The sequence below is a fragment of the Streptomyces sp. NPDC048419 genome (genome assembly GCF_043200415.1).
GTDB lineage: Bacteria > Actinomycetota > Actinomycetes > Streptomycetales > Streptomycetaceae > Streptomyces.
Map to the genome: position 1 here is coordinate 1 of NZ_JBICXT010000023.1, position 111939 is coordinate 111939.

Consider the following 111939-nt stretch of genomic DNA (forward strand, 5'->3'; position numbering starts at 1 on the left):
CGTTATGCAGACCTGCCGCCCGCGAGCGGCCGGGCGTTGCGCCGGGCCGGGCGGTAGTCGGACCTCTCATCAGCGTCTCCAACGGCGCCTCTCGGGCCCGGTGGCACCACCCCCCAGGTCATCGGTTCGACAGGGGGGACCAGCCATGCCGGGCCCGGAGGCCAGCGGCCCTCTTGCAGGACCGCGAAGAAGATAACTGTGATAGTCGAGCTGCGGCCCGGGATGGGTTGCTGCCAGGCTGGCGCCGACGTTCCGGCATGACCCACAAGGTAATTGGCGGCTCGTCAGAGCTTGCCGTGCCCCCGAGATGTCTGCCGGACGTCGGCGTCGGCCTGGCCCACCTCGTTGGCTTGATCAGCAGCTTGTCCGCCATTTCGACGTGACTCATCACAGTTCTGCCGCGCGGTGACTCCACCCAGGCCGACGCCAACCACGGCCGTCCGTCCTTGAAGGAGTACAACCGCGTGACCATGCTCGCAGAACAGGTCGACGGCGTCATCGGCGTCGATACCCACCGCGACACCCTCGCTGCCGCGGCCGTCAACCCCTTCGGCGCCGTCCTGGCCAGCACCGATGCCTCGGCCAACGCCCGCGGCTGTCGCCGCCTGCTCGACTTCGCGCGCAAGCACACCCCCGGGAGCCGTTGTTGGGCACTGGAAGGTATCGGCAGCTACGGCGCTGGTCTGGCCACCTTCCTCGACCAGGCCGGCGAGCGGGTCGTGGAGGTCTGCCGCCCCAAGCGGCCCGCTGTCCGGGGCGGCCGCAAGACCGACAGGATCGACGCCATCCGAGCTGCCAAGGAAGCGCTCTCCACCGATCACCTGATCCAGCCCCGGCTCCGCGGCGAACGCGAGGCCCTGCGTGTCCTACTCGCCACCCGCCACGGAGCGGTCCTCGCCTCCACCGCCGCGATTAACCAGCTCAAGGCGCTGATCGTGTCCGCCCCCGACGACCTCCGCGCCGAACTGCGGAAACTTAAGCGCCCGGCCCAGGTCACGCGTTGCGCGCAATTGTGCGACCGCCTGGCCCACGGCATCGAGCACCGCATGACCGCGCGGGCACTGCGTTCCACCGCCCAGCGCATCCAGGCCCTTCAGGCCGAGGCCAAGGCGCTCGAGAACGAGATTCTCGGGCTCATACGGCAGCTGGCGCCGGAACTACTTGGCCTGCTCGGTGTCGGTCCCATCACCGCCGCTCAGATCCTGGTCAGCTGGTCCCACCCCGGCCGGTTCCGATCCGAGGCGGCCTTCGCCTCCTTCGTCGGCGTCTCGCCGATTGCCGCGTCCTCGGGATTGACCAACCGCCACCGAATCAACGGCAGCGGTGACCGGCAGCTCAACCGGGCCCTACACACCATCACGCTGATCCGGATGCGGCTGGACCCTGCCACGAAGAGCTACGTCGCCCGTCGAGTGGCTGAGGGCAAGACCTCCCGTGACGCACAGCGCTGCCTCAAGCGTGCCATCTCTCGACAGCTCTTCAAGATCCTTGAACGCTCCGACCGGACTGGCAAGAGCTCACTTGAAGAACTGCCCCAAGTGGCTTGACGCGATATAGCAGCCTCGGGGGGAGGGGGGACACGCCGTGCACGTATGCCTCCATGATGACGGCGTAGAGGACCTGGTCGATCCGGCGCCGTCGCTCCAGCAGGGAGGGAAAGAAGCTGCCGGTGCGGACCTTGGGGATCTCCAGGTCCAGATCGCCGGCCAGCGTGGTGAGCACCCTCTCGCGGTGTCCGTTGCGGATGTTGATCCGGGTCGGCGTGTGCTCGTTCCACCCGGCGCCGATATGGGCACTCGCCTCGGCCTCGATCGGCTCCTGCACCAGCCGCTCCGCGATGGCGCGGATCAGCTCGCTTCCGTCCGTCGAGCGTAGTGACTCCAGCAGCCGTATCAGCTCAGACTGGGACAGGGCCATCGTGCACTCCTCGTGGTTGAACTGGGCTTTCACCAAGGAGAGTTACGCGGTGGCCCACCCCCTGTTCAGGGAGCGGTACTCACTCATGGAAGTGCGCCCCGGGCAAACGCCCGCGCACTCCCGGCCGCTGATCCCGTACACCACGACAAGGGACACCATCCCCCACCCAGCCTGTGGCTTCGTCTGAACTCGACATGGTTGGGGGACATCTGGGGGAAACAGCCTCTGGTGCCGTCGCAGCGGAGCGCAAGCAACTCGAGCACTGGGTTGCCCAACACACCCGCGGCGCACGGACCGCGCGGAAGGCCGCCTGCTACCTCGTCCACCGTGAGCAGTCAATGCCACCGTTACGGATGGCACCCTGCCTCCGTGGAATTAGATGAATGTGAGCGTGTTCGCCTGTTTTGCCCGGCGCCGGTGCCACAATTCGCGCCAACGTTTGCGCGGTCTCACTCAAGTCGAAGTAGTCCGTCACGTACCTTTTCGGCACCACCAGGAAGCGCCCTGGGATACCGGATATGCATCCAGTAAAGCCATGGTTGTCCCGAAGTCGCGGACATCCTCAGCATCGCTGAGCACGATGCGGCAGAACGTGGCAGAAAGCGGTCGTGGCGCTCACCCCACCTGTTACGGTTAGGAGTGTGATTCCTGCCAGGATGTCCTACTTAGCGAAACGGAAGAATATCGCTTTCGAACGCCCCCGATCTACTTCTCCCTCGCCGTTAGTTCAAGTGCCTCATTGTACCAGCTTGCAAATTGCGGATCTCCAATCATGGACCACTTCCTAGGTCCAGGCATTCGTTCAAAGAGACTCAAGGCGAGCACCACATCCGTTTTGCCAGTCTCCATGATCTGGTTCATGAGGTACCCATATGTCGCCTCAAGATCACTGCCTTCAAGTCGCTCCTTGACCCCTCCGCCGCCGAAGCAGGTAGCGATATAGAGATCCTCGACGCCATAGTAAGTGCTCAGCAGCCCGGTGCAAGTATGAAACGGCTGTTGGCAGCCTTCCTGATCACTGCAGAGGGCTGTTTCATACTCAAGCCACCGCACCCTCCCAGAGTTTGACCTAATACCGCGTATATCTACCACGTTAGTCAGCGCAAGCGTCTCCAATTCCCGCTCAAGTTCGCTATCTGGAGCGAACGTCATGTTGGGAATTTCCGCCCCCGGCCTAAAGGTTATATTAGCCTCAATGGCGCCGGGGTTGGCTGCGATGAGAATGGCGTCCCACGCCCCTAGCGTCTTGCCTGGATCGACAAAAGTATGGACCTTCATGCTGTGCGGGACGAATGTGTATGCCCCGGGGGGGCTGTCATTCCCATGCCCCATGAGCGTGACCTTTGGTTCAGTCATCTTTTCCGGTATTTGTATGACTCCAGTCCGTGCGTCATTTGCCTTGTATATCTCAGTGCATGTGGGGCATTGCGCAATGATTGTTGAGGATGAGGGTTCTTCATTCAAGCAGCCTGTACGATAGTGCATCATGTGGAGGGTTGTCTCGTGTCGAATACTGACAACCAGTTCCTCGGTGACGAACTTCTCGCCGCAAATCAGGCAGGTTTCCGGAATGCTAATGGTTACCGGCGCTTCTTGCTGGAGTTCAGGTGTACTTTCGGATCGTGCAACGATACTCGACCTCCGCCGCTTTTCTTTGGCTTGCACCATCTTTTGCTCTTCCTCTTCCAAGGTGAGAAATTCTTCGACCCTTTCATCTTCCTTATAATTAAAGAGTGCCTTCTTGTCCTCGATTCTAGACAGGAAGGATGCCCACTCTTTACGCATTTGCTCGAGCTCTTCCCGCGAAAGTCGACCAAGGTCGCCACTCTTGAGCATTTCTTGAATTTCTGAAGCGATACCTTCCTTGACGCTCTCCTCAATTTGAGTCCGTGACAGTCGTTTCCGTTCCGTCCTGGGAGGCGTGGAGCCGCTCGTCGTGGAGGGCGTGGAGCCGCTCGTCGTGGAGGGCGTGGAGCCGCTCGTCGTGGGCGGTTCCGCGGATTCTGTTCGGGGAGTAGTCGGTTGGTCCTCAGACATGACGTCCCTCTCCTCTAATGGAGGCGTCCTCTCTTAATGGTAGGTTCAAACGGCTAACTCGCATCACGGGAGAGCAGGGACGGCTTAAGGAAACGAGCGGCCGCTGCTCCCACCGCAAACATCAGGTTTGCGCCCCGAGCAAACACGTAATGACGTGGAGCTCACGGGTCGCCTCGCTGCGCGAACGCGGCCTGACGATCGGCGAGACAGCCAGCCTGCTCTGCCGGGCACCGTCGACGGTCAGCCGGGAACTGCGGAGTAGCAGCCGCCCGCAGGCCTAGAGGGGTGGTGTTGCCCTCCAACCCGCTGAGCCGGGTGAAGCGTAAGCGGGGGAAGCGCGCCGTGCAGGAAGTCGACCGCCGGGTGGTGGTCAACCCTCGGCAGGCGCGGGAACTGCTGGCGGCGGTGACGTACGTCGGTGGCTACGAACGGGCGAGTGGTCGACGGCTTCGGGCGTTCTTCGGCTGCCTGTACTACGCGGCCATGCGGCCCGGTGAGGCGCTGGGCGTGCGTCTGTTGGACTGCGCGCTCCCGGAGAAGGGATGGGGCCGGATCGACCTGGCCGAGACTCGGCCAACCGCCGGGAAGGCGTGGACCGACTCCGGTGAGGCGCACGATCGGCGCGGTCTGAAGCAGCGGGCAGACGGTGAGGTGCGCATCGTGCCGATACCGCCTCCGCTCGTGCATCTGCTTCAGGATCACATCAAGGAGTTCGGCACGGCGACGGACGGTCGGCTGTTCTCCAGCGAGCGAGGCAACGTCATCGCCGCGTCGTCGTACTCGCGCGCGTGGAAGCAGGCCCGTGCCCTAGCCTTCCCGCCCGAACAGGTCGCCTCGGTCCTGGCGGCTCGCCCCTACGACCTCCGGCACGCGGGCGTCTCCCAGTGGCTCAACTCGGGCGTTCCCGCTCCGGCGGTCGCGGCCCGCGCCGGCCACTCGGTCGACGTGCTGCTCAAGATCTATGCGAAGTGCATCGACGGCCAGGAGCAGGAGATGAACGACCGGATTCTGAAGGGTCTGGGGGACGGGGACACGAAGGACTCGGACGGTTCACACACCACTCACGCAAAGCCCCGGGTCACTCCGGGGCTTTCGTCGTGTCGGAGGTGTGTCGGGGAGCTACGCTCGCGGAGTCGGAAACGGTCGCTGAGCTGCTGAAAGCCAGCGAAGGTCATTACGTGGTCATTACGTGATCACTGTCATGGGGCTGCTCCCGACGGCATCCAGCTGCGCATACGCGAAGACCCCGGCCTCAGCGTTTCCGCTGGTGACGGGGTCTTTGGACACCTCATACAGGGTGCCCCCGGCAGGATTCGAACCTGCGCACACGGCTCCGGAGCACAATCAGAGTTTGGCTTGTGAATCGGCTCCGACCAGTAGTTTCCTTGATCGCGAGAGGTGTGTGATGCCCCCGTGTATCGCAGATAGTGCGAAGTCGGAAGTCGCCTCCGGCTCCTACGACTCTTGCCCGGCTGCGCCGGGAGCTCACTCTTCTCGTTGGTGGCCCCTCCCTGGCGAGTGCGACCACAGGAGCCGGGGTATGGCTGTACCACCCAGAGGGCCCCGAGGGTGGTACAGCCGGTTTGTGCAGTCCTCGCCGCCACCCGCCCCCATTAGGAGGCCGTGCAGTTTGGGCCCCCACTATCCGATCCAGGTAGCGGGGGTCCGATGGAACTGCTGACAAACTTGCTCCATGGATGCTGGACTTGCAGGGCTCCTAGGGGGAGTCATCGGAGCGGCCGTTGGCGCAGTGGGCGCCATTGCCTCGGCCGTCATAACCGGTAACAAGGGAGAACGGCTGGCGCGGCTACAGATAGAGGCTCAACTAGCACAAGCTGAATTGCAGGCCCGAACGAACTATGCGCAGCAGCAGGCAAGCACTCGCCGAGAGGCTCACGTCAACTTGCTGGAGCGGCTCGACAAAACGCTCAGTTTGATGCATCTGGATCCACGTACCACTAGCATGGTCGTTGATCGCGCTATAGCCCAGCAGCTGACCAGTGAGCTGTTTACTGGATTTGAGATCGCTAAGACGTTGGCAACTACAGCTCTGGTAGTCGGTCCTGGGGACGCAAGTTCAAAATCAGTGAGGGCGGTCTCTGAAACCGACCGGGTCGTAGCTTTCTGGATGCTCTACTTCGCTGGAGTCCTGGAGGACGCGCCTCAGCAGTCAGAGTGGGATGCTCTCCAGCATAAGGTCAGAGAGGCGCGGAATGCTAGGCGACCGGACCTAGTTGCTGGAGAGGGGTCAATCTAGGTTCTCAATCATCGTGACTTGGAGTGGTGGAACTTCAGGTGGTTGCCTGCACGCATGAGCGGACAGCCCGTACAGCCCGGACAGTTGTCCTTAACCCTGTCCGGTTCGTTTTCGCAGTTCAAGAGGCTAACCGGACAGCCGGACAGCGCGGACACCGTAAGAACGGTCCCATCAGTCCAGGACAGCCTGGACACCGGCACTTTGAGCTATCCGGGCTGTCCGTGTAGGTGAGTGGCGTAACCGGACAGTCGAAGAGGTGGGACACCTTTCTCGGAGTTGGACGGCTGAGGGCAGTCTGTCCGACAGTTGCCCTCCGGTCTCCGCAGGTTGGAGCAGGTAGCGGGACAACCGAGTCGCAGGTACGCCAGCGGGGACACTGCGTCGGAGCCGTGTCGTGAGGGGTGGCCGTCTCCGTAGCTGTGGCAGATCGCTTTTTGGCGATGGTCATTTGAGCCAGGCGCCAAGGGGAGGGGTTCGGTAGTCGCCTCTGCTCCTACGCCCATTGAGAGGTTGGCTGCGTCGGCAGTCTGTACACCACGGGGGGTTTACAGCCGTCTGTGACCGGACAACTCGGGGACCGGTGCTTTAACCTGTCGGGTGGCTTGTGCAGGTGAGAGGCGCAACCGGACAGTCGGGCAGACGCGACACGTGGCGCCGGCCAGCCGGGCGAGTGGGGCACAGGGGTTAGTACGCCCCCGTTCCTCGCACCACTGCGGACCCGGTGCGCAGCAGGATCGACAGGTCTAGGGCCATCGACCAGTTGTCTACGTAGTAGAGATCGAGCCGGATCGCCTCGTCCCAAGGCAGGTCGGAGCGTCCGCTGACCTGCCACAGTCCGGTGAGGCCGGGTTTGACGAGCAGCCGGCGCTTGGCGTCCGGCGTGTACCGCTCGACCTCCTCGGGCAGTGCCGGTCGCGGGCCGACGAGTGACATGTTGCCCTTGACCACATTGATCAGCTGCGGCAGTTCGTCCAGCGAGCTGCGCCGCAGGAATGAGCCGACTCGGGTGATCCGCGGGTCCTTCTTCAGCTTGAACAACCAACCGTCGCTGCTTTCGTTGTGGTCGGCCAGCTCCGCGCGGAGCGCTTCTGAATTCACCCGCGTGGTGCGGAACTTGAGCATGGTGAAGTGGTCGCCGTAGCGGCCCACCCGCCGCTGTCTGAAGAGCGCCGGGCCGAAGCTGTCCAGCCGCACGATCAGGGCGATCAGCAGCATTGGCGGCGAAAGCAGCAGCAGGAGGCACGTGGCAAGGAAGCGGTCCAGCATCTCTTTGGGCAGTCGGGAGAACCGGGAGACGTTCGGCGCGCGTACCCGTACCAGCGCCACCCCGTTGGTGGTTCGTAGCTCCAGCCGGGAGGCGGGCACATTGGCCAGCGCGGGGGCCAGCAGGAGGTCTACACCCTGTGCGGCCGCGGTCCAGGTCATCCGGCGCAGGGCGGCGGCATCGAGCTTAGGGTTGGGCAGCACCACCATGGTGCTAATGCCTAGGGCCCGGATGACGTCGTTCACTCTGTCGACGCCGCCGAGGAAGGGAAGTCCCAACCGGTGTATCTCAGCGGCGTTCTCCGGATCGCTCAGGCAGACGCCTCCGACCTGGAGTTCGTGCTCACCGCCGCGCCGCAGCGCGGAGGCCATGTCCGCGATGCCTCGCGCCGGTCCGACCAGGAGTGTCGTGCTGCGGTCCCGGCCCTGCGCCCATCGCCTCTGCCTCTGCCTCTGCAGAATCACGTCTGCCGCATAAGAGAGGAGCACTCCCGACCACAATGGGATTACGATCGAATCGACGCTTATGTCGAGTCTGAAAAGAGCGCTTGCTAGGCTTACCAGTGCGGTAAGGATAAGTCCATCAATGAGCATGGAGCCGAATCGATTATCCTCGCCCGCAGTCTGAAAAAAATACCTACGGCGCGTCAATCGCACCAGAATCCAGGCCACGCTTAGAAGCCCGGCATACGGCTGATCTGGTCGTTTAAGTATGATGCCAGGAATTGCCATGCCCGCCCAATCGGCATATACCACCCCGATCCTATATATCCACCGTTTGTGATCTTTTTTGGGGTGTGTGACGTCCGTATCTGGCGCCTCTGTGCGATCAAACGCTTCTCTGCTTTCTCCGCCTACCCCTACGGATACCAATACGGGCGCAGGCGCAGGCGCAGGCGCTGGCTGCGGCTCAGGTGGTGAATATCCGGTCTGGACAGGAACCCCCAAAAGGCCTGCGAGGACCCGTCGGGGAAGGTTCATTCTGTCCGGCGACGGGGTAACTGGCGCCGGTGGGGAGGAGGCTTCGAGTAGACCGGAAAGGACCCGTTGGGTAATTCGCCCATTACTCACTGGCCGTCCTCCCGGTGACTTCGGCACTGCTGCGAGGACTGGAGCGCCCCTCCGTTGAAGGATCTCCGACCGCGTCAGCTACTTGAGGAATGTTGCCCAGTTGAGCCAGAAGAGATGGAGCCGAGAAGCCGAGAGCTACCGCTGCTGCCACGCCGCTAATAGATCCACTGGCGCCAAATGCCAAAGCAGTGACCGAGCCAAGAAGTGTCCGGAAGAACGTCATCCAGAAGTGGGCTGGAATATCTAGATACACTCTCATCGAAGGAGGTTTTGCCCGTATTCTGCCACTTTGCAGCTTTCGTGATTCCTGCCAACGCGCAAGGCAGTTGAAGATCGAAAGCAGCTCGACCAGGGCGCCACCTGTAGCACCCAGCAGGGCATACTCCCACCACTTCATATTGCCCCCCACCCACCGTTCAGACAGCCTGTCAGTGCTGCAACTGACTATGCGCGAGGCAAGAATAGGTTGCTGGGGCTACTTATGTACCCGTTTCGATGGCCAGAGTGCCGTGCGCCGATGTGCGAAGTCGGAAGTCGCCTCCGGCTCCTGCGCCTATTGAGAGGCTGGCTTCGCCGACGGGCTGTAACCCCCTGAGTGTTACAGCCGGCCCGTGACCGGACAGCCCGGACGCCGGTACTTCGAGCTGTCCGGGTTGTCTATGCAGGTGAGGGGCGTAATCGGACAGCCGGACAGCCGGGACACGACACCTGCACGACTTCGCATGGGAAGCTGGAGTGCGACGGAGTCTGAAGGAGGAATGCGTGCCCAGCCCCAGCCCACGCGGGACGTATCAGGTGGTCTCTCAGACGTTGCGCGACCGGATCGTTGCTGGGGACTACGTGGACGGGCTGCCGTCCGAGGCTGAGATCGGGCGCGAGTTCGGCGTAGCCCGTTCGACGGTGCGGCGCGCTCTTCGGGCCCTCGAAGAATCGGGGGACATCAAGACCGTCGCCGGCGTTGGCCGTAGTGTCGCCGGGGGCGTGGAGGCCGCGCCGTACGAGCGGATCATGGCGGACCTGTTGGAACGGATCCGGAAAGGTGACCTGCCTGCCGGCGCGCGTCTTCCGAGTGAAGCGGCCCTTGTTGAGAAGTACGGGGTGTCTCGCGGCACCGTCCGGCGCGCCGTGCGCGAGCTAGAGACGGCTGGCCACGTCGAAGCGCGGCATGGGATCGGCCGGTTCGTCAGTTCTCCCTCCTGAACTCTCGATTGCCTCGGAGGCAGTGGAAGATGCAGCTGGCCAAGTGGGCCCATGACCTTGCTGAGTCGCTCTTGGCCGACAGCTTGCCGCGGCGGTGGGCTCACTCTCAGGGGGTTTACTCCCAGGCGCTGACCCTGGCGCCGACGCTGGACAGCGGGGACGCAGAGCTGTTGGCGGCCGCCGCCATTGCCCATGATGTTGGGTATGCCCAGGTTGCCGTGGACACCGGGCAACACATGATCGACGGGGCGCGATACCTACGCGACGTCGCTGGGGCAGACCCTCGGCTCTGCAGCATCGTGGCCTTCCACACCTCCTCCTCCTGGGAGGCGTCCGAACTCGGGCTGGAGGATGCGCTCAACGAGTTCGGGCCGGCGGAACCTCAGCTGGTGGACGCCATCACCTATTGCGACTTGACCAGTAACCCGGCCGGGGACCCGGTGGACCCTGTCGAGAGGCTCACAGAAGTCCTGGAGCGATACGGTCCCGAGCACGTCGTGTTCCGGGCGGTATCCGCTGCCCGGCCCGAACTCATCGCGAGGGTGGCTCGGGTACGGCAGCGTGCCGAGGCGGCGGGAGCGAACGTCAGCTGATCAGAGGAACCTCGGAGTCACGGAACCCTTGCTCAAGACGTTGGCGCGTGGTCGGCGAGATGTCGAGAGAGTCCAGCTCCGCCTTGGGGACCCACCGAACCGCGAAGGACTCTGAACTGACCTTGATCTCGCCGCTGACCTTGCGAGCCCGGAAGCAGAGCGAAAATTCCTGGCGCACCTCTCCGTCTGCAAACGCGATGACGTGTCCGGGGTCGGTGAAGACTCCCACCAGGCCGATCACTTCGACCTGAATCCCTGTTTCCTCCAGGACCTCCCGGACAACGGTCCCCGCGATGTTCTCCCCGACCTCCTGAACGCCTCCTGGCATGCCCCAGCGACCGTTGTCCGAACGCCGCTCAAGAAGCACTTCACCAGCGTCGTTCACGACGAACGCGGTGACCGCGGGCACGATGCTGTTGGCCTTGGGCGCGGCGGGATCGTTGAAGTAGTCGGTACGGCGACTCATGAGGACCCTTCGATGGGGACAGCTTCCGACCACACCTTCTCGAAGCTCATCTGATACGTCGAGACCAACTCGGCACCGGCGACGCGGCGAAGGTGGAGCACCGGGGCCAAGGGCGCGCTCACCCCGTACACCTGCGTGTTGACCAACCACTCGTCATCGGAGCGGTAGAGCGAGTTGTGAAGAGTGGACCGGTGCATGCGGAACTCGATGCCCGGAACCGAGTACAACGGCCGGTAGAGCTTCATTACCTCCCGCACCTTGAACGCAACGCCCTCGCCGATCTCCTCCTCTTCGCCGCGGCGCTGGATCTCTGGACTTTCGGGATCGCCTAGCAGGATGCGGGCGCGTACGCCGGACGACGCCTTCAGCCGCAGTAGCTGGGGCCACCGAGGGTTCTCGGCCAGGAACACGCCCGCGTGGACGAGCACGCCGATTTCTCGCTCTGCCCGGCCGAAGAGCTGCAACCAAAGTTCCGGTGGGACGTACGAACGGTGTGGGTACACCTTCAGGACTTCAGCGTCGGCCGCGTCCTGGCGCTGACCGTCAGGAAGACCGTCCGGCCAGAAGTACGTCTCGTCTTCCCGTAGCAGTGCGGCGATGGCCAGACGGTGCCGGCGGTACGGCGCGCGCGCCTGAGTGATCCAGCGCTCGACGGTCTTCGGGTCCACCCCGATGTGGGTCGCCATGGCGTCGACCGTGATGCCGTGCGTGAGCATCGACGATCGTAGGCGCTCGTTCGCCACACCAACTCCCAGGGACGTCTAGGGACCTACACGACCCTCCGAACGCTAACGAGGACGTCCCAACTCGTCCAGGGACGTGGTCACTTCGTCCCGCCCTCTCGCGGCAACCTGATGGCACGTCGCAGAGCGACCCGACAACAGCGAAGAACTTGACAGCCGTAATAGGACACGCCACTGTGAGATACACGTTCAAGCGTGTATCGCAACGGTGAACGGGGCAGCCGTGGCTGTCCTGAGCTGCACGACCACTGCCCGGCAGCGGGACTCCCCAGCAAGGTCGCCCGCCGCCGCGGTTCTCCCTGTTCCTTCGACTCAGGAGAACGTCTATGCACACGTATATCGGCCGTCAACAGGCCGTCTCCGCTGAAGACTTCGTGGAGTTGGCCCTTGGTACCCCGGTTGAGCTATGGCTCGGGGCCGAGGGCGAGACGGATGAAGAGCGCGCAGCCCGCATGGATGCGGCGCGCGACATCCTCGCCGACCCCGAGTACCGCAGCCTGCCGGACGACGTGGCCCGCATCGCCGCTGAGGTGATCGAGGCGCACGCCCCGGAGCTCTTCAACGTCGTCCCGTTGGCACGCCAGACCGGCCGCCGTTGGTTCTCCCGGAAGGGAGCGGCGGCATGACGACCGCAACCGAGATGGCGCGGTCGGCGGTGCCGCCGCTGACGAAGCCAGAGACGGGCCTTGCCGGACTGGGCGCACTCGCCGCGGCCGGCGTCGGCGCCCTGGGACTGATCGCCTCCTTCGACGCGGTCTCCTCTGCAGCCACCCGCTGGGGATTCGGCGCCCCATGGATGCTGCCGGTCGGTATCGACGTGGCCATCCCCGTGTTCACGGTGGCCAACTTGCTGCTGATCCGGATGGACATGGCGTTGACGTGGGTGCGCTTCGTGCCCTGGGTGCTGACGCTGGTCACCTGCGGATTGAACGTCGCCGCCGGGCATTCACTGTGGGCGCAGGTGGCCCACGGCACGATGCCGCTGCTGTGGGTGGTGTTCGCCGAGATCGGCGCCCACGTCTACGCCGTCCGCATCGGCGCTGTCACCGGCCGGCGGATGGAGAAAGTGCGGTTCTCCCGCTGGATGCTCGCCCCGATATCGACCTTCGCCCTGTGGCGGCGGATGACGCTGTGGGAGATCACCTCTTACTCCGAGGCGCTGAAGCGCGAGCGTGAGCGGCAGTTGGCCCGCGCCCGGCTGCGCGAGCGGCACGGACGTCGGTGGCGGTCGCAGACACCGCGCCCGGAACGGGTCCTGTTGAAGCTGGGCGAACTGGCCCCGGCCAGTGAGGACATGCCGCCCGCGCCGCCGCAGCCGATGACCGAGCGGAAGCCGGAGGCACCCAAGACGCCGCGCAAGCGGCAGGCCAGCGCCAAGGGCAAGGCAAAGACCGTCAAGGCGCCACGGACCTCGGCGGAACTGCTCACCGAGGCGCGCGAGGTCACAGCCGACTGGGCCGATGACGCAATCAACGCGGAAGCCATCCGAACCACGCTGCACTGCTCAGCTGCCAACTCCCGCGTGCTGCGTGACCAGTTGCTCGGCGACCGGTCCGAGGGGCGCCGCCTGCACTCCATCGACGGTGACGACAACGGGACCCAGGGGGCGGCGGCATGAACACTCTGCTGACCATGCTCGCCGCAGCGGCTCCGGTCGCCTCCGGCTGGACGGCCCACACGCTGTGGCTGCGGCGGCGCCTGAACGTCGCCCGCCGTGACCCGCTCACCGGACTACGGACACGCGAGGCGTTCACCCGCCGCGCCACCGCCCTGCTCAGGGACCCGCGCGCGGTCGTGGTCCTGGCCGACGTCGACCGCTTCAAGCAGATCAACGACACCTTCGGCCATGCGGCCGGCGACACGCTCCTCAAGGCCACCGCGGACCGGCTCGCCCACCACGTCGGCCGCTCCGGCGTGGCCGGACGGCTCGGAGGCGATGAGTTCGCCGCCATCCTGATCGACGACCACGACACCGCGGCCGATCTGCTCACCGTGCTGCACGGCGTGCTCGCCCGCCCGGTCGACGGCCAGGACCCGGCCGCACGCACCACGGTCTCGCTGGGCTGGGTACGGGCTGCGGACTTCCCGGGCGAGGACCTGTCCGGGCTGCTGCGGAGGGCCGATGAGGCGATGTACGCGGCCAAGCAGGCACGCGCCGGGGCGCGCCGGGCGGGGCTGGGGCTGCTGTTCGCCACGGTCACCGGACGGCGCGCCGGACGCGCCGGCACCCGGATTGCTGCTCCGGCCGGGGGAGTGGCCGCCTGATGTTCGCCTACGCCAAGTACTTTGACCCGTCTGGCGCCCGGTTCGGAGTCCCCACCTTCCCGTGGCGGTTCGCCCCGGACGGCTACGCCACCCGTCGGCAGCTGCGTGCGTCTGGACTCCGGCCCGGCGGACAGCCGGTCTCTGCCCAGGTCATGCGCCGCCACCGCGGCCGCAAGGCGGGTGTGCAGGTCGCCTACCTCTACCGCGTCGACCGCGCGAAGCCGGTCCGGCCGATGACCTCCCGCAAGTGGGGTGCGCTGGCCCTGGCGATGCTCGCTCGCCGCACCTGCCCCAAGTGCCAGATCACGTACGGCTACTGCATCCCGACCTCGCTCGGGACGTGCGTCCTCTGCGCCTACCCCGAGGAACAGCGCGCCGCCTGAACACCCAGTTCGGGGCCCGGTCTCAACCGACCAAAGCAGCGGCCGGGCCCCGACTTCCCTCCCGAAAGAAGGAAGCCTCAGTGAAGCACCCCGACGACGACAACGAACTCTTCAACCGACTGGAAGCCGAGATGACCGCCGACCCCGGCGGGGAAGTAGTCGACCTCGACAAGGCGCGGTCGGCCCGGACCGAGTCGACCGACCCGAACACTCGACTCGATGCCGACCAGTCGGCCGACTCCAGCGAGGACCGGTCGGACGTGGAGTCGGTCGACCCGAGTACGCGTGTGATGGTCGACCAGCCGACCCAGAAGTCGGCCGGTCCGGGCTACCTCGGTCGGCTCGCGGCCGCCAAGCGCCGGGACGTGATCCCGGTCTGGCTGCGCTCGCTCGCCGAACTCAAGACGGCGTCGGCGTGGGTGGCTCACCACTACGCCCACACCGTCGGGTACCACGCGCTGCGTGCCCCGGTCTACGTCGCTCGCCTCACCCTCCAAGTGCCCACCGGCACGGCACGGTTCGTGGGCGGCACCATGCGCTGGATGGCCGACCGCGAGGGCGAGCCGGTCCGCCTCGCCGCGGTCCGGCGCGAGGATGCCGCCGAGTATCTGAAGCTGTCGCGGCAGCGCGACGGCCGCGTGCGGCTGCGCACCCTGGTGACGGTGCTCGCGCTGTTCGTCGGGCTCGGTTCGGCGCTGGCCATCTACGTGCTTGCCCCCGACTGGCTGCAGGCGTTGTCGGTGAGCGCCGTGGTCCTGGCGCTCGGCTCCGTCGGCCGCAAGGCGGACGCACCGGTCATCCACAAGGCTGTGGAACTGCCCGACGCACCCAAGCTCACCAGCGACATCGTGCTGCGGGCGCTGGGCGCACTGGGCATTCCGGCGATCAACCAGGCGCAGGCCAAGGGTCGGGACGGCTTCGCCTTCACCGCACCCATCACCCGCGACGGGCCCGGCTGGCGCGCCGAGGGTGACCTCCCGTACGGCGTGACGGTCACGGACGTGATGGACCGCCGCGAGCGGCTCGCCTCGGGGTTGCGCCGCCCGCTGGGCTGCGTGTGGCCGGAGGCTGTGCCGGACGAGCACACCGGCCGCCTGGTGCTGTGGGTCGGCGATCAGGACATGGCCAAGTCCTCCCGGCCCGCGTGGCCGCTGGCCAAGTCGGGTGTGGTGGACCTGTTCAAGCCCGCCGCATTCGCCACCGACCAGCGCGGACGCTGGGTTGAGGTCACGCTCATGTACATCGCCGGGGTGATCGGCGCCATCCCGCGCATGGGCAAGACGTTCTTGCTGCGCCTGCTCATGCTGATCGCCGCACTGGACCCGCGCGCTGAGCTGCACACCTACGACATGAAGGGCACCGGCGACCTCGACCCGGTGGGCGATGCGGTCTCCTACCGTCACCGCGCCGGCGAGGATGAGGAGGACTTCGAATACGCGCTCGCCGACATGCGCGAGGTCCGCGGCGAGCTGCGCCGCCGCGCCAAGGTGATCCGCTCTCTGCCCCGGGACATGTGCCCGGAGTCCAAGGTGACCTCGGACCTGGCCAACAAGCCGTCGCTGGGACTGCACCCGATCGTGATCGCGGTGGACGAGTGCCAGAAGTGGTTCGAACACCCCAAGTACGGGGCGGAGTTCGAGGAGATCTGCACCGACCTGGTCAAGCGGGGCCCGGCAACCGGGATCGTGCTGCTACTCGCCACGCAGCGCCCGGACGCGAAGTCGCTGCCCACTGGGATCAGCGCGAACACGTCGGCCCGCTGGTGCCTGAAGGTCATGGGCCAGCTGGAGAACGACATGGTGCTCGGCACTTCCTCCTACAAGCGCGGCGTGCGCGCCACGATGTTCGCCTGGGCCGACAAGGGCATCTGCTACTTCGTCGGCGAGGGCGCGGACGCCCGCATCGTCCGGTCCGCGTTCGTCGACGCGCTGGTCGCCGAACGCATCGCCCTGCGGGCCCGCGCCGCCCGCGAAACCGCGGGCACACTCGCCGGATACGCCCTGGGACAGGAGCTGGAGGCGAGCGAGTCGGCCGGATACGACCTGCTCGCCGACATCCTCGCCGTCGTCCCGTCCGAGGAGCCCAAGGTGTGGTCCGAAACCGTCGTCGCCCGGCTCGCCGAACTGCGGCCGGAGGTCTACGGCGGCTGGGATGCCGAAGGACTCGCCGCCGCGCTCAAGCCCTACGGCATCGCCACGGCGCAGGTGTGGGGCAAGACAGAGTCCGGGAAGGGCGCCAACCGACGCGGCATCGAACGCGCCCGGATCACCACCACTGTTGCGGAGCGTGATGGAAAGCGGGACGCGGGCTGAGTGGATCTCGGCGCTAGACCTAGCACCACACCCCGCTAGGTCTAGCGGCACCGCTAGCACCCCATATCGCACCTGATCAGGCTGCTAGTGCCTAGCGGCCTCCTCCTCGCACACCCCAAAACCGGCCCAGGAGGCCCCAGATGACCCCTGTGCTCGTCGCTAGCGCCCTCCTTCTGTCCATCACCCTCGGTTACGTATCCCTGTGCGTGGCCTCGCCGTTCGGCAACTGCCGCAAGTGCCGCGGCATGGGCCACGCCCTCAAGCACGACCGCAAAGGCCGGTTGAAGCGCGGCAAGGACTGCCGCCGCTGCAAGGCGACCGGCAAGCGCATACGCGTCGGCCGCTGGCTCTACAACCGCGCCGCCCGCATCTACCGCGCCGGCACCCACACCCCCTGACCGTCCGCCCGAAGGAGTACCGCCATGCGCAAGGCACTCGCGGCTGCCACCGCGACCATCGCCGCCGTTCTGGCCCTGGGCGCGTGCAGCCCCGACTACGCCCCCGGGCCAGCCGGGACCGTGCACGACCGCAGCGCCGCCTACTTCAAGTCCGGCGGCTGGCGCTACCGGCTCACCGTCACCACGACCGACGGCCAGCGCCACGGCTTCCGCGTCACGCGCGACGACTACCGGCACTGCTTCCACGGCTCCGCCTACCCCACCTGCACCCACCACTGACCCCGGAAGGAATCCGATGGTCCTGAACATCTCCGCCGTGCTGCTGTTCGGCGCCGCATCCGTCCTCGCCGTCAAGACCAAGTCCGCCGGGGGCGGCGCCGCCCTGGTGCTGTTCCTGTTCGGCTTCTTCGTCGCCGGGACCGGCGCATACGAGCCCATCCACAACCTCGTACAGGCGTCAGCCGACGCTCTGTCCGCCCTCGGTAAGTGACGGGAGACAGCCTCATGAACGAACCCATCGTCGCGCGCCACTGGCTCGCCGCCTCCGCGCCCAAAGCAGCGCCCGCCCTCGCCACCACAACCGTGCTCGCGCTGGCTCGCATCTGGAACGCCAACGGCGCCGAACACTCCATCGGAAACGCCCTGTTGATGACCGTCCTGTCCGCCGGGGCCGCGGCTGCAGGAGCCTGCGCGAGCGTCGGCTACGCGGGAGACAGCACGATCGCCGGGACCGCGTTCGCCGCCTCCGGCGCCCTCGCCTTCGCCGGGGTGGCCGGCTACGCCGACGGGCTGCCGCTGCCACTGCTGCTGTGGACGCTGGCTACGGCCGGCGCCTACGCACTCGCCGCCCGCTACTGGCGCAAGGACCGTCGCGAAACGGTCGCGTATGAGCGCCACGTGAGCGAGCGACGCGAGGAACACGCCCACATCGAGCGCGTCGAGACCCTCCGCGCTACGACACAGATTGAGGCGGCCCGCACCGGCGCCGCCTACGCCGAACAGCTCGCCGCCGCCCTGGTCCACCGCGCCGCGCTGCCCAGCTTCGACCCCGCCGCCCTGGAACGCGCGGGCCTGCCCGCCCTCCCCGCCGTCGACACCGACAAGGAGCGCTGAGCCATGTTCGAGATCCGCGTCATCAGCAACCCCGCCGACACCGACCGCGTCACCACAGCGCTGCGCGAGGCGTTCGCCACCGGCGCCGTGCGCCACTCCTACACCCGCGACCGCAAGCGACACATCGTGTACGTCACCGCCGACCACCGGCCCGAGCCGGTCGCGTGGCCGACACCGCAGCAGGCGTACGCACTCGCCCCGAGCATCATCAGCGAGATCGGCTGGACCGCCGACCGCGCCCGCCGGCACCTCAACGGCAGCGACGTCGACCGGGAGTACTGGCTGCGCAAAGCCGCCCTGCTGGACCGCATGGCCCTGGACGACGAGACCGCGCGCCTTCACACCGACGTGCCCGTCGTCGCCCTGGGCGCAGCGCTCCGCCTCCTGGAAATCGACTGCAACGGCGACGGCCAGTACAGCGGTGACCCGTACTGGCCCGAACACCCCGCATCCGTCGCCGACCCGCGCGGCTACGTCCGCCAGGAATACGCCGCTTGGGCCAAGCACCAGTAGCAACGCCGCGGCGGCGGGACTCCCCAGCAAGGTCGCCCGCCGCCGCGGTTCTCCCTGCCCATCCGTAGACAGAACAGGAGAGCCCAAGAATGCCGCACCCGGACGGCTCTGCCCAGCTCGCCGCCGCGCTTGACGCAGCGTCGCGTGACTGGCGCGTCTTCCCCCTCATCCCCGGCGACAAGCGCCCGGCCGTCTCCAACTGGGAGACCCGCGCTACCGCCGACCCAGACCGCATCACCCGCGCCTGGTCTACCGCCGTCTTCAACGTCGGCATTGCCACCGGCCCTTCCGGCCTGGTGGTCATCGACCTGGACCGGCCCAAGCACCCCGGCGACACCCCGCCGGCCGCTTGGGCCGAGCACGGCGTCACCGACGGCGCCGACGTGCTCGCCGTACTCAGCGAGCGCCACGGCCAGCCCCTTCCCGCCGACACCTACACGGTGCGCACGTGGAGCGGCGGTACTCACCTGTACTACCTCGCGCCCGAGGGCGAACCCCTGCGCAACACCGCGGGGGACAGCGCCCGTGGGTTGGGCTGGAAGGTCGACACCCGCGCATGGGGCGGACTCGTGGTCGGCGCGGGGAGCACCTTCGCCGGACGCCCGTACGAGGTCATCCGGAACGTCCCCGTGGCGCCGCTGCCGGGCTGGCTCACCGATCTCCTGCGCCCGGCCCCGCTGCCCGCGCAGACGCCCATCACGGTTGCTCTCACCGGCCATGGCCGACGCACCGCGTTCCTCCGCTCCGCCGTCAACGGGGAAGTGGAGCGAGTCAGCAACTCCGGCCCGCACGAGCACAACAACGCCCTCTACGTCGCCGCCATCGCCCTCGGACAGCTCGTTGCCGGAGGCGAGCTGAGCGAAGCCGACGTGAGCGGCTGGCTGTTGGCTGCCGCGCTCCACGTCGGCCAGGGCGAGCGCGAAGCACGACGCACCATCGCCTCCGGACTCCGGGCCGGAGCGCGACGCCCTCGGACGGTCGCGGCATGAGCGCCAACGCCATCCCGCCCCTGCACCTGTACTCCGTGCCCAGCGACCCCGAGACGCCCCCGCAGGCACCGCCGAAACGGGAGCGGCCGAGGACCGCATGGACAGCCGACCAACTCATGGCCGCGCACTTCCCCGATCCGAAATGGGCCGTGCCCGGCATCCTCGCCGAAGGGGTCAGCGTGCTCGCCGGACCGCCGAAGGTCGGCAAGTCCTGGCTCTCCCTTGGGCTCGGGCTGTCGGTCGCGGCCGGCGGAAACGCATTCGACTCCGTACCCGTAGAGGGCGGGCCGGTGCTCTACCTCGCGCTGGAGGACACCCCGCGCCGTCTCCAGACCCGCATGGGCAAGCTCCTCGGCGGTCAACCGGCGCCCGCCGGGCTGACCTTGGTCACCGAGTGCCCGCCCTTCCCCCAGGGCGGCACCGAAGCCATCGCCCAATGGCTGGAGCGCAACCCGGACGCGCGCATGGTCGTCATCGACGTGTTCACCAAGATGCGTGGCCAGGCCCCGCAAGGGGTGTCGGCGTACGACGCGGACTATGTCGCCGTCGGCTACGCCAAGCGGCTCGCCGACCACTACGGGGTGGCCGTCGTCCTCGTCCATCATGTCCGCAAGGCAGGCTCCGAGGACTTCCTCACGGAAGTCTCCGGCACCAACGGCATCGCCGGCGCCGCGGACGCCACGCTCGTCTTGAAGCGAGCACGCGGGCAGGCAGACGGCATCCTGCACGTCACCGGCCGCGACGTCGACGAAGCCGAGTACGCGCTCAGCTTCCAACCCGCCTCCGGAGCCTGGCACTTGCTGGACGGTCCCGTCTCCGATCACACCGTCAGCGACACCCGCGCCACGATCCTGCGCTACGTCCGCGCCCATCCCGGCGCCAAGCCGAAGGACATGGCGGGTGAGCTGCCGCAGGTCGATCTCGACACGATCCGCCGTACCTGCAATCGCATGGCCGATGCCGGACAGCTCACCAAGGATCCCGGCGGCCGGTACTACCCGGACACCGACACCCGGACACAGGGCGCCCAAGAGGTGTCCGCACTGTCCGGCTGTCCGGTTACACCCGCTGACCAGCACGAACACCTCGGACAGTCGGAATTGGAGCTGTCCGGCCTGTCCGGTGCGGACGAAGCCGAGGGGGAGGCGGAATGAGCGCCCGTACGCAGGACGAAAAGATGACCGTCGAAGAGATCATCACCGATCTGAAGGTCGCCCCGTCGACCTTCTACCGATGGCGCCAACTCGGCAAAGGACCCCGCGCAATCAAGCTCCCCAATGGCGACGTACGAATCCGGCGGTCTGAGTACGAACGCTGGCTTACAGAGCGGGAGGACGCTGCGTGAGCACGGATGACAACTCCCCTGTTCTCCGGCCGCACGGAGAGGCCAAGCCGGGGTATTCCCTCGATATCCGGCTGTGGAAAGTCACGAAGGTTAATCGAAAAGCGCGCCCGTACCAACTCCGCTGGGTCGTAGGCGGGAAAGTGAGCAGCGCAACGTTCGCCACATCGGCACTTGCCGAAAATCGAAGCTCGGAATTGCGGCAGGCAATGCGCCGGGGTGAGGCTTTCGAGATTGCAAGCGGACAGCCGGAGTCCGAACTTCGAGCGGCAGCGCAAGCAGCGAAAGCCTCAGAAGAAGAACTGCCGTTGCGGTGGTACGAGTTCTGCCGCAAATACGTTGCCGGGCGGTGGCGTACGAGCGCGGCCAAGACCCGAGAGGGCATGGCGGACGGTCTTGCAGCCGTTACGCTGGCCATGGTCAAGCGCGGGGAGGGCGCTCCTTCGGATGAGCAATTGCGGTTGGCTTTCCGGTGGGGCATCGTGCCCGCAAATGCGGGGGAGGATCCACCGGCCGACCTCAAAGCCGCTTATGACTGCCTCACGACGATGGATCGTCCGGTGGCAGATGTGGCAGACGCTGCGGTGTTCGAGGACGTGCTCTACCGCCTCGGGTACAAGCTGGACGGCACCCCGGCGGCGGGCGACACGTACAGGCGCCGGCGCCGGGCCCTGAACACCGCCCTCGAAAACGCCGTGGTCGTGGGGGAGCTCTCCGAGAACCCACTTCTGCGCGCCCGCCGGAAGCACGTCGGCTCCAACGGCACGGTTGACCGTCGCGTCCTGGTGAACGCTGTACAGGCCCGGCAGTTGCTGACCGCCGTGTCCTATGTCGGGTCGTGGGATCGCTGCCGTGGGCGGCGCCTGGTGGCCTTCTACGCGGTCCTGTACTACGCGGGGCTCCGGCCCGCTGAGGCGGTTGGACTTCGGCTGTCTGACTGCCACCTTCCAGAGGCGGGTTGGGGGACGCTGACGCTGCGAGAGACGCGGCCCGTCTCCGGGAAGCAGTGGACCGACTCGGGGGAGCGGCACGACCGCCGTGGACTGAAGGCGCGGGAGGCTGCCAGCGACCGACCCGTGCCCATCCCGCCCGTCCTGGTGGCCATCCTTCAGGCTCACCTGAAGGTGTTCGGAACCGCCAAGGAGGGGCGCGTGTTCGGCAACGAACGTGGTGGAGTGGTCGGCTCATCCACCTACTGGCGGGTGTGGGAAGAAGCACGGGAGTATGCGCTCCCGCCGGAGCGCATCGACTCGCCGTTGGCCGGGCGCCCTTACGACCTGCGGCACGCGTGCATCACGCGGTGGCTGAACGCGGGGGTACCCATTGCTGAGGTGGCCCGGAGGGTCGGTAATTCGCCGGAGGTGATCCATCGCCGCTATCACGGCTGTATCGACGGACACGAGGAAGCCGCCAACGCGAAGATTTCCAAGTCACTAGAGGAGGAGGGAGACGCCACATAGCTGTGCGTCGCAAGTGCCCAGGGCGGTCCTGAAGGCCAGGATCGCCCTGTAGCAGTGGAGCTCAAGAAGTCGAATTTTCCTGAGAGATTGCATCTGGATCGGTGAGATCTTTGTGGGTAATGACGACAGGCTTCGCTTTTCCGGCCTTGCTCGCCGTAGTTGCGGGGGGAAGGGCCCGGATAGCGACAAAGTAGACGCGGACGCCAGACATCTCGACGTAAGGCGGCCAAGCTTCAGAAGCTCCGTCGGTCGGGAACTCGAGAAGTTTGTCGGTGACGTTGTAGATCACCAGGTATCCAACATGCTTATTGTAGTCGTGGGCATACTGGATAATCTGGTGAAAGCCCTTGGCGATGTAAGTCTTGCTTGTCTGCGGCCCGAAGATCTTTCCATCGCACACCAGGGGATCGGAGGTGCTCAGATCACCGACCAAATCGGCCTCACCGGAAGCGGATCTCGGTTTCGCGACGACGTAGTCGCCCTCAAGGAACAGGAACCGCTGGAGATCCAGCACATAAACGTCTTCCCCGCTGCCCTTGTTCTCCAGAAAGCGGGCGTAGAGCGATTCTCGGTCGAACCACTCGGTGCGCCACTTATAGCGCTCTAGCGTATGCAACACACTGCTCTGCGAGCCGATCCGGTCGCCGAGATAGTTGAACAGATGCTGGAGAATGTCCTCGGTAAACTCCCGCCAACTGTCGGCCAGATCGCCGCGAGAGTATCCGCTGGCCAACTGCCATCCATAGTTTGGATTGGTTTTGTCCTGCTCGGCGACCTCCTGCATGAGCCTCCATACCAGCGTGGCACGGCCCTCCTCAGTATTACTTGGCCATGAAAACTGCTCTGCCGGACCGAGGCCCTGAGTGAAGGTCTCGTACTGAGCATCCACATCGGGCTCCTCCCGTCCAGCCTCGGCTAGCAACCCCAGGAGCGCAGGTTGCTTGTTGATCCACGCGACGACTAGGCGCACTTCGTGGCTACTAGTCGTATGTGACGCAGTCATCAGACGCCGGAACTGTTCGCGCACGGCAATGTGTAGGTCCTGCTGGTACTTCACCTGAAGAGTCCCTTCAAAGCCTCTTTGATGTGCTGTTCCAGCACGGCCCCCGTGTTCTGCACACTGCCGGCGTTGTCTTGCAGGAGGATGCGGGCGCGGCAGCTGGGGCACGTGACGGCTGTCTGGGTCACGATTTCGGAGTGTCGTACCCAGACCGGGTAGCGGCATCGCGGGCACGGAATCTCGTAGGTGTGGCTGAGGAGCCGGGTGGAGAGCGACTGACCCATAGGGACATCTTGCCCGGCCCTCATGTGGTTTCGCCCCGTTTTTGCGAATCGTCTCGGCGTCGCCCCGGGGTAAAAGTCGTCAGTGAGCTGTGTCGTACGGACTCGGTGCGGCGAGGCTGCAACCACAGATGCCAACCCGCGGGCCACGGGGGACGCTACGGGGTGTGGCGGAGGTGTGTCGTGTGTATCGCAGATGGTGCGTGGACGCTGAGAGACGACGAGAGAGAGCGGGAGTCAGTGAGACTGACTCCCGCTCTCTCGTGTCGGCATTCGCGCTGGTCAGAGCACGGTTCTTGCTGGCTGACTGGCGAGTGCCCCCGGCAGGATTCGAACCTGCGCACACGGCTCCGGAGGCCGTTGCTCTATCCCCTGAGCTACGGGGGCGTGTCTGCTGCGCTGTGTGCGCGGCGACGGGTAGAACCCTACCAGCTGATCCAGGGTGTTCATGAACGGGTTTTCCGGCGTCGGGAGCAGTGCCACCCCCTCGCTGCCGTGCACGGGTTGCGCCACTCGTGCGGCCACTCGTCGCCCCTTCGGCGGCACCCGGTGCAGCGCGCCCCCCTGTCGCCCAATGCGTCAGCATCGCCGCACCCTTCAACCGCCGACTGGTGCCCCGATCCCTTACCTGCCAACCCGCGAACACCCCTCAACCGCCAATTCATGAGCCGCCCTCCACCGCCGGCCCACGGCCATCCCCCAACCCCGCCGGCCCACGGCCACCCCTCCACCGCGCTCCCACCCACACCCACGCCGAGCCGACCCCGCCCCCCACCAGTCCCACCCCACCCCCCACCCCCAACGCCCCCCACCCCCAACGCCCCCCACGCCACAACCGGCCACCCTCCCTCCACCCCCCCCAACCGCCCCCAACCAACCCCCACCCCCCAACCCCCAACCCCCAACCCCCCGTCCCCCACCCGAGCCAGAAACAGGGAAAAGCCGGACGCGGTGGCCGGTCCCGACCTACTCTCGAGTTGTGCCAGGCGCGTCGGGTCGGGTGCTTGTTGTGGACGACAACAAGGTCATCCGGCAGCTGATCAGGGTCAATCTCGAGCTGGAGGGTTTCGAGGTGGTGACCGCGGCTGACGGTGCCGAGTGTCTGGATGTCGTGCATCAGGTGCGTCCCGACGTGGTGACACTCGATGTCGTGATGCCCCGGCTCGACGGACTTCGTACCGCCGCCCGGCTGCGCAGCGATCCCCGGACCCGTGACCTTCCCCTGGCCATCGTCAGCGCTTGCACCTCCTACGAGGTCGACGCCGGACTGGACGTCGGAGTCGACGCCTTTCTCGCCAAGCCCTTCGAACCTGCCGAACTCGTGCGTCTCGTACGGCAGTTGATCGAGCGCCGGGGTAGCGGCGAGAGCAGGGGAGAGAGTGGTCAGTCCGAGGTCGGGAGCGTGCTCGGCGTCGGCGAGGCCGAGCGGGCCGGGCGCGGCGCCGGCGGCTGACGCCCACGGCTGTCGCCCGCGTGACCCCCGCGGCAACCCGGAAAGATCCCCGTAGATCCCCGTAGATCCCTGCCCCCTAGCGCGCGTAGCACCGCGTAGCCGCGCGCAGCCCCCGTCCACATCCCGGACCCTCCCCAAACCGACTCGCATACCCACCCCCCTCCTCCCATACGCTTGTCCCGTGACCCCCGTCGAGCTGTCCCGCACCGTGCTGCGCGCGGTGCGTCGTGCTGTCGATGGTGGGGAGCTGAGTGTGGCCGTGCCGCGACGGGCCGTCGTCGCGCCGCCGGGTCCGGGCGGGTGCGGTGACTACGCCACCAGCATCGCCCTCCAGCTCGCACGACCGGCCGGCCGGCCGCCGCTGCGGGTCGCCGAGATCCTCCGGCAGCACCTCGCCGGGGCGGACGGTGTCGCCGACGTCGTCGTCACCGGGCCGGGTTTCATCAACATCAGCCTTGACGGGACGGCGGCCTCCGCGGCCGCGCTGACCCGCGAGATCCTCGACGCCGGACCGGCCTACGGCCACGCGGACTCCCTCGCCGGGCAGGTCGTCGAGCTGCGTATCCCGTACGACGTCCGCGCCGAGGTCGTCGCGGACGCGCTGGTGCGGATCGTCGGTTCGCAAGGGGGGCGCGTGGAGGTGAGCCACCGCGAGCCGGTGAACCTCCGGCCCGTGCCGGCCCCCGACGACCCCGCCCTGCTCGGCCCCGCCGCCGCCCGCTGGGCGCTGCTGCACCCCGCGGCCCACGACCGGCCCCGTATCACCGCCGATCACCTGGTCCAGCGCGAGAGCAACCCTCTCTTCCGCGTCCGTTACGCCTACGCCCGCACCCGGGCCCTCAGCCGCAACGCCGCCGACCTGGGCTTCACCTCCGTACCCGGAGACGTAGAAGAAGAGCCGCACCAGACCCCGGCCCTCCTCCTCTCCACCCTCACCGACCACCCCCGCGTCCTCGCCCGTGCGGCAGCGCACCGCACGCCCGACAGCCTGGCCCGGCACCTCGTCGGCGTCGCCGATGCCGTTCTCGCCGTCCTGCCCGCCGTGCTTCCGCGCGGTGACGAGAAACCCTCGGCCGCCCACCGTGCCCGGCTCGCGCTCGCCGAAGCCGCCGGGGCGGTGCTGGCCGGCGGCCTGTCCCTGCTCGGCATCGACGCACCCGATCACCTGTGACGCACACAGAAAGCCACCCGAGAAAATGAGCCGTTCCGCACACCCCGCCGGGCCCCGTCACGCCGACGTCCTTCCCGAGGGCCACTACTCCGCCCCGCCCACCGACCTCAACGTGCTCGACCCCAAGGTCTGGGCCCACACGGTCACCCGTGACGAGGACGGCGTGGCCACCGTCGGCGGCGTCGACGTCAAGACGCTCGCCGAGGCCCACGGCACCCCGGCCTACATCCTCGACGAGGCCGACTTCCGCGCCCGTGCGCGGGCCTGGCGCAGCGCCTTCGGGGCCGACGCCGACGTCTTCTACGCCGGCAAGGCCTTCCTCTCCCGTGCCGTCGTGCGGTGGCTGCACGAGGAGGGCCTCAACCTCGACGTCTGCTCCGGCGGCGAGCTCGCCACCGCCCTCTCCGCGGGCATGCCCGCCGACCGCATCGCCTTCCACGGCAACAACAAGTCGGTGGAGGAGATCCGCCGCGCGGTCACCGAGGGCGTCGGCCGTATCGTCCTCGACTCCTTCCAGGAGATCGTCCGCGTCGCGCACATCGCGCAGGAGCTCGGCAAGCGGCAGCGGGTGCAGATCCGGATCACCGTCGGGGTCGAGGCGCACACGCACGAGTTCATCGCCACCGCCCACGAGGACCAGAAGTTCGGCATCCCGCTCGCCGGGGGACAGGCCGCCGAGGCCGTGCGGCGGGCGCTGCAGCTCGAAGGGCTCGAACTGATCGGGATCCACAGCCACATCGGCTCGCAGATCTTCGACATGTCCGGCTTCGAGGTCGCCGCGCACCGCGTCGTCGGGTTGCTCAAGGACGTCCGGGACGAGCACGGGGTCGAGCTGCCCGAGATCGACCTGGGCGGCGGGCTGGGCATCGCCTACACCAGCGACGACGACCCCCGCGAGCCGCACGAGATCGCCAAGGCGCTGACCGAGATCGTCACCCGTGAGTGCGAGGCGGCCAGGCTGCGCACGCCGCGCATCTCCGTCGAGCCCGGCCGCGCCATCGTCGGCCCGACCGCCTTCACGCTCTACGAGGTCGGCACCATCAAGGCCCTGGACGGCCTGCGGACGTACGTCTCCGTCGACGGCGGCATGTCGGACAACATCCGCACCGCGCTCTACGACGCCGAGTACAGCGTCGCCCTGCTCTCGCGCACCTCCGACGCCGAGCCGATGCTCGCCCGGGTCGTCGGCAAGCACTGCGAGAGCGGGGACATCGTGGTGAAGGACGCGTTCCTGCCCGCCGACCTGGCACCGGGTGACCTCATCGCGGTGCCCGCGACGGGCGCCTACTGCCGTTCCATGGCGAGCAACTACAACCACGTGCTCCGGCCGCCCGTCGTCGCGGTGAACGACGGCGAGGCCCGCGTCATCGTCCGCCGTGAGACGGAGGAGGACCTGCTGCGCCTCGACGTGGGGTGAGCCGGAGAAGAATGGAAGAAACGAAAGGGGTGGAAGATCTCCTGTCCTGCCACCCCGTACAAATGAAATCGATGTCTCACGATCCGGACATGGGATAGAAACTCCCGTCCGGTGAGTGAGACTGGTGCAACCGTAGCTGGTATGAGGAAACGAGGTCGGATGATGCGTACGCGTCCGCTGAAGGTGGCGCTGCTGGGCTGTGGGGTTGTCGGCTCAGAGGTGGCGCGCATCATGACGACGCACGCCGACGACCTCGCCGCCCGCATCGGCGCGCCCGTGGAGCTCGCGGGCGTGGCCGTGCGGCGGCCGTCCAAGGTGCGCGAGGGCATCGACGCCTCCCTCGTCACCACCGACGCAACCGCCCTCGTCAAGCGCGGCGACATCGACGTCGTGGTCGAGGTCATCGGCGGCATCGAGCCCGCCCGCTCCCTCATCACCACCGCCTTCGAGCACGGCGCCTCCGTCGTCTCCGCGAACAAGGCGCTGCTCGCCCAGGACGGCGCGGCCCTGCACGCCGCCGCGGAGGAGCACGGCAAGGACCTCTACTACGAGGCCGCCGTCGCCGGAGCCATCCCGCTGATCCGCCCGCTGCGCGAGTCCCTCGCCGGCGACAAGGTCAACCGCGTGCTCGGGATCGTCAACGGCACCACCAACTTCATCCTCGACAAGATGGACTCGACGGGGGCCGGCTACCAGGAGGCCCTCGACGAGGCGACCGCCCTGGGGTACGCCGAGGCCGACCCGACCGCAGACGTCGAGGGCTTCGACGCCGCCGCCAAGGCCGCGATCCTCGCCGGCATCGCCTTCCACTCGCGGGTGCGCCTCGACGACGTCTACCGCGAGGGCATGACCGAGGTCACCGCCGCCGACTTCCGTTCGGCGTCGGAGATGGGCTGCACCATCAAGCTGCTCGCCATCTGCGAGCGGGCCGCGGACGGCAGGTCCGTCACCGCGCGCGTGCACCCCGCGATGATTCCGCTGAGCCACCCCCTCGCCTCCGTGCGCGGCGCCTACAACGCGGTGTTCGTGGAGTCCGACGCCTCCGGGCAGCTCATGTTCTACGGCCCCGGTGCCGGCGGCGCGCCCACCGCCTCCGCCGTGCTCGGCGACCTCGTCGCGGTCTGCCGCAACCGGCTGAGCGGATCGACGGGGCCCGGCGAGTCGGCGTACGCCGCGCTTCCCGTGTCGGGCATGGGCGACGTCGTGACGCGGTACCACATCAGCCTCGATGTGGCCGACAAACCGGGTGTTCTCGCCCAGGTCGCCACCGTGTTCGCCGAGCACGGAGTGTCCATCGATACCGTTCGGCAGCAAGGCCGACAGGACGGGGGCGGCGAGGCATCCCTCGTCGTCGTCACCCACCGCGCGTCCGACGCCTCCCTGAGCGGGACCGTCGAGGCGTTGCGCAAGCTCGACACCGTGCGGGGTGTCGCCAGCATCATGCGGGTTGAAGGAGAGTAACCAGCAATGACCCACCAGTGGCGCGGAATCATCGAGGAGTACCGGGACCGGCTGCCCGTCTCCGACACCACGCCGGTCGTGACGCTCCGCGAGGGCGGCACGCCCCTCGTGCCCGCGCAGGTGCTCTCCGAGCGCACGGGCTGTGAGGTCCACCTCAAGGTGGAGGGCGCGAACCCCACCGGGTCCTTCAAGGACCGCGGTATGACCATGGCCATCACCAGGGCCAAGGAGGAGGGCGCGCAGGCCGTCATCTGCGCCTCCACCGGCAACACCTCGGCGAGCGCTGCCGCGTACGCGGTGCGGGCCGGCATGGTTTCGGCCGTTCTCGTCCCGCAGGGCAAGATCGCGCTCGGCAAGATGGGCCAGGCGCTGGTGCACGGCGCCAAGATCCTCCAGGTCGACGGCAACTTCGACGACTGCCTCACCCTCGCCCGCGCGCTGAGCGAGAACTACCCTGTGGCGCTGGTGAATTCGGTCAACCCGGTGCGCATCGAGGGCCAGAAGACGGCCGCCTTCGAGATCGTCGACATGCTCGGCGACGCACCCGACATCCACGTCCTCCCGGTCGGCAACGCGGGCAACATCACGGCCTACTGGAAGGGCTACAAGGAGTACGCCGTCGACGGCGTGGCCACGCGCACGCCCCGGATGTGGGGCTTCCAGGCGTCCGGCAGCGCCCCGATCGTGCGCGGCGAGATCGTCAAGGACCCGTCGACCATCGCCACCGCGATCCGCATCGGCAACCCCGCCTCCTGGCAGTACGCGCTGGCCGCGCGGGACGAGTCCGGCGGCTTCATCGACGAGGTGACGGACCGTGAGATCCTGCGCGCCTACCGGCTGTTGGCCGCCCGGGAGGGTGTCTTCGTCGAGCCCGCGTCCGCCGCGTCCGTCGCCGGTCTGCTGAAGGCCGCCGAGCAGGGCAAGGTCGATTCCGGGCAGCGCATCGTGTGCACGGTGACCGGAAACGGCCTGAAGGACCCCGACTGGGCCGTCGCCGGCGCCCCGCAGCCGGTCACCGTCCCGGTCGACGCCGTGGCCGCCGCCGAGCGCCTCGGTCTGGCCTGACCGGGAACTCCCGCCAAGGGGTGCACAGGGGGCTTACGGCACGCATCGTGCGCCTCCTGTGCGCCCTATGTCGCCACAGAAGCTTCCTTCGATAAGCTGTACCGAACCCGCCCGCCGCATATGCCTCCGCACATGGAGCATGTGGACGGTGCCGCGCCGCCTCAGCGGTCCGAGGGTCTCCGCGTACGTATCCGATGTCGTATCGAACGTCTTCGACCATCACGCAGCTCTAAGGAGAGTCATCGAGAGATGGCCGGTCCTGCATTCCGCGCCGCAGCCGTAAGGGTGCGTGTCCCCGCCACCAGCGCCAACCTCGGCCCGGGCTTCGACGCCCTCGGGCTCTCGCTCGGGCTCTACGACGACGTGGTCGTCCGGGTGGCCGACACGGGGCTGCACATCGACATCGCGGGCGAGGGCAGCGAGACGCTGCCGCGTGATGAGAAGCACCTGCTCGTACGGTCCCTGCGCACCGCCTTCGACCTGCTCGGCGGGCAGCCACGCGGCCTGGAGATCGTCTGCGCCAACCGCATTCCGCACGGCCGCGGCCTCGGCTCCTCGTCGGCCGCCATCTGCGCCGGCATCGTCGCCGCGCGCGCCGTGACCATAGGCGGCGAGTCGAAGCTCGACGACACGGCCCTGCTCGAGCTCGCCACCGAGATCGAGGGGCACCCCGACAACGTGGCGGCCTGTCTGCTCGGCGGTTTCACCCTTTCCTGGATGGAGGCGGGTGCCGCGCGCGCGATCAGGATGGACGCCGCCGATTCCATCGTTCCGGTGGTTTTCGTGCCCGGAAAGCCGGTCCTCACCGAGACCGCGCGCGGCCTGCTCCCGCGCACCGTGCCGCACGTAGACGCCGCAACCAACGCGGGCCGTGCAGCCCTGCTCGTCGAGGCCCTCACCCGGCGCCCCGAGCTGCTGCTGCCCGCCACCGAGGACCGTCTCCACCAGGAGTACCGCGCGCCCGCCATGCCGGAGAGCGCAGCTCTGGTGGAGCGGCTGCGGGCCGACGGAGTCCCCGCAGTCATCTCCGGCGCGGGACCCACCGTGCTCGCGCTGGTCGACGCGGACAGCGCCGACAAGGTGGCCGATGTGGCAGGTGAGGGCTGGGCCGCGAACCGGCTCGAGCTCGACGCGGAGGGGGCGAGCGTGCTGCCGCTCGCGACCTGACACACGGTTGCCGGATTTCGAGAGGGGGAATGTTTGTTGGATCCGGTAGTGTTAATCTCAAGTCTGCACCCGACCTCACCATGGCGAGGTGCTTCGTGTCCCAGTCCGGGACAGACATTCTTCCGGGAGCCTCCCAAGCCGCACTGTGTTCCGTACGAAGCACGCGGGCAGTACCTCGTACGCGAGCACTGAGCGACTTGCCGGGCACGCTCCGGAATCGGTGCGACCGAGCCACGTGACACCGACACTGGGTGCCACGGTCACGGCTCCGGGAAGCGCCATCCCAAGATATTGCCTCCGCCATCTTTGGCGGACCACCGCCCCGGCGCGGTCCAGACAGCAAGGACCGAAGCCGGAAGCACAACCGGTCGCCGAGCCAGACAGGCCGACGTCCGCTCCAGGGAAGGACCCTTCGTGAGCGACACCACCGATCTGATGGGCGCACGAGTCGAGGAGACTGCTGCCGCGCCCGCCACGGACGCCGCCGCGCCTGCCACCGGTGCAGGCTCCAGGCGACGCCGCGGTACCGGCCTCGACGGCATGGTGCTGGCCGAGCTGCAGCAGGTCGCATCCGGCCTCGGGATCAGGGGCACGGCGCGCATGCGCAAGAGCCAGCTGATCGAGGTCATCAAGGAGGCGCAGGCCGGGGGAGGTGCCGCCGCTCCGGCCAAGTCGGACGAGGCCGCCGCCGAGACCAAGCCCAAGCGCCGCGCCACTTCCAGGTCCCGCACGGGTGACGAGGCCGCCGCCGAGAAGAAGGCGGCCGCGCCGGCCGAAAAGGCCGTCGCCCAGCAGCAGATCGAGATTCCCGGCCAGCCGGCCGGCGGCCCCTCGCGCGATGCCGAGCGGGGCGGAGAGGACGCTCCCGCGGAGCGCCGCCGCCGTCGCGCCACCGCCGAGGCGGGCAGCCCCGAGACGGTCGCCGCCGAGGCGAAGAGCGAGCCGAAGGCCGAGACGCCCGCCGCGCAGAACGAGTCCAAGGGCCAGGGTCAGAACGACGCCAAGGGCGACGCCGGTGACGGCGACGGCCGTGGCCGCCGCGACCGCCGTGACCGCGACCGCGGCCGGGACCGCAGTGACCGCGGTGACCGCGGCGACCGCCGTGGGAACAAGGGCGACGACCAGCAGGGCCAGGGCGGCCAGCGCGGTCAGCAGAACCAGCAGCAGGGCGGCGGCCGTCAGGACCGCCAGCAGCGCGACAACGGCCCGCAGGACGACGACGACTTCGAGGGTGGCCGGCGTGGCCGGCGCGGCCGCTACCGCGACCGCCGTGGCCGGCGCGGCCGTGACGAGATGGCCGGCGAGCCGCAGCTCACCGACGACGACGTCCTGATCCCCGTCGCGGGCATCCTGGACATCCTCGACAACTACGCGTTCATCCGGACCTCCGGCTACCTGCCGGGCCCGAACGACGTGTACGTCTCCCTCGCCCAGGTCCGCAAGAACGGCCTGCGCAAGGGCGACCACGTCACCGGTGCGGTCCGTCAGCCCAAGGAAGGCGAGCGGCGCGAGAAGTTCAACGCGCTGGTCCGCCTCGACTCCGTCAACGGCATGGCGCCCGAACACGGCCGTGGCCGCCCGGAGTTCAACAAGCTGACGCCGCTGTACCCGCAGGACCGCCTCCGTCTGGAGACGGACCCCGGCATCCTCACCACCCGCATCATCGACCTCGTCGCGCCGATCGGTAAGGGCCAGCGCGGTCTGATCGTGGCCCCGCCGAAGACCGGCAAGACCATGATCATGCAGGCGATCGCCAACGCGATCACGCACAACAACCCCGAGTGCCACCTGATGGTCGTCCTGGTCGACGAGCGTCCGGAAGAGGTCACCGACATGCAGCGGTCGGTCAAGGGCGAGGTCATCTCCTCGACCTTCGACCGCCCGGCCGAGGACCACACCACGGTCGCCGAGCTCGCCATCGAGCGCGCCAAGCGTCTGGTGGAGCTGGGCCACGACGTCGTCGTGCTGCTCGACTCGATCACGCGTCTGGGCCGTGCGTACAACCTCGCCGCCCCGGCCTCCGGCCGCATCCTGTCCGGTGGTGTCGACTCGACCGCGCTGTACCCGCCGAAGCGCTTCTTCGGTGCGGCCCGCAACATCGAGGACGGCGGCTCGCTGACCATCCTCGCCACCGCGCTGGTGGACACCGGGTCCCGCATGGACGAGGTGATCTTCGAGGAGTTCAAGGGCACCGGCAACGCCGAGCTCAAGCTCGACCGCAAGCTCGCCGACAAGCGGATCTTCCCGGCGGTGGACGTCGACGCGTCCGGCACCCGTAAGGAAGAGATCCTGCTCGCTCCCGACGAGCTCGGGATCGTGTGGAAGCTGCGCCGGGTGCTGCACGCCCTCGACCAGCAGCAGGCGGTCGAACTGCTCCTCGACAAGATGAAGCAGACGAAGTCGAACGCCGAGTTCCTGATGCAGATTCAGAAGACGACGCCGACGCCCGGCAACGGCGACTGACGCGCGGTCTCCCGGAGTTCCAAGACTCTCCCAAGAAAGGCCTCCCCCCGTTCACTTCGGTGACGGGGGGAGGCCTTTCGGCGCTGATAGGGACGGGGCGCACTCTCGCGCCTCTCCTGTCACTTGTGCCCTGGGGGGAACACTCTTGTCCACAACCATGTCCGGACCTGGCCGTCACAGACGCCGGATACGTCTCGCGCTGCCCGTCGCCGCCGCCGGTGTCGCCGCGGCCGTCGCCGCCGCGCTGCTGAGCTCGTCGGCGAACGCCGCGACCACCGTGCCGACGCCCAAGGTCAAGCCCGCGACCAGCTCCGTCCCGACCGCCGAGCTGAAGCGGCGCATCACCGGCGCGCTCGCCACCGACGGCACCGCGGGCAAGGCCGCGCCGAAGTCGTCCCTCAGCGCGAGCACGACCGGCTCGACCGGCTCGACCGGCTCGACGGTGAGCCCGTACGTCGTCGGCGGCACCGACACCGCCATCGCCTCGGCGCCCTGGATGGCGCAGCTCTGGTACTACGACGACCGGGGCACCACCGACGAGAGCGACGACATCGGCTTCTTCTGCGGCGGCACGGTCGTATCGCCGACGAAGATCCTCACCGCGGCGCACTGCGCCAAGGACGAGTCCGGCAAGAGCTACAACTGGAAGGCGTACGGAGCCGTCGTCACCGGCACCTCGCAGCTGCCGACCACCGACAGCGCCGGCGACACCGACCTGCACGGCGGCACCGTCTCGCTGCCGCTCAGGCAGTGGAACCACCCGTCGTACAGCCCGGCGACGATCAACAACGACATCGCCGTCCTCACCCTCGCCGCCCCGGTCAAGGCCACGCCGATCCGGATGACGACGTCCGGCGACACCACCTCGTACGCGGGCGGCACCAGCGCCAAGCTCTACGGCTGGGGGCGCACCAGCTCCACCAGCCAGGACATCTCCGAGACGCTGAAGTCGGCCACGCTGACCATCCACGCCGACAGCACCTGCTCCGGCGTCTACGGCAGCGAGTACGTCAAGGGCCACATGATCTGCGCCGGCTCGCAGAGCGGCAGCGACAGCGGCACCAAGGCGGCCTGCAACGGCGACTCCGGCGGCCCGCTGGTCGTGAACAACCGCATCGTCGGCGTCGTCTCGTGGGGCGTGACGAACTGCGTGACCAAGGGCTACTACAGCGTCTTCTCCAAGGTGAGCACCTACGTCGGCGCCGCCTACGCGAACGTCGACGACGCCAATCTCAGCTACACCGACGGCAAGGCCGACCTGTTCGTGCGCAGCTCCTCCACCAAGGAGGCGTTCGAGAAGGACTCCAAGGGCAGCTCGTTCGCCGCGCGCGTGTCCCTGGGCTCGTACGACGGCTTCAACCTCGTCCTGCAGACCGACCTGAACCGGGACGGCTACCAGGACCTCGTGCTGCGCCAGAGCTCCACCGGCGACGTCTACTGGCTGCACTACGTGCCCTCGACCGGCTCGTGGTCCAAGACCAAGATGTTCAGCGCCTGGACGACGCGCACCCGCATCGTCACCCCGGGCGACGTCACCGGCGACTATCTGCCCGACGTCCTCTCGGTCGACTCCGCCGGCGCCCTGTGGATCTACCCGGGCAAGGGCAACGGCACCTTCGCCACCCGCGTGAAGGTCGGCACGGGCTGGAACCAGTACAACTCCCTGCGCGGCAAGGGGGACTTCACCGGCGACGGCAAGGCCGACCTGCTCGCCCGCAACAGGAGCACCGGCGACCTGTACCTGTACAAGGGCACCGGCAAGTCCGGCACGGGCGCCTTCTCGGCCCGCATCAAGGTGCGCAGTGCCTGGACGGGCTACAACGCCTTCGACGCGATCGGCGATATCAGCGGGGACGGCAAGGCCGACTTCCTGGCCCGCACGCCCGGCGGCACGCTCTACCTGTACAAGGGCACCGGTAAGGCCACCAGCGAGATCTTTGCCACAAGAGTCTCGGTCGGTACCGGTTTCCAGTCGTACGACCTGTTCGGCTGAAACCGCAGGTGAGTGCGTTACGCCTGTAAACGAACGTGACGCACTGTGCCCGGACGTCCACCGTCCGGGCACAGTGCGTTGTGCAACCCTTTCTCGGGTTTCTCCGTCTGACCGGATGGAGCGACGATGGTGCGGTACGACCCGTATCGACAGGCCTGTCCCTGGAATCAGGGGGTAACCGACCGGACGAGAACGAGGAGCACATGACCGCCGAGAGCACGCCGGATCCCGGCATACCGGAAGATTCCGGTACCAGCGGCCCGCGCAACAGCGCCAAGGGCCGCCGCCGCAAGCCCCGCAGCAGGCGCCGCAAGGGCCTTCTGATCACGGCCTGGACCGCCGCGGGGATCGTCGTGCTGGGTGGTACCGGAGCCGGATACCTGTACTTCAAGCTCAACGGCAACATCAAGAGCATCGACATCGACTCGGCCCTCGGCACGTCCCGGCCGACGAAGGTCGACAACGGCTCCGAGAACATCCTCGTGCTCGGCTCGGACTCCCGCGCCGGCAGCAACAAGAAGCTCGGCGGCGGCGCCGACGACGGCAGCGCCCGCTCCGACACGGCGATGATCGTGCACGTGTACAAGGGCCACAAGCGGGCCGGCGTGGTCTCCATCCCGCGGGACACCGTCGTCGACCGCCCCGAGTGCACCGACACCGGCGGCAACAGTCACCCCGCGGCGCAGGGCGTGATGTTCAACTCCGCCTATTCCACGGGCGGGGCCGCCTGCGCGGTGAAGACCGTCGAGTCCCTGACGGACATCCGCATGGACCACTACCTCGAGGTCGACTTCAAGGGCTTCCAGAAGCTCGTCGACGAGCTCGGCGGTGTCCCGATCACCACGTCCAAGGCCATCGACGACCGCGAGAGCCACCTCCACCTCAAGGCCGGCACGCACACCCTCGACGGTGAGCAGGCCCTCGGCCTGGTCCGCACCCGGCACGGTGTCGGCGACGGCTCCGACCTCGGCCGCATCCAGCTCCAGCAGGCCTTCGTCAAGGCGCTGGTCGACCAGGTCAAGCACCTCGGCGTCTTCACCAACCCGAAGAAGCTCTACGACCTCGCCGACACCGCCACCAAGACCGTGACCGCCGACTCCGACCTGGGGTCGGTGAACTCCCTGATGTCGTTCGCGGGCAACCTCAAGGGCATCAGCTCCTCGAAGATGACCATGGTCACCATGCCGGTGCAGTACGACCCGGCCAACCGGAACCGGGTCGTCGTCCAGGAGAAGAAGGCCGAGCAGGTCTGGACGGCCCTGAGGAACGACCGGACCATCCCGAAGTCGGCGACCGCCGGTACGGCCACGGGTGACGCGAAGGGCGTCGTCAGCGCCGGCTGAGCGGCACGGGGCCTAGCCCGGGGCCGCCCGAGACCTGTCCGGAATAGAACAGGCGAACCCCCGGTTTTGGGGGATGGCCCCAGTCCTGGCAGACTGGTACGTCGGCCCCGGTTCACGTTTCCGTATCCCGCGGATGCGACCCGGCGCCCTCCCGAAACTAGGAGACACCTTGAAGCGCGACATCCACCCCGAGTACGTCGAGACGCAGGTCAGCTGCACCTGTGGCGCGTCGTTCACCACCCGCAGCACGATCTCCAGCGGCACCATCCGCGCCGAGGTCTGCTCCGAGTGCCACCCGTTCTACACGGGCAAGCAGAAGATCCTCGACACCGGTGGCCGCGTGGCCCGCTTCGAGGCCCGCTTCGGCAAGGCTGGAGCCGGCTCCAAGAAGTAGCGGGCTTCCATTCGCCGGTCCACGGCCGCGCCCTCCACAGGCGCGCCGGGACCGGCGTTTTTGGTCGTCCGCCTTCCCTTCCTTCCGCATTTCAGGAGCCCAAGATGTTCGAGGCCGTCGAGGAACTCGTCGGTGAGCACGCCGACCTGGAGACGAAGCTCGCCGACCCGTCGGTCCACGCCGACCAGGCCAACGCGCGCAAGCTGAACAAGCGCTATGCCGAGCTCACCCCGATCGTCGCCACCTACCGCTCCTGGAAGCAGACCGGCGACGACATCGAGACCGCGCGTGAACTCGCCGCGGACGACCCGGACTTCGCCGCCGAGGTGAAGGAGCTGGAGAAGCAGCGCGAGGAGCTCACCGAGAAGCTGCGCCTGCTGCTGGTCCCGCGCGACCCCAGCGACGACAAGGACGTCATCCTCGAGATCAAGGCGGGCGCGGGCGGCGACGAGTCGGCCCTGTTCGCCGGCGACCTGCTGCGCATGTACCTGCGCTACGCCGAGCGCGTCGGCTGGAAGACCGAGATCATCGACGCCACCGAGTCCGAGCTGGGCGGCTACAAGGACGTCCAGGTCGCCGTGAAGACCAAGGGCGGCCAGGGCGCCACCGAGCCCGGGCAGGGCGTCTGGGCGCGCCTGAAGTACGAGGGCGGCGTGCACCGCGTGCAGCGTGTGCCGGCGACCGAGTCCCAGGGCCGCATCCACACGTCGGCCGCGGGTGTCCTGGTGACCCCGGAGGCCGAGGAGGTCGACGTGGAGATCAACCCCAACGACCTCCGCATCGACGTCTACCGCTCCTCCGGACCTGGCGGCCAGTCCGTCAACACGACGGACTCCGCCGTGCGCATCACGCACATCCCGACCGGAGTGGTCGCCTCCTGCCAGAACGAGAAGAGCCAGCTGCAGAACAAGGAGCAGGCACTGCGTATCCTGCGCTCCAGGCTGCTCGCAGCGGCGCAGGAGGAGGCGGAGAGGGAGGCCGCCGACGCCCGCCGCAGCCAGGTCCGCACCGTCGACCGCTCCGAGAAGATCCGTACGTACAACTTCCCGGAGAATCGCCTTTCGGACCACCGCGTGGGCTTCAAGGCGTACAACCTTGACCAGGTCCTGGACGGCGAGCTCGACGCGGTCATCCAGGCCTGCGTCGACGCGGACTCGGCGGCGAAGCTGGCCGCCGCATAAAGGCCGTACGCACGACCCAGTACGACACGGAGGACTTGCGTGAACCTGCTGCTCGCAGAGGTGGCACAGGCCACCCAGCGGCTGGCCGACGCCGGCGTGCCCTCGCCGCGCAACGACGCGGAGGAGCTCGCCGCGTTCGTGCACGGCGTGAAGCGGGGCGAGCTGCACTCCGTGAAGAACTCGGACTTCGACGCCCGCTACTGGGAGGTCATCGCCCGGCGCGAGCAGCGTGAGCCGCTCCAGCACATCACCGGGCGGGCCTACTTCCGGTATCTCGAACTCCAGGTGGGGCCGGGCGTGTTCGTGCCCCGCCCGGAGACCGAGTCCGTGGTCGGATGGGCGATAGACGCCGTGCGCGCCATGGACGTGGTGGAGCCCTGCATCGTCGACCTGTGCACCGGCTCCGGCGCGATCGCGCTCGCCCTGGCCCAGGAGGTCCCGCGCTCGCGCGTGCACGCCGTGGAGCTGTCCGAGGACGCGCTCCGGTGGACCCGCAAGAACGTGGCCGGCTCCCGGGTCGACCTGCGTCAGGGCAACGCCCTCGAGGCCTTCCCCGACCTCGACGGCCAGGTCGACCTCGTCGTCTCCAACCCGCCTTACATCCCGCTGACCGAGTGGGAGTACGTCGCGCCCGAGGCGCGGGACTACGATCCCGAACTCGCCCTGTTCTCCGGCGAGGACGGCCTCGAACTCATCCGCGGTCTGGAGCGGACCGCACACCGGCTCCTGCGCCCCGGCGGCGTCGTCGTCATCGAGCACGCCGACACCCAGGGCGGCCAGGTGCCGTGGATCTTCACCGAGGAGCGGGGCTGGGCCGACGCGGCCGACCACCCGGACCTCAACAACCGTCCGCGGTTCGCGACCGCCCGCAAGGCGCTGCCGTGACCGCCCACACCTTTTCCCGGACGTACGTGTACGAGGAGGCCCGCTAGACATGGCTCGGCGATACGACACCAATGACGCGACCGACCGCACGACCGGTCTGCGCGAAGCCGCGTCCGCCGTCCGCCGTGGCGAGCTCGTGGTCCTCCCGACCGACACGGTGTACGGCATCGGCGCGGACGCGTTCTCCTCGGAGGCCGTCGGCGACCTGCTGGAGGCCAAGGGCCGGGGCCGCAACATGCCCTCTCCGGTGCTGATCGGCTCCCCGAACACGCTCCACGGCCTCGTCACGGACTTCTCCGAGATGGCCTGGGAGCTCGTCGACGCGTTCTGGCCGGGCGCGCTCACCATCGTCGCCAGGCACCAGCCGTCGCTCCAGTGGGACCTGGGCGAGACCCGGGGCACGGTCGCCGTGCGCATGCCGCTGCACCCGGTCGCCATCGAGCTGCTGACCGAGGTAGGCCCGATGGCCGTCTCCTCCGCCAACCTCACCGGGCACCCGTCGCCGGAGACCTGTGACGCCGCGCAGGAGATGCTCGGCGACGCCGTCTCCGTCTACCTCGACGGCGGCCCGACGCCCGGCAACATCCCGTCCTCCATCGTGGACGTCACCGGCCCCGTGCCGGTGCTGCTGCGCGAGGGCGCGCTGTCGCCGGAGGAGCTGCGCAAGGTCGTACCCGACCTCGAGGTGGCCAATTGACAGCCCCTGACGCGGGGCGTGGCATAGGCAACTGGGAACGGGCGACGGAGATCACGACAACGTTTGTCGGGCTTCCACGCGACTGCTTCCGCATCCTCCACGTCAGCACCGGAAACGTGTGCCGCTCACCCATCACCGAGCGGCTGACCCGGCATTTCGTGACGCAACGCCTCGGCGTCCTGGGCGGCGCGCTGATCGTGGAGAGCGCGGGCACCTGGGGCCACGAGGGCGCGTCCATGGAGGCCAACGCGGAGCGGGTCCTCGCCGACTTCGGCGCGGACGCCTCCGGCTTCACCGGCCGTGAACTGCTCGACGAGCACGTCATCATGGCCGACCTCGTCCTGACGGCGACCCGCGACCACCGCGCCCAGGTCATCTCCATGGGCCACTCGGCGGGCCTGCGCACCTTCACCCTGAAGGAGTTCACCCGCCTGGTCCGCGCGATCGACCCCGCGACCCTCCCCCCGCTGGAGGACGGCGTGGTGGCGCGTGCCCGTGCCCTGGTTCGTGCGGCGGCCGCTCTACGCGGGTGGCTCCTGGCCCCGACGGCCGAGGCGGACGAGGTCTACGACCCCTACGGCGCACCGCTGACGTTCTTCCGCTCGATCGGCGACGAGATACATCAGGCCCTGGATCCGGTGGTGACGGCGCTGACGGGTGTGGCCGCGCGCGCTTGACGGGGCGCCATGAGCCGCCGGACGGCGTCCGGCGCAGCGGCTCGATGCCCGGGAGGCCCGCCAGGGCCGAGCGGTGCGAGAGGCGCGTCCGGGATGGGGCGGCGTGGTGGCGCGTGCCCGTGCCCTGGTTCGTGCGGCGGCCGCTCTACGCGGGTGGCTCCTGGCCCCGACGGCCGAGGCGGACGAGGTCTACGACCCCTACGGCGCACCGCTGACGTTCTTCCGCTCGATCGGCGACGAGATACATCAGGCCCTGGATCCGGTGGTGACGGCGCTGACCGGGCTGCCCGCGAGGATGTAAGAACCGCGCACCTCAGGGGGACCGGGCCTACATTGGTCGTACGTCATCGTCGACGCCCGGAGCCCACCATGCCGGTCACCCATGCCCCTCAGACCGCCGACGTCCTGCGGCAGCAGGATCCCGAGCTGGCCGAGATCCTGCTCGGGGAGCTCGACCGGCAGTCGACGACGCTCCAGCTCGTGGCCGCGGAGAACTTCTCCTCGCCGGCCGTCCTGTCAGCGCTCGGCTCGCAGCTGGCCAACAAGTACGCCGAGGGATATCCGGGCGCCCGGCACCACGGCGGCTGCGAGATCGTCGACGTGGCCGAACGCGTGGCCGTGGAACGGGCGAAGGCCCTCTTCGGCGCCGAGCACGCCAACGTCCAGTCCCACTCGGGCTCTTCGGCCGTCCTCGCCGCGTACGCCGCCCTGCTGCGCCCCGGCGACACCGTCCTCGCCCTCGGCCTGCCCTACGGCGGTCACCTCACGCACGGCTCGCCCGCCAACTTCTCCGGCCGCTGGTTCGACTTCGTCGGATACGGGGTGGACGCCGAGACCGGGCTCATCGACTACGACCAGGTGCGGACGCTCGCCCTCACGCACCGCCCGAAGGCGATCGTGTGCGGCTCCATCGCCTACCCGCGGCACATCGACTACGCCCTCTTCCGCGAGGTCGCCGACGAGGTGGGCGCGTATCTGATCGCCGACGCGGCCCACCCCATCGGGCTCGTCGCCGGGGGAGCGGCGCCCAGTCCGGTGCCGTACGCCGACGTCGTCTGCGCCACCACGCACAAGGTGCTGCGCGGACCCCGCGGCGGAATGATCCTTTGCGGCGCCGAGCTCGCGGAGCGGGTGGACCGCGCCGTGTTCCCCTTCACGCAGGGCGGCGCACAGATGCACACCATCGCCGCGAAGGCCGTCGCCTTCGGAGAGGCGGCGACACCGGCCTTCGCCGCGTACACCCATCAGGTGGTCGCCAATGCGAGGGTGCTCGCGGCCCGGCTGGCCGAGGAGGGCATGGTCGTCACCACCGGCGGCACCGACACCCATCTGATCACCACCGACCCGGCACCCCTCGGTGTCGACGGACGCACCGCGCGCGGGCGGCTCGCCGCGGCCGGAATGGTGCTCGACTGCTGCGCACTGCCGCACGGCGACGCCCGCGGCCTGCGGCTCGGCACGGCGGCGCTGACCACCCAGGGCATGGGAGAGGAGGAGATGGAACGGATCGCCGCCCTGCTCACGGGAGTGCTGCGCGGCGGGACCGACAGCCAGAAGGCGCGTGACGAGGTGCGCGAGCTGACCGGTAGATTTCAGCCGTACCCCGGTTGAGCGCGGGTACTCGCACCCTGTACACCTGGGTGCGTTCTGCGTGCACAGGCACGCGTGCAACCATCGTCGCTACCCGGAAGTCCTCACTCATATGCGTCCCTCGCTAGGGTGTGGGGCTGTGATGGCCAGCGAGACCTGTGGGGAAGCCTGTGCGTGAATACCTGCTGACGCTCTGCATCACGGCCGCGGTGACGTACCTGCTGACAGGCCCGGTACGGAAATTCGCGATCGTGGCCGGAGCCATGCCGGAGATCCGGGCCCGTGACGTGCACCGGGAACCGACTCCGCGCCTCGGCGGTATCGCCATGTTCTTCGGTCTGTGCGCGGGCCTGCTGGTGGCCGACCATCTGACCAACCTCAGTGAGGTCTTCGAGAAGTCGAACGAGCCGCGGGCCCTGCTCTCCGGAGCGGCGCTCATCTGGCTGATCGGCGTGCTGGACGACAAGTTCGAGATCGACGCCCTGATCAAGCTCGGCGGCCAGATGATCGCCGCCGGCGTCATGGTCATGCAGGGCCTGACGATCCTGTGGCTGCCCATCCCGGGCGTCGGCAGCGTGGCGCTCACCCAGTGGCAGGGCACCCTGCTGACGGTGGCGCTCGTCGTCATCACCATCAACGCGGTCAACTTCGTCGACGGCCTCGACGGCCTGGCCTCCGGCATGGTCTGCATCGCGGCCGCGGCGTTCTTCCTGTACGCCTACCGCATCTGGTACTCGTACGGCATCGAGGCCGCGGCCCCGGCCACGCTGTTCTCGGCGATCCTCATGGGCATGTGCATCGGATTCCTGCCGCACAACATGCACCCCGCGCGGATCTTCATGGGCGACTCCGGCTCGATGCTGATCGGCCTGGTGCTGGCCGCGGGTGCGATCTCCATCACGGGACAGGTCGACCCGGACGCGCTGAAGCTGTTCGTCGGGTCCGAGAAGGCGGCCGTGCACCAGACGGTGCCCGTCTACATCCCGCTGCTGCTGCCGCTGACGATCATCGCGGTGCCGACCGCGGACCTGGTGCTCGCCATCGTGCGGCGCACCTGGCGCGGCCAGTCGCCGTTCGCCGCCGACCGCGGGCATCTGCACCACCGGCTCCTGGAGATCGGCCACTCGCACAGCCGGGCGGTGCTGATCATGTACTTCTGGTCGGCGCTCATCGCGTTCGGTGCGCTCGCCTACTCGGTCAACTCGGCGTCCATGTGGATCGTCCTGGGCATCGTGATCCTCAGCGCGGTGGGCCTCGCCCTGCTCCTGCTGCCGCGCTTCACCCCGCGGGCCCCGAGCTGGGCCGAGCACTTCGTCCCGCCGCGCTACCGCCGCGGCGCGGTCACCGAACCGGAGCTCGCGGAGGAGGCGGCCGAGGAGGAGCGCGCCCCGGTCGCGGCCGGTGTGGCGGGAGTGAACGGAGCGACGGCTGTGAGCGCCCGCTCGCACCTGGCGGACCGGCGGAACGCCGGTACTTCCCGCTGACCTCCGCAAGGTAAGAATCTGACTAGAGCATTGCCAAGTCGTGGGGGAGTAAAGTGCCCCAATACCAGACAGACCAGCCCTGTTTTTGCACAGACGCGCGCCGTCACTCTCATGTGTGACAGCGGGCACACCAAGTAGGTAAAGACCGCATCAAATAGTTTGTGATAGCGTTCACTACCAGTTGAGTGAAGCGCCGAAAGGCCTTGGCGGAACGGTCCTTTGGCCCGAAGCGCCCACACCTCCTCGCGTTAACCTCTGCACTGCACCGGGGCACCGATCGGTGACACCCGGTCACCACGTCTCGACCCCCACTTCCGTTGGAGCCGTCCGCATGCAGCCAAACGACGTCCGGATCCTCCGGGGAGCAGCGATCATCGCCGCCCCCGTGGGAATCGTCGCCACCGTTGTCAGTGCGGTCGTCGCCGGTGAGAAGGGTCTGGTCGGCGGGCTGGTGGCCCTCGCGGTGGTCGCCGGCTTCTTCGGACTCGGCTCCGCCGCGCTGATGCGCCTCACGCAGGACAAGCCGCAGGTGGCGATGACCGCCGGGCTGCTCGTCTACACCGTGCAGATGCTGCTCATCGGCATCTTCGTCATCGCCTTCAGCGACACCACGTTGTTCAACGGCCGGGCCTTCGGTCTCAGCCTGCTGGCCACCGCTCTCGCGTGGGTCGGTGGCCAGGTGAAGCAGAGTCTCACCAGCCGCATGCTCTACGTGGACCCCGTGCCGTCCGTGCCTGCCAAGGAGGCGGACCCGGTCAAGGCGGAGTCCCGTGATGCGGCGTAGGGGGCACGTAAAGGCGATACATGCCTATCTGCTATCGTCCGGAAGCGCTTCCGGTGGGGGTTCCTTCCGCTTCTCGAGCGGGGCAGGACATCGCCTCCACGGTCGCTGGCGCACTCGGACCGGGAGCTGTGATCACAGCACGGAATCCGAGCGGCCGGGCCCTCGGCGGATGCGCCCCACGGACTGCGGCGGCACCGTCACACCACCACGTCCCCAGTGCCGATCAGCGGCCTCACCAGCCGCGCTGACACACAAGGTTGCCGTTACTTATGCGTCACGACGAAGGAGTCACGGGTGAGTGCCCACATGCTGCTCGCTGAAAGCGGCTGCCACATCAATGCTGACTGTGCCTTTCCCGCGCCGGGCCTTCACTCGTTCAACTTCAAGCCGATCTTCAGCGTCGGCAGCTTCGACTTCACGAAGCCGATGCTCCTGACGATCATCTGCATGTTGGTCGTGATCGGCTTCTTCGCTGCCGCGTTCCGCAAGCCGAAGCTGGTCCCCGGGAAGCTGCAGCTCGTCGGCGAGATCGGTTACAACTTCGTCGCGCGCAGCATCGCCCTCGAAGTGATCGGCAAGAAGGGCAGCAAGTACGTCCCCTTCCTCACGTCGATCTTCTTCTTCGTGTGGATCATGAACGTGATGTCCATCATCCCGGTGGCACAGTTCCCGGCGACCTCGCGTTTCGCGTACCCGGTCGGACTCGCCGCGCTGGTGTACGTCACGTACATGTTCCTCACGTTCAAGACGCACGGATTCAGGGGCGGCGTCAAGAACCTGGTCTGGCTGGACGGTCTGCCGAAGCCCCTCATTCCGCTGATCGTCCTGCTGGAGTTCTTCTCGAACGTGATCCTGCGCCCGTTCACCCTCGCGGTGCGGCTGTGGGCCAACATGTTCGCCGGCCACATGCTGATCGTGATGTTCAGCGTGGCGACCTGGTACCTGCTCACTCCGTCGATCATGTCGGCCGTCGCCGGTGGCTCGTTCCTGCTGGCGCTCGCCATGACCACCCTGGAGGTACTGATCCAGTTCCTTCAGGCGTACATCTTCACGCTCCTCGCCTCGATCTACATCCAGGGAGCGCTCGAAGAGGGTCACTGACCCGCACTGCACCCCTCCCGCATCACCGCCGCCGGGAAGCCCTCCTGGCGGACCGCTTCGCACACATCACAAAAGGAAGACAGGGAAATGTCTGCCGAGCTCGTTAACCTTGCTGCCGCTACCGTCGCGGGTCGTCTGGGCGCCATCGCCTACGGTCTCGCCGCCATCGGCCCCGGTGTCGGCATCGGTCTGGTCTTCGGTCACTCCATCGAGGCCATGGCCCGTCAGCCCGAGGCGATGCCGATCATCCGTACCAACATGTTCCTGGGCTTCGCGCTCTGCGAGGTTCTGGCGCTGCTCGGCCTGGTCGTTCCCTTCGTCTTCAGCAGCTGACGACCAGTAGCCACTCTCGACGAAAGGTTCAGACATGATGGCCTTCCTGGCTGAGGCGGGGGCTGAGAATCCTCTCATTCCCGAAACAGCGGAATTGATCGTCGGCCTGATCTGCTTCTTCATCGTCTTCGGCGTCCTCGGCAAGAAGCTCCTGCCCAACATCCAGAAGACCCTGGAAGAGCGGCACGACGCGATCGAGGGCGGCCTGGAGCGTGCGGCGGAGGCGCAGGCCGAAGCCACGCAGATCCTTGAGCAGTACCGGGCTCAGCTCGCCGAAGCCAGGCACGAGGCCGCACGGCTGCGCCAGGAGGCGACCGAGCAGGGCGCCACGATCATCCAGGAGATGAGGGCGGAAGGTCAGCGGCAGCGCGAGGAGATCATCGCCGCCGGTCACGCCCAGATCGAGGCGGACCGCAAGGCCGTGGTCGCCGCGCTCCGTCAGGACGTGGGCACGCTCGCCACCGAACTGGCCGGCAAGCTGGTCGGTGAGTCCCTCGAGGACCACGCCCGCCAGAGCCGTACGGTCGACCGCTTCCTCGACGGCCTCGAGGAGAGCGCGGCGAAGGCCGAGGCCACGCCATGAACGGAGCGAGCCGCGAAGCGCACGCTGCTGCGCGAGAGCGTCTCGAGGCGCTGACCGACTCCTCGTCGGTCGACGCCGGGCAGCTCGCCGAGCAGCTGGCCGCCGTCACCGACTTCCTCGACCGCGAGGTCGCACTGCGGCGCGTCCTGACCGACCCGGTGCAGTCCGGTGAGGCCAGGGCCGAACTCGCGGGCCGGCTCCTGACCGGACACGTCGACGGCTCCGCCCTCGACCTGGTCACCGGCATGGTCCGCTCGCGCTGGTCGCGTTCGCGCGACCTCGTCGACTCGGTGGAGGAGCTCGCGGCGACCGCCGACCTGACGGCGGCTCAGCAGGCGAACACGCTCGACGACGTCGAGGACGAGGTGTTCCGGTTCGGCCGGATCGTCCAGTCCAGTGCCGCACTGCGCGCCGCACTGACCGACCGGGCGGCCACGACCGAGGCGAAGGGCGAGCTGCTGCACAGCCTGCTCGGCGGCCGGGCCAACCCGGTCACGGAGCGGCTGGTCGTGCGCCTTGTGACACGGCCGCGGGGACGTAGCCTGGAGGCAGGCCTCGAGGCCCTGTCCCGGCTCGCCGCGGCACGCAGGGACAGGGCGGTGGCCGTCGTCACCTCGGCGGTGCCGCTCACGGACGGACAGAAGCAGCGTCTCGGCGCTGCGCTGGCGAAGCTGTACGGACGCCAGATGCATCTGAACCTGGACGTGGACCCCACGGTCCTCGGCGGGATCTCCGTACGGGTCGGTGAAGAAGTCATCGACGGCACGATCGCGGAGCGCCTCGCGGAGGCGTCCCGGCGGTTGGCCGGCTGACGGCCACCCGGCCAACAAGAAGAACAGCGGCCCGGTTGGGTCGTGCAGAAATTGCAGAAGATTGCTGGGGGCCCGCGGCACAGCCGCTGAGGGAAACAGCCCCAGACCCCCAAAGACTTCGGGCCCAACAAGGAGAGCAGGGAACCCAGATGGCGGAGCTCACGATCCGGCCGGAGGAGATCCGGGACGCGCTGGAGAACTTCGTCCAGTCGTACAAGCCGGACGCGGCCTCGCGCGAGGAGGTCGGTACGGTCACCCTTGCCGGCGACGGCATCGCGAAGGTCGAGGGCCTTCCCTCGGCCATGGCCAACGAACTGCTGAAGTTCGAGGACGGCACCCTCGGTCTCGCACTGAACCTGGAAGAGCGCGAGATCGGTGCGGTCGTCCTGGGCGAGTTCAGCGGGATCGAGGAGGGCCAGCCGGTGCAGCGCACCGGTGAGGTGCTCTCCGTCGCCGTGGGCGAGGGCTACCTCGGCCGCGTCGTCGACCCGCTCGGCAACCCGATCGACGGTCTCGGCGAGATCGAGACCAGCGGTCGTCGTGCCCTTGAGCTGCAGGCCCCCACGGTCATGCAGCGCAAGTCGGTGCACGAGCCGATGGAGACGGGCTACAAGGCCGTCGACGCGATGACCCCGATCGGCCGCGGCCAGCGTCAGCTGGTCATCGGTGACCGTCAGACCGGCAAGACCGCCCTGGCCGTCGACACGATCATCAACCAGCGCGACAACTGGCGTACCGGCGACCCGTCGAAGCAGGTCCGCTGCATCTACGTCGCCATCGGTCAGAAGGGCTCCACGATCGCCTCCGTGCGTGGCTCCCTCGAAGAGGCCGGCGCTCTGGAGTACACGACCATCGTCGCCGCCCCGGCGTCCGACCCGGCCGGCTTCAAGTACCTGGCGCCGTACACCGGTTCGGCCATCGGTCAGCAGTGGATGTACGAGGGCAAGCACGTCCTCATCATCTTCGACGACCTGTCGAAGCAGGCCGACGCCTACCGCGCCGTGTCCCTGCTGCTGCGCCGTCCGCCGGGCCGCGAGGCCTACCCCGGTGACGTCTTCTACCTGCACTCCCGCCTGCTGGAGCGCTGCGCGAAGCTCTCCGACGAGATGGGCGCGGGCTCGATGACCGGTCTGCCGATCGTCGAGACCAAGGCCAACGACGTGTCGGCGTTCATCCCGACCAACGTCATCTCCATCACCGACGGCCAGTGCTTCCTGGAGTCGGACCTGTTCAACGCCGGTCAGCGCCCCGCGCTGAACGTCGGTATCTCGGTCTCCCGAGTCGGTGGCTCCGCCCAGCACAAGGCGATCCGCCAGGTCTCCGGCCGACTGCGTGTCGACCTCGCCCAGTTCCGTGAGCTGGAGGCGTTCGCCGCCTTCGGTTCCGACCTGGACGCCGCCTCCAAGGCCCAGCTGGAGCGTGGTCAGCGCATGGTCGAGCTGCTCAAGCAGCCGCAGTACCAGCCGATGGCCACGGAGGACCAGGTCATCTCCATCTGGGCCGGCACCACCGGCAAGATGGACGACGTCCCGGTGGCCGACATCCGCCGCTTCGAGAAGGAGCTGCTCGAGTACCTGCACCGCAAGGAGCAGGGCCTCATGACCTCCATCAAGGAGGGCGGCAAGATGTCGGACGACACCCTGCAGGCCATGGCCGACGCCGTCGCGGAGTTCAAGAAGCAGTTCGAGACCGCCGACGGCAAGCTGCTCGGCGAGGACGCTCCGGCCGCGGCCGCCAAGTGACGTAAGGAAGGGACCTGACTCATGGGAGCCCAGCTCCGGGTCTACAAGCGTCGCATCCGATCCGTCACCGCGACCAAGAAGATCACCAAGGCGATGGAGATGATCGCCGCCTCGCGCGTCGTCAAGGCGCAGCGCAAGGTGGCGGCCTCCACCCCTTACGCGACCGAGCTCACCCGCGCGGTCACGGCCGTCGGTACCGGTTCGAACACCAAGCACCCGCTGACCACCGAGGTGGAGTCGGCGACCCGCGCCGCGGTTCTGCTCCTCACGAGCGACCGCGGCCTGGCCGGCGCCTTCAACTCGAACGCCATCAAGGCGGCGGAGCGGCTGACCGCGCGCCTCGAGGCAGAGGGCAAGGAGGTCGACACGTACATCGTCGGCCGCCGTGGCATCGCGCACTACAACTTCCGTGAGCGCACCGTCTCGCACTCGTGGACCGGGTTCACGGACGAGCCCTCGTACGCGGACGCGAAGCAGATCGCGGGGCCGCTCATCGATGCCATAGAGAAGGACACGGCGGACGGCGGGGTGGACGAACTCCACATCGTCTACACCGAGTTCGTCTCGATGATGACGCAGACGGCGGTCGACGGACGGCTGCTGCCGCTCCGCCTCGAGGACGTGGCCACGGAGACGTCGGCCACCGGCACGGACACGCCCGCCAAGGGCGAGGTCCGTCCGCTGTACGAGTTCGAACCGTCGGCGGAGGACGTCCTCGACGCCCTGCTGCCGCGCTACGTCGAGAGCCGTATCTACAACGCGCTGCTCCAGTCGGCTGCCTCCAAGCACGCCGCCACGCGCCGCGCGATGAAGTCGGCGACCGACAACGCGGGAGACCTGATCACCACGCTCTCCCGACTTGCCAACGCGGCCCGCCAGGCCGAAATCACCCAGGAAATCAGCGAGATCGTCGGTGGCACCGCAGCCCTGGCCGACGCGACCGCGGGGAGTGACAGGTAATGACGACGACAGTTGAGACGGCCGTTGCCACGGGCCGCGTCGCCCGGGTCATCGGCCCGGTCGTCGACGTGGAATTCCCCGTCGACGCCATGCCGGAGATGTACAACGCCCTTCACGTCGAGGTGGCCGACCCGGCCAACGCCGGCGAGAAGAAGACGCTGACCCTGGAGGTCTCCCAGCACCTGGGTGACGGCCTGGTCCGCACGATCTCCATGCAGCCCACCGACGGTCTGGTCCGCCAGACGACGGTGACCGACACCGGTACGGGCATCAGCGTCCCGGTCGGCGACTTCACCAAGGGCAAGGTGTTCAACACCCTCGGTGAGGTGCTGAACGTCGACGAGACCTACGAGGGCGAGCGCTGGTCCATCCACCGCAAGGCCCCCGCGTTCGACCAGCTCGAGTCGAAGACCGAGATGTTCGAGACGGGCCTGAAGGTCGTCGACCTTCTCACCCCGTACGTCAAGGGCGGCAAGATCGGTCTGTTCGGTGGTGCCGGTGTCGGCAAGACCGTGCTGATCCAGGAAATGATCATGCGTGTCGCCAACCTCCACGAGGGCGTCTCCGTCTTCGCGGGTGTCGGAGAGCGCACCCGTGAGGGCAACGACCTCATCGCGGAGATGGAAGAGTCCGGCGTTCTGGACAAGACCGCCCTGGTCTTCGGCCAGATGGACGAGCCCCCGGGCACCCGTCTGCGCGTCGCGCTGGCCGGCCTGACCATGGCCGAGTACTTCCGTGACGTCCAGAAGCAGGACGTGCTGTTCTTCATCGACAACATCTTCCGCTTCACGCAGGCCGGTTCCGAGGTCTCCACGCTGCTCGGCCGTATGCCGTCCGCGGTGGGTTACCAGCCGAACCTGGCCGACGAGATGGGTCAGCTGCAGGAGCGCATCACCTCGACGCGTGGCCACTCGATCACCTCGATGCAGGCGATCTACGTCCCCGCGGACGACCTGACCGACCCGGCGCCGGCCACCACGTTCGCCCACCTCGACGCGACGACGGTTCTCTCCCGTCCGATCTCCGAGAAGGGCATCTACCCGGCCGTGGACCCGCTGGACTCCACGTCCCGCATCCTGGACCCGCGGTACATCGCGCAGGACCACTACGACGCCGCCATGCGCGTCAAGACGATCCTGCAGAAGTACAAGGACCTCCAGGACATCATCGCGATCCTCGGTATCGACGAACTGGGCGAGGAGGACAAGCTCGTCGTCCACCGTGCCCGTCGTGTGGAGCGCTTCCTGTCCCAGAACACCCACGCCGCCAAGCAGTTCACCGGCGTCGACGGGTCGGACGTTCCGCTGGACGAGTCGATCGCCGCGTTCAACGCGATCTGCGACGGCGACTACGACCACTTCCCCGAGCAGGCGTTCTTCATGTGCGGTGGCCTGGAAGACCTCAAGGCCAACGCCAAGGAGCTGGGCGTCTCCTGACGCCGGTGCTCGTGGCTTGAGGGGGCGGGCGCGTCCCGCCCCCTCTGCCACGCCTACTAGACTTGTAACCAACACCCGGCGACATGGCCGGGTGGTGACCCGAGGAGCCACCCTTGGCTGCTGAGCTGCACGTCGAGCTGGTCGCTGCCGACCGCCAGGTCTGGTCCGGTGAGGCACGCCTGGTCGTCGCTCGCACCGCGTCCGGCGACATCGGCGTCATGCCCGGTCACCAGCCGCTGCTCAGCGTGCTGGAGTCGGGCCCGGTGACCATTCGTACGAGCGACGGTGGAACGGTTATCGCCGCGGTGCACGGCGGTTTCATCTCGTTCGCGGACAACAAGCTGTCGCTGCTGGCGGAGATCGCCGAACTCGCGGACGAGATCGATGTCCAGCGTGCGGAGCGGGCGCTCGACCGCGCGAAGTCGGATGCCGACGCCTCCGCCGAGCGTCGCGCGGACGTACGACTGCGTGCGACGACGACGAGCTGAACCCGCGCGGAGCGTGATGACGTCACTCAGCCGCGGTCGGAACCGGAGCAATCCGGAGCCGACCGCGGCTGAGGCAGATCTGGATGTTTTTTCCGTTCCGTTACCTGTTTTCGGTACCTAGGAGACGAGGAGGTCGGTGTCGATGGTCCTCGCTCTGACTGTGTGCGGAATCGTCGTGGCCCTGGTGGTGCTCGGGCTGTTCGTCTTCGGCCTGCGCCGCAGACTCATCCAGCGCTCCGGCGGCACCTTCGACTGTTCGCTGCGCTGGGGAGTCCCGGAGAAAGCCGACACCAGCGGAAAAGGCTGGAGTTACGGCGTCGCCCGCTACAACGGCGACCGCATCGAGTGGTACCGCGTCTTCTCCTACGCCTACCGCCCGCGCCGCACCCTGGAGCGCGCCGCGATCGAGGTCGCCGGCCGCCGTCTCCCCGAGGGCGAGGAAGAGCTGGCACTGCTCTCCGACGCGGTCATCCTGACCTGCCTGCACCGGGGCACGCGTCTCGAACTCGCCATGAGCGAAGACGCGCTGACCGGTTTCCTCGCGTGGCTGGAGGCAGCCCCGCCCGGTCAGCGCGTGAACGTCGCCTGACACACCGGATTCGGGGAGTCGGCCTGACCGACCACGACGGTGCGGTGTTCGGAGCTTCCACCTGCCGTTCGGACCCGCAGCGAAGGGCCGAATGTCCCCCCGCAGTGCACGCGGGGGGCGTGCGGGGCGCGCAAAAAGCTCCGCCGCGGACGGCCCGAGGGCCGCACGCGGCGGAGGTGGGGCAGAGCCGGGATCAGCTCATTCCGCTGTTGATGGCGCTCACCAGCTCGCCGTTGCCGGTGTCACCGCTGAACTCCCAGAAGAACGCGCCGCCGAGGCCCTGGCTCTTGGCCCAGCTCATCTTTCCGGCGATGGTCGACGGGGTGTCGTAGGACCACCAGTTGCTGCCGCAGTGCGCGTACGCCGTTCCCGCGACCGTGCCGGTCACCGGGCAGGATGTCTTGAGGACCTTGTAGTCCTCGATGCCCTGCTCGTAGGTGCCGGGCGCCGGGCCCGTGGCGGTGCCGCCCGGGGCGTCCTGGGTGACGCCGGTCCAGCCGCGGCCGTAGAAGCCGATGCCGATGAGCAGCTTGCTCGCGGGCACGCCCTTCGACTTGAACTTGGCGATCGCGTCGGCCGTGGTGAAGCCGGGGGTCGGGATTCCGCTGTACGAGGTGAGCGGGGAGTGCGGGGCGGTCGGGCCCTGCGCGTTGAACGCTCCGAAGAAGTCGTACGACATCACGTTGTACCAGTCGACGTACTGCGAGGCGCCCGCGTAGTCGGCGGCGTCGATCTTGCCGCCGGAGGTGCCGTCCGCCGTGGTGGCGGCGGTGACCAGGTTGTTCGAGCCGAACTTGGCGCGCAGGGCCTGCATGAGGTTCTTGTAGGCCGCGGCACCGCTGGTGTCGCAGGACAGGCCGCAGGCGTTCGGGTACTCCCAGTCGATGTCGATGCCGTCGAAGACATCGGCCCAGCGCGGGTCCTCGACCAGGTTGTAGCAGGACTGTGCGAACGCGGCCGGGTTGGCCGCGGCCTGGGCGAAGCCGCCGGACCAGGTCCAGCCGCCGAAGGACCACAGGACCTTGATGTTCGGATACTTGGCCTTGAGCTCGCGCAGCTGGTTGAAGTTGCCGCGCAGCGGCTGGTCCCAGGTGTCCGCGACGCCGCTCACCGACTGGTCGGCGGTGAACGCCTTGTCGTAGTCGGCGTAGGAGTCGCCGATGGCGCACTGGCCGTTGGTGACGTTGCCGAAGGCGTAGTTGATGTGCGTGATCTTCGAAGCCGAGCCCGACGTCACCAGGTTCTTGACGTTGTAGTTTCGGCCGTAGATGCCCCACTCGGTGAAGTAGCCGAGCTTGACCTTGTCGCCGGTGGTCGGCGGCGGGTCGGTGGTGCCGCCGGTGGTGTGCACGGCGACCGCGCCGCTCACCGGGCCGGTCTGGTCGGCGGTGTCACGGGCCTGCACGGTGTAGGAGTAGTCGGTGCCGGCGGTGAGGCCGGTGTCCGTGTACGAGGTCGTGGTGACCGTCGAGACCTTCTTGCCGTCGCGCAGGACGTCGTAGTTCTTGACGCCCTTGTCGTCGGTGGCCGCGCCCCAGGAGAGCTTCACCGAGGTGTCGGTGACGGAGGAGGCGGTGGGGGTGCCCGGCGCGGAGGGCGCCGCGTCGCCGGGGACCGTGGTGCCGTCACAACTGTCGCCGTTCAGCTTGCAGTTGGACGGGGAGCCGGAGCCCGCGCCGTTGAAGCCGAAGGAGACCGAGGCGCCGGGGGCGAGGGTGCCGTTGTAGGACTTGTTCTTGGCGGTCCAGTGGGTTCCGGAGCTCGTGACGTCCGCGTCCCAGGCGGAGGTGACGGACGTACCGGAGGGGTAGTCCCACTCGACGGTCCAGGAGCTGATGCTGCTGCTGCCGGTGTTCTTGATGGTCCACTGACCGCCGAAGCCGGTTCCCCAGTCGGTGGTCTTGGCGTAGGTGGCGGTTGCCCCCCCACTCTCGGCTGCGCTCGAGCGGGGGGACCCCCATGTCGCGGCCTGGGCGGGGCTCGCGAGGCCGACCAGACCGGCCAGGGGGAGCAGCAGGGTCGCGAACCCTGCCGCGGCTCTGTGTCTGAAGCGCATGCTGCGCCTCCCTCGTCTAAGGGGATGAGGGCGCGACTGAGCCTTCGCACCCACGGTGCCGCGAGAATAGAAAGGTCTGGACCACCGGTCAATAGGTCTGTACCACTGAGACGGGCCGATCGCGTCAGATCCCCAACTCCTGTGCGAGCACCGCCGCTTGGACCCGGCTGCGCAGCTCCAGCTTCCCGAGAAGGCGGCTGACGTGCGTCTTCACCGTCGCCTCGGCCATGTCCAGCCGGTCCGCGATGCCGGCGTTGGACAATCCCTCGCCGAGACAGGACAGCACCTCGCGCTCGCGCCGGGTGAGGGAGTCGAGCACGGCAGGGTCGGCGGCCGGCGCGCGCACCGGCCGCGCGGCGAACTCGGCGATCAGGCGGCGGGTGACCGCCGGTGCGATCAGGCCCTCCCCGCGTGCGACCGTGCGCACCGCCTCCAGCAGGTCCTTCGCGTCGGTGTTCTTCAGCAGGAAGCCGGCCGCCCCCGCGCGCAGCGCGCCGAACACGTACTCGTCGAGGTCGAAGGTGGTCAGCACGAGGACGTCCGCGAGCCGCTCCCCGACGACCTGCCGGGTGGCCGACACCCCGTCCAGGCGCGGCATCTGAACGTCCATCAGGACGAGGTCGGGGCGCAGCTCCCGGGCCAGCGTCACCGCCTGCTCGCCGTCCGCCGCCTCGCCGACCACCTCGATGTCGGGTGCGCTGCGCAGGATCAGGACGAGTCCGGCGCGGACGGCGGACTGGTCCTCGGCGACCAGAACCCTGACGACACGGCTCATGCGGAGTCTCCTTCGGTCACGGGGAGCGTGGCGTGCACGGCCCACAGCGCGCCCGCGGGACCGGCCTCGAACGTGCCGCCCAGCAAAGTGACCCGCTCCCGCATCCCGGCCAGCCCGGCGCCCGAGCCGGGAGCGCGCGGCCCGTCCCGGTGGCCGTACGGGCTGGTCACCCGCACGTCGAGCGCGCCGTCCCGCTGGGCGAGCGCGACGGTGATCCGGCCGGGACAGGCGTGCTTGAGGGCGTTGGTCAGGGACTCCTGGACGATGCGGTAGGCGGCGAGTTCGACCGGCGCGGGGACCTCGCAGACGCCGGTGTCGAGGGTGACGTCGAGGCCGTTGGCGCGGGCGCTCTCGACCAGGGCGGGCAGTCCGTCGAGGGTCGGGGTGGCGGCGGGCGCGTGGTCGTCGCCGCCCTTCCGCAGGATGCCGATCAGCCGGCGCATCTCGGCGAGCCCCGCCACGCTGTTCTCGCGGATGACGGCGAGGGCGTCCTTGGAGGTCTTCGGATCGTCGAGGGAGAGCGCGGCCGTGGAGTGGATGGCGATCGCGGAGAGGTGGTTGGCGACCATGTCGTGCAACTCCCGCGCCACTCGCGCCCGTTCGGCGACGACGGCCTGGCTGCGGTCCATCTCCGCGAGCAGGGCGGTCTGTTCGGCACGCAGCCGGGCCGCCTCGGCGGTGTCGCGGTGGTTGCGCACGACCCAGCCGGTCGCCGCGGGCACCAGGCTGACCAGCCCGACGCCCGCCCCGATCAGCAGGGCCTGCGGTACGCGCCAGGCCACGTACGGGACGACGGTGCCGACCACCGTGAGCAGCCCGGTGATCCACGGCAGGCGGCGGGCGAAGGCGGGTGTGCCGTACAGGACGGCCGCGTAGACCAGGTCGGTGAACATCACCACGGTGGCGAGGTTGCCCAGGGTGAAGAGGTCCGCGGTGATCGCCGCCGTGCCGATGAGCAGGGCGGTGCGCGGGCGGGTGCGGCGCAGCAGCTCGCAGCACGCGGTGACGAACAGCGGCACGAGGACCGCCCAGTGCGCGTCCACCACCGACATCGGGTCGTCTCCGGTGCGGCTGTAGAGGCCGACCCCCCACAGCAGCAGCCCGCCGAGCAGCCCGCCCAGGGCGATGCGCACGTCGTCGCGGTGCGGGCGGGGGAGTCGCGGGGCCATGTCTCCATCCAACACGGCACACGTGGCGCACGCCTGATCCTCGCGAAGGGTCCCGAACTGCATCTTTCGATGTACCGCGACCTCGTCACCGCCGACGACGAAAGCGGCCGCGCCCGCCGGGAGCCTGAAGGAGTGACCGAACCCGCCGTGAGGAGCGAACCGTGATCGTCGCGCTGATCATCGCCTGCGAGGTCGGCTTCTGGGTGCTGCTGGCGGCCGGCCTCGCCGTCCGCTACCTGCTGAGACGCCGCCGCACCGGCGTGGTGCTGCTGCTGTGCGAACCGGTCCTCGAACTGATCCTGTTCGTGGTCACGGCCGTCGACCTGAGGAACGGCGCGGAGCCGAGCTGGGAGCACGGCCTCGCCGCCCTCTACATCGGCTTCACCGTCGCCTACGGCCACTACACGATCGGCCGGCTCGACGCGCACGCGGCCCACCGGCTCGCGGGCGCGCCGCGTCCGCCGAAGCCTCCGCGGTACGGGATGGCGAGGGCCCGGCACGAGGGCGGCCTGTGGCTGCGCACGCTCCTCGCCGCCGCGGTCGCCTGCGCCCTGCTCCAGGCAGCCGTCTGGTACGTCGGAGCCGGCGACACCTCGTCGCTGCGCGCCTTCCAGTGGGTGGCGCTGCGGGCCGCGGGTATCCACGGGCTGATCGCGCTGACCTATCTGATCTGGCCGAAGAAGGCCCCGGCCGACGCCCCCGGACGCGCCGAGGAGGAGGGCCGTACCCTGACCAAGCGGTGAGGGGAGGGCGCATGGGCGAGACCGGCAGTCCCGGAGCGGTGCTGGTCGTGGACGACGACCCGGCCATCCGGCGTTCGCTGGAGCGCGGGCTGCGGCTCAGCGGCTTCCGGGTGCGGACGGCGGACGGCGGCCGCGAGGCGCTCGCGGTGATCGGGCAGACGCCCCCGGACGTCCTCGTCCTCGATGTGTCGATGCCCGGCATGAGCGGCATCGAGGTGTGCGAACGGCTCCGCGGCGACGGGCAGGACCTCCCCGTGCTGATGCTCTCCGCGCTCGACGAGACCGCCGACCGGATCGCCGGGCTCCAGGCGGGCGGCGACGACTACCTGGTCAAGCCGTTCGCCCTGCAGGAACTGGTGCTGCGGCTGCACGCGCTGCTGCGTCGCCGCCCGCCCGCCGGCGAGGTCCTGCGGGTCGCGGGTCTGGTCATCGACCCGGCGGCCCGCACCGCCGAGCGGGACGGGCGGCCGCTGGAGCTGACCCGGCGCGAGTTCGAGCTCCTCGAAGTCCTGGCCCGCAACGCCGGGTTGGTGCTTACCCGGGACCAGCTCCTGGAGCGGGTGTGGGGCTACGACTTCGACGTGCGCACCGACGCCGTCGACACCTTCGTCAGCTATCTGCGGCGCAAGCTGGAGGCGGGCGGGCGGCCCCGGCTCGTGCACACCGTGCGCGGCGTGGGCTTCGTGCTCCGGGACGAGCCGTGAGGCTCTCCACCCGTATCGGGCTCGCCGTGGGCGTCACCGTGCCGCTGCTGGTGCTGGCCTCCGGCTGGCTGCTGCTCCAGCTGGTCAACCACGATCTGCACGGTGCCGAGGACGACCATCTGCGGGCCCGCGCCACCGCCGTGGCCCCGGACGCCCGCGCCCTGCTGCGGGCCAGCGCGAACGACCGGCCCAAGGCGGCCGACAACCGCGAACGGCAGCTCTACACCGCCGCCCTCGACGTCGGCGTACGCGTCGTCGGCCCGGACGGCACCTTCAGCGGCGGCCCGCAGCCGGACGCCTCGGTGCCGCTCCCGGCGCGGCGGAACAAGCCGGTCACGGTCCGGGACGGCGGCACCAGCTGGCGCGCCCTGTCCGTGCCGGTCAGGACGGGACGCGGTCCGGGAACCCTGTGGGTCTTCTCGCCCAACGCCGCCGATCAGGCCCAACTCCGGCTCGTACGGCGGCGGGTGGCGTGGACGACCCTGCTCGCCGTGCCGCTGTCCGGCCTGCTCGCCTGGGGCATCGCCACCGGAGCGAGCGGCCCACTGCGCCGCCTCGGCCGCCGCACCGCCGGACTCGACCCGCGCACCAGCAGCGCCCGGCTGCAGCACGAGCGGACCGGGGTGAGCGAGGTCGACGAGCTCGCGGCGACCCTCCAGAAGGCCCTCGCCCGCTACGACGAGCAGGCCGCGCGCACCGCCGAGGCACTGGACACCGCCCGCTCCTTCTCCGCGGCCGCCTCCCACGAACTGCGCACCCCGCTGATGAGCATGGGCACCAACCTCGACATCCTGGCCGGCCACCCCGACCTGCCGGAGCCGGACCGGACCGAGGTCCTGGCCGATCTGCGCGGCGAGCACGCGCGGCTGCTGAACCTGCTGGTGATGCTGCGCGACCTGGGCCGCGGCGACCTGGTCGAGGCGGAGGCCTTCCGGACCGTGGACGTCTCCGAGACCGCCGACGCCTCGGTGGCGGAGGCCCGCCGGCGGTTCCCCGGCGCCCGGATCACGCTGGCCGCGGCACCCGGGCTCACCGTGCACGGCTGGGAGCCAGGGCTGCGGCTGCTTCTGGACAACCTGGTGGCCAACGCCCTGGCGCACGGGCGGGACGAGACGGGCCGGGCGAGTGTGGCGGTGGATGTGCGGCGCGCGGGCGAGCAGGTCGTCGTGACGGTCGACGACCGCGGCCCCGGGGTGCCGCCCGAGGCCCGCGCCCGGATCTTCGAGCGTTTCCAGCGCGGGCCCGGCAGCTCCGGCACCGGTCTCGGCCTGACCCTCGTGGCCCAGCAGGCGGCGCTGCACCGGGGCACCGTCACGGTCACGGGTGGACCCGGCGGAACCGGCTCCCGCTTCGAGGTACGGCTGCCGTCCACGGGCGGCACGCTGCCCGCCCACCGCGACTGGCTGATCACCACAGCCGGGACAAACCGGTCACAGAGTTTCCCCAAAGAGCCTTCCTAGCCTCCACGGCGTACGGACGGACGAAGAAGGAGGCCGTCCGCGAAGACGGAGGCTGAGATGGACGTACGACGACACAGGCGCACGCTTCTCGTGGGGGTGGCCACGGCGGCGGTACTGGCGACCGGCACCGGTGTGGCGATGGCGGAGAACACGACTTCCACGAGTTCTACGACTTCCACGACTGCTCCGGCACCGGGGCCGACCGGGGACGGCGCGCAGAAGCTGTGCAAGCGGGTGCCGAAGATCGACCACCGCATCGAGCGGGCCCTGAAACGGCTGAACGCCGGGGCCGGCAGGCGCGGTTCGGTCGCGCGGCTGCAGAAGCGCGTGGACAACGCCAAGAGCGCGGGCCACGACGAGATCGCCACGTTCCTGCAGGACCGGCTGACCTTCCGCAAGTCCCTGGTCACCACGCTCAAGCAGCGCCAGACGGACCTGGCCGGCGTCAAGACGTGGTGCGAGAACAACGGCAACGGCGCGGGAGGCAAGTGATGCGTGTCCGGGCGACGGCGGCCGCGGCGCTGCTGGCCGTCGGGCTCCTCGCGGGCTGCGCCCGGGAGCACGGCTCGGCGGCCACCACGCCCTCCCCGTCCGCGAGCCCCTCCGGCTACCCGGAGATGGAGAAGAAGGTGGCCGCGGCCGAGTCCGCGCTCGCGCAGGCGGACAAGGACGCGGCCCAGGACGACACGGACGGCACGGGCCGCTGAGAAGAGGGGGCAGGGGCGGGGAGCGCGCGGACTCGGCGCTTCCCGCCCTCTGCCGTGCTCAGCGTTCGCCGCCCGGCACCCACAGCACGTCCCCGACCTCCTTGTTCGCGACCCGCGCCAGGATGAACAGCAGGTCCGAGAGCCGGTTCAGGTACGTCGCGGTCAGCGGGTTCATCGTCTCGCCGTGCACCTCCAGCGCCGCCCACGTCGAGCGTTCGGCACGCCGTGCGACCGTGCACGCCTGGTGCAGGAGGGCGGCGCCCGCGGTGCCGCCGGGGAGGATGAAGGAGCGCAGCTTCTCCAGCTGCTCGTTGAACCGGTCGCAGTCCGCCTCGAGCTTGTCGACGTAGAACTGCTCGACCCGCAGCGGCGGGAACCCGGGGTTCTCCACCACCGGCGTCGACAGGTCGGCGCCCACGTCGAACAGGTCGTTCTGGACGCGGGTGAGGACCTTGACGACCTCCTCGTCCAGGCTGCCGAGCGCGAGCGCGGTGCCGATGACCGCATTGGCCTCGTTGGCGTCGGCGTACGCCGAGATCCTGAGGTCGGTCTTGGCGACCCGGCTCATGTCGCCGAGGTTGGTGGTGCCCTGGTCGCCGGTCCGGGTGTAGATACGCGTCAGATTGACCATGTGACCAGCGTAGTTACGCTCCGGCCGTCCGGAACGCGCGTGTGCCCACTGTCACGGCGAGTGCCGCGAGGCCGACGGCGACCAGGACGCCGTAGAGCATGTGGGCCGTGGTGTACGAGCCGACGTAGGCGTCCCGCACCGCGTCCACGAGATAGCGGAACGGCATGAGGTGCGAGAGCACGTCCAGCCAGACGGGCGCGAGGCTCATGGGCAGCATCAGGCCGGACAGCAGCATCGACGGCATGGTCATGGCGTTGACCAGCGGGCCGAACTCCTGCGGGGTGTTCACCTTCATCGCCACGACGTACGACAGCGAGCCGAGCGAGACCGTGAGCAGGGCGACGAACCCGAAGCCGATCAGGATGCCGGCGAGAGGTGCGCGCAGGCCCATCGCGACGGCCGCCAGCACCAGCAGCACCGCCTGGAAGACGAAGACGGTGGTGTCGCGCAGCACCCGCCCCAGCAGCAGCGCGAGCCGGCTGACGGGGGTCACGCGCATCCGCTCGACGACGCCCTGGCCCTTCTCGACGATGATCGCGAATCCCGCGAACGAGGCGCCGAACAGGCCGAGTTGGAGCAGCAGCCCGGGCACCAGCAGCTGCCACGAGCTGCCGCGCCCGCCCAGCGGCAGACCGGTCAGCAGCGGCCCGAAGAAGAGGAGGTACAGCATGGGCATCAGCACGCCGAAGAGCAGCGCGAAGCGGGAGCGAAGTGACTGGCGCAGATAGCGGCCGTAGATGAGGGCCGTGTCCTGGAGCAGCATGGTCGGTGACTCCTATACGGCTACGGGAGCGGCGTCGGCCGGGGCGGGGCCGCGGCCGGTGATGGCGAGGAAGGTGTCCTGGAGGCTCGCGTCGATCGAGCCGCCGTGCGCCAGCTTGAGCGCGGTCGGCGTGCCCTCGGCCGCGACCACCCCCTTGTCGACGATCACCAGGCGGTCGGAGAGGGCGTCGGCCTCGTCCAGATAGTGCGTGGTCAAGAAGACCGTCGTGCCGTGCTCGTCGCGCAGGCGGCGGATCAGGTCCCACAGGTCGGCGCGGCTGCCGGGGTCCAGGCCGGTCGTCGGCTCGTCGAGGAAGAGCACCTTCGGCCGGTGGGTGAGCGCCATGGCGATGTCCAGGCGGCGCCGCTGGCCGCCGGAGAGGGTGGCCGTCCTCCGGTCGAGGAGGGCGGTGAGGTCCAGGTCGCGGGCCAACTCCTCGGCGCGGGCGACCGCCTGGGCCTTCGCCAGGCGGTACAGGCGGCCCTGCGTGACGAGCTCCTCGCGCACGCTGATCTGCCCGTCGACCCCGCCGGACTGGGCGACGTATCCGCAGGCGCTCCGCACGCCCGCCGGATCGGCGACGAGGTCGTGCCCGGCGACGGTGGCCGCGCCGCCGGTGGGGGCGAGCAGGGTCGTGAGCATGCGCAGGGTGGTGGTCTTGCCCGCGCCGTTCGGCCCGAGGAAGCCGAGGATCTCGCCCTCGCGGACGGTGAGGTCGATGCCGCGGACGGCCTGAACGGGGCCGCGCCCGGTCTGGAAGGTGCGGGCCAGTCCGGCCGCGCTGATGACTGCTGGCATGCGTCCCAGAAAAACAGAGTCCTTGCAATTTTGCAATGACTCCAAATTTTGTGCGGCACCAGCGAACGGTAGGATCCGGACATGGCAGAGGGGCTCAGGGAGCGGAAGAAGCGGCAGACCCGGCAGTACATCTCGGACGTCGCCACGGGCCTGTTCGTCGAGCGGGGCTTCGACGCCGTCACGGTCGCCGAGATCGCCGAGGCCGCCGACGTCTCCGTCAACACCGTCTACAACTACTTCCCGGCGAAGGAGGACCTCTTCTTCGACCGCTCCGCCGGCCTCGTCGACCGGATGTCCCGCTGGGTGCGCGGGCGCGGCAAGGGGGAGTCGGCCGCGGCCGCCGTCCTGCGGGAGCTGCGCGAGGAGGTCGAGTCGGTCTCGCCGCGGGTCGGGTTGCTCGCCGGCTACGGCGCGTTCATGCGCGTCATCGAGGACGCGCCGGCGCTGCGCTCCCGGCTGTGGGCGATCGGGCAGGAGGTTCAGGTCAATCTCGAACAGGCCCTGCGCGAGGACACCGGCGCGGACGGAAGCGACCCGATGCCGCATCTGATCGCCGGTCAGCTGAGCTGGGTGCACGCCACCGTGGTGGGCGTCATCGGCCGCGAGATGGTCAGGGGGCGCAATCCGCGCGAAGTGTCACGAGAGGTGCTCGTCCTCCTCGACGACATCGAGGACCTGTTGGGCGAGAAGGTGCTCAACTACGCCGTCCGAGGCATGGAATGACCCGTGCCGGTGTGATGTCCGTCAGATGAGACGTGACGCGCATTACTTACCGGTCACACAGCACCGACGGAGCGCTAAGGTCCGCCGAAGAGGCATACGTATACAGCGTGTAAGGCGTTTCAAAGGGGAGTCACAGACGTGGCACGGAAGCTTGCCGTCATCGGAGCCGGCCTCATGGGTTCCGGCATCGCCCAGGTCTCCGCCCAGGCGGGCTGGGACGTCGTCCTGCGCGACGTCACCGACGAGGCACTGGACCGTGCCGTCGGCGGCATCCAGGCCTCGTACGCCAAGTTCGTCAGCAAGGGCAAGCTGGAGGCGCACGACGCCGACGCGTCCCTCGCGCGCATCACCACGACCACCGACCTGGACGCCGCCGCCGACGCCGACGTCGTCGTCGAGGCCGTCTTCGAGAAGCTCGAGGTCAAGCACGAGATCTTCCGCACGCTCGACAAGATCGTGCGCGAGGACGCCGTGCTCGCCTCCAACACCTCCGCGATCCCGATCACCAAGATCGCGGCGGCCACGGCGCACCCCGAGCGGGTCGTCGGCGTGCACTTCTTCTCGCCGGTGCCGATGATGCAGCTCGTCGAGCTCGTGCGCGGCTACAAGACCAGCGACGAAGCCCTCGCCACCGCGCGGGAGTTCGCCGAGTCCGTCGGCAAGACCTGCATCGTCGTCAACCGCGACGTCGCCGGTTTCGTGACGACCCGTCTCATCACGACGCTCGTCGTCGAGGCGGCCAAGCTGTACGAGTCGGGCGTGGCCAGCGCCGAGGACATCGATCTCGCCTGCAAGCTGGGCTTCGGCCACGCGATGGGCCCGCTGGCCACGGCGGACCTGACGGGCGTCGACATCCTGCTGCACGCCGCCGGCAACATCTACACCGAGTCGCAGGACGAGAAGTTCGCACCGCCGGAGCTCATGCGCCGGATGGTTGACGCCGGTGACATCGGACGCAAGAGCGGGCAGGGCTTCTACACGTACTGAAACACCAGTACGTACAGCCACTGAGACCGCACACACCCCTGGAACATCACTCGCCAGGGTGAATTCGGTATCGGTTCGCTTACAGACGGCAACCTCGTTGCCGCTGAAGCAGTCAGACGTTGCACAGCCACCGTCACGGAGTACGCCACCGCACTCACGGGGAGCGACATATGTACATCAGGGGCGACCACGCCGAGCTGGTCGTCGGGGGCCGCCTCGACGTCCGCAGCGCGGCGGACGCCCGTACGGTCCTGCACACGGCCGTCGACGGCGGAGTCGGCGACCTGGTGCTCGACCTGTCCGAACTGGCCTCCTGGGACGCCACCGGACTCGGGGTGATCATGGGTGTCCACCGGCGGGCCGGCCGTTGCGGCCGGCGCCTGGTGCTGCGTGAGGTGCCGCCGCAGATGCAGCGCCTGCTCGTGGCCACCCGACTGCACCGGATCCTGGCGATCGAGGGCGGCATCGGGGTGGAGTCGCTGCCCCGAGTGTGACCCTTCGTCCAGGTGTGGTCCGGGATGCGGGGGAGACCCGGCCGCATCGCGGCCCAGGACAGGTCGGGTGCGATCCTCACGAGACTGTGACGTCTCGCACGGAGCGGTACCCCGGGCTGTCGTAGATACTGAGCGAAGGTTTAGGGTTCGGTCGCCCGCTGCCAGACAGTCCCTGCGAGCGGGTCCGGACCAGAAGCGACAGCGCGGTGTGCAGCAAGGCCGGGAGGGGCTCGAGGCACACACGACGCTTTTGGGGGGCTTGAAACCTATGGACCCGAACAGCCGGGGACCCGAGGAGTACGGCCATGACGGCGGCGACGGTTCGCCGCGCCAGCGCCCGCCCAGGGACCCGCTCACACCCGACTTCGGACAGCACTCGCCGACGCTCGCGCGCACGGTGCAGCTCGTCACGGGCGACTACCTGCTCACCGTCAATCCCGTCGACGGCAGCGAGATAGAGGCCTGCCCGCCGGCCGAGCGCCCGGGCCGGCCGGAGAAGCTCACGGCGGCCGAGCGCGCCGAGGTGGAACGCGCGGCCAGGCCGCCTGTCCCGCCCGGTCCGGCCCAGCCGTCACTGCCGCTCCTGGAGCGCCAGGAGGAGCGCGAGCGGCTCGTCCGGCTCCTCGCCCGCGGCCGCTCGGTCCGGCTCACCGGACCCGCCGGCTCCGGCCGCACCCGCCTGCTCGGCATCATCGCCGAGGACTGCGGGGACCTCGCCCCCGACGGCGTGGTGCGCCTCAGCGGCTTCCGCCGCACGGCGACCGAGCTGCTGTACGACCTCTTCTACGCCGTTTACAACGCGCCCCTGCACCGTCCGGAACGGGACGAACTGCTGGAGTACGTAAGGGAGATCGGCGCGGTCGTCGTCCTCGACGACATCGAGTTCGGCGGTGCCGGGCTCGACGAGCTGCTGGACGCGACGCCGGAGTGCGCCTTCGTCATCGGCGCCACCCCCGGCGTTCCCGCGCCCTCCGCCGACTCCTCCGTGGAGGAGGTCTTCCTCGGCGGTCTCGAGCGCGCGGGCGGCGTGGACATCATCGAGCGCACCGTCGGCCGGGCCCTGACCGAGGAGGAGGCCAACTGGGCCGGCGACCTCTGGTTCGAGTCCGAGGGCCTGCCGCTTCGCTTCGTACAGGCCGGAGCCCTGCTTCGGCGGCGCGACCAGCTGCGGGCCGGCACGAGCGCCGTGGACGAGTTCGGCGTCTTCGAGGACGCGCTGCCCGTCGACGCCCCCTTGGAGACCGAGGCGGGCGACGACGTACCGCTGCCCTCGCTGGGCGAGGCCGCCGCGCCCGCGCCGCTGCTCGCCTCGCGGCTCAGCTCCTCGGCGCGCGCCACCCTGCGGTTCGCCGTCGCGCTCGGCGGTGAGGTGCCGCACCAGGCCCATCTGCCGGCCCTCGTCGGCGACACCCACGCGGACGCCGCCCTCGGCGAGTTGGCGTCCTGCGGACTGGTCTCGCCGGTCGGCTCCCGCTACCGGCTCGCGGCCGGCGTGCTGCAGCAGCTGGAAGCCGCAGGTTACGGCGACGACATCGATGCCCGGGCGCTGACCGCCGCCCAGCACTACGCCTGGTGGGCCGGGCACCCGTCGGTCACCCCGGAGCGCGTCTGCGCCGAGGCCGACGCGGTGCTCGCCGCCCTCGGCGTCCTGGTGCCGGGCACGACCGTGCCGGCCGAGGGCGAGGAGAGCGTCACCGTGCAGCTGGCCCGCACGGCGGCGCCGGCGTTCGCCGCGGGTCTGCACTGGAGCGCCTGGGAGCGGGCCCTGCGGTCCGGCGCCGAGGCCGCCCGGCTCGCCGGTGAGGTGTCCGAACAGGCCTACTTCCACCATGAGTTGGGGATCCTCGCGCTCTGCGGCGGGCAGTTCGACCGCTCCCGCACCGAGCTGGAGACCTCCATCGGCCTGCGGTCCGCGCTCGCCGAGAAGCACGGCACCGTGTCCGGCCGCCGCGCCCTCGCCCTGGTCGCCGACCGCACCGGCACGGCGCCGGGGCTCGGCTCGACATCGGGCGAGGAGGTGCCGGAAGCGCGCTACGAGGAGTCGCAGTCGCCGCCCGGGGGAGTGGTGGCCGCCGCGCTGCCGGGGGTTCCGCCGCCGTCCTCCGAGGACTCGACGCTGGTCGTGCACCGGGCCACGTCCGGCTCCGCGCCCAAGGCCCACCGGGCCGGCATCCGGGGCCTGGCACGGCGCAACCTGGTAGCGGCCGGTGCCGGCGCGCTGCTCGCGGCGGTGCTCGGCACGGTCGTGACGCTCGGCGCGACGTCCAGCAACGACGCCAACACCCCGTCCGACAAGGTCGGCGTCAACCCGTCCGCCAGCCAGGGCCTCGACGACGGCAGCCTCGGCGCCGACAAGCCGAAGAGCGACACCGGCAAGGGCGACACCGGCACGGCGACGAGCCGTCCGACGGACCCGGGCCCCGACGGCACGTACGGCACGTCCGACGACCCGACCCCGCCGTCCGACACACAGCGGCCGTCGGACTCCCCGAGCGGCACCAAGGGCTCGGGCGGCGGCGGTTCGACCGGATCGCCGTCGCATTCGGCGACGTCGAAGCCGCCGACGAAGAGCCCGACGACGAAGCCGCCCACGAGCTCCAAGCCGCCCACGTCGCCGCCTCCGACCTCGGAGCCGCCGCCCAGCTCCCCGCCGCCGTCGACGAGCACGTCGCCGTCCACCTCCGACTCGGCGAGCGGTCCGGCATCCAGCGCCCCCGCCTCGTCGAGCGCCCCGGCGACGACGAACAGCACCTCGGCGAGCGCGCCGGCGAGCAGCGGCACGGACGCGGTGATCTGAGGCCCGGCGCACACGAGAGGGCCGGGTCCGTTCGACGGACCCGGCCCTCTTCGTCGTTCAGCGGTGTGTCAGAACCTGTGAACAAACCCCCACCTGCGCTGCGGCGCCCTTCGGGCGGACGACGGGGGTTTGTTCACAGGCCCTCAGAACAGCCGGAGCTTGTCGTCCTCGATGCCGCGCAGGGCGTCGTAGTCGAGCACCGCGCAGCCGATCCCGCGGTCCGTGGCGAGGACGCGGGCCTGCGGCTTGATCTCCTGGGCCGCGAAGACGCCGCGTACCGGGGCGAGATGGGGATCGCGGTTCAGCAGTTCGAGGTACCGGGTGAGCTGCTCCACGCCGTCGATCTCGCCGCGCCGCTTGATCTCGACCGCGACGGTCTGCCCGTCGGCGTCCCGGCACAGGATGTCGACCGGGCCGATGGCCGTCATGTACTCGCGGCGGATGAGCGTGTAGCCCTCGCCGAGGGTCTCGATGCGGTCGGCGAGCAGCTCCTGGAGGTGTGCTTCCACGCCGTCCTTGATCAGGCCGGGATCCACGCCGAGTTCGTGCGAGGAGTCGTGGAGGATCTCCTCCATCGTGATGATCAGCTTCTCGCCCGCCTTGTTGACGACGGTCCAGACGCCCTCCTCCGCGTCCGCGCCCTCCTTCAGCGTGCAGGGCGGGGACATCCAGTTCAGGGGCTTGTAGGCGCGGTCGTCCGCGTGGATCGAGACGCTGCCGTCCGCCTTGACCAGGATCAGGCGGGGTGCCGAGGGGAGATGGGCGGTGAGCCGGCCCGCGTAGTCGACGGAGCATCGGGCAATGACGAGACGCATGGTCGGCAACGCTACTCGACGGACGCACCTCGACGCGATTCGCCCTCCGGACATCCGGCGCGGTCCTGACGGGCTGCCCCTGTTGTCCGGGAACACCCGAGACAACCCTTGTTCATTCGTGGCTGATTGTGGGCCCAATGAGGGCGCCCCATGTACGCATTTTCCTGGTGCGGCCCCCGTCGGCTGCTTACCGTAGTAAACGGGAGGTCGCGAGACGGGTACTGAGCGTGTTCGGTATCGCGGACTCCCTCATCTGTCCGGCAACCCCTGTCGACAACGGGGGTGCGAGAGGAGAACCCATGTCGCTCGACGTCTCACCGGCCCTACTCGAAAAGGCCGAGCGAGGCGAGGTCGACGAAGAGGAATTCGTCGACTGCGTCCGGACCTCCCTGCCCTACGCATGGGAGATGATCAGCTCCCTGGTGGCCCAGCTGAAGGTCGACGGTGGCACGTTCGCCGACAACCAGACGCCCCCGCCGGACGAGCAGGCACGCGGTCAGCTGCTGCGTGCGCTCGCGAGTGACGCGATACGCGGCGCGCTGCAAAGGCACTTCGGTGTGCGGCTGGCCTTCCAGAACTGCCACCGGGTGGCGGTGTTCCCGCTGGACGCCTCGGTCGACGAGACGCTGGTCCGCTTCACCTCGGTCCGCAGTCAGCTGCTCAACCAGTCACCGGAGTTCAGGGACTGCTGAGAGCCTGCCGCAGCTTGCCGCTCCGTACGCGGGAGGTGCTTAAGTACTGGAGCGGCAAGCTCCCGCCGGACTCTCGGCACGTCCGTCCCTTCAACCCAGGTGCGGGAGCACCTCGGCGCCCAGCCGCCGTACGTTCTCCTCGGTGGCCGCCAGATCTCCCGAGCCCTCCACCAGCAGGGCGAAACGGGAGATGCCCGTCCGCTCGCTGGTCGCCGCGAGCCGGTCGGCGCACAGCCGCGGGGTTCCCACCGGATGCAGCCCGCAGAGCAGTTCGGTGTACGCCAGCGGGTCGCGCATCTGCCGCGTCCGGCCGTCCACCGTGACATGCGCCTCCAGCCCGTGCTTCAGCCAGCCCGGCATCGCCTTCGTCAGCGCCTCCACCGCGTCCGTGCGCCGGTCCGCGATCTGGCAGACGCCGGCCGAGACATGGGCCGCGCCCCGGACGACGTGCGCCGGATGCCCGGCGGCGCGTGCGAGCCGCCCCCACAGGGCGACCATCTCGGCCTTCTCCTCGTCCCCCACATGCATCCCGAGCAGCATCGGCAGCCCACGCTCGGCGGCCAGCCGCACGCTCGACGGCGAGGTGCACGCGACGACGACCTCGGGGCCTGCGTCGTCCGACAGCGACTCCGACGGCCTTGGCACGACGGGGACTTCACGGAAGGCGAAGCGGTCGCCCGTACCCGCGACCGACGGCTCGCGCAGCCAGCGCAGCAGCAGATCGAGTGATTCCGGGAACCCCCGCTCGTACGCCTCGAGGCCCGAGCCGAAGACCTCCAGGTCGACCCAGGGTCCGCCGCGCCCCACGCCCAGCGAGAACCGCCCGCCGGAGGTGATGTGCAGCAGCGCGGCCTGCTCGCCGACCGACACGGGGTGGGCGGTGGGCAGTACCGTGACCGCCGTGCCCACCCGGATCCGCCGCGTCCGGCCCAGGACCAGCGCGGCCAGCGTGATCGCCGCCGGACAGGTGCCGTACGGCACGAAGTGGTGCTCGGCCAGCCAGACCGAGTCGAGACCCGCTTCCTCCGCGACCTCGGCCGAGCGGACCGCGCGGTGCAGTGCCTCCCCCTGGCCCTGTCCCGGGAACTGGGCCGCCAACACGAATGTTCCTACGCGCATTGCTTTTCCTGCTTCCTTGGCCCCGACGCGGAGCTCCCCCACACCGCATAACCGTCTGACACGTGCCGAGGACACGGCCTGGCGGAGAGATTTCCGGATTTTCTGCAGAATGGGTGCACGAGGCAGGAGGCCCGGCGTCGGCTGGTCCTTTACGCCTACCCCTGTCCATGGCCCGTAGGCTGGACACGACCCGCTTCCTGTATAGCCCCGTGAGGTGTCCTGTGTCCCCGCGTCGCAACCGGCCCAAGGGAGCCGGCTCGTCGGGTTCGTCCGGCCGGAGCGCCGAGGACGACGGTTCCGGCCGCTACGGCGGCTGGCAGTCGACCGAGAGCTGGCAGGGCGACGAGTGGAGCGTGCGGCATGTCGCGGGTGCGAGTGCCGTCGGCAAGACCTACCGCTGCCCGGGCTGCGACCAGATGATCCCCTCCGGCGTCCCGCACGTGGTGGCCTGGCCGGAGCACGCGGGCGTCGACGACCGCCGGCACTGGCACAAGGCGTGCTGGAACGCGAAGGACCGCCGCACCACGAGGGTGCAGCGGTCCCGGAACGCGCCGAAGTTCTGAACCCGCGCTACACGTCGCGCTTCTGCAGCAGGGCGACCGCGCCGGCGAACGCGGCGGCCGTCACGCCGAGGGCGATCCACAGCGGGTCCCAGCCGCTCGGGCCCGAGTTGCTGAGGGAGTTGGTGTAGAAGACGCCCAGCTGGTTCGGGATCGAGTAGTCGAACAGGGCCTGGCGCAGGTCCTCCAGGGCCGACGAGACCATGAACAGGGCGATCACCAGCGGTGCCAGCACGAGGCCGATCATGATCGTGATGGCGCCCGCCGAATGCCGGATGATCGAGCCGACGACGAGCGAGAGCAGGCCGAGCAGCGCGATGTAGAGCGAGATGCCGAGCGTGCCCTTCAGCCATTCCGAACTGCTGGGCTCCCGGGCGCCGTCCAGCATGGCGACGTCCGCGAGCGCGACGAGCAGGGCCGAGACGAACGTGACGCTGAACGCCACCGTGAAGAACACGATCGCCTTCGCCGCCAGCACCCGCGCGCGGGACGGGCACGCGGTCATCGTGGTCCGGATCATGCCGGTGCCGTACTCGGAGGCGGTGGTCAGCACGCCGAGCGTGATGACGCACATGCTGCCGAGCAGCAGCCCGAAGACGCCGAAGGACAGCGGGTTCTCGCCCGCCAGGCTGCCCTCCGACTCGTTGGCGGCGACCAGCGAGGCGGTCAGCAGGCCGATGCCGACGACGAGCAGCACGAAGACGCCGAGCGTCCACATCGTGGAGCGCACCGACCTGATCTTCGTCCACTCCGAGGAGATCGCGTTCCCGAGGTGCGTGCGCGTGACGGGGATCGGCGAGGTGTAGGTGGGGTAGGGCGAACCGGGCGCCGCCGCCTGCCAGTTGGGAGCGGCGGCCTGCGGCATCGGGTGCTGGGGCGTGCTCATCGGGCGTCCTCGGGCTCGGTCAGGTCGGCGGGGGCGGCGGGTGCGGGCTGCGCGGGCGGCTGCGGCGCCTGGGCGTACGGGTTGGCCGAGCCCTCGCCGGGCGCGGCCGGAGCGCCGTAGGGCCCCGGCTGGGGCTGTCCGGGGCCGCCGTACGGTCCCGGCTGTCCCTGGGGCATCGCGAACGCCTGGCCGCCCTGCTGGGGCGGCGGCGGTGCGTACCAGTCGGGCTGGCCCTGCCCGGGCACCGGCATCGGCGGCTGCGCGCCGGGCGGCAGGGGCTGCATCAGCCCCTCCTTCTGGTCGATCGTCGAGCGGTAGTCGACGGCCCCCTGCGTCATCCGCATGTACGCCTCCTCCAGCGAGGCCTGGTGCGGCGACAATTCCCACAGGCGTACGTCGGCGCCGTGCGCGATGTCGCTGATGCGGGGGAGCGGCAGTCCGGTGATCCGGAGCGCGCCGTCCTGCTCGGGCAGCACGTGCCCGCCGGCCTCGGTCAGCGCGGAGGTCAGCTTCTCGCGCAGCTGCGCATCGGAGTCGGGCGTGCGTACGCGCGCGAAGTCGGCGGAGTTGGCCGAAATGAAGTCCTTGATGCTCATGTCGGCGAGCAGCTGCCCGCGCCCGATCACGATGAGGTGGTCGGCGGTCAGCGCCATCTCGCTCATCAGGTGGGAGGAGACGAAGACCGTACGGCCCTCGGCCGCGAGCGCCTTCATCAGGTTGCGCACCCACAGGATGCCCTCGGGGTCGAGGCCGTTGACCGGCTCGTCGAAGAGGAGCACCTGCGGGTCGCCGAGCAGCGCGGCGGCGATGCCGAGGCGCTGGCCCATGCCGAGGGAGAAGCCCTTGGAGCGCTTCCTGGCCACCTCCTGGAGACCGACCACGCCCAGCACCTCGTCGACCCGGCGGGCCGGGATCCCGGAGAGCTGGGCCAGGCTGAGCAGGTGGTTGCGGGCCGACCGGCCGCCGTGCACGGCCTTGGCGTCGAGCAGGGCGCCCACGTGACGGGGGGCGTTCGGCAGCTTGGGATACGGGTGGCCGCCGATCGTCACCTGCCCCGCCGTGGGGTTGTCCAGGCCGAGGATCATGCGCATCGTCGTCGACTTGCCGGAGCCGTTGGGCCCCAGGAAGCCGGTGACGGCGCCCGGCCGCACCTGGAAGGAAAGGTTGTAGACGGCGGTCTTGTCGCCGTAGCGCTTGGTCAGGCCGACAGCCTCGATCATGCTCCGCACCCATCGAAAGGATCAGGACAGCAGGGCACACGCCCCCGTAAGGGTTAGGAGGATATCGAGGCGCTGACGGTTCCGCTCAAGAGGAGGTAAAAGTCCGGCCCCGTTCAGGCGTCCCGTCGCTTGAGCAACACGTACCCGCCGATCAGGGCCGCGAGCACCCACAGGGCCATGATGCCGAGGCCGCCCCAGGGCCCGTACGGAGTGTCGTCGTCGATCGGCGTGACCACCCGCATGATCTTGCTGCCGGCCTGGTCGGGCAGGAACCGGCCGATCTTCTTCGTCGCGGAGACGTTGCCCAGGATGTTGGAGATCAGGAAGAAGAACGGCATCAGGATGCCCAGGGACAGCATCGGTGAGCGCAGCATCGCGGCGACGCCCATCGAGAACACCGCGATGAGGGTCATGTAGACCCCGCCGCCGATCACGGCGCGCAGCACGTGCGGGTCGCCGATCGAGGCGCGGTGCGAGCCGAGCATCGCCTGCCCGAGGAAGAAGGCGACGAAGCTGGTGACCATCGCGACGACCAGGGCGAGGCCGGTCGCCACGGCGATCTTGCTGAACAGGAAGGTGCCGCGCTGCGGCACGGCGGCCAGCGAGGTGCGGATCATGCCGGTGCTGTACTCGTTCGAGACGACCAGCACCCCGAACACGATCATCGCGAGCTGGCCGAGGCTCATCCCGGCGAAGCTGATGAAGGTCGGGTCGAAGGAGAGCCGGTCCTCGCGGCTCATGTCGTCGAACTGATGGCTCGTGAGCGCCGCGATCAGCATGCCGAGCCCGACGGTGACGACCACGGCGAGCGAGAGCGTCCACACCGTGGACGCCACCGACCGGATCTTGGTCCACTCGGACCGTACGACCTGGACCCCCGTCATGACCGGCTCCTCTCCCAGCTGTCGCCCCACGGGCTCGCGGCCGGTGCCTGCGGTGCCTGCGGGGGCGCGTCCGTGTGCGCGTGGTACTCCACCGACTCCGCTGTCAGTTGCATGAACGCCTCCTCCAAGGAGGCCTGCTGCGGGCTCAGCTCGTGCAGCACGATCTGGTGCTGCGCGGCCAGCTCGCCGATCTGTTCGGCCGTGCCGCCGTCCGCCTCCAGCGCCCCGCTGCCGGACTCGACGACGGTGATCCGGGCCTCGTGCAGCACGTCGAGCAGCCGCTCGCGCTGCGGGGAGCGGACGCGGACGTAGGACCGCGAGTTCTGCGCGATGAAGTCCGCCATGGAGGTGTCGGCGAGCAGCCGGCCCTGCCCGATGACGACGAGGTGCTCGGCGGTCAGCGCCATCTCGCTCATCAGATGGGAGGAGACGAAGACCGTACGGCCCTGCGCCGCGAGGGACTTCATCAGATTGCGGATCCAGTGGATGCCCTCGGGGTCGAGGCCGTTGACGGGCTCGTCGAACATCAGGACGCGCGGGTCGCCGAGCAGGGCGCCCGCGATGCCGAGCCGCTGGCCCATGCCGAGCGAGAACCCCTTGGCCTTCTTCCGCGCGACCGCCGTGAGGCCCACCGTGTCCAGGACCTCGGCCACCCGGCGCGTGGGGATGCCGTTGCTCTGCGCGAGGCAGAGCAGGTGGTTGTGGGCGCTGCGGCCGCCGTGCATGGCCTTGGCGTCCAGCAGGGCGCCGATGTACCTCAGCGGGTCCTTGAGGTGGTCGTAGTGCTCGCCGTCGATCCGCACGTCCCCGGCGGTGGGCCGGTCGAGCCCGAGCATCATGCGCATCGTCGTGGACTTGCCGGCCCCGTTGGGCCCGAGGAATCCGGTCACCATGCCGGGTCTGACGGTGAACGTGAGGTTGTTGACCGCCAGCTTGTCGCCGTAGCGCTTGGTCAGGCCCTCGAGCTCGATCATGCGGCCACGCTAAGACGCCGTTCGGGCCATTGCCAACCGGACCGGCGAACGGAGTGCGGCTGCGCCGGAAACGTACGGTCGCGTCCCGGAACCCGCCGCCCCCGGAACCGCCGGAGGCCCGCACCTCCGGGGGAGACGGTACGGGCCTCTGTACGCGCTGTCGGACTGCGCGCTGGTGACTAGCGGGACTGCTGAGCGGGGACCCCACGCGAGATCGGCTCGTCCTCGGCGGGAGTGCCGGCGGCGGCCACCGCGGCGCCCGTGAGCGTCGCGAGCATCTCGCGGACGTTCGTCAGCTGGGCGTTGATGCTGTCGCGGCGGTTGGTGAGGGCGGCCAGCTCGCGCTCGGATTCCGAGCGGATCCGGTCGGCCTTCGCGTTCGCGTCGGCGACGATGTCCTCGGCCTGGCGCTGGGCCGTCTCCACCGTCTGGCGGGCGCGGCGCTCGGCGTCCGTGCGCAGCTTCTCGGCCTCCAGACGGAGCTGCTCGGCGCGGTGCTCGATCTCGGCGAGACGCTTCTCGGCCTTGGCCTGACGGGACGCCAGGTCACGCTCGGACTGCTCGCGGCGCTTGGCGAGGTTCGTCTCGAAGTCGGCGGCGGCCTGAGCCGCCTTGGCGCGGGTCTCCTCGAAGAGGGCGTCCGCCTCCTCACGCTTGGACTGGGCGTCCTTCTGGGCCTCGGAACGCAGCTGCGAGGCGTCGCTCTTGGCCTTCTCGACGATCCGGACGCCTTCGTCCTCGGCCTTGGACTTGCGCTCCGCAGCGAACGATTCTGCGTCGTTGCGGACCTGCTGGGCCGCCGACTCGGCGAGTTCGCGGTGCTGTTCGGCGGCGCGCCTGGCCTCCTCGCGCAGGTCCTTGGCCTCTTCCTCGGCGAGGCGGAGGATCTTCTCGACGCGCGCACCGAGACCGGCGTACGACGGCTCGGCGTCGGTCACCTGGGCCTGGGCGTTCTGCGTCTCGAGGTGGAGTTCCTCGATGCGCTTTTCCAGAGCGGTGATGCGGGCGAGAGCACTGTCACGGTCGGAGACGAGCTTGGAGATCCGTTCGTCCACCTGAGCGCGGTCGTACCCACGCCGCACAAGCTCGAAGCCGTAGGGGGAAGTGTCGCTCATGGGGTTCCTGTCAACTGAGACCGGTGAGGTGATAGGGGGAATCCTAGGGGCCGAAGCGGTGTGTCATCGAGCGGATACGTGTTTGATCTGGAGAATGACACCCCTTTTGAGTGGCTGTCGGCCAGACCTCTTGCCAAAAAAATGGTCAAAGGCCCCAGACTGGACTGGATTTGGGCCTGTCGATCAGCTGTCCGACGGCTTACCCGAACGAGGGGCGCCCACCGTGGCTCCGGCCTTGACGCCGCCGTCCTTGCCCGCCGTCGGGGCCTCGAAGGACTCCAGCGCCTCCAGCACGTCCTGGACCCGGGAGATCTCGGCGTTGATGTCCTCGCGCCGGCGCACCAGGATCTCCAGCTCACGCTTTCCTTCCTCGACCGTGCGCCGGGCCTCGCGGATCGCCTCGGCCTTGAGCTCCTCGGCCTCCTTGACCAGGGCCGACTTCTTCAGCTCGGCCTCCTTCAGGAGCCCCTCGGCCTTCTTCACCGCGGCGATACGGACCTTGCCGGCCTCCGAATTGGCCTCCGAGACCAGCTCCTTGGCCTTCGCCTGAGCCTTGGCCAGCTGCTCCTCGGCGGCCTTGATGAGCGCGTCGCAGCGGTCGCCCGCCGACTTCATCGTCTCGGCCGACTCCCGGCGGGCCCGCTCGTGCAACGACTCGATCTCGCCCGTGATGCGGTCGCGCAGCTCCTCCGCCCGCTCGCGGATGGAGGTGGCGTCCCGGCGGGCGCCCACGAGCAGCTCGTCCGCGTCCCTACGGGCCTTCTCGACGCGTGTGTTGCCCTCGACCGTCGCCTCCGAGACCAGACGGTCGGCCTCCGTGCGGGCCGCGCCCACCATGGAGTCGGCCTGCGCCTCGGCGTCGGCGGTGGTCTTGTGGGCCTGCTGCTGCGCCTCGGTGAGCAGCTTGTCGGCCTCGGCCGTGGTCTCCGTGATGAGCTTGTCGACCTGCTCGGCCACGTCCTGGCGGCGCTTGTTGGCGTCCTTGCGGACCTCGTCGAGCGTGCGGTCGGACTCCTCGCGGGCGGAGTTGACGAGCCGTTCGGCCTCCGCCGCCGCCTCGGCCTTGAGGCGCTCGGGCTCGCTGCGGATCCGCTCGGCGTGCTGCTGGGCGGAGCCGACCGTCTCGGCGGCCTCGGCCCGCAGCCGCTCCGCATCCCCGGTGGCGTCCGCGATGAGCTTCTCGGCCTTGGTGACCGCCTCGGTGCGCATCCGGTCGGCGTCCGCGACCGTCTCGGTCGTCAGCCGCTCGGCCTCGCTGCGCGCCTCGGTGATGAGGGTGTCCGCCTGCGTGGCGGCGTCCGACCGGATGCGGTTGGCGTCGTCGCGGGCCTCCGCCCGGGTGCGGGCCGCCGCCTGGTCGGCCTCGGCGATCGCGTCCGAGGCCTCCGTGCGCACCCGCTGGGCGTGCGCGGTCGCGTCCGACCGCAGGCGCTCCGCCTCCGCGATCGCCTCCGAAACGGTCCGCTCGGCAAGCGACTTGGCCGCCTCCGACTCCTCGGCCGCCTCGCGCCGGACCCGGCCCGCGTCCTCGCTGGCCCGCTCCCGCTCGGCGTAGGCGTCGGCGCGGACCCGGTCCGCCTCCTCCTGCGCCTCGCGGCGGGTGCGGTCCGCCGCGTGCTCGGCGGCGCTGCGCAGGCCGGTGATCTCCTCCTGCGCCTGCTCGTGCAGCCCGGACACGGATTCCCGTACCTGCTGGGCGTGCTGCTCGGCCGCCGAGACCATCTCGTTCGCGCGCCGGTCGGCCTCCTCGACCAGGCGGACCGCCTCGGTCTGTGCCTCCTCCACGCGGTTGCGCGCCGAGGCCAGCAGCTCCTCGCTCTGCTCGCGGGCCCGCGCGCGCTCCTGGTCGGCCTCGGTCCGCGCGGAGCCGAGGAGTTCCTCGGCCTCGCGTCGGCGCCGTACGGCCTCCTCCTGCGCGGCGGCCAGCGTCTCGGAGGCCTCCATGCCCAGCCGCTCGGCGGCGGCCTGCGCCTCCGTGCGGACCCGGTCGGCACTCTCCTGGGCCTCGGCCTTCAGCCGCTCGGCCTCGGCGGCGGCCTCCGAGCGCAGCCGTACGGCGACGGCCTCGCCCTCGGCGCGCGACGCGGAGGCGTCCGACGCGGCCTCGTCACGCAGCCGGACGGCCTCGGCCTCGGCCTGCTGCTGGAGTGTGCGGATCCGCTCGGCGGCCTCCGCGCGCAGCCGCTCGGTCTCCTCGGCGGCCTCGCGGCGGATGCGTGAGGCCTCCTCGCGGGCCTCGGCCAGCGCCTGCTCGGCCGCGGCGAGCCGCTCCTCGGCCTCCGTGTGCAGCCGCGTCAGCTCCTCGGCCGCCTCCGCACGGCGTGCCTCTATGGCGCGTTCGGTCTCCTCGTGCAGCTCGCCCGCGGCCCGCTCGGCGTCGGCCTTGATGCCCTCGGCCTGCTCGACGATCTCCTCGCGGTGCCGCTCGGCCTCCTGGCGGGTACGCTGCAGCGTCTCCTCGGCCTGCCGGCGCAGCGTGGTCGCCCGCTCGATGGCCTCCGTACGGACCCTCTCGCTGTCCGTGGTGGCCTTCTGGCGCATCTCGTCCGCGTCCTGCCGGGACTTGGCCAGCAGCTCCTCCGCGGTCTTGGCGCCTTCCTCGATCTGCTGGACGGCCTCCTTGCGGGCCTCCGCGCGGATCTTCTCGCCCTCGGCGACCGCGTCGGCGCGCAGCTGCTCGGCCTCGCCGCGCAGCCGGCGGGCCTCCTCCTGGAGCTCGACCGTCTTGGCGCGGTACTCCTTGGTGTCGTCCTTCGCCGCGCCCTTGAGCTGCTCGGAGATGTCCTGCGCCTCGGAGCGCAGCCGGTCCGCCTCGGCCTCGGCCTCGGAGCGGATCCGCTCGGCCTCCTCGGCGGCGGCCTTGGTGGTGTTCCTCGCGTCCTCCTGCGCCCTGTTGAGGACGTCCTCGGCGGTCTTGGCCGCCTTCGACAGCTGGGTCGCGCTCTCCTCGGCGGTGATCGTGCGGGCCTTCTCGGAGGCCTCGGCGACGATCCGCTCGGCCTCGGTGCGCGCGTCCGCGACGACCTGCTCGGCCTCCGACCTGGTGGCCTCGGCGTCCTTCGTGGCCTCCTCGACCAGCCGGGCGACCTGCTCGCGCGCCGTGCGCGTGCGCTGTTCGTTCGCCGACTCGGCGCTGGAGAGGGTCTTCTCGGCCGACGCGGTCGCCTCGGTGATCAGCTTGTCGGCCTCGGTCTGCGCCTTGCGCAGCGCCTCCTCGGCCTCCGCCATCCGCTGCTCGGCGGCCCGGCTCATCTCCTGTGCCTGGCGGCGCGTGGTGTCCGACTCCGAGACGGTGGAGGTGCGTACCTGCTCGGCGTGGTCGGTGGCCTCCTGCGCCTGCGTGGAGGCGGCGTTCAGCAGCCGCTCGGCGTCCGTGCGGGCCCGGCGCAGAATCTGCTCGGCCTCCGCACGGGCCGCCTCGGCGTCACTCGTCAGGCGTTCCCGGGCCTCGGTGGTCAGCCGCTCGGCCTCCGCTCGCGCGGCGGCCATGGACTGGTCGGCCTCGGTGCGGGACTCCTCGAGGAGCCGGCGGGCCTGGGACTCGCTGCGGGCGCGCAGCTGCTCCGCCCACGCCACGTTCTCGTTGACATGCGACTCGACGGTCTGGCGGCGCTCGGCGAGCTCCTGGTCGAGCTGCTGGCGGCGGGTGACCGCCTCCTGGTGCAGCTCGGCCTGCAGCCGCGCGGCCTGCTCCGCGTGCTCCTGCAGGATGCGCTGGGTCTGCGCCCGCACCTGGCTGAGCTCGCGCTCGGCGTCCTGACGCAGCTGGTCGGCCTGCATCTGCGCGTTGCGCAGCAGCTGTTCGGCCTGGTAGCCGATGTCACCGCCGTCGAAGGAGGGCCGGGACATGAGGGTGCGGCGCGCCTCGTGCAGCTTGGCGCGCAGCACCTCGACCTGGTAGCCGAGGTCCTCGGCGTGCTGGATCGCCTTTTCCCGCTCGGTCTTCAGCCGCTCCATCTCGGCCTCGAACCGAGAGAGGTGGTCGACGTCAGCCGCCGGCTCTCGCTCCTGGCGTTCGTAGCCCCGCACTGCGCGGTCCCATCCGTCCCCTGGTCGCAAGTCTGGCCAAACGAGCTCCGTCCATCCGCCGAACGGGGCCCCCGGGGAATGGTGTCAGATCAACGGCGGAGCATGGGCTGCTGCCCCGACGCTCGCCCCCCGAAACCCGGACCCCGGCGTGGTCCTCCCGCTGACGGCAGGACCCGGCCACCCCGGTTGGAGAGGCGACCGCCCCCAACCCTACCGGCCCATATGTACGAGGGTCAGTGCTCAGGTGACTCAACAGCCGCCGAAGTGACCAGTTCTGTCAGTACGCCATGGCAATCCTTGGGGTGCAGGAACGTGATCCGTGACCCCATGGAACCGCGTCGCGGCTCCTCGTACAGCACGCGGACGCCCTTTTCCTTGATGTCGGCGGCCTCGCCGTCCACGTCCGCGGTGCCGAAGGCGATGTGGTGGACACCCTCGCCGTTCTTGTCGAGCCACTTGGCGACGGTCGAGTCCGGCCGCGTCGGTTCCAGCAGCTGCAGGTAGGAGGCGCCGCCGTCGGACGTCTCGTTGATCTTGAGCATGGCCTCGCGCACGCCCTGTTCCTCGTTGACCTCGGAGTGGAACACCTCGAAGCCGTACGTGGCCCGGTAGAACTCGACGGTCTTGTCGAGGTCGAAGCAGGCGATCCCGATGTGGTCGATTCGCGTCAGCATGTTTGACAGTGCAGCGCTCCTGGCATGGTTGCGCAACGTGCCAGCGATCACATCGACGGCCGGGTGACGGCACGGAGTGCCACTCAGTACATTCGATGTAAACCCTCGTTCACTCCTCGGCTGTGCAGCCGGTAAGGGGATCGCAGCTCATGTCATCTGGAACGAACACCTCGGTGATCGTCGCGGGCGCGCGTACGCCCATGGGACGGTTGCTCGGCTCGCTCAAGTCCTTCTCCGGAGCCGATCTCGGCGGCTTCGCCATCAAGGCCGCCCTCGACCGTGCGGGCATCGGCGGCGACCAGGTCCAGTACGTGATCATGGGGCAGGTGCTGCAGGCCGGGGCGGGGCAGATCCCGGCGCGCCAGGCCGCCGTCAAGGCGGGCATCCCGATGAGCGTGCCCGCGCTGACCGTCAACAAGGTCTGTCTGTCCGGCCTCGACGCCATCGCGCTGGCCGACCAGCTGATCCGCGCCGGCGAGTTCGACGTGATCGTCGCCGGCGGCCAGGAGTCCATGACCAACGCGCCGCACCTGCTGCCGAAGTCCCGTGAGGGCTTCAAGTACGGGGCGATCGAGATGCTCGACTCGATGGCCCACGACGGGCTGACCGACCCGTGGGAGAACATCCCGATGGGCGAGTCGACGGAGAAGCACAACACCCGGCTCGGCATCCAGCGCCCCGAGCAGGACGAGATCGCCGCCCTGTCCCACCAGCGCGCGGCCGCCGCCCAGAAGAACGGCATCTTCGAGGCCGAGATCACCCCGGTCGAGATCCCGCAGCGCAAGGGCGACCCGGTCCTGTTCAGCAAGGACGAGGGCATCCGCGGCGACACCACCGCGGAGTCCCTGGGCAAGCTGCGCCCGGCGTTCACCCGGGACGGCACCATCACCGCCGGCACCGCCTCGCAGATCTCGGACGGTGCGGCGGCCGTGGTCGTGATGAGCAAGGCCAAGGCGCTGGAGCTGGGCCTGGAGTGGATCGCCGAGATCGGCGCCCACGGCAATGTGGCGGGCCCGGACAGCTCGCTGCAGTCGCAGCCGTCCAACGCGATCCTGCACGCCCTGAAGAAGGAGGGCCTGGAGGTCTCCGACCTGGACCTCATCGAGATCAACGAGGCCTTCGCCGCCGTCGCGGTGCAGTCAATGAAGGACCTCGGGGTGTCCACGGAAATGGTGAATGTCAACGGTGGCGCGATCGCCCTGGGCCACCCCATCGGCATGTCCGGCGCCCGCCTGGTGCTGCACCTGGCGCTGGAGCTGAAGCGGCGGGGCGGCGGCGTGGGCGCGGCCGCGCTGTGCGGCGGCGGCGGTCAGGGTGACGCGCTGATCGTGCGGGTACCCAAGGCCTGAACCCTCTGTCGTACGTGAACCTCTGAACGGAGCTGTGATGCAGGACGTCTCCACCCTGGTGACCCAGGCCAGGGAAGGCCGGCCCCGGGCCGTGGCCCGGCTGATCTCGCTGGTCGAGGGGGCGTCCCCGCAGCTCAGGGAGGTCATGGAGGCCCTGGCGCCGCTGACGGGGAACGCGTACGTGGTCGGCCTGACCGGTTCCCCCGGCGTCGGCAAGTCCACGTCGACCTCGGCGCTGGTGACGGCGTACCGCAAGCAGGACAGACGGGTCGGCGTCCTGGCCGTCGACCCGTCCTCGCCCTTCTCCGGCGGCGCCCTGCTCGGCGACCGGGTCCGGATGTCGGAGCACGCCTCCGACCCGGGGGTCTACATCCGCTCGATGGCGACCCGGGGCCACCTGGGCGGCCTCGCCTGGTCCGCGCCGCAGGCCATCCGCGTACTGGACGCGGCCGGCTGCGACGTGATCCTGGTCGAGACGGTCGGCGTCGGCCAGTCGGAGGTGGAGATCGCCTCCCAGGCCGACACCTCGGTCGTCCTGCTGGCACCCGGCATGGGCGACGGCATCCAGGCGGCGAAGGCCGGAATCCTCGAGATCGGCGACGTCTACGTCGTCAACAAGGCCGACCGCGACGGCGCCGACGCCACCGCGCGCGAGCTGAACCACATGCTGGGGCTCGGCGAGTCCCGGGGCCCCGGCGACTGGCGCCCGCCGATCGTGAAGACGGTCGCGGCGCGCGCCGAAGGCATCGACGAGGTCGTGGAGGCGCTGGAGAAGCACCGCGCCTGGATGGAGGAGCGGGGCGTCCTCGCCGAGCGCCGGCTGGCCCGCGCGTCCCGCGAGGTCGAGACGATCGCGGTCACGGCCCTGCGCGAACGCATCGGCGACCTGCACGGCGACCGCCGGCTGAGCGCGCTGGCGGAGCGGATCGTGGGCGGCGAGCTGGACCCGTACCGCGCGGCGGACGAGCTGGTGGCCGGGCTCACGGAGAGCTGACGCCGGTCATCGACGTGGTCGACGTCCGGGCTCCGCTGGTACGTTGACCGGCATGTACCTCCTCTTGGCATAGGGCACGCCCGACCCGCGCGGCCGCAGACATGGCCCGCGCGGCGATGAGGCTCCCCTTTCCCGCCTCGAGTCGAGGAACTCCCGTGTCCACCAAGCCAGTTGTACGGCCGACGTATGCCGTCGTCCTCCATCTCCCGTACGCCCGCCGCACGTTCGCGGCCGCCCTGCTCGGCAGACTGTCGTACGGGATCGTCCCCCTGTCCGTGATGCTCGCCGTCACCCGCGCCACCGGCTCCTACGCCGTGGCGGGTACCGCCATGGCGCTGTTCGGCGGCACCAGCGTCTTCCTGTCGCCCGCGCGGGCGGCCCTGATCGACCGCCACGGGCCGCGCCGCGCGCTCGTCCCGATGGTCGCGGCCTACGCGGCCCTGCTGGGGCTGCTGACGGCGCTCGTGTGGCGCCCGGGGGCCGTCCCGCCGCTCGTCGTGGGTGCCGTGACCGCGGCGGCCGGTGCCTGCACCCCTCCGCTCGGCCCGACCATGCGGGCCGTGTGGGGTCGACTCACCGAGGACCGGGCGCTGTTGCAGCGCGCGTACAGCCTCGACGGGGTCGCCGAGGAACTGCTGTTCGTCTCGGGCCCCTTGCTCGTCGGGGTGCTGGTGGGGTTCGCCCCGCCGACGGCCGGGATCGTCTTCGGTACGTGCCTGATGGCGGCCGGGACCGCCGGGTTCGTGCGGTCCCCGGCCGTGCGGGCGATGGGGCACGCCGAGCGGGAGCCGCGAGCGCGCCGGGCCGCCGCCCCACGGGGCGCGCTGCGCGGCGTCCTGCGGCCCGTCCTCGCCGCGACCGGGGTCGGGCTCGCGCTCGGAGCGGTGGACCTCGTGGTCGTGGCCTTCGCCGGGCAACGGCACTACGGCGACGACGCCGTGGCCTGGACGCTGGCGGCCCTGTCGGCCGGAAGCGCGGTCGGCGGGCTGCTCAACGGGGCCGTCGCCTGGCGCGCCCCGGCCCGCGTGCGGCTGCCCCTCACGGTGGCGGGCCTCGCCCCGGCGCTGCTCGGCGCCGCTCTCGCCCCCGGCCTCGGCACCCTCGCCCTCGCTCTCGCGGCCGCCGGGTTCTTCGTCGCGCCGGCCCTGACCACCGCCTATCTGACCGCCGACGAGGCGGCGGCCCCCGAGGCGCGGGTGCGGGCCGGAGCCTGGGTCAACACCGGTGTGAACGCGGGCAGTACGGCGGGCGCCGCCGCGGCGGGCCTCCTCCTGGGCGGCCTGTCCACCGGCCTGTGCTTCACGGCGGCGGCCGCGGCGGCCCTGCTGACCGCGCTGGTGACGGCGTGGGGCGCCACCCGCACGGACCGGGAGGGCCAGGAGGCCCTGCCGGCGGTGTGACGGAGGGCCGAGCCCTCATCGCCCCGAAACGCCCGCAGGCGGGGTCCTGTGCGGACTCCGCCTGCTGTCGGTCCCGTCGAAGGGGTGATCGAGAAGGGGTGATCGAGGGGGGTCAGGGGCGTCCCCGATGCCCGCGCAGGTGTTCCGCGATGGGCTTGAGGGCCTTGTCGAGTTCCGCCAGGGCCTCGGGGGACAGCAGGTCGATGAAGTGCCGCCGCACGGACGCCACATGGTGCGGCGCGACCTTCTGCATCGTCTCCATGCCGTGCTCCGTCAGAACCGCGTAGAGACCGCGCCGGTCGGACTCGCAGTTCTCGCGCCGGACCAGGTTCGCGTTCTCCATCCGCGTGATCTGGTGGGAGAGGCGGCTCTTGGACTGGAGGGTGGCGGACGCGAGGTCGCTCATCCGCATCCGTACGTCCTCCGACTCGGAGAGGTTCACCAGGATCTCGTAGTCGTTCATAGTCAGGCCGAACGGCTGCAGATCCCGCTCGAGCTGGTACGTCAACAGCCTGTTGACCTCCAGGTGGGTGCGCCAGGCGCACTGCTCCGCATCGGTCAGCCAGGGCGTGGCCGTCTCGGTCTCCATGAATGAAGTCTACCTAAAATGTTGAAAGGCGAACTAGTGAGGGGTGGTGTGACGGCGCGCATACGTTCGACGTCACACTCCGCAGACTACCGCTCACAGCCCGAAGCGACGCTGGAGGTCCCCCAGCTGTCCGGGAAGGCGCGGTGCGCCGGCTTGCTGTGAAGGACCTGTGTGTGCCCCGCCGCCACCAGGTACCCCGGGTTCGGACGGGAGCATCCCCGAGGCCTGCTCGGCCATGAGGGTTTCCGAGGACTGGAGCAGGACCGTGCCGGCCCCCACGAACTCGAACTGGTGCTCCTCGCCGGAGGCGCCGCCGAGACCCGTCATCGCACGTAGACCGCCCATTACACCTGTCAAGTAGCTGTGGTCGTAGTGGTGGCACGGCGACGGGCAGTCGGCCCAGCCGACGAGTGCCTGCGGGTCCACCCGGATCGGGGGTTCCATGAACACCACCGGACCGTTAGATGCGGCTACGAACTTTCCGGTTCCGATAAGGGTCAGAAAACCCGGCACGATCGATTGCTTGAGAGCGAGACTTGGCTGAAAAGCGAGCAGGTTGCCCGAGCGAATGGTCAGGTTGCCCTCTTCGAGGTCGAAGGAATTCACGTCGAAGGCCCGGTCGGCGAGGAGCATCTTGCCCGAGCCCTCCGCCACGACCCACTCGGCGGCGTGCAGTGGCGAATGAAAGGACGTACGGACAAGTCGGTCGAGTCGGCCGTGCCCGATGCCGTTGAACTCCATCGAGCCGTAGTAGGCGATCATCTTCCCCTTCTGCAGGAACCACTGGCTCCCCTTGAGCTCCACGCAGAAGGTGTACTTGTTCACGTTGTCGTCGACCGGCAGCGTCATGGGGTCGAAGACCGTCGGGCCGGCGCCCGCGGACCCGTACATGCTCACAGCTTCTCCTCCGAGGCCTGGACGTACACCGTGCCGCTGCCGCTGAGCTCCAGCTGGAAGGCCTCGCCGGAGCCGCGTCCCACCATGTCCCGCCAGCCGAGGGCGGTCGACAGCTTGTTGCGTACCTCGCCGTGGTGGGCGACGTACGCCTGCGGGTCGACGTGCACCGCGTGCTGCGGGGTGACCGGGATCTCGAAGACGCCGCCGTGGGCCATCACCGCCACGGAGCCCTGGCCCTTGAGGGTGGTGGTGAACAGGCCCTGGCCGGTGACCTGGCCGCGCACCATGCCCATGACGCCGCCCTGCGAGCCCATGAACATCGTGCCCTGCTGGAGCGTGCCCTCGAAGGCGAGCAGGCGATCCGCCTCCACGTAGAGCGTGTCCCCGGTGAGGTTGATGACGTGGACGTGGTGGCCGCCGTGCCCGAACAGCACCGTGCCGCTGCCCTCGACGCTCATCAGCGGGGTGGCCTCGTTGGCCACCCGGCGGCCGATCATCGACATGATGCCGCCCTGGCCGCCCTGGAGGTTGGGGGTGAAGGACACCTCGCCCTTGTAGGCGAGCATCGCGCCGCGCTGACTGAACAGCCGCTGTCCCGGCAGCACCGTCGCCTCGACCATCTTGGAGTTGATCTCGCGGAAGGGCATGTCAGACGTCTCCCGCGATCGTGTTCCGCTCGCTCGGCTGTACGTACACCAGCCCGTCCCCCTCGAACCTGATCTGGAAGGCCTCGCCGCCGCCCTCGCCGAGGAGGGTGCGGAAGGTCACACCGGACTGGAAGGACTGCCGCAGGTTCCCCTGGTGCGCGATGTACGCGCCGGGGTCGACGGTCAGCGGGTACTGCGCGCTCACCCGGAGCACCACCGCCGGGCCGTCCGACATGATCGCCGCCTGGCCGTGGCCCTCGACGGTCGTCGTGAACAGCCCGTTGCCCTGCGAGGCGCCGCGCAGTCCGGTGAAGGTCGTGCCGGTCCTGAGACCGGCGTCGGTCGCGAGCAGATTGCTCGACTCCACGAACAGCTTGTCGCCCTGGAGCCCGACCAGGTTGATCTCGGAGGCGCGGTCCGCGAACCAGCACGTGCCGTGCCCCTTCACCTCCATCACCGTCATCTGCTCGCCGGTGAGCCGCCGCGTCACCATGCCGCGCAGCCCCTCACCGCCGCCGCTCATCTTCTTGAAGGCCATCTGACCGTCGTACGCGACCATCGAGCCGTTCTTCGCCTTCACGGCGTCCCCGGTCATGTCGACGGCGAGCACCTTGCTGCCCTGGAGTCGGAACATCGCCACGCTGCGAAGGTAGCCGCCGCGCGGGTGGACCGAACAGGGCCCGTCGGGTGGAGAAAGCCCTGTCCGAACCCCTAGGGGACGCATCTCACATCCCGGCGTCCGACCCCTCGGCCGATGTGCGCCCCGGCGTTTGCCAGAATGGGTGAACGCTTGTGCCTCCGTTCACAAACAGCGACCTGTCTCCCACCGAAGGTGACCCGTGGACCTCAAGACCGCCACCGCCCTCCGCCGCCTGCGACTCGTCTCGGCCCCCGAGGCCGTCTCCTTCCTGCTCCTGCTGGTCTGCTCCGTGCTGAAGCGGACCACGGACTTCAACGCGGTGCCGGTGATGGGCATGGTCCACGGCGTGCTCTTCATCCTGTACGTGATCTTCTGGGCCGACGCCTGGAACCGCACCAAGTGGCCGCTGCGGACCGCGGCCTTCTACTTCGTCCTCTCCGTCCTGCCGACCGGCGGCTTCTTCGCCGAGCGCAAGCTGAAGCGCGCCGCGGAGGATGAGGTCATCGCCTCGCGCGCCCGCCAGGAAGGGGTCGTGAACGCATGATCGTCGCCTTCTCCGTGACGCCGCTGGGCGTGGGCGAGGACGTGGGGGAGTACGTCGCCGAGGCCGTCCGCGTCGTGCGCGAGTCCGGTCTGCCCAACCGGACCGACGCGATGTTCACCTCGGTGGAAGGGGAGTGGGACGAGGTGATGGACGTCGTGAAGCGGGCCGTCGCCGCCGTCGAGGAACGGGCGCCGCGCGTGTCCCTCGTCCTCAAGGCCGACATCCGGCCCGGCGTGACCGACGGGCTCACCTCCAAGGTGGAGACGGTGGAACGGCACCTCGCCGAGTAGCCGTCGGAGAGCGGAACCCCGGCCCGCGCGCGGGCCGGGGTTTTCTTGTGCCCACTGTTTGAGCGATCGCTCAAAGAGGTGTACTTTCAGCTTCGAGCTTCTTGAGCAGTCGCTCAAATGGCGCTCAAATGGCAGCTTGACCTGGGGGATTCACATGGGGCATGCAGGGCTGTACATCGAGGCGCGGATCCGCGCCGACCTCGACGAGCTGTGGTCGCGTACGCAGGAACCCGCCCAGCACCAGCGCTGGGACCTCCGCTTCACCGAGATCGCCCTCCTCCCGCGCGCGGATGGCGAGCCGCAGCGTTTCCGGTACGCCACGCGCGTGCTGCCGTTCCTCACGGTCGCCGGCACCGGTGTCTCGGCGGGGGAGCGGGAGCGCCCGGACGGGACGCGTACGTCCGCGCTCCGGTTCGCCTCCCCGCATCCGCTGTCCCTGCTGGCCAAGGGCAGCGGGTACTGGCGCTACCTCCCGGACGGGGACGGCGTCCGCTTCCTCACCGGCTACGACTACCGCCCCCGCTGGGGCGTCGTCGGCGCACTGGCCGACCGGGTGCTGTTCCGCCCGCTCATCGGCTGGGCGACGGCCTGGTCCTTCGACCGGCTCCGGCTGTGGCTGGAGCGCGGGATCACTCCGGAGCGGGCGCGGGCGAACTGGCTGTCCGAACTGCTCGTGCGGACCCTGGTGATCGTCCTCGCCTGCACCGGCTTCGGCTACGGCAGACTGCTCCGGCTGACCGGCCCGTTCGCCCCGCTCTTCTTCTACGCCACTCCGCTGCTGACGCTGGTCGCCCTCTCGCTGGCGCTCTGCGCGCCGCCGCTGTCCGGCACCCCGGCCGCCCGCCGCTGTCTGCGTACGCCGCCCACGCGCGTGCGTGCACCCCGGCTGCTGCGCACCCTGGAGAACCGATGACGACGACGTCGATCTTCCGTACGGCCATGGGCGCCGACTTCGAGCGCCTGCACCCTCAGCTGCGGCGCCGCTTCTCGGTCGGGCTGGCCGGCGGGGAGGCCTGCACCGGCCGGGGCGTGATGGACCGGATCTGGCACGGCCGGTCCTTCGTGAAGCCCTTCCTGGCGCTGGGCGCCACCCGCAACATCCTGGTCCCGCGGCCGGGGCGGCAGGTGCCCTTCGTGATCGAGAACGTTCCGTACACCGACAGCTTCGGGCGTGAGACGGTGACCTTCGTGCGCACCTTCGACCTGCCCGGACGTCCCCGGCGCTTCGACGCCCAGATGGTGCTCGGCCCCCGGGGCGACCGCATCCTGGACTACCTCGGGACGCACCAGCACCTCGCCAGCGACCTGCACCTTCGGGCAGAGCCCGACGGCTCGCTGCTGATCCGTTCCGGCGAACACCGGTTCCGGGAGGGTGTGGTGGACGTGCGGGTGCCGATGCTGGTCGGGGCCACGGCCGAGGTGCGCGAGTCGTACGACGACCTGGCGGGCCGCTTCCGGATCCAAGTGCGGGTGGTGAACCGGTACTTCGGGCCGCTCTTCGGCTACGAGGGCTCCTTCGAGGCGTCGTACACGGACCTCCGCGGGGGCGGCCTGCGGCCCGGGCTGCGTCCCGTCCGGGAGGAGTCGCGCGCGTGAGCCCCGAGACGGCCAAGTCCGCCGAGACGAAGGCGAAGCTCATCGAGGGCGCCCTGCGCACCCTCACCGAGCAGGGCATCGCCAAGACCTCGGCGCGGACGATCGCGGCGACGGCCGAGGTCAACCAGGCGCTGGTCTTCTACCACTTCGGCTCCGTCGACGAACTCCTCGCGGCCGCCTGCCGCCACGGCACGGAGCAGCGGGTGCGGCGCTACCGGAAGCGGCTCGACGCCATCGGCTCGCTGAGCGAACTCCTGGCGTTCGGGCGGGAGATGCACGAGGAGGAGAAGGCCGGCGGGCATGTGGCGGTCCTCGGCCAGCTGCTGGCCGGCGCGCAGACGCATCCGCCGCTCGCACCCGCGACGGCGGCTGGGCTCGAGCTGTGGATCGTGGAGATCGAGAAGGTCCTCACGCGTGTGCTTGCCCGCACGCCCTTCGGCGAGTTCGCCGACCCCGCGGGTCTGGCCCGCGCCGTCGCGGCCTCGTTCGTCGGCATCGAGCTCTACGAGGGCGTCGACCCGGCGGGCGCCGGTGCGGCCCTGGACACCCTGGAACAACTGGGTGCGCTGGTGGCGGCGTTGGAGGATCTCGGACCGGTGGCCCAGCGCGCGGTGCGCCATCGGCTGCGCCGCACGGGAGGGCGCTGAGCGCGTGCGAGCCGCCCGGCGTCAGCCGCCGCCGGACGCCAGCGCGATCCCCAACGGCGTCCGTTCGTACAGCACTTGGTGGCCGTAGCGGCGGGCCGTGAGCAGGCCGGCCCGGCGCAGCAGCGTGAGGTGGGCGGAGACGGACGACGGGGCGAGGCTCAGGCGGTGCGCGAGCGCGGTCGTCGTGGCGGGTTCGTCGAGGGCGGCGAGGACGGACGCCCGGCCGCGGCCGAGGAGTCGGACGAGGACCTCCTCCGCGCGGCCGCCGGCCTCGGACCACAGCGCGCCGATGCCGCGGGCCGGGTAGACCAGGGTCGGCTGCCAGGGGGGATCGAAGGTGCTGACGACGTCGGGCCAGATGAAGACGCTGGGCATCAGGACCAGGCCCTGTCCGCCGAGCCGGCGTTCGTGCCGGCCCCGGTGCTCGACGGTCAGCGTGCCCGCGTGCCAGCCGAAGCGGCGGCTGATCTCGGGCAGCAGCCCGCCGAGGCCCACCTCGGCGAGCCGCCGCGAGTGGAAGGCGACGTCGGCCTCCAGCAGGGCGCGCAGCCGGGGCCAGTCCGGCGCGACGAGGGCGCGGTACGCCTTCTCCATCACGTCCGACAGATGCTCGATCATGGCGGCCGGATTCCGCAGCCAGGCGCGGGCCTGCGGCAGTTCGAGCGCGCCGGGGGTGTCGGCCAGCGACTGTGCCGTCTCCTCGCGGGCCGCCTCCGGGTCGCTCGCGCGTACCGCCGCGATCTCCTCCTCGAAGGCCGCCGCGGGCCCGATCGGGGGCGGGCAGAGCCAGTCGGGGCAGTAGCCGGGATGCGGCATCAGCCGCCACAGGTCCGTGAGGTCGAGCCCGGCCGCGATCCGGCCCATGCGGCGCAGCCAGTGCGCGTGATAGCCCTGCCGCTCGGGCCGCTTCAGCATGCGCACCACCTCCTGCGTCTCCCAGAGCGGGGACACGGCGAAGCGGCAGCGGAGGAAGTCGTCCTCCCCGAAGTGCAGACGTGACGGCATGACCACCCCCGGCGGACGGCGAGTCGGAACATTCGGCTCAGGCCGAATCTCTAGGATGCCTGCTCCCGTCCGAGCACGCTGCTGCCCATGCCGGACGAATCCGAGGGCACGACGACCCTGCCCGCACCACCCGCCGCCGCCCCGACCGGCAACGGCCGCTATGCGGACGTCTTCGCCGTCCGTGAGTTCCGCGCCGTCTTCGCCGCCCACGCCCTCTCCCTGCTCGGCGTGATCGTCAGCGAGGTCGCCCTGTCCGTCCTCGTCTACGACCTCACCGGCTCGCCCCTGATGAGCGCCCTCGCCTTCGCACTGGGCTTCCTGCCCTACGTCGTCGGGGGCACGCTGCTGGCGGGCGTCGCCGACCGCTTCCCGGCCCGGCGGGTGCTGGTGGTGTGCGACATGGCACAGGCCGCGTGCGTCGCGCTGATGGTGGCCTCCGGCGACCGCATCGCGGTGCTGCTCGCACTGCGCTGCTGCCTCGCCGTCATCTCACCCGTCTTCCAGGGCACCCGCATGGCCACGCTCGCCGACATCCTCGGGGACGGCGACCTGTTCGTGCTCGGCCGGTCCCTGCTGCGGATCGTGTCGCAGAGCGCGCTTCTCGTCGGCTTCGGCCTCGGCGGTCTGCTGCTGATCGCCGTGTCGCCGCGGCACGCCCTGCTGATCACCGTCGGCACCTTCTGCGCCTCGGCCGTCCTTCTGCGCCTCGGCACCCAGCGCAGGCCCGCCCGGTCGGGGACCGGGACCCCCCTGGTGCGGGACTCCCTTCGGGGCGCCCGCCAGGTTCTCGCGCACCGCCGCGTCCGGGCCCTGCTCCTGCTCTTCTGGATCCCGCCGATGTTCGCGGTCGTCCCGGAGGCGCTGGCCGCCCCCTACGCCGGCGACCTCGCCGCGGGCTCAGTGGGCCTCGGCCTGCTGATGTGCGCGCTGCCGGTGGGCACGATCGCCGGCGAGCTCGGCGCCGGCTCCCGCCTGCGCCCCGCCACCCGCGAACGCATCGCCCTGCCCCTGGTCGCCCTCGCCCTCCTCCCGTACCTCGGATACGCCCTCCACCCCGGCCTGGTCCCCTCGCTCCTCCTGCTCGTGGTCTCGGGGGCGGGGTCGGCATACACCCTCGGCCTGGACCAGTGGTTCGTCCGGGCCGTGCCGGACGAACTGCGCGGCCGGGCCATGACGTTGCTCACGGCCGGGCTGATGACCGTCCAGGGTGTGGGGATGGCGCTGGCGGGCGTCGTGGCGGAGTTCGCGGGGGTGGCGGCCACGGTCGCGGGGGCCGGCGGACTGGGCGCGGTCTGCTGCGGGTTGCTCGCCCTGCAGGCCCGGCGGACCGAAAGGCGAGACGGGGCTGACCACCATATGACCGGCCGGTAAGGTCGGTGCCGTGCCGAAGCCGCTCAGTCTTCCCTTCGATCCGATCGCCCGCGCCGACGAACTCTGGAAGCAGCGCTGGGGGAACGTGCCGTCCATGGCGGCCATCACCTCGATCATGCGCGCGCACCAGATCCTGCTCGCCGAGGTCGACGCGGTGGTGAAGCCGTACGGACTCACGTTCGCGCGGTACGAGGCGCTGGTGCTGCTCACCTTCTCCAAGGAGGGCGAGCTGACGATGTCGAAGATCGGCGAGCGCCTCATGGTGCATCCCACCTCGGTGACGAACACCGTCGACCGGCTGGTCAGGTCGGGCCTGGTGGCCAAGCGCCCCAACCCCAACGACGGGCGCGGCACCCTCGCGTCCATCACCGGCAAGGGCCGCGAGGTGGTCGAGGCGGCCACCCGCGACCTGATGTCGATGGACTTCGGCCTCGGCGCCTACGACGCCGAGGAGTGCGGGGAGATCTTCGCGATGCTGCGGCCGCTGCGGGTGGCCGCCCACGACTTCGACGAGGAATGACCCGGACCGGGACGCGAGCCGACCCGGCCCAAGATCTCCCGGAACGTGCGGTTACGCTCGACGGCATGAAGAAGAGCGTGCTGACCCGCTATCGCGTCATGGCCTACGTCACCGGTGTCCTGCTGGTCCTGCTGTGCCTGAGCATGATCGCCAAGTACGGCCTGGACATCGACGGTGCCGCGGACTTCACCCGCGTCGTCGCCATCGCGCACGGCTGGCTCTACGTGATCTACCTGGTCTTCGCCTTCGACCTGGGCTCCAAGGCGAAGTGGCCGGTCGGCAAGCAGCTGTGGGTCCTGCTCGCGGGCACGATCCCGACGGCCGCCTTCTTCGTCGAGCGGAAGGTCAGCCACGAGCTGGAGGCCAAGACCGCCGACACGGCCCCCGCGGTCGCCAAGGCCTGATTTCCACCCCGCCGTACGCCTGTGTGCGTACAGCGGATGCCCTGGATGATTTAGTCGGACGTCCTACTACCTCGACATTTACTAGGACGTCCAAGTAAATTGGATTGTATGGACGCTGACGCCATCGAGGAGGGCCGCCGCCGCTGGCAGGCCCGGTACGACGCTTCGCGCAAGCGAGAGGCCGACTTCACCACGCTCTCCGGAGACCCCGTGGACCCCGTGTACGGACCCCGGCCAGGGGACGCGTACGACGGGTTCGAGCGGATCGGCTGGCCGGGGGAGTACCCCTTCACGCGCGGGCTGTATCCGACCGGATACCGGGGGCGGACGTGGACCATCCGGCAGTTCGCCGGATTCGGGAACGCCGAGCAGACCAACGAACGCTACAAGATGATCCTCGGCAACGGCGGCGGGGGCCTGTCCGTCGCCTTCGACATGCCGACGCTCATGGGCCGCGACTCCGACGACCCGCGCTCGCTCGGCGAGGTCGGGCACTGCGGGGTGGCCATCGACTCCGCGGCCGACATGGAGGTCCTGTTCAAGGACATCCCGCTGGGCGACGTGACCACGTCGATGACCATCAGCGGACCGGCCGTGCCCGTCTTCTGCATGTACCTGGTCGCGGCCGAGCGGCAGGGCGTGGACCCCGCCGTGCTCAACGGCACGCTCCAGACGGACATCTTCAAGGAGTACATCGCGCAGAAGGAGTGGCTCTTCCAGCCGGAGCCCCATCTGCGCCTGATCGGCGACCTGATGGAGCACTGCGCCGCCGGCATCCCCGCCTACAAGCCGCTGTCCGTCTCCGGCTACCACATCCGCGAGGCCGGTTCGACGGCCGCGCAGGAGCTGGCCTACACGCTGGCCGACGGGTTCGGGTACGTGGAGCTGGGGCTCAGCCGCGGCCTGGACGTCGACGTGTTCGCACCCGGGCTGTCCTTCTTCTTCGACGCGCACGTCGACTTCTTCGAGGAGATCGCCAAGTTCCGTGCGGCCCGGCGCATCTGGGCACGCTGGATGCGGGACGTGTACGGGGCGCAGAGCGAGAAGGCGCAGTGGCTGCGCTTCCACACGCAGACCGCCGGTGTCTCGCTGACCGCGCAGCAGCCGTACAACAACGTCGTGCGTACGGCCGTGGAGGCGCTGGCGGCGGTGCTCGGCGGGACCAACTCGCTGCACACCAACGCCCTGGACGAGACCCTCGCGCTGCCGAGCGAGCAGGCGGCGGAGATCGCGCTGCGTACGCAGCAGGTGCTGATGGAGGAGACAGGGGTCGCCAACGTCGCGGATCCACTGGGTGGTTCGTGGTTCGTCGAGCAGCTGACGGACCGGATCGAGGCGGACGCGGAGAAGATCTTCGAGCAGATAAGGGAGCGGGGCCTGCGGGCGCACCCGGACGGGAAGCACCCGATCGGGCCGATCACCTCCGGGATTCTGCGCGGGATCGAGGACGGGTGGTTCACCGGGGAGATCGCCGAGTCGGCCTTCCAGTACCAACGTGCCCTGGAGAAGGGCGACAAGAGGGTCGTGGGTGTGAACGTCCACCACGGATCGGTCACCGGCGACCTGGAGATCCTGCGCGTCAGCCACGAGGTCGAGCGCGAGCAGGTGCGGGTGCTGGCCGCCCGTAAGTCCGCCCGGGACGAGACCGCGGTGCGTACGGCGCTGGACGGCATGCTCGCCGCCGCGCGGGACGGGTCGAACATGATCGGGCCGATGCTGGACGCGGTGCGCGCGGAAGCCACTCTGGGCGAGATCTGCGGGGTGCTGCGGGACGAGTGGGGCGTGTACACGGAGCCCGCGGGCTTCTGAGGCGCCCGGCACAGGGGCTGGGGCGGCGGGCGCACGCCAGAAGAGAGTTATGCGCCCGTCAGCCCCAGCAGAAGTACGCGCGTGAAGCCGCGCACCCATTCCTCGTCCGCCGGTTCCGCGCTGACCAGCGTGCGGTGGACCACCGCGCCCGCCACCACGTCGAAGATCAGGTCGACCGTGCGCGCCGCCTCCGACGGGTCGGTCTCCGGGGGGAGTTCGCCGCGGATCTGGGCGCGGGCGCGACCCTCCAGAACCAGCCGTTTCTGACGGGTGACGATCGAGTCGCGGATGCGCTCGCGCAGGGCCTCGTCACGGGTGGCCTCCGCGACCACCGCCATCAGTCCGCTCCTGGCCTCCGGGCGCGCCAGGATCGCCGCGAACTGCAGGACCACGCCCTCGATGTCGGCGGCCAGGGTGCCGCGGTCGGGCAGCACGAGCTCGTCGAAGAGCTCCGCCACCGCGTCGACCACCAGCTCGTTCTTGCCCGCCCAGCGGCGGTAGAGGGTCGTCTTCGCGACCCCGGCGCGCGTCGCCACGTCTCCGAGCGTGAGCTTGGACCACCCCAGCTCCACCAGCGCCTCCCGCGTGGCCGCGAGGATCGCGGCATCGGCCTCGGCGCTGCGCGGGCGTCCTGAGGCGCGTGGGGCGGGAGTGCGGCTCTGCATCCATCGACCATAACCGGCGGTTGTCGTGACGCCGTGAGGGAGATCACCGGGGGGTGGTCGCGGGGAGGCACCCGGTGCCATTACGCTACGACTCGTAGCGAAACCACTGGCGTGGCGCGGGGTGGGGACCCGGCGCCGGACACAGCGCAGTACGACCGGCTTTCACATGGCTTTTCACACACCGCGGGCGGACGGGGGAGGATAGGCGCATGCAGCCACGGAACATGTCCATGAGCGGAGTCGTCGACCTCGCCGCGGTGAAGGCGGCCCAGGAGGCCAAGGCGAAGGCGGAGCAGGCCCGCGCGGAAGCGGTACGGCAGGGCGGCGGCCCGGGCGCCGTCTCCCCGGCCGACCTGGTGATCGACGTCGACGAGGCCGGATTCGAGCGCGACGTCCTGCAGCGCTCCACCGAGGTACCCGTCGTCATCGACTTCTGGGCCGAGTGGTGCGAGCCCTGCAAGCAGTTGAGCCCCGTCCTGGAACGGCTCGCCGTCGAGTACGACGGGCGCTTTCTACTCGCAAAGGTCGACGTCGACGCCAATCAGATGTTGATGCAGCAGTTCGGGATCCAGGGCATCCCGGCTGTCTTCGCGGTCGTCGCCGGTCAGGCGCTGCCGCTCTTCCAGGGGGCCGCGAGCGAGGCCCAGATCCGCCAGACCCTGGACCAGTTGGTGCAGGTCGCCGAGCAGCGCTTCGGGCTGACCGGCCTGGCGGTCGACCCCGAGGCCGAGCCGGGCGGCGCCCAGCCCGAGGTCGAGGTCGCGCCGCCCGCGGGGCCGTACGACGCGCTCCTCGAGGCGGCCGTGCAGGCCCTGGATTCAGGGGACCTCGCCGGCGCGGTGCAGGCGTACAAGAACGTACTGAGTGACGACCCGGGCAACCCGGAGGCAAAACTGGGGCTCGCCCAGGCCGAGTTGCTCCAGCGGGTGCAGGGCCTGGACCCCCAGCAGGTGCGCAGGGACGCCGCGGACAAGCCGGCCGACGCCCGGGCGCAGATCGTCGCGGCGGACCTGGATCTGGTCGGCGGCCATGTGGAGGACGCCTTCGGGCGGCTCATCGACACGATCCGGCGCACGGCCGGTGACGACCGGGACGCGGTACGCGTGCGACTGCTGGAGCTCTTCGAGGTCGTCGGGACTGATGATCCAAGGGTGGCGATGTCACGCAGAGCACTCGCGCGTGCACTGTTCTAGCAGGGTGACAGGCCGGTTCTGACCAGTCGCTAAACGCCGGGGCATGTGATGCCCAAGTGAAAGATTTGCCGATGGAACGTCAGTGCGGCCGCGCTTTACCAAATCTTGGTAAACGCGGCCGCTGTTACTGCCAGTAAGTTTTGGGCGTTGATCTGTCGGATTCTGTCCAATGATCAACGGTTTTGTCTCGGCCCCTGGCTGCACCCTCCGTCGCCGCCCGAGACCTGTGGGTCGTCCTTCGGTTATCCGGCCGTTACTACCGAGTAACGAAGCCCCTTGTGCGGGCGGCGAGAATGCACCACGATCGGCGACGCTCGGTCCATTCACGTACCCCGACAGCCGGTTGGGTTGCGCGAGTTCCCTGGGTCCCCACCGAGCAGAGACGGCGTCACTGGCGCCGGCTCTTGGGCAGGGGGGTCTTCGCCCGCCCGGCGAAGCCTGTCCAGCAAGGTTGTGCGTGATGCGTGTCAGGCGCGACCAGTGGTTGTCGCTCGGGGGTGATCGCCGGTATCGGTGCGCGGTTCGCGCCTCCGAGTGCGGGCGCTCTCCTTCCCGAGGACGTAGCACTTCTCCCATCCCTGCCCGATCGAGCCGCGACCAGTGGCGGTCGGGAGCAGGAGATGTACGTCCGAGAAGGAGGAAATATGGAGTCCCAGGTGCGTGGCGGGACCAGATGGAAGCGGTTCGCTGTGGTCATGGTGCCCAGCGTCGCCGCTACGGCCGCGATAGGTGTCGCCCTCGCGCAGGGCGCTCTCGCCGCGTCGTTCAGCGTGTCCGGCCAGCAGTTCAAGGTGACGGCCGACCAGCTGACCGGCACCGGTTTCTCTCAGTACGGTGCCATTGACTCGGGGTACACCCTCGACGGCAAGAAGACGGCTCACCCGGTCGCGGTCTCGGCGTTCAAGTCCGCGACCATCAAGGGTCTGTGCCAGTCCGTCGTCACCCCGGACATCCCGCTGATCGGCAGTGTCAGCCTTGTTCTGAAGGCCGGCGGCGGCAGCACGCCGGTGGAGGCCGACAACCTCTACATCGACCTCGATGACCTGAGCGCCGACGCGACGTTCAAGAACATCGACATCGGTGTGGCCGCCAAGGACGCCACCAAGGGTCCTGGCATTCACAGCGGTGACACCGCGAACCCGTACGGATTCGCGCAGCAGGCCGACTCGGCCACGCTGTCCGGCGTGAAGCAGACGGCGTGGGCCACCACTGCCGGAACCTTCAAGCTCAGCGGGCTGAAGATGTCCGTGCAGACGGGCACCCACGAGTGCTTCTAAGCATGTCGTGACGGGCGGGGGAGCCGATGGCGCCCCCGCCCGTCAACCTTCCAGCACTTTCTTCACACGCTGTACAACCCACCACCACAGCACCACCACCACAGCAAAGCCGCACCAGGGAGCTGTATTCCATGAGCGCCGAGACTCCTGCCGAGCCCGCCGGCCAGTTCAGTCGCCGGAGGGTGCAGTTCCGCGCCTGGCGGGGCGAGCGGCCGTTCTGGGCCGGTCTGTTCGTCATGCTCGCCGGACTCCCCATCGCCTACTTCCCCTACGCCCACCTCCAGGTGGGACACCTGACGCTGGCGATGGCCACCACCGCGGGTGCAGGATCGCTGATCATCGGCGTGCTGCTGGTCGTCCTGGGCTTCAGCCTGTGGTTCCAGAAGCACGTGCGCACGTTCGCGGGCATCGCGGCGATCCTGCTGGGGCTGGTCTCCATCCCGGTGTCCAACATCGGCGGCTTCCTGATGGGCTTCCTGCTCGCGTTGATCGGCGGGGCGATGGCCGTGGCCTGGGCCCCGGGAGAGCCGCCCGCCGACGAGGCGCGGGAGGACACCCCGGCGACGGGCGGTGCCCCCGCGGCCACGGACCCGGACACCACCATCCTCAAGCCCGTGGTGGGCGCGCCGAACGATCTGTCAGGAACGAGCCCGGCCAACGGGGCGAACGGGAGGCACAGTGCCGGCTGACAAGGTGATCCACGGGGCTGATGTGGACGAGTCCCGTGTGAGATCCGGGCCGCGCCACGCGGCCCCCAGGAAGCCGCTGTTCACCAGGTTCCACATGCCGGCCGGCAAGGCGATAGCCATGGCGGCGATGCCGACGGCGGTCATCGTGGGCATGGGCTTCACGTCCTCGCTCGCACTCGCGGACAGTGGCGGCTCGCCGTCCCCGACGGCCAAGAGCCTCACCGCGGACGAGTACAAGGACTGCGTGGCCGCACTGGGCGACGACGCGTCGGCCTCACCGTCGCCGTCCGCCTCGGAGAGCACGGACAAGGCGACCCCGTCGCCCTCGTCCACCGCGGACGCGTCGAAGGACTCCTCCAAGACCTCCTCGGGCTCCACGGACAAGTCCTCGTCGTCGGACTCCGGTTCGGCCGACAAGGCGACGCCCACGCCGTCCGCCACGGACGGTTCGAAGGACACGTCGAGCGGTGACACCGCCTCGCCGAGCCCCTCGGCGTCCGCGAGCAGCGACGGTGGTCTGCTGAGCGGCGTCGGTGACGCGCTCGGCAGCCTGCTGGGCGGCGGCAGCTCCTCGTCGAGCACGAGCGCGACGCCGTCCGCGACCGCCTCGCCGAGTGCGAGCGCGAGCAAGGACTCGTCGTCCTCGGACACGTCGGGCGGTGGCCTCGCGGGCACCGTCAAGGACACGACCAAGAAGGTCACCGACACGGTCGACGGCACCGTGAAGGACACGACCGACAAGGTGTCCAAGGCGGCCGACGACGCCACCAAGGCGGCCCAGAAGGCGGCCGACTCGGCCACCTCCACGGCGAGCCCCTCGCCGAGCTCCAGCGCGGACGCGGGGAACTGCCCCACCGCCACGGACGACCAGAGCGGCGTCGACAACAAGGTGCCGGTGGCGGACGACCCCTGGTACCTGAACGCCAGCTCGCTGCTGCTGAAGGGCGCCGACTACCAGGGTGTCGTCCAGGTGAAGACGGCCAACGGCACCACCAAGAAGGTGCTGAAGTACGTCATCTCCGGCGGGACCGACATCGGCGACCTGCACCAGACGGTCAAGGACAAGCAGCAGGGCAAGACCTACCACGTGCAGGCCGGCTCGGGTACGACGTCCACGATCCGCGACGGCGACACGACGATGTACACGGAGTCCATCTCCGGGAACCTCTTCGGTCTGATCCCGATCACGTTCAGCCCGGACAGCCCGCCGCCGCTGAACATCCCGCTGATCTACTTCACCAACGTGAAGGTCGTCCAGGCCGCGCAGTTCGGCGGAACCCTGCACGTGCCCGGTATGCACGTGTACACGACCGACGGAACCGGCTGAGCACCACCACAGGCCCGTTCGGGAGCCGCACAAGCGCTGAGGGCGCCCCCTGTCGCAGGGGGCGCCCTCAGCGCCGTAGAGGGGCCGTCAAGGCCCTTTGCGGGTCCGTCAGTTGCTGACGCCGCCGATGTGGTGGACGCGGAGCATGTTGGTGGTGCCGGGGACGCCGGGGGGCGAGCCGGCGGTGATGATGACGATCTCGCCCGGGTGGAACCGGTTGATCTTCGCGATCTCCTGGTCGACCATGTCGACCATCTCGTCCGTGGTGTTCACGAACTGCACCACGTGTGACTCCACGCCCCAGCTGAGCGTCAGCTGGTTGCGGGTGTCCTCGTCGGTGGTGAAGGCGATGATCGGCTGCTGCGCGCGGTAGCGCGACAGCCGGCGGGCGGTGTCGCCGGACTGGGTGAAGGCCACCAGGCCCGTGCTGCCCAGGAAGTCGGCGATCTCGCACGCGGCGCGCGCGACCGAACCACCCTGCGTCCGCGGCTTCTTGCCCGGCACGAGCGGCTGCAGGCCCTTGCTCAGCAGCTCCTCCTCTGCCGCGGCGACGATCTTCGACATCGTCTTCACGGTCTCGACCGGGTAGGCGCCCACGCTCGACTCGGCGGACAGCATGACGGCGTCGGCGCCGTCCAGGATCGCGTTGGCGACGTCGGACGCCTCGGCGCGCGTGGGACGGGAGTTGGTGATCATCGACTCCATCATCTGGGTCGCCACGATCACCGGCTTGGCGTTGCGGCGGCACAGCTCGATGAGGCGCTTCTGCACCATCGGGACCTTCTCGAGCGGGTACTCGACGGCCAGGTCGCCGCGGGCCACCATGACGGCGTCGAACGCCATCACGACGTCCTCCATGTTGTCCACCGCCTGCGGCTTCTCCACCTTGGCGATGACGGGGACCCGGCGGCCCTCCTCGTCCATCACCTTGTGGACGTCGGCCACGTCCCTGGCGTCCCGCACGAAGGACAGCGCGACCATGTCGCAGCCCATGCGCAGCGCGAAGCGGAGGTCCTCGACGTCCTTCTCGCTCAGCGCGGGCACGTTGACGGCCGCGCCGGGCAGGTTGATGCCCTTGTGGTCGGAGACGACACCGCCCTCGATGACGATCGTCCTGACCCGCGGACCGTCGACGTCCAGGACCTTGAGCTCGACGTTGCCGTCGTTGATCAGGATCTGGTCGCCGCGGTCGACGTCACCGGGCAGGCCCTTGTACGTCGTGCCGCAGATGGACTTGTCGCCCGGGACGTCCTCGGCGGTGATGACGAACTCGTCACCGCGCTCGAGCTCGACCGGGCCTTCGGCGAAGGTCTCCAGACGGATCTTCGGGCCCTGCAGGTCGGCCAGGACACCGATGGCCCGGCCGGTTTCCTTGGACGCGGCCCGGACGCGGTCGTACCGCGCCTGGTGCTCGGCGTGCGTACCGTGGCTGAAGTTGAACCTGGCCACGTTCATTCCGGCCTCGATCATCGAGACCAGCATTTCGTGTGAGTCGACCGCGGGGCCGAGAGTGCAGACGATTTTCGAACGGCGCATGGGGCGATCCTATCGGTTTGTTTCGCCGCGGAATATTCCGTCTGGCGGAAGATACAAATGGGCGGGTCCGCGCTCAGGCGTGTTACTGCGGTGTATTCCTCAGCCGTTGTCGCCTAGCTGTTCTTCGCGACCAGTTCGTAGGTCTGTGTGGCGATCTCCAGTTCCTCGTCGGTCGGCACCACCGCGACCGCCACGCGCGCGTGCGCCGGCGAGATCAGCCGCGGTTCGTCACTGCGTACGGCGTTCAGTTCCCCGTCCACCGCAAGGCCCAGGTCCTCCAGGCCCGCGACGGCAGCCTCCCGCACCGGACTCGCGTTCTCCCCGACTCCCGCTGTGAACGCGATCGCGTCCACCCGGCCGAGTACGGCGTAAAAGGCGCCGATGTACTTCTTCAGGCGGTGAATGTATATGTCGAAGGCGAGTTGCGCCTCTTCGTCACCTTCGTCGATCCGGCGCCGGATCTCCCGCATGTCGTTGTCGCCGCACAGGCCGAACAGACCGCTCCTCTTGTTGAGAAGAGTGTCGATCTCGTCCATGGACATTTTGCCAACCCGGGCCAAATGGAAGATGACGGCCGGATCCAAATCGCCGGACCGCGTACCCATCACCAGCCCCTCCAAAGGCGTCAGTCCCATGGAGGTGTCCACGCACCGGCCCTTCTCGACCGCGGACGCCGATGCGCCGTTGCCCAGGTGCAGCACGATGACGTTCACCTCGGACGGGTCCTTGCCGAGCAGCCGGGCCGTCTCCCGCGAGACATAGGCGTGCGAGGTGCCGTGGAAGCCGTAGCGGCGGATGCGGTACCGGTCGGCGACCTTCGGATCGACGGCGTAGCGGGCCGCGGACTCCGGCATGGTCGTGTGGAACGCCGTGTCGAAGACCGCGACCTGGGGCAGGTCGGGGCGCAGCGCCTGCGCGGTGCGGATGCCGGTGAGGTTCGCCGGGTTGTGCAGCGGGGCGACCGGGATCAGCCGCTCGATCTCCGCGAGCACCTCGTCGTCGATCACCGTGGGCTCGGTGAAGAACATCCCGCCGTGCACCACCCGGTGCCCGATGGCCGCCAGATCCGGCGAGTCCAGGCCCAGGCCGTCCCGTCCCAGCTCCTCGGCCACCGCCTTCAGGGCCGCGTCGTGGTCGGCGATCGGCCCGGAGCGCTCGCGGGTGTCGCCGGAGGCGAGGCAGGTGTGCTTCAGCCGCGACGTCTGCTCGCCGATCCGCTCGACGAGGCCGGCGGCCAGCCGGCCCCCCTCCCGCATGTCGAGGAGCTGGTACTTCACCGACGAGGAGCCGGAGTTGAGGACGAGGACGCGGGACGCGCTCACTGGGCGGCAGCCCTTTCGTTCGAGTTCTGGGCCTGGACGGCTTCGTTCGAGTTCTGGGCCTGGACGGCCGTGATGGCGACGGTGTTGACGATGTCCGAGACGAGGGCGCCCCGGGACAGGTCGTTGACCGGCTTGCGCAGGCCCTGCAGCACCGGCCCGACCGCGATGGCGCCGGCCGAACGCTGCACGGCCTTGTAGGTGTTGTTGCCCGTGTTCAGGTCCGGGAAGATCAGCACGGTTGCCTGGCCCGCCACTTGGGAGCCCGGCAGCTTGGTGGCCGCCACACTCGGCTCCACGGCGGCGTCGTACTGGATCGGCCCCTCGGTCATGAGGTCGGGGCGCCGCCGGCGCACCAGTTCCGTCGCCTCCCGCACCTTGTCGACGTCGGCGCCCGTGCCGGACGTGCCCGTCGAGTACGACAGCATCGCGATCCGCGGCTCCACCCCGAACTGCGCCGCCGTGGCGGCCGACTGGACGGCGATGTCGGCCAGCTGCGCCGCGTTCGGGTCGGGGTTCACCGCGCAGTCGCCGTAGACGAGGACCTTGTCGGCGAGGCACATGAAGAAGACGGACGAGACGATGTCGGTGTCCGGCTTGGTCTTGATGATCTCGAAGGCGGGCCGGATGGTCGCGGCCGTCGAGTGCACCGAACCCGAGACCATGCCGTCGGCGAGCCCCTCCTCGACCATCAGCGTGCCGAAGTAGTTCACGTCGGAGACGACGTCGTACGCCAGCTCGACGGTGACGCCCTTGTGGGCGCGGAAGTGGGCGTACTTCTCGGCGAAGGAGTCGCGCAGCTCGCTGGTCGCGGGGTCGATCAGCTGGGTATCGCCCAGGTCGATGCCGAGGTCGGCGGCCTTCTTGCGGATCTGCTCGGCCGGGCCGAGGAGGGTCAGGTCGCAGACCCTGCGGCGCAGCAGCACCTCCGCGGCGTGCAGGACGCGCTCCTCGGTGCCCTCCGGGAGGACGACCCGCCGCCTGTCGGAGCGGGCCTGCTCCAGCAGCTTGTGCTCGAACATCATCGGCGTGAGGCGGTCGCTGCTGGGCGCGGAGACCCGCTTGAGGAGGTCACCGGTGTCGACGTAACGCTCGAAGAGGCCGAGCGCGGTCTCCGCCTTGCGCGGCGTGGCCGCGTTCAACTTCCCCTCCAAGGAGAAGAGTTCGGCGGCGGTCGGGAAGCTGTTGCCGGCCACCGAGAGGACCGGGGTGCCGGGTGCGAGGCGGGCGGCGAGGGTGAGGACCTCGTCGCTCGGCACCTCGTTCAGGGTGAGCAGCACGCCGGCGATCGGCGGGGTGCCGGCGCTGTGCGCGGCCAGCGTGCCGACGACCAGGTCGGCGCGGTCCCCGGGGGTGACGACCAGACAGCCCGGGGTCAGGGCGGCGAGGAAGTTCGGCAGCATCGCGCCGCCGAAGACGAAGTCGAGGGCGTCGCGCGCCAGTCCCGCGTCGTCCCCGAGCAGCACCTTGGCGCCGAGGGCCTGGGCGATCTGGGAGACGGTGGGCGCGGAGAGGGCGGGCTCGTCCGGGACGACGTAGCACGGCACCGGGAGCCGGGCGTCGAGGCTCCGCGCGATCTCGTCCCGGTCGTCACGGGCGACCAGGTTGGTCACCATGGCGAGGACGTCGCAGCCCAGCCCCTCGTACGCCCGGTAGGCGTTGCGCGTCTCGGCGAGCACGGACTCGGCACTCTGCGCGCGGCCGCCGACCACGGGGATCACGGACGCCCCGAACTCGTTGGCGAGACGGGCGTTCAGGGACAGCTCGTCGGGAAGCTGGGTGTGCGCGTAGTCGGTGCCGAGGACGAGGACCACCTCGTAGTCGCGCGCGACCTCGTGGAAGCGGTCGACGAGGGTCGACACCAGCTCGTCCGTGCCCTGTTCGGCCTGGAGGGCGGACGCCTCGTGGTAGTCCATGCCGTAGACCGTGGCCGGGTCCTGGGACAGCCGGTACCGGGAGCGCAGCAGCTCGAAGAGGCGATCAGGGCTGTGGTGGACGAGCGGCCGGAACACCCCGACCCGGTCGACCTGCCGGGTCAGCAGCTCCATGACCCCCAGTTCGACTATCTGGCGGCCGTCGCCGCGGTCGATTCCGGTCACGTACACGCTGCGCGTCACGCGTGCTCTCCGTTTCGTCTGGCGTCTGGCGTCGGGTGAGGGCTCGCGACATCGCCCACCGGGGTGAGCGGAACGTTCTTGACAATACCCCCGTGGCTGGATATGGCGCCCATCAGCCCGGGCCCCCGCGGCCTGGACCTGCGGCCTTGCACGGCGGCCCGGCGGGGTCGGTGCCCCCGTGCCGGACATGAAACAATCGGACTGGCTCACCGGTACCGAAAGCGAGCAGGAGACACAGCACGATGCGCATCGGAGTTCTCACCGCAGGCGGCGACTGCCCCGGCCTGAACGCCGTGATCCGATCGGTCGTGCACCGCGCCGTCGACCACTACGGCGACGAGGTGATCGGTTTCGAGGACGGCTACGCCGGCCTGCTGGACGGGCGCTACCGCAGCCTCGACCTGGAATCGGTCAGCGGCATCCTGGCCCGCGGCGGCACCATCCTCGGCTCCTCCCGCCTGGAGCGGGACCGGCTGCGCGAGGCGTGCGAGCGGGCCGAGGACATGGTCGAGGCCTTCGGCATCGACGCGCTCATCCCGATCGGCGGCGAGGGCACGCTGACGGCCGCGCGCATGCTGTCCGACGCCGGCCTGCCGGTGGTGGGCGTCCCGAAGACGATCGACAACGACATCTCCTCCACCGACCGCACCTTCGGCTTCGACACGGCGGTCGGCGTCGCCACCGAGGCGATGGACCGCCTGAAGACCACGGCCGAGTCCCACCAGCGCGTGATGGTCGTCGAGGTCATGGGCCGGCACGCGGGCTGGATCGCGCTGGAGTCCGGCATGGCGGCCGGCGCGCACGGCATCTGCCTGCCCGAGCGGCCCTTCGACCCCGCCCACCTGGTGAAGATGGTCGAGGAGCGCTTCTCCCGCGGCAAGAAGTTCGCGGTCGTGTGCGTGGCGGAGGGCGCCCACCCCGCCGAGGGCACCATGGACTACGGCCACGGCGAGATCGACCAGTTCGGCCACGAGCGCTTCCAGGGGATCGGTACGGCGCTGGCGTACGAGCTGGAGCGGCGGCTCGGCAAGGAGGCCAAGCCGGTCATCCTCGGCCACGTCCAGCGCGGCGGCGTCCCGACCGCGTACGACCGCGTCCTCGCCACCCGCTTCGGCTGGCACGCGATGGAGGCGGCGCACCGCGGCGTTTTCGGCAGGATGACCGCGCTGCGCGGCACCGACATCGTGATGGTGCCGCTCGCGGAGGCGGTGACCGAGCTGAAGACGGTGCCGAAGGACCGGATGGACGAGGCGGAGTCGGTCTTCTAGACCCGCCGTCCGTGTCGGACCCGCCGTCCGTGTCGGACCGGCGGCCCCCCGGACCCGCCGTCCCTACTCGGAGTTGTCCTGGACGGCGGCCCAGAAGTGGTCGACGATCCGGTCCAGGAAAACGCGCCCGGCGTCGCCCGACTCGCTCGCCGAGCTCCCGGTGCCCCAGTTCAGCGAGGCGACCATCTGCCCCTGGTAGTCCTGGTGCAACTGCTGGAGGGAGTCCTCCAGCAGCCGCCGGTCCAGGGGCACCGTCTTCGCGACGGGACGGACGTAGGCCTGCCAGCGCGTGGTCACCGCGCTGTGGAGCATCTCGGCGAGCTTCGCCTCACGTCCGGTGACGGTGACGAAGTCCGGGACCGACAGCTCCAGCAGCTCGGCGAGGGCGGTGGACTGGCGCTCGTTGCCGCGCCAGACGCTGTCCTCCATGTGGAGGTAGGCGGGCAGTTCGAGCCCGGCGGCGCGGGCGACGTCCTCGGGGGCGAGGCCGCGGGCGATGCGGTGCTCGCGCAAGGTGCGCGGCCTTCCGATGAGTTCACCGGGGGAGCACCACAACACCCCGGCAAGGGCCCCGAGTTCGGGGCTGGTAGGGGCGATCTGCCCGCGTTCCCAGGCGACGACCAGGTCCGCGGTGACGTACGGCAGTCCGTACGAGGTGCGCAGGCCGTGGGCGACGTGCTCGGGACCCATGGCGAGCGCGACCCGCAGCCGGCGGGCGGCGAGGGCGTCGAAGGGCGGGGCGGGCTGGTTCGGGCGGGTCGGACGTGGGAACACGCGGGCCAACGTAGGCGCGTGGTGACGCCCTGACTACGGTCTGTTCGGCCAGGATCACGGATTGTAGGAACGTACGGATTCGGCCACCTGTGCGGTCCGTGCGGCCTCGCTCGAAGATCGCCTTCCGGTGACCCGAATGGGGCGGCGGGGCCCTCCGGCCGGGCCGTAGGCGTGGAGGCGCACGTGTGAACGTCAAGCTCGAAGGGCATATGCGGGACGCCCGTGGGCGCCCCGACCTCAGGGATCTCATGACGCGGGACGCGAGCGGGAGGCGGCGCGAATCGTCCGTGCGGGCGGACGTCGAAGGCGAGTGCGCCACGGCAGGCCCGCCGGCCGGCCGGGTGGAGCCCGGCGGCCCGCGGCTCATTTTTGACGTCGTGCCGCCGGGCGTCACCCCTTGACCGCCCCGCCCAGCGCGAAGCCGCTGCCCAGCCGCCGGGCGATCAGCACGTACAGCAGGATCACGGGCGTCGAGTAGACGATCGAGAACGCGGCCAGCTGCCCGTACGCCACCATCCCGCGGTTGCCGAAGAACTCGTTGATGCTCACGCTCGCCGGCATCTGGTCCGGGGTGAGCAGGAGCATGAAGGGGACGAAGAAGTTCCCCCACATCAGGACGAAGGAGAAGACGGTCACGACCGCGACGCCCGGGCCCATCAGGGGCAGGACGATGCGGACCAGGGACTGCATCGGGGACGCCCCGTCGGTCCAGGCCGCCTCCTCCAGCTCCTTCGGCACACCGTCCATGAAGTTCTTCATCAGCCAGATGGAGAACGGCAGTTGGGAGGCGGCGAAGAACAGGATCGTGCCCTGCATGGTGTCGATCAGGTCCACCTGCACGAACAGCGCGTACACCGGCACCATGATCGCCGTGATGGGCAGGCTGGTGGCGAAGAGGACGGTCAGCAGGAAGGGGCGGTTCAGGCGGGAGCGGAAGCGCGAGAGCGGGTAGGCGGCCAGGGCCGCGCACACCACCGTCAGCAGCGTCCCGCCGCCGCACAGGATCAGGCTGTTCAGCAGCGGTGTGAAGGTGATGTCCTGGGTGAGGATGGCGTCGAAGTTGGACCAGGTGACGCCGTCCGGGGCCTTCACGCGGAGGTCCGCGTGCGGGTCCACCGACGACAGCAGCACCCAGGCGAGCGGCAGCGCGAAGGCGGCTGCCACCACCAGCAGGCCGATGTCGGCGGCCAGCCGGCGGCTTCTGCGGCGGGAGGCGAGTGTGAGGGCCATGGTGTCCGTCAGACCTCCGTCCGCAGCAGGCGCAGATAGACGAGGGAGAACAGCGAGCCGACCAGGAGCAGCAGCAGGGCGACCGCGGTGCCGTAGCCGATCATGCTGTTCTGGAAAGCCTGTTCGTACATGAACAGGGGGAGGGTCTGGCTCTTGTTGCCCGGACCGCCCCTCGTCATCACCCAGATCAGCCCGAAGACCGAGAGGGTCTGGAGGGTGTTGAGCATCAGGTTCGTGCCGATGGAGCGGCGGATCATCGGCAGCGTGATGTGCCACATACGGCGCCAGCCGCCGGCGCCGTCGACCTCCGCGGCCTCGGTGATCTCCTGGGGGATCTCGTTCAGGGCGGCCGAGTAGACCAGCATCGAGAAGGCCGTGCCGCGCCACACGTTGGCGAACGACACCGCCAGGATCGGCAGGGTGAACAGCCAGTTCTGGGACGGGAGATGGAGCCAGTCCAGGATGGCGTTCAGGGTGCCCTCGCGGCGGAAGAAGGCGTAGAGGAGGAAGCCGGCGACGACCTCCGGCAGGACCCACGCGGTGATGACGATGCCGCCGGTCAGCGTGCGGACGGGCTTCGAGGCGCGCTGCATCAGCGTCGCCAGGGCCAGGCCCAGGGTGTTCTGGCCGAGGAGCGAGGAGACGACCGTGAAGACGAGCGTCAGCCATACGGCGTTGATGAACTCCGCGTCCCCGAAGGCCTTGCGGAAGTTGGCGAGGCCGACGAACGACGAGTGGGCCTGGCCGGTGAGCTGGAGGTCGGTGAAGGCGATGTAGGCGCAGTAGGCGATCGGTCCCGCGAGGAACAGGATCAGCAGGACCAGGGCGGGGGCGACCGGCAGGGCCCGGGTCAGCCCGCGGGCGACGGGAGTTCGCGGGTGCCGCGCCTTGCGGGGGGCCGGGGGTCCCGGGGGGACCTCGGTGGTCTCGAGGCCCGCCCCGGTGCGCGGTGTCGCAGCGGTCATCGGTGGTGGACGCCGATCACTTCTTGACGACCTGGTTGTCCGTGGCGTCCTTGAGCGCGTCGTCGTAGCCGCTCGCCGCCTTGTCGACGGACGTGTCACCCGTCGTCACGCCTTCCATCGCCTCCTGGATCGCCGTGGAGACCTTCGGGTACGCCGGATAGGCGGGCCGGTAGTGGGTGCTGGCGACCAGGTCGGTGAAGAACTTGATGCCGGGCTGCGCCTTGGCGTACGCGGGGTCGCCGGCCACGTCCTTGCGGACCGAGATGCCGGAGTTGGTGATGTACCACTTCTCGGCGTTCGCCTTCGTCTGCATCGTCTTGATGAAGTCGAAGGCCAGGTCGGGGTTGGACGCCTTGGAGGGGATCGCCCAGGTCCAGCCGCCGGACATGCTCACCTTGCCGGGGGCCTGGCCGTGCTGGGTGGGCATGTGGGCGAGGCCCAACTCGCTTGACCACTCGGGCCATTCGTGGCCGCTGCCCTTCAGCCAGGCCTGCGGCAGCCACGAGCCGTCGAGGGCGATGCCCAGTTTGTGCTTGGGGAGCATCTCGCCGGCCACGATGGTCTGGATGTTGGGGTCGAGGGCGGTGGCGACGTCGGTGCCGAGCTTCTCCCGGTAGACCGTGTGGACGAAGTCGAGGGAGTCCTTGAAGCCCTGGCCGCCGGCGATCCACTTCTTGGTGGACTTGTCGTAGAGCGGGTCCGTGGTGCCGTCGCCGGTGCCGTACAGGAGCATCTCGAAGCCCTGCATGGTGGCGGCCTCACCGGCGGGCTTGCCGGTGTAGACGTTGAGGGGGGTGACGCCCGGGACCTTCTTCTTGATCGTGCGGGCGGCGGCGAGGACCTCGTCCCAGTTCTTCGGCTGCCAGTCGGCGGGCAGGCCCGCCTTCTTGAAGATGCCCTTGTCGAACCAGAGGCCGCGGGTGTCGGTGCCGTCCGGGACACCGTACGTCTTGCCGTTCTCGGCCTTGGCCGCGGTCTTCGCCGTGTCGATGAACTGGTTCCAGTCCGGCCACTTGGCGAGATACGGGTCCAGCGGCTTCAAGTACCCGCTGGTGATGTCGGAGTTGATGAGGAAGGTGTCCTCGTAGACCAGGTCCGGGGCGGTCTTGGGGGAGCGGAGCATCTGCTGGAGCTTGGTGTAGTACTCCGAGTCCGGGGCCTTGATCGGGACGAGTTCGATCTTCTTGCCCGGGTACTTCTTCTCGAACTGCTTCTTCATGTCCGCGAGATACCCGTCCATCACGCGGATCGAGTTGTCCGTGGACTGCTTGAAGGAGACCCGTACGGTGTCCGGGTCGCTGCCGGAGCCACTGCCGCACGCCGTGAGGGCACTTGCGGACAGGGTGAGGGCAACCAGCGCGGTGAGAGGGGTGGTTGAGCGGTGGCGGGCGGCGGTGGGGCGCACGAGCACGACCTCCTACTGGCCTACGACACTGTCGGCCGATGGATGTGCGGTGAAGGTAGGAGGAGTGGTCTAGTCAGGTCAATGACCGTGCGGCGATCTATCGCGCACGATCCGTCTCTCCTCGCTCCTCCTTCACCCACCGGTACTGCAACTCGGGCCGTCCCACGGTCCCGTACTGCGGGTTGCGGGCCGCCCGGCCCGCGTCCACCAGGTGCTCCAGATAGCGCCGGGCGGTGATCCGGGAGATCCCCACCGACTCGGCCAGGCCGGTGGCGGTCAGCCCCTCCGCGCAGTCCCGCAGCGCCACCGACACCCGCTCCAGGGTCGGCGCGCTGAGGCCCTTGGGCAGCGCCGCGGGGGACGGCGCGCGCAGGGTGGCCAGGGCCCGGTCGACCTCGTCCTGGCCGCTGGCCTCGCCGACCGCGCCGTGGAACTCCGCGTACCGCACCAGCCGGTCGCGCAGGGTCGCGAAGGTGAACGGCTTCAGCACGTACTGCACGACGCCCAGCGACACGCCCTCGCGCACCACGGCCAGATCGCGCGCCGAGGTCACCGCTATCACGTCCACCTGATGCCCGGCCGCCCGCAGCGACCGCGCGAACTGGAGCCCGTGCACGTCCGGCAGATGCAGATCCAGCAGCAGCAGATCCACCGCCGTACGCTCCATCAGCCGCCGCGCCTCGGCCCCGGTGTGCGCCTTGCCCACCGCCACGAACCCCGGCACCCGTCCGACGTACATCACATGCGCATCGGCGGCCACGGGGTCGTCCTCCACGACGAGAACGCGAATGGGCTGCTCGGCGGTCATGCGGCACCTCTTGCGGG

General features: G+C 69.5%; 108 protein-coding genes, 1 tRNA gene and 2 pseudogenes. 75 read left to right on the forward strand and 36 right to left on the reverse strand.

Annotated elements, in window-relative coordinates; all coding sequences use genetic code 11:
- The first annotated feature begins 470 nt into the window (after positions 1–470).
- Positions 471–1547: an IS110 family transposase gene (locus tag ACGFYN_RS35700; protein WP_393870212.1), complete on the forward strand. Its 1077-nt coding sequence runs from the start codon at positions 471–473 to the stop codon at positions 1545–1547.
- Here ACGFYN_RS35700 and ACGFYN_RS35705 read toward each other — a convergent pair.
- Together ACGFYN_RS35705 and ACGFYN_RS35710 are read right to left on the reverse strand one after the other, a co-directional pair.
- Positions 1480–1917: a transposase gene (locus tag ACGFYN_RS35705; RefSeq protein ID WP_393870100.1), complete on the reverse strand. Its 438-nt coding sequence runs from the start codon at positions 1915–1917 to the stop codon at positions 1480–1482. The two genes, ACGFYN_RS35700 and ACGFYN_RS35705, sit on opposite strands and share 68 nt — an antisense overlap.
- Before the next feature lie 705 nt (positions 1918–2622).
- Positions 2623–3954 (reverse strand): putative adhesin, encoded by a 1332-nt coding sequence (locus tag ACGFYN_RS35710; RefSeq protein ID WP_393870101.1) that lies wholly within the window; start codon positions 3952–3954, stop codon positions 2623–2625.
- 149 nt (positions 3955–4103) lie between these two features.
- Here ACGFYN_RS35710 and ACGFYN_RS35715 point away from each other — a divergent pair, with 149 nt between their 5' ends.
- The 3 genes and pseudogenes from ACGFYN_RS35715 to ACGFYN_RS35725 all read left to right on the forward strand — a co-directional run bounded on the left by ACGFYN_RS35715 (position 4104) and on the right by ACGFYN_RS35725 (position 6211).
- On the forward strand, positions 4104–4235 hold the full coding sequence (locus tag ACGFYN_RS35715) for a helix-turn-helix domain-containing protein (protein WP_393870102.1): 132 nt from the start codon (positions 4104–4106) through the stop codon (positions 4233–4235).
- A 10-nt stretch (positions 4236–4245) separates the two neighbouring features.
- Positions 4246–4995 (forward strand): annotated as a pseudogene (locus tag ACGFYN_RS35720) (tyrosine-type recombinase/integrase); the annotation flags it as partial.
- 652 nt (positions 4996–5647) lie between these two features.
- Positions 5648–6211, forward strand: a complete 564-nt coding sequence (locus ACGFYN_RS35725) for a hypothetical protein (protein ID WP_393870103.1) — start codon at positions 5648–5650, stop codon at positions 6209–6211.
- 684 nt (positions 6212–6895) lie between these two features.
- Here the strand turns inward: ACGFYN_RS35725 and ACGFYN_RS35730 are convergent.
- A complete protein-coding gene (locus ACGFYN_RS35730; protein WP_393870104.1) occupies positions 6896–8455 on the reverse strand; it encodes a sugar transferase in 1560 nt (519 codons plus the stop codon).
- A gap of 852 nt (positions 8456–9307) precedes the next feature.
- Here ACGFYN_RS35730 and ACGFYN_RS35735 point away from each other — a divergent pair.
- Together ACGFYN_RS35735 and ACGFYN_RS35740 are read left to right on the forward strand one after the other, a co-directional pair.
- Positions 9308–9745, forward strand: a complete 438-nt coding sequence (locus ACGFYN_RS35735; RefSeq protein ID WP_393870105.1) for a GntR family transcriptional regulator — start codon at positions 9308–9310, stop codon at positions 9743–9745.
- Between the two features lie 29 nt (positions 9746–9774).
- A complete protein-coding gene (locus ACGFYN_RS35740) occupies positions 9775–10338 on the forward strand; it encodes an HD domain-containing protein (RefSeq protein WP_393870106.1) in 564 nt (187 codons plus the stop codon).
- On the opposite strand, the gene ACGFYN_RS35745 is transcribed toward ACGFYN_RS35740, so the two are convergent.
- Together ACGFYN_RS35745 and ACGFYN_RS35750 are read right to left on the reverse strand one after the other, a co-directional pair.
- On the reverse strand, positions 10331–10804 hold the full coding sequence (locus tag ACGFYN_RS35745; protein ID WP_393870107.1) for an NUDIX domain-containing protein: 474 nt from the start codon (positions 10802–10804) through the stop codon (positions 10331–10333). The genes ACGFYN_RS35740 and ACGFYN_RS35745 overlap by 8 nt on opposite strands.
- Positions 10801–11547 (reverse strand): helix-turn-helix domain-containing protein, encoded by a 747-nt coding sequence (locus tag ACGFYN_RS35750; protein WP_393870108.1) that lies wholly within the window; start codon positions 11545–11547, stop codon positions 10801–10803. Before ACGFYN_RS35750 ends, ACGFYN_RS35745 begins: the two co-directional genes overlap by 4 nt.
- Positions 11548–11873: 326 nt before the next feature.
- Between ACGFYN_RS35750 and ACGFYN_RS35755 the strand changes: the two genes are divergently transcribed.
- The 14 genes from ACGFYN_RS35755 (at position 11874) to ACGFYN_RS35820 (ending at position 22322) form a co-directional block, all read left to right on the forward strand.
- Positions 11874–12173 (forward strand): hypothetical protein, encoded by a 300-nt coding sequence (locus ACGFYN_RS35755; protein ID WP_393870109.1) that lies wholly within the window; start codon positions 11874–11876, stop codon positions 12171–12173.
- Positions 12170–13165, forward strand: a complete 996-nt coding sequence (locus tag ACGFYN_RS35760; RefSeq protein WP_393870110.1) for a DUF2637 domain-containing protein — start codon at positions 12170–12172, stop codon at positions 13163–13165. Before ACGFYN_RS35755 ends, ACGFYN_RS35760 begins: the two co-directional genes overlap by 4 nt.
- Positions 13162–13812: a GGDEF domain-containing protein gene (locus ACGFYN_RS35765; RefSeq protein ID WP_393870111.1), complete on the forward strand. Its 651-nt coding sequence runs from the start codon at positions 13162–13164 to the stop codon at positions 13810–13812. Before ACGFYN_RS35760 ends, ACGFYN_RS35765 begins: the two co-directional genes overlap by 4 nt.
- Complete coding sequence (locus tag ACGFYN_RS35770) at positions 13812–14195, forward strand: RRQRL motif-containing zinc-binding protein (protein ID WP_393870112.1); 384 nt, start codon at positions 13812–13814, stop codon at positions 14193–14195. Before ACGFYN_RS35765 ends, ACGFYN_RS35770 begins: the two co-directional genes overlap by 1 nt.
- Positions 14196–14275: 80 nt before the next feature.
- Positions 14276–16507: a cell division protein FtsK gene (locus tag ACGFYN_RS35775; RefSeq protein WP_393870113.1), complete on the forward strand. Its 2232-nt coding sequence runs from the start codon at positions 14276–14278 to the stop codon at positions 16505–16507.
- Positions 16508–16647: 140 nt separating this feature from the next.
- A complete protein-coding gene (locus ACGFYN_RS35780) occupies positions 16648–16905 on the forward strand; it encodes a hypothetical protein (protein ID WP_393870114.1) in 258 nt (85 codons plus the stop codon).
- 24 nt (positions 16906–16929) lie between these two features.
- Entirely contained in the window at positions 16930–17184 is a 255-nt protein-coding gene (locus ACGFYN_RS35785) for a hypothetical protein (protein WP_393870115.1), read from the forward strand.
- 16 nt (positions 17185–17200) lie between these two features.
- Positions 17201–17395: a hypothetical protein gene (locus ACGFYN_RS35790; protein ID WP_393870116.1), complete on the forward strand. Its 195-nt coding sequence runs from the start codon at positions 17201–17203 to the stop codon at positions 17393–17395.
- Between the two features lie 14 nt (positions 17396–17409).
- Complete coding sequence (locus ACGFYN_RS35795; protein ID WP_393870117.1) at positions 17410–18018, forward strand: hypothetical protein; 609 nt, start codon at positions 17410–17412, stop codon at positions 18016–18018.
- 3 nt (positions 18019–18021) lie between these two features.
- Positions 18022–18531, forward strand: a complete 510-nt coding sequence (locus tag ACGFYN_RS35800) for a hypothetical protein (RefSeq protein WP_393870118.1) — start codon at positions 18022–18024, stop codon at positions 18529–18531.
- 89 nt (positions 18532–18620) lie between these two features.
- A complete protein-coding gene (locus ACGFYN_RS35805) occupies positions 18621–19520 on the forward strand; it encodes a bifunctional DNA primase/polymerase (RefSeq protein WP_393870119.1) in 900 nt (299 codons plus the stop codon).
- Entirely contained in the window at positions 19517–20674 is a 1158-nt protein-coding gene (locus tag ACGFYN_RS35810; protein ID WP_393870120.1) for an AAA family ATPase, read from the forward strand. Before ACGFYN_RS35805 ends, ACGFYN_RS35810 begins: the two co-directional genes overlap by 4 nt.
- A complete protein-coding gene (locus ACGFYN_RS35815; RefSeq protein ID WP_393870121.1) occupies positions 20671–20865 on the forward strand; it encodes a helix-turn-helix transcriptional regulator in 195 nt (64 codons plus the stop codon). Before ACGFYN_RS35810 ends, ACGFYN_RS35815 begins: the two co-directional genes overlap by 4 nt.
- The gene (locus ACGFYN_RS35820) at positions 20862–22322 is read left to right on the forward strand and encodes a tyrosine-type recombinase/integrase (RefSeq protein WP_393870122.1); all 1461 of its coding nucleotides are present in this window, start codon (positions 20862–20864) and stop codon (positions 22320–22322) included. Before ACGFYN_RS35815 ends, ACGFYN_RS35820 begins: the two co-directional genes overlap by 4 nt.
- Before the next feature lie 61 nt (positions 22323–22383).
- On the opposite strand, the gene ACGFYN_RS35825 is transcribed toward ACGFYN_RS35820, so the two are convergent.
- Both ACGFYN_RS35825 and ACGFYN_RS35830 read right to left on the reverse strand, forming a co-directional pair.
- Positions 22384–23379 (reverse strand): hypothetical protein, encoded by a 996-nt coding sequence (locus ACGFYN_RS35825; RefSeq protein ID WP_393870123.1) that lies wholly within the window; start codon positions 23377–23379, stop codon positions 22384–22386.
- 539 nt (positions 23380–23918) lie between these two features.
- Positions 23919–23990, reverse strand: a tRNA-Arg gene (locus ACGFYN_RS35830).
- Positions 23991–24582: 592 nt separating this feature from the next.
- Between ACGFYN_RS35830 and ACGFYN_RS35835 the strand changes: the two genes are divergently transcribed.
- From ACGFYN_RS35835 to ACGFYN_RS35965, 27 genes and pseudogenes are all read left to right on the forward strand, one after another.
- Positions 24583–25056, forward strand: coding sequence for a response regulator (locus ACGFYN_RS35835; RefSeq protein ID WP_393870124.1), 474 nt, complete (start codon positions 24583–24585; stop codon positions 25054–25056).
- Between the two features lie 181 nt (positions 25057–25237).
- On the forward strand, positions 25238–26227 hold the full coding sequence (gene nrtL, locus ACGFYN_RS35840) for an ArgS-related anticodon-binding protein NrtL (RefSeq protein ID WP_393870125.1): 990 nt from the start codon (positions 25238–25240) through the stop codon (positions 26225–26227).
- A gap of 25 nt (positions 26228–26252) precedes the next feature.
- The gene (gene lysA / locus ACGFYN_RS35845; RefSeq protein ID WP_393870126.1) at positions 26253–27644 is read left to right on the forward strand and encodes a diaminopimelate decarboxylase; all 1392 of its coding nucleotides are present in this window, start codon (positions 26253–26255) and stop codon (positions 27642–27644) included.
- 162 nt (positions 27645–27806) lie between these two features.
- The gene (locus tag ACGFYN_RS35850; protein ID WP_393870213.1) at positions 27807–29105 is read left to right on the forward strand and encodes a homoserine dehydrogenase; all 1299 of its coding nucleotides are present in this window, start codon (positions 27807–27809) and stop codon (positions 29103–29105) included.
- 6 nt (positions 29106–29111) lie between these two features.
- Positions 29112–30170 (forward strand): threonine synthase, encoded by a 1059-nt coding sequence (gene thrC / locus ACGFYN_RS35855; RefSeq protein WP_393870127.1) that lies wholly within the window; start codon positions 29112–29114, stop codon positions 30168–30170.
- 249 nt (positions 30171–30419) lie between these two features.
- Positions 30420–31337 carry a homoserine kinase gene (gene thrB / locus ACGFYN_RS35860; protein WP_393870128.1) on the forward strand — a complete coding sequence of 306 codons (918 nt, stop codon included), beginning with the start codon at positions 30420–30422 and terminating at the stop codon, positions 31335–31337.
- Positions 31338–31751: 414 nt separating this feature from the next.
- Entirely contained in the window at positions 31752–33800 is a 2049-nt protein-coding gene (rho, locus tag ACGFYN_RS35865) for a transcription termination factor Rho (RefSeq protein WP_393870129.1), read from the forward strand.
- 157 nt (positions 33801–33957) lie between these two features.
- A complete protein-coding gene (locus tag ACGFYN_RS35870; protein WP_393870130.1) occupies positions 33958–35793 on the forward strand; it encodes a trypsin-like serine protease in 1836 nt (611 codons plus the stop codon).
- Positions 35794–35996: 203 nt separating this feature from the next.
- Positions 35997–37136, forward strand: a complete 1140-nt coding sequence (locus ACGFYN_RS35875) for an LCP family protein (RefSeq protein ID WP_393870131.1) — start codon at positions 35997–35999, stop codon at positions 37134–37136.
- Between the two features lie 169 nt (positions 37137–37305).
- Positions 37306–37530 carry a 50S ribosomal protein L31 gene (rpmE, locus tag ACGFYN_RS35880; protein ID WP_350835713.1) on the forward strand — a complete coding sequence of 75 codons (225 nt, stop codon included), beginning with the start codon at positions 37306–37308 and terminating at the stop codon, positions 37528–37530.
- A gap of 104 nt (positions 37531–37634) precedes the next feature.
- The gene (gene prfA, locus ACGFYN_RS35885; protein WP_393870132.1) at positions 37635–38711 is read left to right on the forward strand and encodes a peptide chain release factor 1; all 1077 of its coding nucleotides are present in this window, start codon (positions 37635–37637) and stop codon (positions 38709–38711) included.
- A 39-nt stretch (positions 38712–38750) separates the two neighbouring features.
- Positions 38751–39596 carry a peptide chain release factor N(5)-glutamine methyltransferase gene (gene prmC / locus ACGFYN_RS35890; protein ID WP_393870133.1) on the forward strand — a complete coding sequence of 282 codons (846 nt, stop codon included), beginning with the start codon at positions 38751–38753 and terminating at the stop codon, positions 39594–39596.
- A 49-nt stretch (positions 39597–39645) separates the two neighbouring features.
- Positions 39646–40293 carry an L-threonylcarbamoyladenylate synthase gene (locus tag ACGFYN_RS35895; RefSeq protein WP_393870134.1) on the forward strand — a complete coding sequence of 216 codons (648 nt, stop codon included), beginning with the start codon at positions 39646–39648 and terminating at the stop codon, positions 40291–40293.
- Complete coding sequence (locus ACGFYN_RS35900) at positions 40290–40970, forward strand: protein-tyrosine-phosphatase (RefSeq protein ID WP_393870135.1); 681 nt, start codon at positions 40290–40292, stop codon at positions 40968–40970. Before ACGFYN_RS35895 ends, ACGFYN_RS35900 begins: the two co-directional genes overlap by 4 nt.
- Positions 40971–41070: 100 nt before the next feature.
- Positions 41071–41271: pseudogene (locus ACGFYN_RS35905) on the forward strand (protein-tyrosine-phosphatase); the annotation flags it as partial.
- A 68-nt stretch (positions 41272–41339) separates the two neighbouring features.
- Positions 41340–42581, forward strand: coding sequence for a serine hydroxymethyltransferase (gene glyA, locus ACGFYN_RS35910; RefSeq protein WP_393870136.1), 1242 nt, complete (start codon positions 41340–41342; stop codon positions 42579–42581).
- A gap of 149 nt (positions 42582–42730) precedes the next feature.
- A complete protein-coding gene (locus ACGFYN_RS35915; protein ID WP_393870137.1) occupies positions 42731–44044 on the forward strand; it encodes an MraY family glycosyltransferase in 1314 nt (437 codons plus the stop codon).
- 331 nt (positions 44045–44375) lie between these two features.
- Positions 44376–44828 carry a hypothetical protein gene (locus ACGFYN_RS35920; protein ID WP_393870138.1) on the forward strand — a complete coding sequence of 151 codons (453 nt, stop codon included), beginning with the start codon at positions 44376–44378 and terminating at the stop codon, positions 44826–44828.
- A 294-nt stretch (positions 44829–45122) separates the two neighbouring features.
- Complete coding sequence (gene atpB / locus ACGFYN_RS35925) at positions 45123–45929, forward strand: F0F1 ATP synthase subunit A (protein ID WP_393870214.1); 807 nt, start codon at positions 45123–45125, stop codon at positions 45927–45929.
- An 87-nt stretch (positions 45930–46016) separates the two neighbouring features.
- Entirely contained in the window at positions 46017–46262 is a 246-nt protein-coding gene (gene atpE, locus ACGFYN_RS35930) for an ATP synthase F0 subunit C (RefSeq protein WP_393870139.1), read from the forward strand.
- A gap of 37 nt (positions 46263–46299) precedes the next feature.
- Entirely contained in the window at positions 46300–46845 is a 546-nt protein-coding gene (locus tag ACGFYN_RS35935; RefSeq protein ID WP_393870215.1) for a F0F1 ATP synthase subunit B, read from the forward strand.
- A complete protein-coding gene (locus ACGFYN_RS35940) occupies positions 46842–47657 on the forward strand; it encodes a F0F1 ATP synthase subunit delta (protein ID WP_393870140.1) in 816 nt (271 codons plus the stop codon). Before ACGFYN_RS35935 ends, ACGFYN_RS35940 begins: the two co-directional genes overlap by 4 nt.
- Positions 47658–47806: 149 nt before the next feature.
- The gene (gene atpA / locus ACGFYN_RS35945; protein WP_384264140.1) at positions 47807–49399 is read left to right on the forward strand and encodes a F0F1 ATP synthase subunit alpha; all 1593 of its coding nucleotides are present in this window, start codon (positions 47807–47809) and stop codon (positions 49397–49399) included.
- A 21-nt stretch (positions 49400–49420) separates the two neighbouring features.
- Entirely contained in the window at positions 49421–50359 is a 939-nt protein-coding gene (locus ACGFYN_RS35950) for a F0F1 ATP synthase subunit gamma (protein ID WP_393870141.1), read from the forward strand.
- Positions 50359–51795, forward strand: coding sequence for a F0F1 ATP synthase subunit beta (gene atpD / locus ACGFYN_RS35955; RefSeq protein WP_393870142.1), 1437 nt, complete (start codon positions 50359–50361; stop codon positions 51793–51795). Before ACGFYN_RS35950 ends, atpD begins: the two co-directional genes overlap by 1 nt.
- A gap of 113 nt (positions 51796–51908) precedes the next feature.
- Entirely contained in the window at positions 51909–52283 is a 375-nt protein-coding gene (locus tag ACGFYN_RS35960) for a F0F1 ATP synthase subunit epsilon (RefSeq protein WP_393870143.1), read from the forward strand.
- 142 nt (positions 52284–52425) lie between these two features.
- Positions 52426–52872, forward strand: coding sequence for a DUF2550 domain-containing protein (locus ACGFYN_RS35965; protein WP_393870144.1), 447 nt, complete (start codon positions 52426–52428; stop codon positions 52870–52872).
- Between the two features lie 193 nt (positions 52873–53065).
- Here the strand turns inward: ACGFYN_RS35965 and ACGFYN_RS35970 are convergent, their stop codons facing one another.
- From ACGFYN_RS35970 to ACGFYN_RS35980, 3 genes are all read right to left on the reverse strand, one after another.
- Entirely contained in the window at positions 53066–54928 is a 1863-nt protein-coding gene (locus ACGFYN_RS35970) for a glycosyl hydrolase family 18 protein (RefSeq protein WP_393870145.1), read from the reverse strand.
- A gap of 124 nt (positions 54929–55052) precedes the next feature.
- Positions 55053–55703 (reverse strand): response regulator, encoded by a 651-nt coding sequence (locus tag ACGFYN_RS35975; protein WP_393870146.1) that lies wholly within the window; start codon positions 55701–55703, stop codon positions 55053–55055.
- The gene (locus tag ACGFYN_RS35980) at positions 55700–56872 is read right to left on the reverse strand and encodes a sensor histidine kinase (protein ID WP_393870147.1); all 1173 of its coding nucleotides are present in this window, start codon (positions 56870–56872) and stop codon (positions 55700–55702) included. The genes ACGFYN_RS35975 and ACGFYN_RS35980 overlap by 4 nt, the downstream gene beginning before the upstream one ends.
- Positions 56873–57033: 161 nt before the next feature.
- Here ACGFYN_RS35980 and ACGFYN_RS35985 point away from each other — a divergent pair, with 161 nt between their 5' ends.
- Genes ACGFYN_RS35985 through ACGFYN_RS36005 form a run of 5 tightly spaced genes read left to right on the forward strand, consistent with a single transcriptional unit; the run spans position 57034 to position 60486 of the window.
- Complete coding sequence (locus ACGFYN_RS35985; RefSeq protein ID WP_393870148.1) at positions 57034–57615, forward strand: hypothetical protein; 582 nt, start codon at positions 57034–57036, stop codon at positions 57613–57615.
- Between the two features lie 11 nt (positions 57616–57626).
- Positions 57627–58319 carry a response regulator transcription factor gene (locus ACGFYN_RS35990; RefSeq protein WP_393870149.1) on the forward strand — a complete coding sequence of 231 codons (693 nt, stop codon included), beginning with the start codon at positions 57627–57629 and terminating at the stop codon, positions 58317–58319.
- Entirely contained in the window at positions 58316–59779 is a 1464-nt protein-coding gene (locus ACGFYN_RS35995) for a sensor histidine kinase (RefSeq protein ID WP_393870150.1), read from the forward strand. Before ACGFYN_RS35990 ends, ACGFYN_RS35995 begins: the two co-directional genes overlap by 4 nt.
- A 57-nt stretch (positions 59780–59836) precedes the next feature.
- A complete protein-coding gene (locus tag ACGFYN_RS36000; protein ID WP_393870151.1) occupies positions 59837–60271 on the forward strand; it encodes a hypothetical protein in 435 nt (144 codons plus the stop codon).
- Positions 60271–60486: a hypothetical protein gene (locus ACGFYN_RS36005; protein WP_393870152.1), complete on the forward strand. Its 216-nt coding sequence runs from the start codon at positions 60271–60273 to the stop codon at positions 60484–60486. The genes ACGFYN_RS36000 and ACGFYN_RS36005 overlap by 1 nt, the downstream gene beginning before the upstream one ends.
- Before the next feature lie 58 nt (positions 60487–60544).
- Here ACGFYN_RS36005 and ACGFYN_RS36010 read toward each other — a convergent pair whose 3' ends face one another.
- From ACGFYN_RS36010 to ACGFYN_RS36020, 3 genes are read right to left on the reverse strand one after another with little or no spacing between them, the layout of a single operon-like run.
- The gene (locus ACGFYN_RS36010) at positions 60545–61117 is read right to left on the reverse strand and encodes a cob(I)yrinic acid a,c-diamide adenosyltransferase (RefSeq protein ID WP_393870153.1); all 573 of its coding nucleotides are present in this window, start codon (positions 61115–61117) and stop codon (positions 60545–60547) included.
- A gap of 13 nt (positions 61118–61130) precedes the next feature.
- Positions 61131–61880 carry an ABC transporter permease gene (locus tag ACGFYN_RS36015; RefSeq protein ID WP_393870154.1) on the reverse strand — a complete coding sequence of 250 codons (750 nt, stop codon included), beginning with the start codon at positions 61878–61880 and terminating at the stop codon, positions 61131–61133.
- 12 nt (positions 61881–61892) lie between these two features.
- Positions 61893–62678: an ABC transporter ATP-binding protein gene (locus tag ACGFYN_RS36020; RefSeq protein WP_393870155.1), complete on the reverse strand. Its 786-nt coding sequence runs from the start codon at positions 62676–62678 to the stop codon at positions 61893–61895.
- Positions 62679–62759: 81 nt separating this feature from the next.
- On the opposite strand from ACGFYN_RS36020, the gene ACGFYN_RS36025 reads away from it, so the two are divergent.
- The 4 genes from ACGFYN_RS36025 (at position 62760) to ACGFYN_RS36040 (ending at position 67679) form a co-directional block, all read left to right on the forward strand.
- Positions 62760–63401: a TetR/AcrR family transcriptional regulator gene (locus ACGFYN_RS36025; protein WP_393870156.1), complete on the forward strand. Its 642-nt coding sequence runs from the start codon at positions 62760–62762 to the stop codon at positions 63399–63401.
- Between the two features lie 138 nt (positions 63402–63539).
- The gene (locus ACGFYN_RS36030; protein WP_393870157.1) at positions 63540–64388 is read left to right on the forward strand and encodes a 3-hydroxyacyl-CoA dehydrogenase family protein; all 849 of its coding nucleotides are present in this window, start codon (positions 63540–63542) and stop codon (positions 64386–64388) included.
- Positions 64389–64558: 170 nt separating this feature from the next.
- On the forward strand, positions 64559–64882 hold the full coding sequence (locus ACGFYN_RS36035) for an STAS domain-containing protein (protein ID WP_393870158.1): 324 nt from the start codon (positions 64559–64561) through the stop codon (positions 64880–64882).
- Positions 64883–65150: 268 nt separating this feature from the next.
- The gene (locus ACGFYN_RS36040; protein ID WP_393870159.1) at positions 65151–67679 is read left to right on the forward strand and encodes an ATP-binding protein; all 2529 of its coding nucleotides are present in this window, start codon (positions 65151–65153) and stop codon (positions 67677–67679) included.
- Positions 67680–67822: 143 nt separating this feature from the next.
- On the opposite strand, the gene nucS is transcribed toward ACGFYN_RS36040, so the two are convergent.
- Positions 67823–68494 carry an endonuclease NucS gene (gene nucS, locus ACGFYN_RS36045; protein WP_393870160.1) on the reverse strand — a complete coding sequence of 224 codons (672 nt, stop codon included), beginning with the start codon at positions 68492–68494 and terminating at the stop codon, positions 67823–67825.
- A 299-nt stretch (positions 68495–68793) separates the two neighbouring features.
- Here nucS and ACGFYN_RS36050 point away from each other — a divergent pair, with 299 nt between their 5' ends.
- A complete protein-coding gene (locus ACGFYN_RS36050) occupies positions 68794–69186 on the forward strand; it encodes an SCO5389 family protein (protein WP_393870161.1) in 393 nt (130 codons plus the stop codon).
- A gap of 90 nt (positions 69187–69276) precedes the next feature.
- On the opposite strand, the gene ACGFYN_RS36055 is transcribed toward ACGFYN_RS36050, so the two are convergent.
- On the reverse strand, positions 69277–70305 hold the full coding sequence (locus tag ACGFYN_RS36055; protein WP_393870162.1) for an LLM class flavin-dependent oxidoreductase: 1029 nt from the start codon (positions 70303–70305) through the stop codon (positions 69277–69279).
- A 221-nt stretch (positions 70306–70526) separates the two neighbouring features.
- On the opposite strand from ACGFYN_RS36055, the gene ACGFYN_RS36060 reads away from it, so the two are divergent.
- The gene (locus tag ACGFYN_RS36060) at positions 70527–70868 is read left to right on the forward strand and encodes an ATP/GTP-binding protein (protein ID WP_393870163.1); all 342 of its coding nucleotides are present in this window, start codon (positions 70527–70529) and stop codon (positions 70866–70868) included.
- A 7-nt stretch (positions 70869–70875) separates the two neighbouring features.
- Here ACGFYN_RS36060 and ACGFYN_RS36065 read toward each other — a convergent pair whose 3' ends face one another.
- From ACGFYN_RS36065 to mce, 7 genes are all read right to left on the reverse strand, one after another.
- Positions 70876–71751: an ABC transporter permease gene (locus ACGFYN_RS36065; RefSeq protein ID WP_393870164.1), complete on the reverse strand. Its 876-nt coding sequence runs from the start codon at positions 71749–71751 to the stop codon at positions 70876–70878.
- A complete protein-coding gene (locus ACGFYN_RS36070; RefSeq protein WP_393870165.1) occupies positions 71748–72971 on the reverse strand; it encodes an ABC transporter ATP-binding protein in 1224 nt (407 codons plus the stop codon). The genes ACGFYN_RS36065 and ACGFYN_RS36070 overlap by 4 nt, the downstream gene beginning before the upstream one ends.
- 113 nt (positions 72972–73084) lie before the next feature.
- The gene (locus ACGFYN_RS36075; RefSeq protein ID WP_393870166.1) at positions 73085–73855 is read right to left on the reverse strand and encodes an ABC transporter permease; all 771 of its coding nucleotides are present in this window, start codon (positions 73853–73855) and stop codon (positions 73085–73087) included.
- Positions 73852–74829 carry an ABC transporter ATP-binding protein gene (locus tag ACGFYN_RS36080; RefSeq protein ID WP_393870167.1) on the reverse strand — a complete coding sequence of 326 codons (978 nt, stop codon included), beginning with the start codon at positions 74827–74829 and terminating at the stop codon, positions 73852–73854. The genes ACGFYN_RS36075 and ACGFYN_RS36080 overlap by 4 nt, the downstream gene beginning before the upstream one ends.
- Before the next feature lie 179 nt (positions 74830–75008).
- Positions 75009–75944, reverse strand: coding sequence for a cellulose-binding protein (locus tag ACGFYN_RS36085; protein WP_393870168.1), 936 nt, complete (start codon positions 75942–75944; stop codon positions 75009–75011).
- Positions 75945–76127: 183 nt separating this feature from the next.
- Entirely contained in the window at positions 76128–79973 is a 3846-nt protein-coding gene (gene scy / locus ACGFYN_RS36090; RefSeq protein ID WP_393870169.1) for a polarized growth protein Scy, read from the reverse strand.
- 233 nt (positions 79974–80206) lie between these two features.
- Positions 80207–80647, reverse strand: coding sequence for a methylmalonyl-CoA epimerase (gene mce, locus ACGFYN_RS36095; protein WP_393870170.1), 441 nt, complete (start codon positions 80645–80647; stop codon positions 80207–80209).
- 149 nt (positions 80648–80796) lie between these two features.
- Here mce and ACGFYN_RS36100 point away from each other — a divergent pair, with 149 nt between their 5' ends.
- The 3 genes from ACGFYN_RS36100 (at position 80797) to ACGFYN_RS36110 (ending at position 84390) form a co-directional block, all read left to right on the forward strand.
- Positions 80797–81996, forward strand: a complete 1200-nt coding sequence (locus ACGFYN_RS36100) for an acetyl-CoA C-acetyltransferase (RefSeq protein ID WP_393870171.1) — start codon at positions 80797–80799, stop codon at positions 81994–81996.
- A gap of 37 nt (positions 81997–82033) precedes the next feature.
- Entirely contained in the window at positions 82034–82990 is a 957-nt protein-coding gene (gene meaB / locus ACGFYN_RS36105) for a methylmalonyl Co-A mutase-associated GTPase MeaB (RefSeq protein WP_393870172.1), read from the forward strand.
- A gap of 155 nt (positions 82991–83145) precedes the next feature.
- Positions 83146–84390, forward strand: a complete 1245-nt coding sequence (locus tag ACGFYN_RS36110) for an MFS transporter (protein WP_393870173.1) — start codon at positions 83146–83148, stop codon at positions 84388–84390.
- A gap of 112 nt (positions 84391–84502) precedes the next feature.
- On the opposite strand, the gene ACGFYN_RS36115 is transcribed toward ACGFYN_RS36110, so the two are convergent.
- The 4 genes from ACGFYN_RS36115 to ACGFYN_RS36130 all read right to left on the reverse strand — a co-directional run bounded on the left by ACGFYN_RS36115 (position 84503) and on the right by ACGFYN_RS36130 (position 87157).
- Positions 84503–84979, reverse strand: a complete 477-nt coding sequence (locus ACGFYN_RS36115; RefSeq protein WP_393870174.1) for a MarR family winged helix-turn-helix transcriptional regulator — start codon at positions 84977–84979, stop codon at positions 84503–84505.
- A 93-nt stretch (positions 84980–85072) separates the two neighbouring features.
- Positions 85073–85870 (reverse strand): AIM24 family protein, encoded by a 798-nt coding sequence (locus ACGFYN_RS36120; protein WP_393870216.1) that lies wholly within the window; start codon positions 85868–85870, stop codon positions 85073–85075.
- Between the two features lie 2 nt (positions 85871–85872).
- On the reverse strand, positions 85873–86523 hold the full coding sequence (locus ACGFYN_RS36125; RefSeq protein WP_393870175.1) for an AIM24 family protein: 651 nt from the start codon (positions 86521–86523) through the stop codon (positions 85873–85875).
- A 1-nt stretch (position 86524) separates the two neighbouring features.
- Entirely contained in the window at positions 86525–87157 is a 633-nt protein-coding gene (locus ACGFYN_RS36130) for an AIM24 family protein (RefSeq protein WP_393870217.1), read from the reverse strand.
- 205 nt (positions 87158–87362) lie between these two features.
- On the opposite strand from ACGFYN_RS36130, the gene ACGFYN_RS36135 reads away from it, so the two are divergent.
- The 5 genes from ACGFYN_RS36135 (at position 87363) to ACGFYN_RS36155 (ending at position 90240) form a co-directional block, all read left to right on the forward strand.
- A complete protein-coding gene (locus tag ACGFYN_RS36135) occupies positions 87363–87707 on the forward strand; it encodes a DUF3817 domain-containing protein (RefSeq protein WP_393870176.1) in 345 nt (114 codons plus the stop codon).
- Positions 87704–87997, forward strand: coding sequence for an MTH1187 family thiamine-binding protein (locus ACGFYN_RS36140; protein WP_393870177.1), 294 nt, complete (start codon positions 87704–87706; stop codon positions 87995–87997). Before ACGFYN_RS36135 ends, ACGFYN_RS36140 begins: the two co-directional genes overlap by 4 nt.
- Positions 87998–88151: 154 nt before the next feature.
- On the forward strand, positions 88152–88910 hold the full coding sequence (locus ACGFYN_RS36145; protein WP_393870178.1) for a hypothetical protein: 759 nt from the start codon (positions 88152–88154) through the stop codon (positions 88908–88910).
- On the forward strand, positions 88907–89593 hold the full coding sequence (locus tag ACGFYN_RS36150) for a DUF4166 domain-containing protein (RefSeq protein WP_393870179.1): 687 nt from the start codon (positions 88907–88909) through the stop codon (positions 89591–89593). Before ACGFYN_RS36145 ends, ACGFYN_RS36150 begins: the two co-directional genes overlap by 4 nt.
- The gene (locus tag ACGFYN_RS36155) at positions 89590–90240 is read left to right on the forward strand and encodes a TetR/AcrR family transcriptional regulator (RefSeq protein WP_393870180.1); all 651 of its coding nucleotides are present in this window, start codon (positions 89590–89592) and stop codon (positions 90238–90240) included. The genes ACGFYN_RS36150 and ACGFYN_RS36155 overlap by 4 nt, the downstream gene beginning before the upstream one ends.
- Before the next feature lie 21 nt (positions 90241–90261).
- On the opposite strand, the gene ACGFYN_RS36160 is transcribed toward ACGFYN_RS36155, so the two are convergent.
- Positions 90262–91245, reverse strand: a complete 984-nt coding sequence (locus tag ACGFYN_RS36160) for a DUF5937 family protein (protein WP_393870181.1) — start codon at positions 91243–91245, stop codon at positions 90262–90264.
- Between the two features lie 87 nt (positions 91246–91332).
- Between ACGFYN_RS36160 and ACGFYN_RS36165 the strand changes: the two genes are divergently transcribed.
- The 4 genes from ACGFYN_RS36165 (at position 91333) to ACGFYN_RS36180 (ending at position 95349) form a co-directional block, all read left to right on the forward strand.
- Positions 91333–92616: an MFS transporter gene (locus ACGFYN_RS36165; RefSeq protein WP_393870182.1), complete on the forward strand. Its 1284-nt coding sequence runs from the start codon at positions 91333–91335 to the stop codon at positions 92614–92616.
- Between the two features lie 10 nt (positions 92617–92626).
- Positions 92627–93136, forward strand: a complete 510-nt coding sequence (locus tag ACGFYN_RS36170; RefSeq protein ID WP_393870183.1) for a MarR family winged helix-turn-helix transcriptional regulator — start codon at positions 92627–92629, stop codon at positions 93134–93136.
- Between the two features lie 65 nt (positions 93137–93201).
- Positions 93202–93540: a DUF3817 domain-containing protein gene (locus ACGFYN_RS36175; protein ID WP_393870184.1), complete on the forward strand. Its 339-nt coding sequence runs from the start codon at positions 93202–93204 to the stop codon at positions 93538–93540.
- A gap of 108 nt (positions 93541–93648) precedes the next feature.
- A complete protein-coding gene (locus ACGFYN_RS36180; protein ID WP_393870185.1) occupies positions 93649–95349 on the forward strand; it encodes a methylmalonyl-CoA mutase in 1701 nt (566 codons plus the stop codon).
- A 47-nt stretch (positions 95350–95396) separates the two neighbouring features.
- Here ACGFYN_RS36180 and ACGFYN_RS36185 read toward each other — a convergent pair whose 3' ends face one another.
- Entirely contained in the window at positions 95397–96014 is a 618-nt protein-coding gene (locus tag ACGFYN_RS36185; RefSeq protein WP_393870186.1) for a TetR/AcrR family transcriptional regulator, read from the reverse strand.
- Positions 96015–96223: 209 nt separating this feature from the next.
- Between ACGFYN_RS36185 and ACGFYN_RS36190 the strand changes: the two genes are divergently transcribed.
- The 4 genes from ACGFYN_RS36190 (at position 96224) to ACGFYN_RS36205 (ending at position 100500) form a co-directional block, all read left to right on the forward strand.
- Positions 96224–97207 (forward strand): tetratricopeptide repeat protein, encoded by a 984-nt coding sequence (locus tag ACGFYN_RS36190; protein ID WP_393870187.1) that lies wholly within the window; start codon positions 96224–96226, stop codon positions 97205–97207.
- A 644-nt stretch (positions 97208–97851) separates the two neighbouring features.
- On the forward strand, positions 97852–98484 hold the full coding sequence (locus ACGFYN_RS36195; RefSeq protein ID WP_393870188.1) for a DUF6230 family protein: 633 nt from the start codon (positions 97852–97854) through the stop codon (positions 98482–98484).
- Positions 98485–98615: 131 nt separating this feature from the next.
- Positions 98616–99173, forward strand: a complete 558-nt coding sequence (locus ACGFYN_RS36200) for a DUF6114 domain-containing protein (RefSeq protein WP_393870189.1) — start codon at positions 98616–98618, stop codon at positions 99171–99173.
- Positions 99163–100500 carry a hypothetical protein gene (locus ACGFYN_RS36205; RefSeq protein WP_393870190.1) on the forward strand — a complete coding sequence of 446 codons (1338 nt, stop codon included), beginning with the start codon at positions 99163–99165 and terminating at the stop codon, positions 100498–100500. Before ACGFYN_RS36200 ends, ACGFYN_RS36205 begins: the two co-directional genes overlap by 11 nt.
- 108 nt (positions 100501–100608) lie before the next feature.
- On the opposite strand, the gene pyk is transcribed toward ACGFYN_RS36205, so the two are convergent.
- The 3 genes from pyk to pta form a co-directional block, all read right to left on the reverse strand.
- Positions 100609–102036 (reverse strand): pyruvate kinase, encoded by a 1428-nt coding sequence (pyk, locus tag ACGFYN_RS36210; RefSeq protein ID WP_393870191.1) that lies wholly within the window; start codon positions 102034–102036, stop codon positions 100609–100611.
- A 113-nt stretch (positions 102037–102149) separates the two neighbouring features.
- On the reverse strand, positions 102150–103358 hold the full coding sequence (locus ACGFYN_RS36215) for an acetate kinase (protein WP_393870192.1): 1209 nt from the start codon (positions 103356–103358) through the stop codon (positions 102150–102152).
- Complete coding sequence (gene pta / locus ACGFYN_RS36220) at positions 103355–105472, reverse strand: phosphate acetyltransferase (protein ID WP_393870193.1); 2118 nt, start codon at positions 105470–105472, stop codon at positions 103355–103357. Before pta ends, ACGFYN_RS36215 begins: the two co-directional genes overlap by 4 nt.
- 242 nt (positions 105473–105714) lie before the next feature.
- Here pta and ACGFYN_RS36225 point away from each other — a divergent pair, with 242 nt between their 5' ends.
- Complete coding sequence (locus ACGFYN_RS36225) at positions 105715–106740, forward strand: ATP-dependent 6-phosphofructokinase (RefSeq protein ID WP_393870194.1); 1026 nt, start codon at positions 105715–105717, stop codon at positions 106738–106740.
- A gap of 63 nt (positions 106741–106803) precedes the next feature.
- Here the strand turns inward: ACGFYN_RS36225 and ACGFYN_RS36230 are convergent, their stop codons facing one another.
- The 5 genes from ACGFYN_RS36230 to ACGFYN_RS36250 form a co-directional block, all read right to left on the reverse strand.
- A complete protein-coding gene (locus ACGFYN_RS36230) occupies positions 106804–107514 on the reverse strand; it encodes a helix-turn-helix domain-containing protein (protein ID WP_393870195.1) in 711 nt (236 codons plus the stop codon).
- 390 nt (positions 107515–107904) lie between these two features.
- The gene (locus ACGFYN_RS36235; RefSeq protein WP_393870196.1) at positions 107905–108744 is read right to left on the reverse strand and encodes a carbohydrate ABC transporter permease; all 840 of its coding nucleotides are present in this window, start codon (positions 108742–108744) and stop codon (positions 107905–107907) included.
- Positions 108745–108752: 8 nt separating this feature from the next.
- Positions 108753–109709 carry a carbohydrate ABC transporter permease gene (locus tag ACGFYN_RS36240; protein WP_393870197.1) on the reverse strand — a complete coding sequence of 319 codons (957 nt, stop codon included), beginning with the start codon at positions 109707–109709 and terminating at the stop codon, positions 108753–108755.
- Positions 109710–109725: 16 nt separating this feature from the next.
- Positions 109726–111120: an extracellular solute-binding protein gene (locus tag ACGFYN_RS36245; protein ID WP_393870198.1), complete on the reverse strand. Its 1395-nt coding sequence runs from the start codon at positions 111118–111120 to the stop codon at positions 109726–109728.
- A 91-nt stretch (positions 111121–111211) separates the two neighbouring features.
- On the reverse strand, positions 111212–111922 hold the full coding sequence (locus ACGFYN_RS36250) for a response regulator (RefSeq protein WP_393870199.1): 711 nt from the start codon (positions 111920–111922) through the stop codon (positions 111212–111214).
- Positions 111923–111939: the final 17 nt, after the last annotated feature.

Coding starts and splice junctions, on each gene's coding strand:
- ACGFYN_RS35700 (WP_393870212.1), top strand. CDS start 471: ATGCTCGCAGAACAGGTCGACGGCGTCATCGGCGTCGATACCCACCGC.
- ACGFYN_RS35705 (WP_393870100.1), bottom strand. CDS start 1,917: ATGGCCCTGTCCCAGTCTGAGCTGATACGGCTGCTGGAGTCACTACGC.
- ACGFYN_RS35710 (WP_393870101.1), bottom strand. CDS start 3,954: ATGTCTGAGGACCAACCGACTACTCCCCGAACAGAATCCGCGGAACCG.
- ACGFYN_RS35715 (WP_393870102.1), top strand. CDS start 4,104: ATGACGTGGAGCTCACGGGTCGCCTCGCTGCGCGAACGCGGCCTGACG.
- ACGFYN_RS35725 (WP_393870103.1), top strand. CDS start 5,648: ATGGATGCTGGACTTGCAGGGCTCCTAGGGGGAGTCATCGGAGCGGCC.
- ACGFYN_RS35730 (WP_393870104.1), bottom strand. CDS start 8,455: ATGAACCTTCCCCGACGGGTCCTCGCAGGCCTTTTGGGGGTTCCTGTC.
- ACGFYN_RS35740 (WP_393870106.1), top strand. CDS start 9,775: ATGCAGCTGGCCAAGTGGGCCCATGACCTTGCTGAGTCGCTCTTGGCC.
- ACGFYN_RS35745 (WP_393870107.1), bottom strand. CDS start 10,804: ATGAGTCGCCGTACCGACTACTTCAACGATCCCGCCGCGCCCAAGGCC.
- ACGFYN_RS35755 (WP_393870109.1), top strand. CDS start 11,874: ATGCACACGTATATCGGCCGTCAACAGGCCGTCTCCGCTGAAGACTTC.
- ACGFYN_RS35760 (WP_393870110.1), top strand. CDS start 12,170: ATGACGACCGCAACCGAGATGGCGCGGTCGGCGGTGCCGCCGCTGACG.
- ACGFYN_RS35765 (WP_393870111.1), top strand. CDS start 13,162: ATGAACACTCTGCTGACCATGCTCGCCGCAGCGGCTCCGGTCGCCTCC.
- ACGFYN_RS35770 (WP_393870112.1), top strand. CDS start 13,812: ATGTTCGCCTACGCCAAGTACTTTGACCCGTCTGGCGCCCGGTTCGGA.
- ACGFYN_RS35780 (WP_393870114.1), top strand. CDS start 16,648: ATGACCCCTGTGCTCGTCGCTAGCGCCCTCCTTCTGTCCATCACCCTC.
- ACGFYN_RS35785 (WP_393870115.1), top strand. CDS start 16,930: ATGCGCAAGGCACTCGCGGCTGCCACCGCGACCATCGCCGCCGTTCTG.
- ACGFYN_RS35790 (WP_393870116.1), top strand. CDS start 17,201: ATGGTCCTGAACATCTCCGCCGTGCTGCTGTTCGGCGCCGCATCCGTC.
- ACGFYN_RS35795 (WP_393870117.1), top strand. CDS start 17,410: ATGAACGAACCCATCGTCGCGCGCCACTGGCTCGCCGCCTCCGCGCCC.
- ACGFYN_RS35800 (WP_393870118.1), top strand. CDS start 18,022: ATGTTCGAGATCCGCGTCATCAGCAACCCCGCCGACACCGACCGCGTC.
- ACGFYN_RS35805 (WP_393870119.1), top strand. CDS start 18,621: ATGCCGCACCCGGACGGCTCTGCCCAGCTCGCCGCCGCGCTTGACGCA.
- ACGFYN_RS35810 (WP_393870120.1), top strand. CDS start 19,517: ATGAGCGCCAACGCCATCCCGCCCCTGCACCTGTACTCCGTGCCCAGC.
- ACGFYN_RS35815 (WP_393870121.1), top strand. CDS start 20,671: ATGAGCGCCCGTACGCAGGACGAAAAGATGACCGTCGAAGAGATCATC.
- lysA (WP_393870126.1), top strand. CDS start 26,253: ATGAGCCGTTCCGCACACCCCGCCGGGCCCCGTCACGCCGACGTCCTT.
- ACGFYN_RS35850 (WP_393870213.1), top strand. CDS start 27,807: ATGCGTACGCGTCCGCTGAAGGTGGCGCTGCTGGGCTGTGGGGTTGTC.
- thrC (WP_393870127.1), top strand. CDS start 29,112: ATGACCCACCAGTGGCGCGGAATCATCGAGGAGTACCGGGACCGGCTG.
- thrB (WP_393870128.1), top strand. CDS start 30,420: ATGGCCGGTCCTGCATTCCGCGCCGCAGCCGTAAGGGTGCGTGTCCCC.
- ACGFYN_RS35870 (WP_393870130.1), top strand. CDS start 33,958: ATGTCCGGACCTGGCCGTCACAGACGCCGGATACGTCTCGCGCTGCCC.
- ACGFYN_RS35875 (WP_393870131.1), top strand. CDS start 35,997: ATGACCGCCGAGAGCACGCCGGATCCCGGCATACCGGAAGATTCCGGT.
- prfA (WP_393870132.1), top strand. CDS start 37,635: ATGTTCGAGGCCGTCGAGGAACTCGTCGGTGAGCACGCCGACCTGGAG.
- ACGFYN_RS35895 (WP_393870134.1), top strand. CDS start 39,646: ATGGCTCGGCGATACGACACCAATGACGCGACCGACCGCACGACCGGT.
- glyA (WP_393870136.1), top strand. CDS start 41,340: ATGCCGGTCACCCATGCCCCTCAGACCGCCGACGTCCTGCGGCAGCAG.
- ACGFYN_RS35920 (WP_393870138.1), top strand. CDS start 44,376: ATGCAGCCAAACGACGTCCGGATCCTCCGGGGAGCAGCGATCATCGCC.
- atpE (WP_393870139.1), top strand. CDS start 46,017: ATGTCTGCCGAGCTCGTTAACCTTGCTGCCGCTACCGTCGCGGGTCGT.
- ACGFYN_RS35935 (WP_393870215.1), top strand. CDS start 46,300: ATGGCCTTCCTGGCTGAGGCGGGGGCTGAGAATCCTCTCATTCCCGAA.
- ACGFYN_RS35940 (WP_393870140.1), top strand. CDS start 46,842: ATGAACGGAGCGAGCCGCGAAGCGCACGCTGCTGCGCGAGAGCGTCTC.
- atpA (WP_384264140.1), top strand. CDS start 47,807: ATGGCGGAGCTCACGATCCGGCCGGAGGAGATCCGGGACGCGCTGGAG.
- ACGFYN_RS35950 (WP_393870141.1), top strand. CDS start 49,421: ATGGGAGCCCAGCTCCGGGTCTACAAGCGTCGCATCCGATCCGTCACC.
- atpD (WP_393870142.1), top strand. CDS start 50,359: ATGACGACGACAGTTGAGACGGCCGTTGCCACGGGCCGCGTCGCCCGG.
- ACGFYN_RS35965 (WP_393870144.1), top strand. CDS start 52,426: ATGGTCCTCGCTCTGACTGTGTGCGGAATCGTCGTGGCCCTGGTGGTG.
- ACGFYN_RS35970 (WP_393870145.1), bottom strand. CDS start 54,928: ATGCGCTTCAGACACAGAGCCGCGGCAGGGTTCGCGACCCTGCTGCTC.
- ACGFYN_RS35975 (WP_393870146.1), bottom strand. CDS start 55,703: ATGAGCCGTGTCGTCAGGGTTCTGGTCGCCGAGGACCAGTCCGCCGTC.
- ACGFYN_RS35980 (WP_393870147.1), bottom strand. CDS start 56,872: ATGGCCCCGCGACTCCCCCGCCCGCACCGCGACGACGTGCGCATCGCC.
- ACGFYN_RS35990 (WP_393870149.1), top strand. CDS start 57,627: ATGGGCGAGACCGGCAGTCCCGGAGCGGTGCTGGTCGTGGACGACGAC.
- ACGFYN_RS36000 (WP_393870151.1), top strand. CDS start 59,837: ATGGACGTACGACGACACAGGCGCACGCTTCTCGTGGGGGTGGCCACG.
- ACGFYN_RS36005 (WP_393870152.1), top strand. CDS start 60,271: ATGCGTGTCCGGGCGACGGCGGCCGCGGCGCTGCTGGCCGTCGGGCTC.
- ACGFYN_RS36010 (WP_393870153.1), bottom strand. CDS start 61,117: ATGGTCAATCTGACGCGTATCTACACCCGGACCGGCGACCAGGGCACC.
- ACGFYN_RS36015 (WP_393870154.1), bottom strand. CDS start 61,880: ATGCTGCTCCAGGACACGGCCCTCATCTACGGCCGCTATCTGCGCCAG.
- ACGFYN_RS36020 (WP_393870155.1), bottom strand. CDS start 62,678: ATGCCAGCAGTCATCAGCGCGGCCGGACTGGCCCGCACCTTCCAGACC.
- ACGFYN_RS36025 (WP_393870156.1), top strand. CDS start 62,760: ATGGCAGAGGGGCTCAGGGAGCGGAAGAAGCGGCAGACCCGGCAGTAC.
- ACGFYN_RS36035 (WP_393870158.1), top strand. CDS start 64,559: ATGTACATCAGGGGCGACCACGCCGAGCTGGTCGTCGGGGGCCGCCTC.
- ACGFYN_RS36040 (WP_393870159.1), top strand. CDS start 65,151: ATGGACCCGAACAGCCGGGGACCCGAGGAGTACGGCCATGACGGCGGC.
- nucS (WP_393870160.1), bottom strand. CDS start 68,494: ATGCGTCTCGTCATTGCCCGATGCTCCGTCGACTACGCGGGCCGGCTC.
- ACGFYN_RS36050 (WP_393870161.1), top strand. CDS start 68,794: ATGTCGCTCGACGTCTCACCGGCCCTACTCGAAAAGGCCGAGCGAGGC.
- ACGFYN_RS36055 (WP_393870162.1), bottom strand. CDS start 70,305: ATGCGCGTAGGAACATTCGTGTTGGCGGCCCAGTTCCCGGGACAGGGC.
- ACGFYN_RS36065 (WP_393870164.1), bottom strand. CDS start 71,751: ATGAGCACGCCCCAGCACCCGATGCCGCAGGCCGCCGCTCCCAACTGG.
- ACGFYN_RS36070 (WP_393870165.1), bottom strand. CDS start 72,971: ATGATCGAGGCTGTCGGCCTGACCAAGCGCTACGGCGACAAGACCGCC.
- ACGFYN_RS36075 (WP_393870166.1), bottom strand. CDS start 73,855: ATGACGGGGGTCCAGGTCGTACGGTCCGAGTGGACCAAGATCCGGTCG.
- ACGFYN_RS36080 (WP_393870167.1), bottom strand. CDS start 74,829: ATGATCGAGCTCGAGGGCCTGACCAAGCGCTACGGCGACAAGCTGGCG.
- ACGFYN_RS36085 (WP_393870168.1), bottom strand. CDS start 75,944: ATGAGCGACACTTCCCCCTACGGCTTCGAGCTTGTGCGGCGTGGGTAC.
- mce (WP_393870170.1), bottom strand. CDS start 80,647: ATGCTGACGCGAATCGACCACATCGGGATCGCCTGCTTCGACCTCGAC.
- ACGFYN_RS36100 (WP_393870171.1), top strand. CDS start 80,797: ATGTCATCTGGAACGAACACCTCGGTGATCGTCGCGGGCGCGCGTACG.
- meaB (WP_393870172.1), top strand. CDS start 82,034: ATGCAGGACGTCTCCACCCTGGTGACCCAGGCCAGGGAAGGCCGGCCC.
- ACGFYN_RS36115 (WP_393870174.1), bottom strand. CDS start 84,979: ATGGAGACCGAGACGGCCACGCCCTGGCTGACCGATGCGGAGCAGTGC.
- ACGFYN_RS36120 (WP_393870216.1), bottom strand. CDS start 85,870: ATGTACGGGTCCGCGGGCGCCGGCCCGACGGTCTTCGACCCCATGACG.
- ACGFYN_RS36125 (WP_393870175.1), bottom strand. CDS start 86,523: ATGCCCTTCCGCGAGATCAACTCCAAGATGGTCGAGGCGACGGTGCTG.
- ACGFYN_RS36130 (WP_393870217.1), bottom strand. CDS start 87,157: ATGTTCCGACTCCAGGGCAGCAAGGTGCTCGCCGTCGACATGACCGGG.
- ACGFYN_RS36140 (WP_393870177.1), top strand. CDS start 87,704: ATGATCGTCGCCTTCTCCGTGACGCCGCTGGGCGTGGGCGAGGACGTG.
- ACGFYN_RS36145 (WP_393870178.1), top strand. CDS start 88,152: ATGGGGCATGCAGGGCTGTACATCGAGGCGCGGATCCGCGCCGACCTC.
- ACGFYN_RS36150 (WP_393870179.1), top strand. CDS start 88,907: ATGACGACGACGTCGATCTTCCGTACGGCCATGGGCGCCGACTTCGAG.
- ACGFYN_RS36160 (WP_393870181.1), bottom strand. CDS start 91,245: ATGCCGTCACGTCTGCACTTCGGGGAGGACGACTTCCTCCGCTGCCGC.
- ACGFYN_RS36165 (WP_393870182.1), top strand. CDS start 91,333: ATGCCGGACGAATCCGAGGGCACGACGACCCTGCCCGCACCACCCGCC.
- ACGFYN_RS36175 (WP_393870184.1), top strand. CDS start 93,202: ATGAAGAAGAGCGTGCTGACCCGCTATCGCGTCATGGCCTACGTCACC.
- ACGFYN_RS36180 (WP_393870185.1), top strand. CDS start 93,649: ATGGACGCTGACGCCATCGAGGAGGGCCGCCGCCGCTGGCAGGCCCGG.
- ACGFYN_RS36185 (WP_393870186.1), bottom strand. CDS start 96,014: ATGCAGAGCCGCACTCCCGCCCCACGCGCCTCAGGACGCCCGCGCAGC.
- ACGFYN_RS36190 (WP_393870187.1), top strand. CDS start 96,224: ATGCAGCCACGGAACATGTCCATGAGCGGAGTCGTCGACCTCGCCGCG.
- ACGFYN_RS36195 (WP_393870188.1), top strand. CDS start 97,852: ATGGAGTCCCAGGTGCGTGGCGGGACCAGATGGAAGCGGTTCGCTGTG.
- ACGFYN_RS36200 (WP_393870189.1), top strand. CDS start 98,616: ATGAGCGCCGAGACTCCTGCCGAGCCCGCCGGCCAGTTCAGTCGCCGG.
- pyk (WP_393870191.1), bottom strand. CDS start 102,036: ATGCGCCGTTCGAAAATCGTCTGCACTCTCGGCCCCGCGGTCGACTCA.
- ACGFYN_RS36225 (WP_393870194.1), top strand. CDS start 105,715: ATGCGCATCGGAGTTCTCACCGCAGGCGGCGACTGCCCCGGCCTGAAC.
- ACGFYN_RS36235 (WP_393870196.1), bottom strand. CDS start 108,744: ATGGCCCTCACACTCGCCTCCCGCCGCAGAAGCCGCCGGCTGGCCGCC.
- ACGFYN_RS36240 (WP_393870197.1), bottom strand. CDS start 109,709: ATGACCGCTGCGACACCGCGCACCGGGGCGGGCCTCGAGACCACCGAG.
- ACGFYN_RS36250 (WP_393870199.1), bottom strand. CDS start 111,922: ATGACCGCCGAGCAGCCCATTCGCGTTCTCGTCGTGGAGGACGACCCC.